The organism is Flavobacterium album (assembly GCF_003096035.1).
Classification (GTDB): Bacteria; Bacteroidota; Bacteroidia; order Flavobacteriales; family Flavobacteriaceae; genus Flavobacterium; species Flavobacterium album.
On the sequence record NZ_CP029186.1, the window covers coordinates 731029 to 846371 of the forward strand.

Consider the following 115343-nt stretch of genomic DNA (forward strand, 5'->3'; position numbering starts at 1 on the left):
AAAAATTTTCTGCCGATATTGACCTTTTGGCGAATGCCGGGCTGGCGATGCGCAACCCTAACCCGTCCGAGCTTTTCAGCGACGGGCTGCACCACAGCAACGGAACTATTGAGTTGGGTAACCTGGGCATCAAAAAAGAAAGGGCATTAAAGCTTTCGGGCACATTGCTTAAAACAGGCGGCGCTTTCCGTTTTGAGGCTACGCCTTACCTCAACGCGATCCATGATTTCATTTACCTGAGCCCAACTGCTGTGGAATATACTATACGCGGCACCTTCCCGGTGTACAATTACAGGCAGGATAATGTGCTCATGGCGGGGCTCGACCTGCATACCGACTGGGATATTACCAAACGGTTTCGCCACAGCTTCAATTTCGCGTATGTGCATGCTGATAACACCACCAAAGATGAGCCGCTTATTGACATGCCGCCACTCAATATCAGCAATACCATTCGCTATACTACCGATTGGCAAAGCCTGTTTTTGGAACTGCGAAGCGAAGCGATATTCAGGCAAACACGTTATCCCAACAATGATTTTTATGCCGATGTGCCTGTAAATGGTGTGTTGACCCCGACATTGGTAAATATCAGTACGCCACCTCCCGGTTATCATCTGCTTCATTTTATATCGGGCATGCAGTTCTCATTGGGAAAAACACTGGCATCGGTCAATTTTTCGATCAATAATATTTTCAACACGGCCTATCGCGATTACCTCAACCGGCAGCGATTGTATACGGACGACATAGGCCGCAACTTTCAATTACAAGTAAAACTCAATTATTAATCATCAATACATTTATCATGAAAAATTTCAGGATTTTAGCTTTAGCATTAATTACAATAACTACTTTCTCTTCGTGCAGCAGCGACAACGACAGCGGCCCCGTGAACGAGGAAGAGGTTATTACAACAGTAGCAGCAACTTTTACGCCTGTAGGCGGCGGCACACCGGTTGTACTCATGTCCCGCGACCTTGACGGCGATGGCCCCGATGCACCTGTAGTAAGCGTTTCGGGTAATTTTACGGCAGGGAGAGCCTATGAAGGGGCTGTCAATTTTTTAAATGAGCTTGCTAATCCGGTTGAGGAAATTACCGGGGAGATACAGGAAGAGGGAACGCAACACCAGATCTTTTTCCAACACAGCGGCATCGGCACTTTTACCTATACCGATGAAGATGCAAACGGCCACCCGATAGGATTGTCGTTCCTCTACACAGCCACCACTACACCAGGCGCAGGCAGCCTGACTATAACACTGAGACACCAGCCGAACAAATCGGGAGAGAATGTACCGGAGGGCAATATCGCCAATGCAGGCGGGAGTACCGATGCACAGGTGAATTTTTCTGTGGTAGTGGAATAATACCTATAATTTAGTAATTCGATCCCTATCATCCGGTAGGGATTTTTTATTTACAAATGTTTTCTTAAAATACTGAGAAATATTTTATTAACTTTATTAAAATTTTAAAATTTCATACATGCTAAAACTTTACGTCTATGAATTCACAATTTACCAAAATCGTCAGGATACTGCTCGGGCTTATCCTTGTTGCATTCGGCATTAATAAATTATACGCCTTCATCCCTTTGCCGCAGCCATCTCCCGAAGCGGCGAGTTTTATGGAATCGCTTGCAGATACCGGGTACATACTCACTATTGTTGCCATTTTTGAGATCCTGATCGGGCTGATGCTCCTCATCAAAAAATGGGTACCGTTCGTACTACTGCTGCTCGTGCCGCTATCGCTGAATATTTTGCTGTTCCACATCTTCCTCGATGTGCCTGCCATCGCAACGGCATTGCTTGTGGTTATAATGAATGGTATTTTGCTGTACAAACACAGACAGAAATACAAACCGCTGTTTACATAGTTAGCTTAAGTAAATGCCTAAATTTTTAATTAACCACATAGAAACATAGGTTTCATAGCGTTATTAAAGGAAGCATATTTACACATAGAGAAGCGAAGCTTCATGCTCTGTGCCACTTAATTGGGTTTATGACTCCTTTCTAAAAGCTATGTGCCTATGTGGTTAAATTGATTTTTTTTAATTTAGACAGTTACTCAACTTATTGTTATTTTTGTGTATCTAACATACTAACAATGAAAAACACCGTATTGGCCCTGGCTTTGGCCTTCGGCTTTACCATGAACGCACAGACACCCAAGACACCGCAGCAGATAAAATATCCGATTACCGAAAAAGGCAAAACCACCGACACGTATTTTGGAACGAAAGTACCCGATCCCTACCGCTGGCTGGAAGACGACCGCTCTCCCGAAACCGCCAAATGGGTCACGGCACAAAACAAGGTAACGTTTGATTATCTTGCGAAGATCCCTTTTCGTGATGCCATAAAGGCCCGCATGGAAAAGCTATGGAATTATGAGAAGGTTTCGGCGCCGTTCAAAGAAGGGGATTACTACTATTATTATAAAAACAACGGCCTGCAAAACCAGTCGGTGCTGTACCGTAAGGACAAGAACGGCAACGAAGAGCTGTTCCTGGACCCGAATACATTCTCTAAAGACGGGACTACCTCACTCGCACAGATACAGTTTTCCAAAGCAGGTGATATGACGGCCTACATGATATCCGAAGGTGGCAGCGACTGGGGAAAGATCATTATAATGAACTCCGTTGATAAAAAGCCTACAGGAGAGATCATTGAGAATGTAAAGTTCAGCGGCATTGCCTGGAATGGCAGCAACGGTTTTTATTATTCTACCTATGAGAAGCCGGAAGGCAGCCTGCTTTCGGCGAAGACCGATACCCATAAGCTGTATTACCACAAGCTTGGCACTACCCAAAAAGAAGACCGGGTGATCTTTGGCGAAGGCCAGAAAATACGCTATGTAGGCGGCTACGTGACCGAAGACCAGCGCTACCTTGTGATTACTGCGGCGAACTCTACATCGGGCAAAAAGCTTTTTGTAAAAGACTTACGCAGTGAAGATAATGAGATCATTGCGCTTACGGACAACTTTGACAACGACAGCCAGGTGATTGACAGTCGCAATGGCAGGCTCTATATTTATACGAATTACAATGCACCCAATGGCAAAATTGTAGTCGTGGATGCTGCCAACCCGCAACAGGCCAACTGGAAAGATGTGATTGCCGAAACTGAAAACGTGCTATCGCCTGCTGTTGGCGGCAATTATATTTTTGCCGTATATATGAAGGATGCGGTTTCTATCGTTAAGCAGTATGACTTTAATGGCGAAATGATACGCGAAGTGGCGCTCCCGGGATTAGGCGCTGTAGCAGGCTTTAGCGGTAAAACGGACGAGCCGGTGCTGTATTATTCGTTTTCCAATTATGTAGTTCCGGGAACTATTTATTCGTATGATGTAAATTCCGGCGAATCGAAAGTGTACCAAAAACCAAAGGTGGATTTCAACAGTGATAATTATGCTTCGAAACAGGTATTCTATACTTCTAAAGACGGGACCAAGATACCAATGATCATCACCTACCGGAAAGACCTGAAACTGGACGGCACCAACCCGGCGATCCTTTATGGTTACGGCGGGTTTAACATCAGCCTGGCGCCAACCTTCAGCATTGCCAATGCGGTTTGGCTTGAAAACGGTGGTATCTATGCGGTAGCCAACCTGCGCGGCGGTGGCGAATATGGCCGGAAGTGGCATGATGCCGGTACTAAAATGCAGAAACAGAATGTATTTGACGACTTTATTGCCGCTGCCGAATACCTTATTTCCAATAAATACACCTCATCCGATTATCTTGCTATCAGGGGCGGCTCCAACGGCGGATTGCTGGTAGGCGCTGCCATGACACAGCGCCCGGAATTATTTAAAGTGGCTTTGCCTGCGGTTGGTGTGCTCGATATGCTACGCTACCACACATTTACATCAGGTGCCGGATGGGCTTACGATTATGGCACCTCAGCCGATGATGCCAAAATGTTTAACTACCTGAAAGGCTATTCTCCGTTGCACAATATAAAACCGGGGACTAAATATCCGGCAACGCTGGTAACCACCGGCGATCATGACGACCGCGTAGTACCGGCGCACAGCTTTAAGTTTGCAGCAGCATTGCAGGCAGCCCAGGCAGGCAATGCCCCTATTTTAATCCGAATCGATGTGAATGCCGGGCATGGCGCAGGGAAATCGGTAGCGCAAACCATTGCCGAGCTGAGCGATATACAGGCGTTTACGCTGTATAATATGGGGAAAACGCCGAGACCGTAAATAGTATTCAGTCGCAGTTTTCAGATATCACACATGGTAAAAAGTCCTCTCCCCAGCCCTCTCCAAAGGAGAGGGAGTCGGGACGTGCCGACAGTACGTGATAAAGCACAGACAATCATTCAGGTTTTTAGAGCATGAATAGAGTTCCCCCTTCGGGGGTTAGGGGGCTGATTAGTGCAATAAATACCCTACCTGTATCGACCCGTAATAAAACCCGGTGATGACATTATTGGAGAGCTCTTTGCCGCGGTAATGGAAAGCATAGGTAAAGTTCCATTGGTCGCGGCGGTATTTTATGCCTGCCTCGGCATTGAACCGGAAAGGGATTAACGGGAAAGTAACAGGACTGTCGTTGTTAAAAGGGCTGCCCTCAATGGTAGCATCATGGTGCATGTACTGGATCACGGGGTTCAGGTACAAAAACAGGTCGCGCTTGTTCTTATAATCCCGGTCGTGGCTGAGTGTTGCGCCATGCAGTGCCGATTCGTACATCGGTAACAGCAACCCTCGAAGGCTTATCCGCGCCATCGGGCCAACGGAAACGCTTGTCCATATCGTGCCTATGCTGGCTTCGCCCTGTAGGTGGAAGTCTACTTTATCTTTATAGGTGTCCGTGAATATCTTTTTGGAATAAAGCACATTGGCCTGTATCGCGGGGATAGTAGTTATCTGGTATTGCCATCCCTGCACCCTCGGATAATGAAAAACCTTGTGGAGCCCTCTTTGGACTTCTTCGGCATACGACTCCGGCCCCACTACACCTGCCTGGAGATTGAGCATCAATACACTTTCACTTTTGTAAAAGGTATTGATGCCCGCCTGCGCAAAAAGGTAGCCGGCAAAAGGCCTGTCATTTACATTGATGTCTCCTGCCCGCACCGACTGTGGATTAAAAATATACTGCCCTGCACGGAATTCGGTAATTTTCTTAGCTAATTTCTCATCGTTCCTTTTCCCCAGATAGCGGTAAAACAATTCGATGCCGTTGGTATAATACTGGTCGTTTATGGGAGAAGTGTACAGGTCGTTATCGGATACCAGGCCAATTTCAGCAGGCTTCTGTGCCCATAAAATAGCAGAGCATAATAAGGCTGCGATGGCAAGACACTTCTTATGCATTAATAGTCGAGTTTAACGTAGCGCATTAGCTTTATAATCCTGCCCTTACGTCTTTCGGTATAGCCCGAAGAGCGTATAGCCCGGTAAATATAAGGGTTCGGTAATATGGCCGCAATACCGGCTGCTTCGTTTTTGGTAAGGTTCGCGGCATCTTTATGATACCAATGCTGCGCGGCTGCCTGTGCACCATAAACATACGGACCCATTTCGATGCTGTTAAGGTATACCTCCATAATGCGCTCCTTGCTCCAAAGCAGTTCTATGAGCACGGTAAAATAGGCTTCGAACGCTTTACGGATATAGCTCCTGCCCTGCCACAGGAAAACATTTTTGGCGGTTTGCTGCGATATGGTGCTGCCACCCTTCAGCCTTTTGCCTTTCTCATTACCGGCATACGCTTTTTGAATTGCCTTTAAATTAAAGCCGTGGTGTGTCAGGAAGGTGTCGTCCTCACTGGCAATGACCGCTTTTTGCAGGTTGGGCGAAATTTCCGAAAGCGGAACCCAGTCATGGCTCGCCGTCATTTCTTTACCATCGAATTTCTGTTCCAGCGCGCGGGTTACCATCAGCGGCGTGAACGGCACCGGGATGAACCGGAACAGCACGACCGAGCCAACAGACAAGACGATAAACCAAAGGCATACTTTAAAAAGGAAGCGGAAAAACTTTCGAAGCATAGTGAGGGTTTTATGGCTGCGAAATTACGAATTAGTTGGATATGATTTTCTGCACAAAGTAAAAGGCACCTTTTTTATCAGACACATTGCTTATATTTGATAAATAGCTATTGTATGCCGGTCCTTCAAACGAAACGCCTTTACCTCCGCGAACTTACCCCCAGCAGACGCCGAAAGCTTTTACCTGCTCAATGCCGACCCGGAGGTAATGCAGTTTACCGGTGATGCACCATTTGTAACTATTGAAGAAGCCCACAGGTTCCTTGAAAATTACAGCCATTACAAAGAATATGGTTTTGGCCGGTGGGCAGTGATCCGAAAAGAAGATGATGTTTTTTTAGGTTGGTGCGGATTGAAATATTCAACAGAAAGCGATGAGCATGATATCGGTTTCCGTTTCTTTAAGCGCTACTGGAACAAAGGCTATGCGACCGAAGCGTCAAAGGCATGCATCTACTATGGCTTTCACCAATTGGGGCTAACCACTATTGTCGGGCGGGCAATGGAAGCCAATATAGCATCGGTAAGAGTGCTTGAGAAACTCGGTATGGAGTATTGCCATACTATCGACTTTTGCGGCCAAAACGGAATAGTTTACCGCATTACTAAATAACCTGATATTGCCTTATTTTGAAAAAGACACCCTTCATCCTGCTCCTTATAATTTTCGCGTCCTGTGCCGGAACGAAAAAGGTGGTGCAGGACTTTTCCGCGTTGCCGATGCCAAAATTTACCCGCCAACAGGCAGAAGAAGACTTTGACCTCGAAGTAAAAGCCTTAAAAGAAGCACATACAGGTTTATACCGGTATGCATCGAAGGAGCAATTTGACTCGATAGTGAAAAGCCAGCGCAATAAAATTGCCGACAGTCTTAACGTATTCGAATTCTACAATATCGTTGCGCCAATTGTGGCATTTGCCAAAGAAGACCATTGCGATATCGCACTTCCGGAAATGGCAAATGACTATCTCTCCGTGCATGGAAAATTCCTCCCGGTTGAGGTGGTAAGCCTTAATGAAAAGGTATATATCCTCAATGACCCCGATGAAAAAGCCAGGATAACAGGCCATGAACTGCTGGCGGTGAATAGTGTTGCTATTACCGATATCTACCGTCACATCTTTAACACCTTTGCCGCCGATGGTTTTGTGCGATCCTCCAAATTCAGGTATCTCGACTTTTCCGGGCTCGCAAGGGAATATGCAAAAACCGTAGGGCAGCCGGAAAGTTTTGAGCTCGATACCCGAGATCCCGGGGGCCACAAGCAACATCATACAGTTAGAGCGTGCAGCTTTGCCTTATTCAAATCTATAACCGGGACATTAAAGCAAAAAGGCATCATGAAGGGCCACCTTCCTCCCGCCTCCCTGACATTTGAGCCCGGGATAGCCATTCTTGCCGTTAATACCTTCAGCAATAAGCAGTATAAAACCGCCGGCATGGACTTTAAGGATTTTATCAGGTCGGCTTTTGATTCGATTAAGGCAGTAAAGCCAAAAGCGCTAATCATCGATATTCGTGAGAATGGCGGCGGGTCGGAGGGAAACGAGGATTTCCTGTTCTCATTCCTTACCGGTAAGCCATATAACAAGTACAGGTATGTGCAGGCTTCGGGATTTACCTATTCTTTCCTTCAATACACCGACTACAGCAAGCCGGAAGACCGTGCGGAACTGGAAGCCGACCTGAAGGAAGAACACTATCTTTCTGAAGATGGCAGGATACTGCGCAAGCCGGGCATTGAATCGGCAGCGCCTTTACAGCCGCAACCGTATAAAGGAGATGTATATGTGCTTACCAGCGGGTGGACGTATTCGGGCGGCGCGGAGTTTGCCTGCCTGATGCGGGAGCATACGAATGCACTATTTATCGGTGAAGAAGTGGGCGGCGGCTATTACGGCAATACAAGCGGCTACAGCCTGGAACTTACACTGCCCAATACGGGCATTACAACCGACTTGCCACTGCTAAAATTCGTACTGGATGTAAGCCCTAAGGTGCCTTTTGGGAGAGGCGTATTGCCGGACTACAACATACAGCCGGACATTAGTCAATTTTTAAAAGGCTATGATGCGGAAATGGAGTTTGCGAGGAAGCTTATACATGATAAAAAATGATAACAAAAAAGACTGCCCCTTTCGAGACAGTCCTTTTCAATTTGGAGTTAGCAACAATTATTTTTTGATGAACCTCAGCATGGATCGCGTTCCGTTATCGTTTATTTCGATAAGATAGCTTCCTGCTGCCAGGCGCGATACATCTACGACGCCATTTACAGGAATACCTTTACCGGCTTCCTGGCCTGCTATGGTATATATCGTATAGGCTGCTTTTTCGGAGATGTTCGTAATGTTCAGTACATTTTCCGACGGGTTAGGATACAATGTAATCGCTACGGTGGAAGACTCTGCTGCCCTTGCCGAACTGCCTATAACTACCGTATAATCTTCCACTTCACCATAAGAGAACGCCTCGCAGGCAGTAGGTATGGCATTATATTTCATTGAAACCCGCATACGTGTAGCGCCTGTTGATGCTGTTGAAGGTATGGTGATCGAGCCGCTCACCGGGGTGGTTGTCGAAGCTGCTTTGCTCCACACCAATTCACCCGAATCGGAAAAATCGCCATCGGCATTATAATCGATCCACACCGCGTAGCCTTCATTGTAGGTGCTGCCTGTCCATGCCGGGGTGATCGTAATGGTATACGCGCTGCCTTTGCTTACCGAAGTTGAAAGCGAAGTAAAGTTGCCATACCCTGCATTGGCACCCGACAGGTTGTTGATAGTGCCAAACTGCACCCTGTTGATGTACTCGTCGCTCACGCTGTTGCCTTTGGAAGTACAATAGGTTAGCGTGTTGCTGAGGGTAGTCACATTCACCATATTGCTGGCCACAGAAATATTGCCTGCCGCATCTTTGGCTTTCACTGAGAAACTGTAGGCCGTGGCTGCCGTAAGGCCGGTTACTGTGTAAGTTGTCCCGGTCACGCTGGTGATAATGGTTGCCCCCTGGTACACATCATATCCTGTTACGGCAACATTATCGGTAGCGCCTGTCCAGGAAAGATTGGTAGTAGTCTGGGTCGTGCCAGAAGCGGTAAGTGTTGGCGCTGTAGGTGCGGTTGTATCTGCAGAACCCGCCTGTATGTTGACAGTATAATCTTCCACTTCGCCATACGAGAAGGTTTCGCAGGCTGTCGGTACGCCATTGTATTTCATCGACACGCGCATACGGGTAGCGCCTGTTGCCGCCGTGGCCGGAACCGTAAAGCTTCCTGTCGCCGGGGCTGTTGTCGCGGCAGCTTTGCTCCAAACCAATTCACCGGAATCGTCAAAGTCCTTGTCGCCGTTATAGTCTATCCATACGGCATAACCTTCGGCGTAGGCCGTACCAGTCCAGGTTGGGGTTACCATTATGGTATACGCCGTGCTTTTATTCAGGTTGGTTGATAAAGATGTAAAATCGGTATAACCGCCTGCGCCTCCTGCAGAAGCATTGTTGATCGTACCTAATTGTACCCTGCCGATATACTCATCGGATACTGTAGTGCCTGCCGATGCGCAATAGGTTCCGGTAGCTGCAAGTGTCGTTACACTTACCGTGTTGCTTGCCGCTGAAGAATTGCCCGCCGCATCTTTTGCTTTTACCGAGAAAGTATAAGCCGTTGCAGCCGTAAGCTCTGTTACAGTATAAGTAGTGCCGGTTACATTGGCTTTCAGCGTAGCTCCCTGGTACACATCATAACCTGTTACAGCAATGTTATCCGTTGAGGCCGACCATGAAAGATTGGTTGTAGTTTGCGTAGTGCCCGATGCAACAAGATTGAGTGGTGTGCTTGGCGGGGTTGCATCGCCTCCTCCGCTTGCGGTAATGGTAAAGTTGGCATTCGAAATATCAAAGAAGATGTGGTTCGAGCCTTTAACCATGATCCTGTTGGTTGTGCCCGGATTGTTCGGTACCGTGATGGTTTGCGTGCCATCATTCGGTGTACCGCTTAATATGGTTATCGGATACGTGTCGCCTCCGTCGGTAGAAAGGAGGATATCCACATTGGCAGCATTAACGCCATTGGCCGTAGTGCCTGCTACATTCCACGTTACGGTTTGCGTAGAGCCTGCCGCCCATGAAACTGCGGTATTTGGCGCACTTACGGTAAATGGCCCAGCTGTTGCATTTACGGTTACTACCATATCGTCACTATTGTTGGCCGGGCCGCCTGCGTGGTTATCGCGTACGGTAAGCCTGAAGTTAAGTGTCCTTGCTACGTTCGGCACCGCTTCCCATTGCCATGAGGTAGCGCCGGTCTTAATGGTCGCCATCCTTGGGAACACTCTTGACCCGCCGGTCGTTGGCACATAGGAACGAAATGCCGGGCCCGATGTCGCTGTTACGCTCGGGTAGGTTGTGGATGTTGTCCCCGAGTTCATCTGCTCCCAGCAGTAGGTAAGCCCGCTGTCGTTGGCATCGGTACCCGAGCCTGTCAGCATGAATGGCGTTCCTTTTGGTATGGTATAATCCAGTCCGGCATTGGCGGTTGGTATCGCATTGCCGGTCGTGGTATTGGTCTGGCAGGTGGTTGTTTTTACATAGTTGGTTACCTGCTGGATGCTTACGGCATGGAAGAACGGGTCGCTGTGCGGCTGGACATCGGTAGCGCCGGTGATGCCTGCATAGCCCATAATGGTAGTACCACTGCCCGGCTCGTTCTGTACGCCTGAACCCTCGTTGCTAAAGGTAAAAGTATGGTTCGCGCCAAACTGGTGGCCCATTTCGTGGGCTACGAAGTCGATATCAAAATTATCGCCTACAGGAGCGGTACTGGTTGTAAAGCCGCTTCCCTTGCCGCTCGCGCAAACGCACCCGATACAGCCGGCATTACCGTTATTGCCGATAGCCGACATGAGGTGGCCCACATCATAGTTGGCATTGCCGATAACACTTGTAAGGGTTGACTGCAGTTCGCTGTTATAGTTAGCATCGGTACTGCCATACGGATCGGAAGCCGCGCTTGTGTAAATAACCGCATCCGTATTGGAGATAAGGACCATATTTACGCCAAAATCCTTTTCGAACACACCATTCACGCGGGTCATGGTGGTGTTGATAGCGGCAAGCGCAAGGGCTTTGGTACCGCCATAGTAAGCAGTATATTCTCCGGTCACGCTCATGGCCAGGCGGTAGGTGCGCAGCTTTCCGTCGTCGGCGTTCGGCCTTTGCTCCAGGTCGGTTGCGGCGATCTGGCGGCGGGCGTGGTCGGCTACTTCACATTCAAATTTGGTGAAAGGAGGCGATTTCTGTGTCCTCTTATAAACAGAATAAGTTTTCAGGTCGGTCGAATACGGCTCGATAAATACGCTTGGCCTGTCGGCAGCGGTCATCATGGTTTGCAGGCCTAAAGGTGAAACGCTGAAACGGATGATCGCGGTTGGATCGTCGATGCCCTGGCCGGCATAGGACCTGATCTCAGGGTAGCGCGCAGTGAGCTCGGGATCCATCACGGGCGCTTCCACGATACGGAAACGCTCCAGCGTACCCTCAGCATTCGGGAAGTAAACGATAACGGAAGATTTTACAGTACCCCGCAGCGGCGCCTTTGCCAGTTCAGCTTTCAGCGACGGGATGTCGAGGTTGTACAAATGTTTCGAAGGAAGCGTTTCCCTGTCTTTAAAGGTAAGGATACCGCTTTTCTCCGGTGTGGCTTTCCAGAACAATTTGCCCTCCTGTGCAAATGCAAAACCGGAAACCACCAATGCAATGGCAAGTAATGTTTTTTTCATATTTTATAAATTCAAGTTTCTATAAAAGTAGAATATTATTTGAACAAAAAACAAAATATATGTGAAAATTGTAACAATTATGCGTTTTATAAGTAAAATATTCACAAAATATATAAATATTTAAAAATAAAATATTGTCAGAAAAATTGTTAAATAGGTGCGAAAAGCAGAAAACAGGCACTTAAATATCCCGCGCCTAAAGACGGTTTAAAAAAATATGAGTAATTTCACGCTCTTTAAATGCCCTGATGGATGAAAAGCAATACTAAACTGTTCATAGCCATACTGGCCGGCCTCGTACTCGGGATCGGTCTCGGCTATTTTGTGTACAAGGGCTATACTAAAGATGAAGCAAAGGAATTTGCTGTAAGCATCAAGCTTCTGGGTACTATTTTCATCCGTATGGTGCAGATGATCATTGCGCCCCTGGTGTTCTCTACCCTTGTAGTGGGCATTGCCAAAATGGGCGACATGAAGCTTGTAGGACGCGTAGGCGGCAAAGCAATGGGTTGGTTCATCTCAGCTTCGCTGGTGTCGCTGCTGCTGGGAATGGTTTTAGTCAACTGGCTGCAGCCGGGCAGGAATACCGATGTCACTATGGAATCGGTTGCATCGGCAGACGAGCTTGTGAAGAATGTTGATTCGTTTTCCCTTGAAAAATTTGTAACCCACGTCGTGCCTAAAAGCATCGTGGAGGCCATGGCCACAAATGAGATATTACAAATTGTAATTTTTTCTATAATGTTCGGTATTGCTTTAGCCGCTATTGGCGAATTAGGCAAGCCGGTCATAAAAGTGCTCGATATTATTTCGCATGCCATTTTGAAGATGGTGGGCTACATCATGTGGGTAGCGCCATTTGGCGTATTTGGCGCGGTTGCCGGTGCGGTTGCCGTTTACGGCTTCGACATCTGGGAACTATATGCCAACTACCTTGCATCCTTTGCATTAGGCATCTTATTATTATGGGTATTGCTGCTTGCCGTAGGCTACCTGATTTTGGGCAACAGGCTCTGGACACTGCTTAAAAGGCTTGCGAGCCCTTTGCTCATCGCTTTTTCAACCACGAGCAGCGAGGCCGTTTTCCCGAAACTTACCGAAGAGCTGGAGCGTTTTGGTTGCGACCCTAAAATCGTTTCGTTTACCTTACCGTTGGGCTATTCGTTCAACCTTGACGGCAGCATGATGTACATGACTTTTGCCAGCCTTTTCATCGCGCAGGTATACGGTATCGATATGTCTATCGAAAAACAATTGGTAATGCTGCTGGTGCTTATGCTTACCAGCAAAGGCGTTGCCGGGGTGCCGAGGGCTTCGCTTATAGTAGTGGTCGCCACGTGTGCCATGTTTGGCATACCGCCGGAAGGGATAGCCCTGATATTGCCTATCGACCATTTTTGCGATATGGCACGCAGCATGACCAATGTACTTGGCAATGCGCTTGCTACCAGCGCTGTGGATAAATGGGAAGCTAAAAATACAATCAATCATCAAACATAACTTATATGGACAGTTTTCACTGGACACAATTATTAAATCCTGAATTTTATATCAACCTCGAAATAGGCGGGGTAGCCGTAGGCATCTACGTAGTGCTTTTTATCGTTTTTGCCGAGACAGGGCTTTTCGCCGGATTTTTCCTGCCGGGAGACAGCCTGTTGTTCCTTGCCGGAATTTACAGCAATGAGCTCATGGCAACCGTGATGCCTATGGACAGCGATTTCCTAAACGTAACAGTACTATCTGTATTTGTTGCTTTAGCAGGGATTGTGGGTAACACCTTCGGGTACTGGTTCGGAGCCAAAAGCGGGACCTATCTTTATAAGAAAGAAGACTCTTTCTGGTTCAAAAAGAAATACCTCATCCAATCGCATGACTTTTTTGAAAAGCACGGCGGAAGGGCCATCATTTTTGCACGTTTCCTTCCTGTGATACGGACTTTTGCACCTATCATAGCCGGTGTAGTGGGGATGGAGAAGAAAAAATTCATGCTTTTCAATATCATAAGCTCTGTGCTTTGGTCGTTTACGCTCATATTTGCCGGGCACTACCTCCAGGAGTTGTTCCTTGGCTGGGGCATTGACCTTAAATCGCATATTGAGATCATCATCATCGGCATCGTGCTTGTGACTACCGTTCCGGTAATCGTGAACGCTATTAAAGGCAATAAAGTTACCGAGGAGGAAGCTGCTGAGAAAATAGCCGACAAAGAATAAACAAACTTAATTCCGCAATGCCATGAACCTTAGCTATTGGGAAATTCAGCACTGGTTTACGGATATTGATTACACTATTGTGGGCAGCGGCATTGTGGGCCTGCATACGGCACTACGGCTACGTGAGCGCTTTCCTGAAAGCAAAATACTGGTTCTGGAAAAAGGCCCGCTACCACAGGGGGCGAGTACCAAGAATGCAGGGTTCGCCTGCTTCGGCAGCCTTTCGGAAATCATAAGCGACCTGAACAACCATACCGAAGAAGAAGTTATTTCCCTCATTCAAAAACGCTGGCAGGGATTACAGTTACTCCGCAAAAGGCTGGGCGATGCTGCCATCGACTTTAAGCCCTATGGCGGTTATGAGCTTTTCCTCAAGGATGATACTGCCGGGTATGAGGAATGTCTGCGCAAAATGCCTTTTGTAAATGAGGTATTGCGACCGCTATTTAAAGCCGATGTATTCGCCAAAGAAGTGGATCGCTTTGATTTTAAGGGAATACAGGAGTATCTTGTCTTCAATCCGTTTGAAGGGCAGATAGATACCGGCCTGATGATGCAGGCGCTTTTGAAAGAAGCTGCTGCACAAAACATACTTATACTGAATAACCAAACCGTTACCGCTTACCATGAAAAGCAGGATGGCGTAACGGTAAGCCTGGGCGATTTCAGCTTTACTACAAAGAAATTAATATTCACTACGAACGGGTTTGCGAGCAGCATTACAAATGGCGCCGTTACCCCCGCACGTGCCCAGGTGCTCATTACCGAACCGATACCCAATCTTGACATACGCGGTACCTTCCATATCGACCGCGGGTATTATTACTTCCGCAATATCAACAATCGCATCCTTTTTGGCGGCGGCCGCAACCTTGACTTTGAAGGCGAGACTACCACGCGATTCGGGCAATCTGAAATCATCCAGAACCAACTGGAAAAAATCCTTCGCGAAGTGATCCTTCCGGGTACCGACTTTACAGTTGCCCATCGCTGGAGCGGCATAATGGGACTAGGCAGCCAGAAGAACCCTATTGTACAGCAACTATCCGACCATGTGTACTGCGGCGTAAGGCTGGGTGGCATGGGTGTGGCGATAGGGAGTATTGTGGGGATGGAGTTGGCGGATTTGGTATAGACCTACTTCTTCTTTTGTCTTGAAACAAAAGAAGCAAAAATTCAAGGCTCCAAATATTTCACTTAAAATCTACGGCAAGCTTCTCCCATCGCGACCCAAGCCGCTCGAACAGAGTTCTTCGCTCGTGGGTCGCTCTCCTTCTCCCAACGCTGAATCTTCCCTTGATTTTTACGCGAAATATTTTATGCCGAACTTCACTCAAACCTGCTTACCCGGACGTTACAAACACATACAAAGTTTCGTGATTAGCCCTGATATAAGCGGCATCCCCGACGAAGGAGGGATAGAGCGGATAGCAGGAATTGCCACTACTGGAAATGCCCAAGCTTTTTGCTCATGAAAAAAGTCCTCTCCCTCGGCCCCCTCTCCCAAGGAGAGGGGAGCGAGACGTGCTTACTCTTATGTGCTAATCATTCAACAATAATCGCATTATTAAATTTACGAAGTATGCAAGCCCTTTTTTATATTAAATCTGTAACACAACGCGCCAAATACCGTCCAATAGTTTTATTTTTGGTAAAGTTTTTATAACCAAATGATATTATGAAAAAAATTCTTCTATTAACCTTAAGCATCATGGGATTATCGGCTTCGGCACAACAGCACATGACGCCCGAACTCCTTTGGAAAGTGGGCAGGGTGAGCACACTGGGCATTACCAAAGACGGGAAAAGCATTGTTTATAAAGTTTCGATCCCTAATGTGGCGGAAAACAAATCGGATTCAAAATTCTATACCATCCCTGTGGGCGGCGGGACACCCGTTGAAACAAAAGATTACAAAGCACTGCTGAAAGACAAGTACGTTTCTCCCGATGGCAAATGGCTGCTTTCGCACAAAGAAATTAAAGTGGAAAAAGTGCTGGGCAAAGACCACTACCCGGAACTGGATAAATCGACCGCGCAGGTATACGATGGCCTTGATTACCGCCATTGGGATACCTGGAACGACGGTACGCACAACCACGTGGGCTATGCACCTGTGGATAAGAAAGACGGATTTATCGACATCATGTCCAATGAGCCGTATGATTCGCCACAAAAGCCTTTTGGCGGGGAGGAAGATTATTGCTGGTCGCCCGACGGGAAAAGCATCATTTATGTTTCCAAAAAGAAAGCCGGGACGGAATACGCAATCAGCACCAATACCGACCTCTACCAATATGACCTTGCTACCAAGCAGACCAAAAACCTTACGCCAAACAATCCGGGATATGATACCAATCCTGCCTACTCCCCTCAGGGCGACCTGACATGGCTACAGATGAAGCGCGATGGTTATGAGGCGGATAAGAATGATATCATTGTCCGGTTTAAAGGTAATGATATCAACCTTACTGCGGGATGGGATGGTACAGTGGACAACTTTACCTGGAGCCCTGACGGTAAGAAAGTATATTTTGTTGCAGCTGTTGACGGTACTAAACAGCTTTTCGAAGTAAACTTCCCGGGGCTCACGAAGATCGCCATTACCGTAAAGCAACTTACTGATGGATATTTTGATGTAAATAGCATTGTGGACTTTGCAGCTGATAAGGTAATCCTTGAAAGGGCCGATATGAACCATGCCACTGAAATCTTTAGCTACGACCTGAAAAAGAAAACGTGGACGCAGCTTAGCAAAGTGAATGATGCATTTTATGCTGGCATCAAACTAAGCAAAACCGAGAAAAGATATGTTACCACTACCGATGGCAAAAAGATGCTGGTGTGGGTAATTTTGCCTCCTGATTTTGACGCGAAAAAGAAATACCCTACCCTGCTGTACTGCCAGGGCGGGCCGCAATCGGCTTTGACGCAGTTTTATTCCTACCGCTGGAACTTCCAGGTAATGGCGGCACAGGGCTACATTGTGGTGGCCCCTAACCGCCGCGGTATGCCGGGGCATGGCGTGGAGTGGAACGAGGCCATCAGCAAGGACTGGGGCGGCCAGGTAATGGATGATTACCTTTCTGCTATAGATGATGTTGCCAAAGAGCCATATGTAGACAAAGCACGCCTTGGGGCTGTGGGCGCGAGCTACGGTGGGTATTCGGTGTTTTACCTTGCGGGGATACACAACAAGCGCTTTAAGACCTTTATTGCCCACGACGGTGTGTTCAACCTGCAGAGCATGTATGGCACTACCGAAGAAGTTTTCTTCACGAACTGGGACAGCGGCGGACCGTACTGGGACAAGAACAATGCTGCAGCCCAAAAGACCTATTCAAAATTCAACCCAATCGATAACGTTGCCAAATGGGATACACCGATCCTGATCTACCAGGGAGGCACCGACTACCGTGTGCCTATCGGGCAGGGACAGGAGGCGTTCCAGGCGGCACAGTTAAGGGGCATCAAGAGCCGTTTTGTGTATTTCCCGGATGAGAACCACTGGGTGTTAAAGCCGCAGAATGCATTGGTATGGCAAGGTGAATTTTTCAAATGGCTGAAGGAAACATTGTAGAAATAAAGCTAAAAGTTAAGAATTTGTAAATTTTCTGTATTTTAGCGTCCTTGATTGTAACTAAACTAAACAATAGACTATGTATAATTTTTCAGTAAAACCGTTCCTGGCAGCATCGCTGCTTGTAGCGGGAATGCAGGTGGGCTTTGCTCAGGATTACCTCGTAAACTCACTTAAAAACAACCAAAGCGCCAACAGTAAAGATTCTTTCCAATTCACCGACGTGATAAATATTGAGAACACCCCGGTAAAAAACCAGGGATCATCGGGAACCTGCTGGAGCTACTCGGCCAACTCATTCCTGGAGTCGGAAATGATCCGTATGGGCAAGCAGCCTGTAGAGATTTCGCAGGTGTACACAGCACGCAACGCCTATGTTGAAAAAGGCAAGAACTATGTAAGGATGCACGGCGCCATTACCCTTGGCGACGGTGGTGCACTGCACGATGTTATCAACATGTACCGCAAATATGGCGCGCTGCCGCAAAATGTTTACACCGGGCTTAATTACGGCACTACCGTAAACAAGTTCGAAGAGATGCAAACAATGGCACAGGGCGTGCTGGAAGCTGCTGTAAAGAACCCTAACGGCGAACTTTCCCCTAACTGGATAAAAGCCTATACCGCAGTACTTGACTCTTACCTTGGCGATGTGCCGCAGAGCTTTGACTACAAAGGAAAAAAATATACGCCACAGACTTTTGCCAAAGAAGTGGTAGGCATCAACCCTGATGATTATGTGGAGCTGTCTTCATTCAAAGAGCACCCATATTATTCGAAATTTGTGCTTATGGTGCCGGACAACTGGTCGCTTGATATGGTATATAATGTAAAGATGGACGACCTTACTGCTATAATCGACAACGCGCTTAAAAATGGCTACACTGTAGGTTGGGCAGGCGATGTAAGCGAAAAAGGCTTTAGCTGGAAAAACGGCGTGGCTTACATCCCTTCAAAGAATTTTGCCGACATGACCGCAGAAGAGAAAGAGAGTATCTTTAAAGGCCCTCAGGCTGAGATGGAGATCACTGAAGATATGCGCCAGAAAGCTTTTGACAACTACCAGACTACCGACGACCACGGTATGCACATTGTAGGCCTTAGCAAAGACCAGAACGGCAAAGAATACTACATCGTTAAGAACTCATGGGGTGCGACCAACGATTACAAAGGCTACCTTTATATGAGCAAAAACTTTGTGAAGTATAAAACTACGGCTATCCTCCTGAACAAAGGCGGCATACCGAAAGACCTTGCTAAAAAAATGGATATAAAATAATCCAGGTATTATAAAAAAAGGATCCCGATAGCTTAACACTATCGGGATTCTCTTTTTTTATTCTCTTGGCTTCCTGCGTTCCCTCATTTTTTCCCGGTTCTCTTTTTTCATTACAAGAAATTGCCCAAACTGTTCATCCGTCAAAATAGCTTTCATTTTTTCATCCCTGGCTGAATCAAGCTCTTTTAGCCCCTTGCCTTTCTCAACAGTATGCCCTTCAGAAGTTTTTAGTTCTTTTGCGCCATTAAGAAATTCAAGGTTCGCATCATATGCTTTTTTATATTGCTCATCGTTAAGGGAAAGCTTATTTTTCATATTGTCTGTAAGGAGTTTGGCCATGGCCTCCGGATTACGGCCCTCGGCTTTGCGCCCTTCAGCTTTACGGTCCTGGGCTGACATTGAAACGGTAAATAAGAACAACGCCACGATAAGGCCTGCTCCATGCATTAGTTTTTTCATTTTCTGATATTTAAAAGGTTAATGGATTATAAAGATATAAAAACCATGCCAATATAATAGGCCAGATTTTATTTGCTGGTTTTGACCATTAGCTCCAGCGCATCCCATATCCCATAAAAAGCATCATTGCCCTGCTTATCGTCAATATCGGTATTAACCATAAGAAAACGCCCGGTACCGGTTTCAGGGTCAAAGAACATCAGGGATGATACGCCCGGATCGCCGCCGGTATGGCCTATATAGCCTTTAGGGCTAAAGCCGATAAACAGGCCGGAATTGTATTCGTCGCTAAATGGGTTTTGGGTTTCCTGTCCATCCAGGAAGTTTCTTGGGCCAAGATAGGTTGTATAATATTGTTTGTAGCTTTCCTTATTAAGAAGCTTTCCTCTGCCCTGATAGCCCCTAATTAGCTCCTGAAGGTATTTGGCCATATCTGCGGCAGAAGTCACCAGGCCGCCATCAGGATACGTGATGCAATTATAAAACGGCAGCGGCTCTTTTTTGCCCGTATAAAGGTACGACCTGTTACTGAATTCTTTCCCCCGGCCATAGAACCCGGAGTCTTTCATTCCTAACGGATCCAGGATGTGTTTTGCGACAAACGCATCATAAGGCATCCCTGTGGCTTTTTCTACAACTAAAGCTGCTATTGCAGCGCCAAGGTTGCTGTATTCATAATATTGTCCCGGCATCATCCCCGTAAAGTTGTCTTCTGCATAGTATTTGCCATCCTCTGAAAATAATCCACGCAGGAATTCTTCCATACCAATACCGGCAGAAGGCGGGTTGAACTTTTGGAGATACCCTGTGGGAGCAACACCTGAAGCATCATCAAGTATATACGACCTGTCCATATACTGGTAATTGTCGTGGATGGACGAAGTATGCGTGGCCAGCTGCTGTATTGTGATCTCTTTATCCGGAAATAAAGCAGGGCGCACTTTAAACGGCAGGTACTTGTTGATTGGGTCGGATAGCTTTAGTTTTCCCATCTCCTGTGCCTTGAGCAGCGCTAAGCCTATCAGTGTTTTTGAAACTGAAGCGACCGGCTGGGTGGTTTGGGCAGTATATTTTTCCCCGGAACTAAGGTTGGAGGTGCCAACGCCGTTTTCATAAAGCACGCTGTCCTTATTTACCACAGCCACCGAAAAACCTGCAAAATATCCCTGTGCGGATAATGTGTGCAGCTTACCGGTAAGCGAGTCGGCCGCAGGGTTAGCGGGAACTTTAGCAGTTTCCGGATGGTTGTTGCGGCAGGACACACAGGCAAACGCAAGGACAATTATAAAAAGCTTATTCATACAAATGGATTGGTTATAGCTACACATAAAAAAGCCCGCCTTAGCGGGATATAAATATAACATTATCGGGACAAAAATACCCTGCATCTCCTTATGGTGATGTCAGTTTATTTTCTCGATCTTTTCAACGCTGATCTCACACCACTCCTTGCTGCCGCCCCATACTTCACCGGTTACCCGTATCTTGTCACCCAGCTTTATCATGCCGCCTTTATCATCATAGATTTTTACATCGGCTTCGGTAAACCCTTCGTTAAGCGGCTCCATCATATTCTTTTTTTCACCGCTTTTATTAGCTGTATAAATATGCAGCGCAGGTATCCTGTACTTTCCGGCCGGGGCCTCGAACGCCATGGTTATAGAACCCCCTGTGGTATAAAAACTGTCCGGCAGCTGTATAACGCCTTCTGTTGTTACCAGGACATCCTTATTTTCTTTGTTGCAGATATCCGATGCTTTTATCGCCATCGGCACATCCGAACATGCGGCAGCCGAAAGCAGGGCTGTGGCCGCAATTGCTTTAATAAATTTATTCATGCTTAGTTTGGTTGGTTTTCTTTTTCTTTACTGGTAATATTCCCTGAATTTCTTACCGTAGTTTGCTTTATTGGCCGTGTACGTTTTGTACTGGGTTTCGGTAAGCACCGATTTTAGCTTGGTATCCCTTTCGTCAGTAACTGCTTTTATTTTTTTAGCTTTCTCGGTAGGGTTGGTTGTTCCTTTTTCGGCTTCCGCGGCCTTTTGCAGGAATGTTTTGTTCACATCCATCACCTTGGTGTACTGGCTGTCATTAAGCGCGAGCTGCGCCTTCATTTGCGTGGTAACGACCTTTGCGCCTTCGGTAGCTTTCTCTTTTTCCTGTGCTGTAACAGCGGTTGTAAAAAATACAACCATCATAAAGGCTGCAACTACTTTCATGGCCGAATTCATTCTTTTGATCATAATTATTTGTTTATCGATTAATGATTGTTTGACCGCAAGATAGATAAAAAATAAGAATATGGACATAAAAAATCTGAAGGCATATTTCAAATTGCTACATTTACCTAAACGGATCAGTACTATGAAATTTTTTTGCTCCCTGCTAATTTTCGCTTTGATCAATTTTTCCCGAAGTGGGGAAATACGGGATCTGTACACTGTCATTAAAATTTATGAAACTGAAGCGGAACCAATATTCTTAATTAAGAACGAAAGAAACACAGGCCTTATTGTAAGTACCAATGACACTTTGGAGGTAGATGCATCATTCAGTAAAATTACAATAGGTACTAAATATCTGTTTATCCTTAACGAAAGAAAATTTCGCGGCGAAACAAGTGGCTATATGATAATCGATGAGTCGGGAAAGACTGAAAAAAGATGGGATGTCAAAAAAGATGGTGAGATGCCTTCTATCTATAAGGCCAAAAATGTAAAAGGCTTATATATAAAAGTTCCTGAATAAAAAATCCCGCCGAAGCGGGATCCTTTTTATTGTGGGTCTTTCATATGAAAGGTTTCCATAAATTTAGTGGTGTAGTTACCGGCTACATAATCCGGCTCATCCATCAGCTGTCGGTGGAATGGTATCGTTGTCTTGATGCCTTCAATCACAAATTCATCCAGTGCACGCTTCATTTTGTTGATAGCTTCCTGCCTTGTCTGTGCCGTAGTGATCAGCTTCGCAATCATGGAGTCGTAGTTTGGCGGGATGGTATAGCCTGAATATACGTGGGTATCCAGCCTTACGCCATGGCCTCCCGGCATGTGCAGGGTAGTGATCTTGCCCGGCGACGGCCTGAAGTCGTTATAAGGGTCTTCCGCATTGATACGGCACTCTATAGAATGTAGCTGCGGCAGGTAGTTCTTGCCCGAGATAGGCACTCCGGCGGCTACCAGTATCTGTTCGCGTATCAGGTCGTAGTCAATTACCTGCTCAGTAATAGGGTGCTCTACCTGGATACGGGTGTTCATTTCCATGAAATAGAAATTCCTGTGCTTGTCTACAAGGAATTCTACGGTACCGGCGCCTTCGTATTTGATGTACTCAGCAGCTTTTACAGCAGCAGCTCCCATTTTTTCACGAAGCTCATCGGTCATAAATGGCGAAGGGGTCTCTTCCGTAAGTTTCTGGTGGCGGCGCTGTACAGAGCAGTCCCTTTCAGAAAGGTGGCATGCTTTCCCGAAAGAGTCGCCCACCACCTGTATCTCGATGTGGCGTGGCTCTTCGATCAGCTTTTCCATGTACATACCGTCGTTACCAAAAGAAGCCGCGGCTTCCTGCTTGGCGCTTTCCCATGCTTTCAGCAGGTCTTCCTGCTTCCACACGGCGCGCATACCTTTACCACCACCACCGGCAGTAGCCTTAAGCATTACAGGGTAGCCAAACTCTTTCGCAAGCTTTTCGGCATGCTCATACGAGTCAAGAAGCCCGTCAGAGCCCGGCACGCAAGGTACGCCTGCAGCCTTCATGGTCGCTTTGGCAGTAGCCTTGTCGCCCATCTTGTCGATCATGTCCGGCGATGCACCGATGAATTTGATTCCATGCTCAGAACATATCTTGGAGAACTTAGCGTTCTCAGAAAGAAATCCGTAGCCCGGGTGTATGGCGTCTGCATTGGTAATTTCCGCAGCAGCGATTATATTCGATATTTTCAGGTACGAAAGGTTGCTTGGCGGCGGGCCGATGCATACGGCTTCGTCAGCAAACTTTACGTGAAGGCTTTCGGCATCTGCAGTAGAATATACCGCTACCGTTTTTATCCCCATTTCCCTGCAGGTCCTGATCACACGAAGTGCAATCTCTCCCCTGTTGGCAATAAGTATTTTTTTAAACATCTTTTTACTATTTTAAATTTTGAATGGTAAATTTTAAATTTTTTTAAACGCCTTTATATTCAGCATTTAAAATTCAATATTTAAAATAAGTTATGATGGATCAACCAGGAATAATGGCTGGTCGAATTCAACCGGCGATGAGTCATCTACCAAAACCTTAACGATCTTGCCCGATACTTCCGATTCGATCTCGTTGAACAGCTTCATAGCTTCGATAACGCAAACCACATCTCCTTTAGATATCGTACTGCCCACCTCTACAAAAACAGGTTTATCCGGTGCCGGCTTCCTGTATAGCGTTCCTATGATCGGCGATTTTATCGTTACATATTTCGAATTGTCATCAGCAGCAGGGGCAGCCGGTGCCTGTGTTGCGGCAGGGGCAGCTGGTGCAGCCGGAGCCTGTGGTGCCTGTGCCATCGGCTGGCCTACCGGTATGTGCTGTATGTAAGCAGTAGCTTCAGAAGCTGCGGCATCAGTAGTTTTAATGGTGATCTTAAAATCATCCATCTCGAGCTTAACTTCAGTAGCACCGGATTTTGCCACAAACTTGATCAGGTTTTGAATTTCTCTAATATCCATAATTTCCGAATTTTGTTTAGGTTGTTTATTTTTTGTCGTATGCCCATTTAAGGTAGATAGATCCCCATGTGAACCCGCCCCCGAAAGAAGCAAATATAAGGTTATCCCCTTTTTTGAAAAGGTGTTCAAAATCGTTCAGCAGCAAAGGCAGCGTTGCCGATGTGGTGTTACCGTATTTCTCGATATTCACAAGCACTTTAGATTCGTCAAGGCCCATGCGCGATGATGTGGCATCAATAATTCTTTTGTTCGCCTGGTGCGAGATCAGCCAGTCTACATCCTCATTGCTAAGATTGTTCTTCTGCATGATCCTTTCGCTGATATCGGCCATATTGGAAACCGCATATTTAAATACGGTCTTTCCATCCTGGAACACATAGTGCTGCTTTTTGTCGATGGTTTCCTGTGAAGGCGGCAATAGCGACCCGCCCGCATCGATCTTAAGGTATTCGCGGCCAATGCCATCGCTCCTTAGTATCTCATCCTGCAGGCCAAGCCCTTCTTCGTTAGGCTCGAACAATGCCGCGCCGGCACCGTCGCCAAAGATGATGCAGGTAGCCCTGTCGGTATAATCTATGATGGATGACATTTTATCAGCGCCTATCAGGAGTATTTTCTTGTAGCGCCCGGCCTGGATATAGGCTGCCGCCGTGCTCATTCCGTAAAGAAAGCTGGAGCAGGCTGCCTGAAGGTCGTAGGCAAATGCGTTCACCGCGCCTATCTGGGTAGCAACATATACCGCAGTTGCGGCAACAGGCATATCAGGGGTTGTGGTAGCCAGGAGCACCATATCGATGTCTTCCGGGTTTGTACCGCTTTTTTTAAGCAGGTCTTCGGCTGCTTTTATAGCTAAAAAGGATGTCCCTTTATCTTTATCTTTCAGAATGCGCCTTTCTTTAATCCCGGTGCGTGTAGTAATCCATTCATCATTAGTGTCTACCATCGTTTCAAGCAACTTGTTGGAAAGCACAAAATCCGGGACATAAGCACCTACGGCTGTAATGGCGGCTGTTATTTTACTCATAGGATAAATTTTTCAATTCAGGTGAGGAATTTGAAAAGTGGTGGAAATTACAAAAAAAATATATATTGAATTGTAATAAGTTAGCTTAAATTAAAAATAAATGGGCTTTAACAAAAAAACTCCCACATCGTGAGAGTTTTACCCATGTATCTTAAATAATTAAGCAACAGCTTCCTGTTTGTCTATAACTACCTGGCCCCTGTAGTACATTTTGCCCTCATGCCAGTAAGCCCTGTGGTACAAATGCGCTTCGCCTGTTACAGGACATGTAGCAATTTGAGGAACAGATGCTTTATAATGTGTCCTTCTTTTATCTCTTCTTGTTTTCGAGGTCTTTCTCTTAGGATGTGCCATTTTCTATATTATTTTATCCGTTTAACAGTTTTTTCAATTCGTCCCAACGGGGATCGGTATTCTCTTTTTGTTCTTCTTCTTTTTTACTCTTTTTCTCTTTCGGAGCAAGCTCGTTCAGTTTGTCTAATATCGCGGCATCTATAGTACCGTCCTTAATTCCGGGATGTACCCGTTTTGAAGGGACCGAGAGCACTATCATTTCATAAATGTATTGTGCCACGTTCACCTGGTATTCGCCATGCGGCAAAATAAGCATTTCATCGTTGTCGTCGTTGTATTCGTCCCCAAATTTCACAATGAGATTCAGCTTGCCTTTTACGGGCAGGTCAAAATCCTCATTCGACAGGTCGCAGGGTACGTTAACTGTACCTTTATGCTTAAAGCTGAGCTCCAGCATGGTGCTCTTCTTCTCCAAAACTAAGTTCACTTTAATGTTGACGTCGTTATATTCGTCAAAACCAAAGTCATCAAAGAACGTTTTATTAATTTCAAACTCAAACTGGTGCTTCCCCTGCTTCAACCCCACGAACGGGATTAAAAAATCTTTGTTCGCTTTCATCTCGCCAGTTTTTTTTAATTTTTTCACCGAAAAAGGCCGCAACTCATTCATTACAACATATTTCGAGCGTGCAAAGATAGAAAATTATTGCAAACCCAAAACTGTTATCCATATTTTTTTTCTTCTTGTTTTTCCCTGATTTTCAAAGGGTTTTTAACAAGTTCTTTATAAACACCCCTGTTTTGGTAAACATCAAGCGCCAGGTAAACCGCTTCTTTAAACGAGTTAAAATCAGCAACTCCCTTCCCGGCTATCTCATAGGCGGTGCCATGATCAGGCGAGGTGCGTACCGCCTCAAGGCCTGCCGTGTAGTTCACTCCATTGCCAAAAGACAGCGTTTTGAACGGTATGAGCCCCTGGTCGTGGTAGGCCGCAATAACGGCATCGTATTTTTCATATTGGCCGCTGCCAAAAAAACTGTCTGCCGAAAATGGCCCGAAAACCAATACTCCTTCTTCAAAAAGCTTTTTGAGCGCGGGCTTCACCACTTCGTCATCCTCTTTCCCGATAACCCCATTATCGCCACTGTGCGGATTTACCCCAAGCACAGCGATCTTAGGTTTGCCGATACCAAAATCCTGCTTCAGCGTTTTGTTGATAGTGGTAAGTTTTTTGCGTATGAGTGCCTCCGTAAGATGTGCGGAAACTTCATTTACCGGGATATGATCGGTCAGCAGGCCTACGCGCAGGTTATCCTGCACCATCAGCATAAGCGCATCGCCTTCCAACTGTTCGTTCAGGTAATCCGTATGCCCCGGGAATTTAAATTCGTCCGACTGTATGTTGTGCTTGTTTATTGGCGCCGTAACCAATACATCAATAGTTCCTTCCTTTAAAGCCGCCACTGCCTCAGTAAAGGACTTTACCGCCAGCGCCCCGGCCATTTTATCTTCTTTGCCAAACTCAACATTGAAGCCTTCTTTCCAAACGTTCAGCACATTGATCTTACCTATCACTACCTGGCTTAAGTTATCAATGCCGTGCAGGTTGCAGCTTAGCTCCATGGTTTTTTTTACAAAAGACAGCGCTTTTACATTGCCAAAGATCACCGGCGTGCAAAATTCCAGCATACGGGTATCCTCAAAAGTTTTCAGGATCACTTCGCTCCCGATACCGTTAAGGTCGCCCACAGAGATACCCACTATTACATTTTCTGCCTTTTTTGTCATGATGCTGATTATTGCTTAATTTTGGAGTTACAAATTTAGTAAAATTAATCAGCATGTTTACAGGAATTATTGAAGCTGCGGGTACTATAAAGCAAATAGTACACGATAACAGCAATTATAACATAACAATCACTTCGAACATAACACACGAACTGAAAATAGACCAAAGCGTAGCCCATGACGGCGTATGCCTTACAGTAGTATCCATCGACGGCGACAGTTATACGGTTACGGCAATTAAAGAAACATTAGACAAGACCAACCTTAAAGGGTGGCATGAAGGCGGCATTGTAAACCTGGAGCGCGCCATGAAGCTGGGCGACCGCCTGGACGGGCACATCGTACAAGGGCACGTGGACCAGACCGGCATCTGCAGCTCGGTGGAGGAAGTTGGCGGAAGCTGGTATTTTACCTTTGGCTATGATAAGCTCCAGAACAATATCACCATCGAAAAAGGCTCTATAACGGTAAATGGCGTGAGCCTTACGGTAGTCAACTCGAAGGAACATGAATTCAGCGTGGCTATTATCCCGTACACCTATGAGCATACCAATTTTAAGAACATACAGCCTGGCACAATTGTAAACCTTGAATTTGATGTTATCGGGAAGTATGTAGCGAGGCTGCAGGCATTGAGGGGATAATTGTCCGATGTCGGAGGGGATTGTAAATATGATATAAACGTTGACGGTAAAGACACAGTGCCTGTGTCTCGCCAATGTTCCAATTAATATGTTAGACGCATTCAATGCGTCTCTACCGTTAACATCCTTTTTCATGTTTAGCACGACATGCGGTGTTTCAAAATTCCTGGAGCCTTATATTTTTGCCTTAGACATTGCAATGCAACGTCTTTGCCTCGTTGTAGAATCATAATTAAACCACAAAAAACCAAAAAGGGCTTCCGAAAAACCGGAAGCCCTTTTAATTATCTATTCTTTATCGCTTAACGCTTAAGCGCGAAGTGCGACTTGAATTCTCTTGTCTCGGTGCCTACTGTGTACTGTATCGTGAACCAGTAGTCGTCGCCCGGCATTGGCTGGCCGTTGAACGTACCATCCCATCCGTTTGAGTCAGGGCTTGTGCTGATCTGTTTCAGCAGCTTGCCGTAACGGTCGAAGATGTAAACCACAGCCGGCTGATCCCACAGTCCGAATGGCTGCCAGTAATCGTGATAACCATCCCCGTTCGGTGTAAAGAAGTTAGGGAAGTCTATCGGGCTTACATTTTCAAGGTCAAGTATCAGGTTAAGGTCGTCACATGGGTCAGCTGTAGCGATATCCCTCACATGGATGATGTGGCCTAACTGATCGTCGCTTACAGGGTAAGGAGACACATTCTCAAACACGTTCGAGTTCTGCCAAGGGCCGTTGTCAAGGCTGTACTGGTATTCACCATAACCATCCACAAGCACTGTTATCACCTGGTCGTCGCTAAACGGATTGCCTACAACATAACCGGTAGATGTTATCGGACTTGCCGGCCCGCTCTTCTCAATTACGATAGGAGCAATAGGGTCAGATACACATCCTGTAGCGCTGGTAGCTACCACATTATAGCTTCCCGGTTCTCCAACTGTGATGGTAGGTCCGTTTTCGCCTGTCATTACAGCGCCATCATGAGTCCACACAAATATATGTGTTGCATCAAGGCCTGAATTGATAGTCGCTTTACGTACCGGTTGATTCGTTACAAAGTCGATACAAACCGTAGTATGGTCGGTCGTTAATTCCGGTTCAGGGATGCGCTCTACGAATAATTCAAGTGTAGTAATGTCGTTACATCCGCTTACCGTAGATTCGTTGGTTACCCTTACCCAGATCATCTGGTAATCCGGTGTGCTAAGGTAAGCCGTAGGAGTTGCTATCGCATTTACATCATCCTGTGCATCTTCAAGTGAAGTATAGTATTTCACACTGTACGTCGCAGGGCTTTGCGTACCCAACACTTCAGGCTCAACAACAGTAAGGTCAAAAGTAAACCTTCCATCATTGGTTCCGTCATAGTCACATTCAAAGAACGTCGTCGTTATAGGATTTGCAATAGCTGCTTCTTCCACAAGAAGTGTAAGCGGCGCCGTGTTTATACATCCGGTATCATTATTCTTAACACGTACAATGATATTCTGCACGTTTGGCGAACTTGTGTTGGTATAGATGTACGGCATTGCAATATTGTTAGCCATATCCGCCGCATTCCTGTAGAACCTTACGGTGTAATCCGCAGGGTCTGCACCTGCACCAAGTATTTCGTCCATGTGAGTATTGAAGTCGAAAGTAGCTATACCATCGGTATTCACTTCACATATCGCATACGGCTCTATCACACCTGCATTACCAAGTTCAGGAAGCATGTTTACGATAAGCTCGAAAGACACGACCTGGAAGCACACAGGGTCTGACGCATTACCGGTGTTGGCTTCTGCCCTCACCCATATTGTCCTGCTGCCGCTGTTGTAGGCAGTAATGTTCGGTATCTGGTTCACCCTGTTGTTAGCATCTGCTTCAGTCTCATAGTAGGTAAGCACCATCGATGCATCACCATTCCTGATATCGGCAGCCGCAGCGGTAAGGTCGAATATCTCCATTCCGTCAGGCGAGCCGTTAACGTCACACTGTACAAGTGGGTCCGGGGTAGTATCAGGTACCGGCAACGGAAGCACTTTTATCGTCAGCGTGGTATAGCTCTTACATCCGTCCGGAGTTGTTACCATTACAAACAATGTTTGCGGGTTGTTCATCGGAGGCCCAAGATTTGTATACGCTTCAGGGTTCGCAATAGGCGTTGCGGTAAGGTCAACACGAGGGTCGGTAACAAAGTAGCTTACAATGTTGCCATGGCCTATGCCAAATATTCCCAGTATCTCGTCATCTTTTGATGTAAGATCAAATTGTGTTATACCATCGTTATTGGTACCTGTCGGTGCAAGGCTCTCATTACATACAGCCATAATGGTTGGTGTTGTGATCAGCAGGGGCTTGTTCAGCTCCAGCTGGAATGAGGTCAGGCTGTAACATTCATTATCCGGAGTTTCTACCCTTACCCATATCGTCTGGCCGTCTGTACCGTTATAATGTGCAGGGTTGGTTATCCTTGGCGCACCGTTATTGGCATTAGCCTCGCTCACAAAATAATGTATTGTGAACACAGGAGTAGTCGGATCTAAAGCCGCATGGATTACAGCATCCTGTACCGTAAGGTCAAAGAACGCTTTGCCATCCTGGCCGTTAGCATCCTGGTCGTCACACTGCACGAGGTCTTCAAGATCCTCCGGCGCCTGTGGTGCCGGCTCCACCCTTAATGTAAAGGTGTACGGCTCCAGCCTTGTACAGCCCGTAACAGTATTCACTACCCTTACATATATAAACTGTAAGTACGGATTTACGTTATGATAGTTGGCAAGGTCGCCGGTTATCGGGTTGTTGCCATCCATAGCGTCCTGCCATGTCAGGTGGAAAGTCACCTGGAGGTTCGGGCCGCCATTTACCATATCTGCTACAAGCGCATTAAGGTCGAATACCCCAATACCATTTCCATCAGTATCACAAACAGTAAGGTCTTCATCTGTCGGCGGTGTCAGTACCGGTACCGGTTCTACCCTCACGTCAAGAAGTACAATCCTGTAACATCCTGTAGCTTCTGTTTCTACCCTCACAAAGATAGCCTCAACAGCTGCAGTGTTCGTATAGGCATCAGGGTTTAGTATCTGGCTTGGGCCTGTTCCTGCAACCGCATCTGCATTGTTATGGAAGAAGGTTACATTAATACCATCCTGAAGGCCGATGATCTCTTCAATTTTCGTAGTAAGGTCAAATACCTCGATCTCATCACCAGATGCATTGATGTCGCATAGTGAATATGGAGCCGGGTTGTTAGCTACCGGAAGCGGGTTCACTGTAAGCTGCAATGGCACGATATCAAAGCATCCTGTAGCCAGGTTTGTCACCTTTGCCGAGATAAGATCAGTTGCGCTTGGATAGCTTGCCGGTGTGGCGATATCCCCATCAACATTATTAAAGTAGCTTACTACAAACTGTGTCGGGTTAAGCGTACCTAATATCTCAGTATCTTTTGTTGTAAGGTCAAATATTGCTATACCATCCGTATCGTTAGCACCATTGTCGCACAGTTCGTATGGCTCAGGCTCTGTAGCAACTGGGCGTGGGTTAACGATAAGCTGTATCTGGCCTACCGTGTAGCAATCTGTCAATGTCGACTCCAGCCTTACATAAAGCGTCTGGTTGTTCGCAAAGACATTGCGGTATTCACCTGTGTTTATTTCTGCGTTAGGGTCGTCCGAGATCGGGAGGTTGCCAAATTGTGCATCTATAAGCGTTTCGTGTACTGTTGCAACCGCATTCGGCTGTCCGCCAAGCATCTGTGTAACAGCAGGAACAAGGTTAAATATTGCATGGCCAAGGTCGTCAATACCACACTCTACCAACGGATCGGTAGGCTGAGGCACCGGAGCCTGGATAATAGTTACCACAAAGTCAGATTCGTCGCTACAGATCACTGTTGTGCCGGCCTGTTTGTATATATATATCGTATTCGGGCCGGTAGTGTTTATTACATCACCAGGGTTAAGCATTGTGCCTCCACCATTGGTTGCAGTATAATAATTACCGTCACTTGCAGGAAGCGCAGGAAGTATATACTGTCCGCAGGCTACAACATCTTGTCTTTCCGGTACAGTTACAATATTCACATCCACAAAGTAGTGGTGCTCGTCAAAACACATATTGTTAGTTCCCGTAGCCGCGTAAATGTATATATCAGTAGGTGTTGTAATTGATGTCCCCTCGGCAATCACACTACCTGTTCCGCCAGGGCCGGTATAATAGGTACCTACAGTCAGTGCTGGCAACACAAATGGTGTACACTGGGCCACGTCACCCTGAGTATCGTCAACCACAGGCGTTTCATTGATCTTGATATGGAACGCATTCTCCGAGTTACAGTTGATCCTTGTACCGCCGGTTTGCGAGTATACATACATATCGGCATCATAAGGAGCAGTCAGTACTGTACCTGCCGGTATCTCAGGGTTAGCCGTTGGATCAAGCGGATCCGGCCCGCCAGGGTTTGCGTAATATGCACCCTCGGTAAGCGCCGGAAGCGTATAGCTGTCACATACTTCTACATCAGCCGGATCGTCAGGGTTCACCTGGAATACCTCAATAAGGAAGCTGTTCTCGCCTGCACAGTTAGGGTTGGTACCCGATGCGCCGTAGATATAGAGTGTCTGGGTTGTATCGATCACATCCCCTGCAAATTTAGGTGTGCCTGTACCGCCCGGGCCTGTAAAGTAGTTACCTACGATAAGCTCATCAAGAACATAGCTTCCGCAAGCCAATACATCCGAACGTGCGTCTACCAGTGGCGTGTTGTATATAGTCACCAGGAAGCTTGTCTCCGTTGGACACGCAGGTGTAGCGCCGTTTACCGCATAAACATAAACTGTTTGTGTCGATGTAATAAAGTCTCCCGCCGCAAGCATGTTGCCGGTTCCGTTAGGGCCTGTATAGTAGTTACCTACAGATAGTGCAGGAAGCTCATAGTTATCACATATCGCCACATCGGCAACAGGATCGAGTACAGGGTATGGCGTAATGGTTATCGTAAACTTGTTGTTGTCCGTACAGTTCACACCTGGGCCAAGGTTTACGTACACATACATATCCTGTGTAGTTGTAATTATGTCTCCGGCAAACTTCGGCGTACCGGTACCGGCAGGGCCTGTGAAGTAGTTACCTACATCAAGTGTCGGAAGTATATATTGGCCACATTTAGATACGTCTGCAGGCGGTCCAGGGTTGATAACAACCAGGAACGGGTTCTCGGCGCTACAGTCTGGCGTGCCTCCTGTATGATCGTATATGTATAATTGTGTAGTTTCGGTTATCACCTGTCCGGCAGGATACATACTTCCTGTACCACCAGGGCCTGTATAATAATTACCGTTTGTCAGCGCAGGCAGCGTATAAGGACCGCATGAAGCGGCATTACCCGGATTATCAATAACCGGTGCCGGCTTGATAGTTACTGTAAAACTTTCCTCATCGCTACACGGTGGCGTAGTGGTAGTGGTAGCATACATATATATGGTCTGGTCGGTACTGATAAGGTCGCCGGCATTCAGCTGCGTACCGGTTCCGCCCGGCCCTGTATAATAGTTTCCTAACGGAAGTGCTGGTAACACATATCCATCGCACACCAATACATCCGGAAAATCCTGGACGTCGATTTCCTCAACAGTGATCGTAAAGTCATGCTCTGCCACACAGTTCTCTGTATTAGGCACCGAATTGTATACGTATAATGTCTGGGTATCTGTAATTACAGTACCGGCTGCCAGCTGTGTGCCGGTCCCGCCAGGGCCTGTAAAATAATTTCCGTTGGTAAGCGCCGGCAATGCATAAGGCACGCACGTCACCACATCTGCAGGGTCATCGGCTACCAGCACAGGGTTTATTGTAAGCTGGAAGCTGTTATTTGTTGTACAGTTGGCACCCGAGTTTACGTTCGCGTAAGTGTAGATGGTTTGTGATGTTCCCACCGCTGTACCTGCCGGTATGAGCGTACCGCCACCATTGGCAGCCGTAAAATAATCACCAACTTCAAGGGCAGGCAGCGTATAAGGGCCGCATGATGTAATATTTTGGGGCGCAATAGTGCCGTTTTGGATTATATTAACCGTGAAGGTCCTCTGGCGCGTACAGTTTGGCGTACCTCCGCTTTGCGCATACATATATATGAGCTGGGTAGATGTTATCACCGTTCCGGGAGGAAGGATGGTACCTGTACCCTGGTTTCCTGTATAATAGTTGGCAGTACCGTTGGTAACGTTTATCGGAGGCAGGGTATAGCTGCCACAAGCAATAACATCAGGCACGGCAGGCATAAGAGGGTTTGGCTTTATCGTAACTGTAAACTTGTCCTCAGACACGCACACCGGAGTGGTGTTCGAAGTTATACGAACCCATATATCCTGAGTGCTCGTTATGTTCGTGCCCGGAGCCAGCTGCGTCCCTGTTGGGTATGGACCTGTAAAGTACTGCCCCATAGACAATGCCGGCAATGTATAGGAATTACATGAAATAACATCATCCGGTAAAACCGTAGAAACATCGATGATGGTCACCATAAAGTCCCTTTGCCTCCTGCACCCAAATTCGTTCGGGTCGGTATAAGCATAAATATGCTGTGATGCTGTAAGTACAGTACCGGCAGGAATTACAGTTCCGGTACCAAGCGGGCCTGAATAATAGGATACGTTAGCAGGCAATGGAGGCAGCGTATAGCTTGTACATGCTGTTTTGTCCGGAATGGTTAACAATACCGGTACAGGATGAATCGTTACAACAAAACTATCTTCATCAAAACAAGCCGGATTCGTAGGGCTTACCGCATAGATATAAATAGTCTGTGAAGTATTTATATTTTGTCCGGCAAACAATTGTGTTCCTGTCCCGCCCGGGCCTGTAAAATAATTTCCTGAACTTAGATTGGTAAGCTGGTAGTTTCCACACCTTACCTGGTCGTCTCTTTCATCTACTTCAACCACACTGATGTTCGCCACAAAGCTGCTTTGCGCAGTACATGCAGGGTTGGCAGGGTTCGATGTATAAATATAGATTGTTTGCGATGTCGTGATGATCGCACCGTTGGCAAGCTGTGTACCAGTACCGTTCGGGCCGGTGTAATAGCGCTGGCCATTAGGCAATGTAGGGAGCACATACTGGCCGCACTGCGTCACGTTAGGCAAGGTCGTCACAACCGGCGTAGTAGTGATCGTTACAACAAAGCTGTTATTTGCCGTACACGAAGCTGCTGCAGGTATAAAGAAATATATTGTTTGTGTTGAAGTAATAACCGTGCCGGGAGCTAAAATTGTACCTCCGCCGTTTGCAGCAGTATGGTATTCTTCACCAGGGCCCAGGGCAGGCAGCGTATAGCTTTGGCAAGCCGTTACGTTTTGCGGTGCAGTAGAGGCAGTAATAATATTAATGGTAAGCACCGACTGGTTGGCACAGTTCGGCGTACCACCTGACTGGGCATATGCATAAACAGTCTGCGACGAAGTAAGCACTGTTCCGGCAGCGATCATTGCTCCCGTACCACCATTACCGGTATAGTAATTACCTGTAGTCAATGCAGGAAGCGTATAGCTGTTACAAGCATTGATGGTAGCCGGGGCAGGAAGCACAGGAAGCGGCGTAACAACAAGATTAAACGTTGTTATTGAGTAACACTGCGGGTCGAATGTTTTTTGTATCCTGGCATATATGGTCTGGTTTGTACCTGTAAAGCTGGCCGGTGTATCAATTGCCGGTGTGCCAAGGTTAGCCGCTGCCATAGAGGTATAGTAGCTGATGGTATTCTCATTCAACGGCTGCGCTCCCAATATAGTCGCATCCTGCTGGTTCAGATTGAATACCGCGCTGTTTGAGCCCTGTGTAGTTTCACACAAAGTAATGTTAGGCACTGCGTTGGCCACAGGCGGCGGGGATGTAAGCAGCTGGAATGACCTTAGCGTGAAACATCCTGTATCCGGATTTTCAACCCTGGCCCATATTGTAACGCCGGGCGCACTAGTATAGTTAGTTGGCAGTGCACCGGCATCGCCATTAGCATTATCCTGCGTATCATGGTAGGTTACCACGGTATTGCTGGGAAGGCCCTGTGTTAGTATAGGAGTATTCGCCGAAAGGTCATACGTGTAGGTAGGCGAAGTCGTTTCACACCTGTACAGGTTTACCGGCTGGGCCGCCGGTATATCCGGCCTGTATTCTATTACTATAGATTGCGATGTTACACACCCAAGTCCCGGGCGGCTTATGGTAACTGTATAAGTACCCGGCTCATCTACCGCAAGCGCCGGCCCCGTTTCGGGAAGTACTGTGGTATTCTGTTTCCACTGGAAAGTATAAATTGAAGGGTCAAGGTTTGTATTCAATACATACGACTGCCCGGCACATAGTGCATTGCTACCGGTAAAATCCTGTGCAAAGACTTTTTGCCCAAGGTTAAGGCTTCCCGCCGGGATGAACACCGCAGAGTCATAGTCACCATCGGTACCAAATTCCCGGCCATCATCCGCAATGATGAATTTGATACGGTAATGCGCATTTGGCACAAGTGTACCGCCCGCATGCATCAGCTTGGTTTGCCCATTATAGTTTATCGCAGCGCCGGCCGCGTTAGCACCGCCGTTAAATACGCCAAACCATGCGTCATTTTGAGACGGGCATGTAGAAAGGAACTGGAAATTCCTGATGTTGCCAACAGTAACCGGCTGGTTTGTAGAAGGCACAAGCGCTACGTTGAACGGGCCCGCTGCATCGTCAAGATTATCAAGAAGCACCACGAAAGCATCGTTAGACGTACACTGGAACGCGCCGTATTCTTCTGAAGCAAAAAGGAAATCGAAGCCGAAGTTGGCAGAGTTAGGAATAAAGTCGAACTGGAATAATGTGGCATTTTTAGACAGGATGTTTATTCCTGATGCCGCAAGTGTTGCTTCCAGCTGCGGATTACCGATCCAAGTTGCTGAGGAGCCGCCATTGCTCAAAATCGTATTGTTCGGACCCGGAGAAAGCGATGCCTGGCCTGTCGTCAATAGTAAGCCTGACGAGGTTACAGGAAAAGCCGGGTTAGTATTTTGATAAGAGCCAATACCGTTGGAAGACCCAAAATTGGACCCTGTGCTTGTAACGATATTCGAAATTTGTACCAGACAGGAGTTGTCAACCAAAACGTTGTTTACGAGTTGGTTGGGGGTCTGGGTGGTGTTAACCGTAATTACCTGACTAAACCCTGCTAGTGAGGATAGTAGGACAGCAAAGAATAGAATTTTTTTCATAACTTCCAGCTTAATCGTGCATTTTTTTTAGGGGCTTCTATTTTAGTTTTAAGGACTTCGTTTACAGTACCTTAATTCCGCGGGCAAATATAAAATTAAATGTTAATCAAATAATATATTCCCTTAAGAATTTCGGTAGTGTTTCTTACTTTTAAATTTTGTTCAAAATACCTTACTCAATCGTTTCAATTCAAATGAAATTTATATTTTATTTGTTAATTTTCAAAATTCATATGCTAAATCCATGTTAAAAATATTTTTTTAGGGTTCAAATATTATAAAAATTTGTATACCAAACCTATTTTTAAATCACTTTTGTTACATTAGTAACAGTTTAACCGTAAAAAACCCTAAAAAAATCACTTGATAATTTAAGTATTATATTTTTTTCGATTATTTTTGAAGAAAATATTCTACTATGCATGACAGAATTAGGAAGAAATTGGGAATATTAGCGGATGCAGCAAAGTACGATGTCTCGTGCTCTTCCAGCGGCGGGAACCGTAAGAATGACAACAAGGGAATTGGTGACAGCAGCAATGGAATTTGCCATACCTATACCGAAGACGGGCGATGTGTTTCGCTGCTGAAAATATTACTTACCAACCACTGTATTTTTGACTGTGCTTTTTGCGTTTCCCGTAAAAGCAATGATGTAAAACGTGCGGCCTTTACCGTTGATGAAGTCGTAGAGCTTACCATGAGCTTTTACCGTCGTAACTATATTGAGGGACTGTTCCTTAGCTCAGGTATTTTCAAGAATGCCGACTTCACTATGGAACGCCTTGTGCGCATTGTAAAAAAACTGCGCCTCGAAGAGCGTTTCAACGGCTACATTCATCTTAAAACTATACCCGGGGCAAGTCCGGAGCTGCTTACCGAAGCAGGGCTGTATGCCGACAGGATGAGCATCAACCTTGAGATGCCAACCGAGACCGGGCTTAAGCTCCTCGCTCCTGATAAATCGCATGAAGAAGTGAAAAAGCCGTTGGGTTTTATAAAAGACACCATCACACAATTCAAAGATGAAAAAAAGACCGGCCTGATAAAAAGTATCCCGAAATTCGTTCCTGCCGGGCAAAGTACCCAGATGGTAATAGGCGCAACGCCCGAAACGGATATGGAGATCATGTACAGCGCCGACCAGTATTATAAAAATTACAGCCTCAAAAGAGTTTATTATTCAGGCTATATCCCTATAAGCTATGATACGCGCATGCCTGTTATTGGCAGCCAGCCTCCCCTGCTCCGGGAAAACCGGCTGTACCAAACCGACTGGCTAATGCGGTTTTACGGTTTTGGCGTGCAGGAATTGTTAAACCCCAAAAATCCGCACCTGGATACCGACATCGACCCTAAGCTGAGTTGGGCACTGCGCAACCTGGAGCAGTTTCCGGTGGACATCAATACGGCAGATTACCGTATGATATTGCGTGTACCGGGCATTGGCGTCCGGTCGGCGCAAAAGATAGTCCAGGCACGCAAATTCGGGAAACTGCGTAGCGGCCAGCTGCAAAAAATAGGCATTGCCTACAGCCGGGCAAAGCATTTTATCCGTTGTGCGGATAGCGCCTTCATGCTGAACGAGCCGGATGCGCCGCACCTGAAGAACCTCATCCTCGCCGAAAGCACCAGCAAATACCTGAAAGTACCGCAATCGCAGTTGAGCCTTTTTTAAATTTTAAATTTTGCCGGAAATGACCACATATATTTTTGACGGCTCTTTTGAAGGGCTGCTTACCGCGATATTCGAATTTTATGACCGTAGGGAAAAGGCGGTCCGGTTAGTATGGAACAAATATTACCAGCCTGCCATGCTGGAGGAAACCCTTGATATCATTAACGATGAAGCAAAGGCAAAGCGGGTGTGGGATGGCTTACGGAAAAAGCTGGCACCGGAATGGGCCATGAAATTTTACAAAACCCATCTTTCGGAAGATCCCTCAACGTTCCAGCACTTATTTGACTTTGCCCGTTATATTTTTGATAATCCGGCAGGTGCCGAAAGTAATTTTGGCAACCCGCACGTGATGGCCGTATCAAAAATGGAACGGAGCGTAAGCCGCGAGAGGCACCGCATGAAGGCTTTCATCCGTTTCCAGAAGACAGCCGACGGTATTTATTACTGTCCGATAGAACCGGATTTCAACGTGCTGCCATTGGTCTCGAAGTTTTTTAAAGACCGCTATGCCGACCAGCAATGGATCATTTACGACATCAAACGGAAATACGGCCTGTACTACGACCTGCACACCGTTACCGAGATCACTTATGAATTTGTCGCCAACATCGATACCAAAAAAGTCCTGCTCCCCGCCGAGCTTATTGACGAGAAAGAAGAGCTTGCCTCAATTTTATGGAAGGATTATTTCAACAGCACGAATATACCTGCCCGGAAGAACATGAAGCTACACATTCAGCATGTACCGAAGCGGTATTGGAAATATCTGAATGAGAAGGAAGGGAAGAATTGAGCCAGGTGGATTTGGTTATTCGTTGATTCGGTTATTTGGAAAATAACGAGTCTTACTATTCTGAACAAATAACCGTATAACTAAATAACCGCAGTAACAACTTAAACCGAAATTCGTATTTTTGGCGCCATAATTTCAATACCATGCTTGGACTTAAACTCCTTACCGACCCGCGTTGGGCCAATATTGCCGAATCGAACCTGGAAGAAATACTTACCGACCATGCCTGGTGTGAGCAGAAAGCGGCTTCCAACGCCATATTCCTGATCACGAACAACTCGGAGCATGCCGACCTGGTAATAAAAATGGCTGAGATTGCCATGGAAGAAATGGAGCACTTCCGGCAGGTGGTCGAAATTATAAAACAGCGCGGCTACACCCTAGGCCGTGAAAGGCGTGACGACTATGTAAACCAACTGATGAAATTCGCCCGTAAAGATGGCAGCCGCAATACATCTTTTATTGACAGGCTGCTATTTGCCGCCATGATAGAAGCGAGGAGCTGCGAGCGCTTCCGTGTGCTGTCGCAAAACATACAAGATAAGGAGCTGGCAAAATTCTATTACGACCTCATGGTTTCGGAGGCTACACACTATACTACGTTTTTAGGCTTTGCCCGAAAATATGCCGAAGATGTGGACGTGGATAAACGCTGGGCCGAATGGCTGGAATATGAAGGCCAGCTGATCCAGAGCTATGGCAATTCGGAAGCGATACACGGGTAAAGAGGCTTTAAGTCGGAGGTCCGAAGTCGGATGTTCAGGTATCGGACCTCCGACCTCCGACTCTTCTCACTCCTTCTTCCCGCCCAGCTTTACTTTTACTTTGCCGTCTTCATCGTCTACTGCCTTCAGATGGAGGACAATACCACGGTTCCGGCGTTTGGCAAGCTCTTCCTTATCGGTGATATCTTTGTCTTTTTTAGGATTGCGTAGCGGTACATCCACATAGATCTCGGTGCCTTTGCCAAAAGAATAAACCCCTTCGACATCCATGTTCAGTACGCTCGAATTTATCTTCATCGGGTGGATGGTGACCTTTTCGCCCTTTATGTCGAACTTCCCGTTCAGGTTATAAAAGTCTATGTTTTTCATATCGCGGAAGGGGAAGGCAAATTTGCCAACATTCTTTACCGGGTCAAAATCAATCAGCTTACCTTTTCTCAACCCGAAAGTCACTGTACCATACATGGACTTCGGCACCATTGCACCGGCATCGGTAATACTTCCGGTAACGCTGGCTTTTGAACTGACCAGGCCTTTGAGGTGCTCTGCCTTCAGGGTTTCCATCCCAAAATTATTAAAGGCATAAAAGAATTTATTGATGTCAACATCGCTGATCACGGCATCCAGGCTGTACTTGTTGACTTTTCCCTGCTGCAGCATCATACCGTTGATCATAAGGCTTCCGCCTGCGTGCTTCAGCCCGGCATTTTTTACTACTACACCATTATCGGTAAGCAGTATGTCGGCTTTGGCATCGGTTGCAAAAAAGCGGTTGTAGTACAATTTATCTACCCGCAGCTTCATATCGACGTTGCTCTTTTCAAACAGCAGGTTCAGGTCTTCGGTCATGTTGCCTTTGCGGGCCTTTTTTACCGGCACGGCTTTCCGTTGCCTGCTGCCTAAAAAACCCATGAATTCCCCAAGATGCAGCTGCGGGCTGTGGATGTTCCATGTCAGGACGATTTTTGCAGGGTCGCTATAATACAGGTTCAGGAAATTCTTTATGCTACCGTCCATGTTTACCGTGCTTTTGCCACTTTTGAGGATGATTTTACTGATAAAAAGGTCGTCTTTCGTGAAATTAAGCGCTACCGAGATATCCTTAAAGTCCAGTTTTCGGGGCACATAGCCTACATCGGCATCCTTTATAGCAACAACGCCATTGACCAATGGCTTCGACAACCTGAAATCCACAATATCGGCACTGAAATCCAGCTTAACATCGGCAGTTCCTTTTGAGAATTTTAGCAGGTCGGTATCGATGATACTGCCGAGTTTTTCCATTTTAAAAGTTGAAGCAAAATCGCCTACTGCAACCGGTTTTTCGAGGTTGAGTATATACACTTTTTTCATTGCAATGGGAATACCTGAATAATCACCTTTAAAGCCAAAAAGCTTTATGGCAGAGTTGGCATCGTTAAAGCCATTATCCTTTACATGATTATTGGTGAATATCCCGAAAAAACTACAATTATCTACTGCGCCGCCGGGGGTATCGAGGATATTATCACTGACATCAGCGTTCACACGGATAAGCGGGTCGCCTTTTTCGTTAAAGTCGCCAATGAGGTCGCATTTCACAGCAATAGGCTTTTTGATATCGAACATCAGCAACTTACCGGTAATATTCGGCGAAAGCAGGTTGGCCGCATTACGCCAAAGAATGCTTTTGTTTTCTATGTTGATGGCAAATTTTGCCTGCGGGCTACCGGTCTTAAAACGCCCCCCTACTGAAAAATCCTCCCCGCCGATTTCAAGCGGGTTCTTTTTGATAACAATAAGGCTGTCTGTATCTTTATAGCTAATATCAAACTTTCCTGCTACCCTTTGATCCTTTATAAAGCTGCCCTTGCGGGTATTGAAAGCCATACTGTGCACCAGGGTATTTAGTTTTATATCCGCATCCCATCCATCAGAAGTATAGTCGATGCTTCCTTTAAGCCCGTCAATAGCAAAATTGTACAGCTTGCCCGATTTTTGATTATCAATAACAAAAGTTACGTTTTCCAGGTCCAGCTTCCGCAGTTCCGGGAAGCTGCCCCCGCCACCCCCTTTTGACTTCTTCCCTTTTTTAAAGACCGATGCATTGCTATACCCTAAAGAATCAGTATACATTGTTATGGCTGCATCTGCAATAGCTATTTTTTTGATCTCAATAGTGCCGCGCATCAGCGCCATTGCATTCACCGCGATATCGAGGCTTTCGGCTTTGAGCAATATTTTGCCGTGGTTAGCATAAAGGCTGTCCTTCACTACCACCTTTTCGAGCCGTAACGACACGCGCGGAAAACCGGTAAGAAAGGTCGGGTTCATATCCCCTATCTCGATAGTGCCGGTTATGCCTTCATTCAATTCTGAAGTAACCGATACGAGCACTTCTTCCTTGTGAGTGTTGATGTACCAGGCCAGCGAAACATAGGCCACAATCATAAATAAAAAAACTACCAATACACCGCGAAAGACCCATCGGGCCCATCGCGGCATGGCTATCGCTTTTATAAATTCTTTAAACCGGTCGTATTTTTCTTTCATGCTTTGGGAGGCTCTTATTGAGATAAGCAATTAAAATTACGCATCTGCGGGTGCAAAAGACCCTAACTTTTGTTAAAATTAGCATTGCAGCCCGAATGGAAAACAGACTGACTTACAGCATACAACATCCCCTAAAATATAGATAAAGTATAGACAACCGCTTTTTCAGAACTTATTTCAGGTTACTTCTTTTAAATTCGCAATGCAACAAAATGCGGCTCCCAAACGCATCATCCACTAAAATACACCTTACAAAAATGACCGCTTTACTAAACGGGTTGTCCCGACGCGTGCAAATTATAAAGCGCGCATTTGAAATACTGCCCAAAAAGAAGAAGAAGATAAAACTCCTGTACTTTAACCATGTGCCTGATGCTGACAGCAACGACACGATTATCATCAGGTACAGGTTTACCAATGCCATATATTATACCCTCGACGGCAAAGATACCTTTGAAACGCGCCACGTAATTATGCGCCCCGATTCTGAAAGAAAGCTGCTGCTGACCGTACACGGCTTTATGAGAAAAAGCAAGTATGCAATAACGGCTATGCCTAATGATGTTTATATCACGAAGCTTATAGGCGATTAAATGAAAATGCAGGCGCCGGGCACCTGCATCTTGCTGATAAAAAAATAAACCTAAACCTATATTTATAATAACCGTGCGTTGATATAAGAACGAAAAATGCCGCATTTCGACTGCGCTCAATATGGCATTTTCATTCTCCTTTAGAATATTTCCGGCTGTTAAACGAAATAAATGTTTACATCAAGGCCACTTTAATTCCTATTTCTTTTCGTACCGCACCACATTATTTTTGATTGGCTTCAATGACTTCAGGTAAGCATAAATGGCCTTAAGGTCGGATTCCTTCATACCTGAATACATGTTCCATGGCATCGGCGTATTGAGGTCACTCTTTTTCATTTGTGCCGGCTTATAATCTGCATGCGTGTACATTTTGAAACGTGCGGTAAACGCTTCTTCACTCCAGCTGCCTATCCCTGTCGCATCGTCAAATGTAATGTTTGGTGAGCGTATGATGCCGCCCGGCTGCAGGAATTCCATCCCTCCGCCAAATTCGGTTCCGGGAACAATAGCGCCCTTATCCATCTTGCTGTGGCAGTCTACACAACCTGTAGCATTTACCATATAAGCACCATACTTCACGATATCCGTTTCGGCAGGCCGCTTTTGGAAGTCGGCCTTTGCAGGCATGGTGTTGATGAGTATATTCACCGGAAAATCAGGCACTGACTCCGGTATATTTTTTTCTACCGATGGCAATGTACGGATGTAAGCGATCATGCTGTACACATCTTCCTTATCCATCTTCCCGAAGCGGTGGTAGCCCATAACCGGAAACAGCGCCTTGCGGTCTTTATCCACACCCGTAGTAATTGCCCTGAGCAGTTCGCCATCGGTCCAGTCCTTTAAAGCATAAGGCGTAATGTTCGGAGCGTAAAACACACCCGGGAAACCCATCTGCTGGTTGAATACCTCACCGCCTGCTCCAACGCCTTTCGGATCCATCGGCCCGGCGTACAGATTCCAGTTGCGGGTACTGTGGCAATCCATGCACACCGCCACGTTGTTCGCGAGGTATTTCCCCCGTTCAATACGTTCCGGCGTCCTTTCTATCGTTACATATTCCGCTTCACCAGTATTAGGCAGCGCTATCTTAATATAGGCTATCGCGCTAACAAGCAGCACTATAATTGCCAACAGGATATAACCTGCGATCTTTAAAAACTTTTTCATCTTTGTTTGTATTATTGTGATGCAAAGATGCTGTATCGAATTTTCCCTCCATTGAAGAAAAGCGACATCTTACAAAAAAATGCTGTCGGTAAAAGCAACCGGCCTTTTCAGGAAGTGCTCCGCATTCCGCACTACACTCTTAGGTGCGTCGCCGGCAAACTCCCTGAACTCCCGTATGAAGTGTGCCTGGTCTGCATACCCAAGGTCATAGGCAATGTCGGCCCATTCATGCTCGCTTTGCAATGCTGAGAATGCGTTGCGGAAACGGATGATGCGCAGGTAGCCTTTGGGGGTGGTGCCAAGGTTTTCCTTGAAGCTTCGCTGCAACTGCCGCATACTCACAGATATCGAATTGCTTACTTCTTCAATAGAGATGTTACCTTTTGTATTGCGGATAATGTCGGCAGCTGCGGTAAAATAATTATACTGCAATTCGGGATCAGACAAGCGTTTGGAAAGGAAGCTATCGCAATGGGCAACCATAGATGCGGAATCTTTAGCACCATACAGGGGCCGGTGCAGCCCGATGACCTCTTTCCCTAAAAATTGCTCGAGGCACACGAATCTTGAATACAGCGACGCGGCGGGCACATTGAACAGTAAAGAAAATGTCTCCGGCCTGAAACGGATGCCAAAAAGGCGGGCATTACTTTTTATTTTCCAATAAACGGGGTTGTTGTATATGCCATGAAAGAAAGCGCGGGGCAGCTGCCCGGCCTGTCCGTTTTCAAGGATATCTGCAATGTTTTCATCAACATGGATGATCACTTCCAGCATGCCCAGCGGCAGGCATCGCTGTACCGGCGAGACCTCTCCCGGTGCCCCACTGAATGACTGCACCCAATAACACTCTACATAAGGCGCGAGTCCGGCAGTGGGCTTAAATTCTTCGTACGTAATTGTCATCAGATAAAATTCTATATAACAAGCAGGATTATTTTTTATCACTACTTTTCTTGTAGACGCAAAAAATTTAAAAAAGTGACAGGCAAAATGTGGTTTTTTTTCGAAAAATTTCACTTTTACGTAACTAAAACGTTTGAAGCCTGTTGAAAGAAATAAAAAACTATATTTGTATATGTCACGCGAAAATCTATACTTCATAGCCCTCATTCCCCATGATACCGTTTCAGACGAGGTGACCGCTTTCAAGAATGATTTTGCACAAAATTACAGTAGCAGCCGTGCGCTTAAAAGCATGCCGCACATTACCCTTAAAGCGCCTTTTAAACTGGAAGCCCGAGAACACGACAGCCTTTTGGAATGGTTCGAAAACCTTCGCCCTGAGAAGGAGCCTTTTACTGTAGAGCTGGAAGATTTCGGCAGCTTTGACAATAAGAACAACCCTGTGATCTATGTAAAGCCCGTTATGACCCCTAAGTTGGAAGGCCTGCAAAAAGCAATCCTGAAGGGATTTGAGTTTGCGTATCCGCATATTTCGATCCCTTATACCGAAAGAAACTTTCACCCGCACATGACGATAGCCTACCGCGACCTTACGCCGGAACAACACGCCCGGGCCATGGATATTTACCAGCATAAAAAATACAGCGCTTCCTTCAGCGCCGACCGTTTTTACCTGCTACAGCACAACGGGCAAAAATGGAACGTGGTGGCCGAGCATCTTTTGGGTTGATGGGTTTCGGGTTTGGAGTTTCGGGTTGCTTACTCTTGCCTGATAGGTCCTCTCCCCCGGCCCCTCTACCAAGGAGAGGGGAGCGAAACGTGCTCACTCTTATGTGTCGTTTATTCTGAACAACCATATCAATATAAAGAAATAAACTTCTCGCGAAAAACGTTATTTTTGCACCACAAAACCCCAAAATGGCCAGGAAGAATACCGGACAATTAAGCTTTTTCGAAGAGACTGTTTATGAGTACCTCATACTGCTCTCGCCGTCCGATGCCATAAAGGAGGAAGTAGACCGCATGAAGGAACTGCTTCACGGGATGATAGGGCTGGAAGCCTACAACCGCAATTCGGTAGCACATGTGTCGCTTTTTAAAAAGGAAGCTGCCGACAACGCTCCTATAATAAAACTGGTAAAGAAAGCTGTTGCAGGTATGGAGCCGTTTACCATCACGCTTGCCGGGCATGAGGTGCTGAAGCATGGCAGCGTTTCGCGCACATTGTGCCTGAAAATAGAAAACCCTGAGCCGGTAACTGCCCTGGCAGCACAGCTTAACCCTGTTCCCGAGCCCAAGCGCAGCTACCTGCAAACGACTATTCTGGACAAGCCCAAACGCCCTAAAAAACCTGTTTATCCCCACGTTACCATTGCACGCAACATTCCGGTGGCCGACTTTAGCCGTATAGAAGACCTCACTGCTTTTGATTATACTGCCGAATGGCTGTGCGACCGCATTACAATTTTACGCCGCGTAGCAGGAAGCACAGGGCATTTCTCGCCGGTGAGCGAGGTAAAGCTGGGATAAAGAATGTATACCAAAAGATCACAGGTGCGAAAAGAAAATTTGTATTTTTATCCCCCTGCCACATAAAACCAAATACAATGAAACTAAACCTAAAAGCCATTATCTTACTCTTGCTTATCAGCACTGCTGCATCCGCGCAAACTATTTTCGTAAACCATGCTGACCCTGCTACCGGAAGCCGCGTAGTGCAAACCAATAACCAGATAGGCCCTCAGCTTGATATGGATGACAGCATCAGCAAGCACGGTGCGCTGTTCTTTGCGGCAGGCTACCAGTCGGCCACTACTGCCGGAAAACTTGTGGCAACTTATTATATCGACCTTAACATCATTCATAACGACAACAGGCTGGGGTGCCTGAGGCAATTGGAAAGCCGCATCATCCTGACGCTGGAGGACGGGACAAAAATGGAATGCATCCAGATATCCGATTCCGACTGTGACAAGGCTGCCTTCCACGCAGTTTTTGCGCTTATGCCAAAAGGCGGCACTACCGAAACAATGAAGCAAAACTTTGAAAAGCTCATCAATACGGGCATTACTGAGATAAAAGTCATCACCACCGAGAAAGAGCTGGATTATAAAATTAAAAAAGATTTTGTGCCCTACCTAAAAAAACATTTCGCGCTGATAGACAAGACAGTGAACGGCAGTGCAAAATAATACCCAAAAATAATTTGGATGCAATGAAAAATAGTAGTAATATTGCAACCTCAAAACCGGTCCTATAGCTCAGTTGGTTAGAGCACCTGACTCATAATCAGGTGGTCCCTGGTTCGAGCCCAGGTGGGACCACTGGTTTTATAAAAGCCTTCACAGTAATGTGAGGGCTTTTTGTTTTAAAATCGAATATTAAACCTAAGCTCTCATCATCTTCACAGCCAGGATATGCTTGCACAACCCGCGCTTGTCCTGATGGTTGGTAAACCAGTCGCAGGTACATTTTGACAGCCCGCCCTTAATGACCACCGTATGCTTTACGCCTGTCCCTTCAACCCTTGCTTCAATAGTGCCGGGTTCTTTTGTAATAAAGACAACACCATTTTCATCAATTAGCTTTTTCGCATTCTTTAACCTTGGGTTGAGCGAGAGGATACGTTCTGCCCTGAAAGGAAGGCGGCGGTAATAATGTTGGCGGCTGTGCAGGTCATAGCCCAGGAGGCCCATGGAAGACAAGGAGGCCGTCAGGGCATCCATCGTGTCAAAGGCGACATCGTGCTCAACAGACAGCATTGTTGGATCAAACTGCTCATTGGATTTCAGCAGGCTGTTCATGGCATGCACCCATGCTTCGGGCACTTCAACGGCCATGTTTTCAAGTACGTTGCCTTCCCCGGAAAAACCCCTGTAATTGTCGGGTGACAGGGCAAGGGTAAACCTCATCTTCCCCAGGTCCCCCACGATCGCAACACTTTCCCCTCCACCTGACTGGTAAATGGTCATGTTTTGAAAGTAGGTGGCAATGCCGTCCAACAGGCGCAACCGGGCAATACCTCCAAAACGCACGGCATCCTTACTTTCGACCGGCGACCACATAAACTTGCTGGCTCGCTGCGACAGATAAAATTCACCTTTTGTAGTACCCTTTGGGATGCTCTGAAACAGTTGCACGATCTGTATCCTGTTCAGGCTGAATTTTTCTTCCATACCGGCGAGGTAGAGCTGTACGCTCGTGAGCCCCTTGATCCATCGTGCAGGGAGGGTTACCTTTTTTTCGGTCACCGTACCTTTTTCGGTGCTTACCGACACATTTTTACTCCCCACGCCCAGTATCATTTTTTCTTCTTTTTTAACGGCATTCAACGCATTCAGCATCGGCTCATTAAAATCCACATTGGTTGTACCGCTGGCAATGAATTCGCCGTCAATGGCTTCCTCCAGCAGGTCCAACCGGGCATAAACGCCATTGCAGGACGAAAACCCCTCAAACCGCAGCTGGCCTGTACCTGCCGAAACGATAGGGTCGAGCAGCCTCGGCGGAATTGGGGTAAATGAGGAACGAACCACTTTTGACAGCGTGAGCAAGCACCGCGCCGTTAAAAAAGGCTCTGTAATATTTCCCCAGAAAAAGCAAGGAACGTGGTTATCCTCTTCAATTTCCGACTGGTGCGACAATACCAGTTGATTGATGCCGCTTGTGTGAGTCAGCGAGGATATCCCCCGGTATTCGATGTCCAGATCAGCCAGGTCCATATTATTTTTTTATCTTGTTGATGATGGGCTGCAATAGCTTCAGCCCTTCCAGTTCGTTTAAAGCTATTTCCACCGATGGGGATACCTGGCGGCCCAGCTTGTGCTTCATGTCGTAATACAGTTCCAGTATCTTTTTGACATTGCCCGGCATGTTGTCCGAAAGCTTTATTTCCGGCAGTATGTATTCCAGCAATTTGAACAGTGCGTCATTGTGCTTGTGCGAAATATCCCTGAGCGGTTCCAGAAGGCCCAGCATCCTGTTAGCCGGGGCATACTGCCTGTTGACAAGGATTCCAAGTTTTGAACCCATATCCTTCAGCGGAAGGCGGTTTTCCTCTATGCTCCGCACTAACACTTCGCCGGCCATTGCCCTTGCATTTTTGTTCTTGTTGAAAACCGAGGTGGCAAGGTAAATGACCGAACCCGGGTCCAGCCTGTAAAAGCTGTTCAGCATGTGCCTGAGCAGGATGGGGGTTTGCCTGTAATCAAACTCTTCTTCCTTATTGAAGATCGAGGCGAGAAACAACGCTAAAGCCTCTGTGTTTTGGGGCATAATACTGTACATAAAGGTTACATCGGAACCATCGAAATACCAGGCTTTCTTTTCTTCTCTTGTATAAACATCTTTACCGTAAAAGAATGTATAAGGCACATCAGGGCGTTTCGGGAAGGGAATATCGAGGACATCGGCCACGTATTTCGTTTTTTCCCAATCGCCTAATGCAACACTATAAGCACCCCAATATTTCGCTTTCGTCTGAAGTCCCGGCCTGTAAGGTTCTACCATAAAAGGGACATCGCCAAACGACTTTGAAAATTCACTGAAAACAGCATCCGGCTGGTAGGTACGCGCCGCCAAAGCCCAAAGGCCGGCCCACTCGCGATCTTTTACTTCCGGAATAGCTGTCGTGTTCCCTAAAGCGAAATCCAGTAGCGCCCTCACATCGGCATCCTGTATTTCCGGGAGCTTTTTTGTGGCTTCTTCTGTATTTTCCCGTGGCATCCTGCTGATTGCAACGGCAAGGTCAGTAAGGTTAATCTTTTGGTTTGCTTTTTCGTAGGCAACAATCCTTTCGGCCAGTACCGCAGGATCTACCCAAAGAGGCGTGTGTGTCGGCGCGCTGAGGAAAGGCAGGGATACTTTATCGCATATCCTTTGCTGCGCCAGGATTACCAGGTCTGATAATGTGTGAATGTTGTAGGTAGCGCTGTCATTATACCGTTCGTATCGATACACCCTGTCTTCATTTTCGAGGAAGGGAATAAACTCTCTGGAAAAATTACGATGCCAGGATTCCTGCCTGTATTTATCCAGCTGCTTGATGTAAGGCTCCAATTGTTCTTTGTAGTCGGGCGGGAAAAGATCCCTTTTGCACACCCAGCTTTGGAGCATGATTTCAAGGTCAACGGTGTCGTCTGACTTTACCGTTTTCCCGATATGGAAAAGAATGTCATTCCACGTTTCAGGGTAGGCAATCTTGTCATCCAGCCTTTTTACTGCAATGGGATCGAAAATATAGTCTTCGTCAGCATCTGCAGTAACAGCTGATGTTTCACCTGACGCATCCGGGCTCATTAAGGGTTTCAGGTCGTTCGCTACCTTTCCTAACATCTGCGACGCATACATAGCCAGTTTTTCGCCCACTTCAGCATCTTTGCCATGCTTTAGCAAAAAGGCTGCCGCCCTTTCCTGCAGCTGCAGGCCGGGGATCATGAACATATCGGTTACAAGGCTACATATCCTGTCTTTAAGTTCCGGTTTCTTTGCAATAGCTATATCCAGTTGGATAAGCAGCGCTTTAACGCCTCCCTTCATTTCGGCACGCATAAAAACAGGCTCTGCCCAGTTGAGGAATTCCACCAGGTCAAAATCTTTTTCGGCGAAATAAGGCTTCAGGGAGTCGATAGCAAAATTAACGATGGAACTTTGTTCCGAATGCAGCAGCGGCAGGAACAGTGCCTGGTGCTTTATCACCAGCTCTCTTTCCAGTCCGGCCCTTAGCAGCACTTTCCGTAAATAAGCCTTCAGGTGGTTGTGCCAGTTTTTTGTCTGCACTTCGATCACATGGGTAAGCAGGAATTCTTTCTCTATTTTTCCTTCTTCGAGCAAACGCCAGAAGGCAACGTCCCAGAAAACGGTAAGGTCTTCAGGCCACGAAGCGGCAGCTTTACTCCCCTTGTAAATCCAGGTTGTGTGAAGGCTTGTTTCGTATTCAAACAGCAACGGAAGGTCGCGCTTATAAGCCAATTCATCATTACATATATAATCCAGCCCGTCTGAATAGATGCTGAGATATAGCGCGAACAATTCGGGATCATGCTTCACGTGCCCCCATTCCTCTAGTTTTCTCAGGTTGTTATAATGAAAGTATATACTCCTGCCGTTTCGTTGCCATTGCCGGAAAAACTGTAAAAGGTATTCACCTATCCATGACGGTTTTGCCCAATCGAGCGCTTTTTTGATTTTATCGATTTTGTGGTAAGAGCGTAAAGCATCGGCCAGCTTGTCCCAGTTGCGGGTATCCGAAAAATCGAAAACAGCAAAGGCAACACAGGAGGCTATTTCATTTTTGTCGCTACCCAGCCAGCCGGAGTAGGTCTTTATTTCTTTTTTAAGCAGATCCTTATGCTCCTTTGCATATTTTTCGAGAAAAGGTATAATGCCCTCATAATTAGTCTCATCAATGAGCGCTTTTAATTCCCGTGCAAGATTTTCTTTTATTTCTTTGGCAGAAACCTTTGCGCCGGACGTGGGTTTGGCGACAGCTATCTCCCCTGCCGTCCCATTTTCCGAATATCCTTTTTTTATTTTTTCTTTAATTAGCTTTTCCGCATCGGCAAGGCAGGCCTCATCGGTATCAAAATCTTTCGTTTTGGCCTGTCCCGAAGTCCCGCTCCGTCCAAAGGTTACAGTATGCGAATTTCCGGTTACTTCAATCTGCCAGAATTTGTCAGATGTATCATCAGTGTATTGTAAGTGTTTGATCATATTGGTTATTAATTGGCGACTAAATGTAGGTAAAAAAACCAATCGTAATCTAAAAAATGACCCGCCCGGACCTGTTTATATTTAATGCAGATGACCCTCGTGAAAAACTTTCAGGACAAGCGTATGACATAAGCGATCATTCGTTGTAAAACATCTGAAATGCGTTCAAAAACAGGGGCAATAAAAAAAACAGCAGTAACATTTGCTACTGCTGTTTCAGGAAAACCTCCCGTAACTAACCCAACACAAGAATTTAATTATGGTTATACGTCCAGTGTGTCGACTCGCCGCTATTCAGCGTGCCGGTCTTGGTCTGGACTACCGTATTGTTATCCATCACTTTGACTGTGAAGTTGGATGATGTGCTGCCGCTGCCGCAATCGCCATAATAATCTACCCAGAAAGTGTACTGCCCCGATGGGCCATTGTTGAAGAAGATGTTCTCGGAATCGCAGGCGTTGCCGCAGGCACAATCCACATCAATAGTACCGCCCTGGGCTGTTTCGTTGCCATAGTATATTATAGAGCCATTTGGGGTCTGCACATACAGGTCAAGGTCTACGTTGCCGGCGTTGCTAAACTGCAGGTTGAACCTTGGATTTCCGTTCTGTCCCTCCAGGCCGCCTTCTCCATCACATTCAGCCCCGTCATTGGAAAGGCATATCGGCAGCTGGAAACCACCATCAGGCGTGGTGAACGTTCCGCTTCCTGTTTCGCCATTCTCCCAGGCAACGGTATAGGTATATTGCGTGTTTTTATTGAGCACAAAACGTATCGTGTTGCAATCGGTATAGGTATGCATCTGCCCGTCCAGGCCTAAAAGCGTTATGTCATGACAAAATATTTCTGAAGACTTGCTGTCCATATTAAAACGGATCTGGTTCGATTGAAAATAATAGTCCGAGCACAGGCCGCCTTCCTGATAGAAACCATTGAGGCCGCTAAAGCTCACCCCGTTGATGGTTACGGTAGCCTTACAGGTTTCGTTGTGTGTAAACACTACTGCCGACTTTTGCAGGCTTCCCCATCCGCCATCGGTAACAAGGTTGGGGTTGGCAGCGTTTCCTCCTACTGTCATTTGCGAACCGTCAGGGTTGGTGCCGCTCAGGTAAATGGTCCTTGTAGCCGTATCTATCGTTCCGGTAATGTCTTCGATCCCTGCAAATGCCCCATTGGCCTCGGTCACAGTGATGTTGTAATTCGGGCCTGTTTTTACAGAGGAACCCTTCATGCTGCCGGTAAGCAGGTTGAGCCTGGTAGCGCCATCATCGTCGATGGTAACATACCCTTCCAGGTCGCTAACCGCCCCGTTGTTATTGAGCGTCCCGGTAAATATTCCTGAGAATTCGAATTCGGTTAAAGGCTTGTTCGATCCGCCTCCGGAGGAATCATCTTTGCTGCACGCTACTACTATGAGCAGGCACATAAAGGCCAGTGCAGATAATCTTTTTAGTGTTTTTGTTGGTTTCATTTTTGCAGATGTTTAATTATTATTGGGTTAGAAGCAAATGTAACCTCTGAAGAAGCATCATAAAATACCTAACAATGGGGATTTTCTTAGCGTTTAAGGAGCCTGTTTGAAAAATGGGTACCTCTATGTTTATGATCTTTGGGATATTCAATATATTTGGGCATGAGAAAAATAGAGCACATCGGCATAGCGGTAAAAGACCTTGCAGCATCTAACCTGCTTTTTGAAAAACTATTCGGCGCACCGGCCTATAAAGAAGAAGAGGTGGCCAGCGAAGGCGTAAAGACTTCTTTTTTCATGAACGGCCCGAACAAGATCGAGCTCTTGGAAGCGACCAATCCCGACAGCCCTATTGCCAAATTCCTTGAAAAAAAAGGCGAAGGCATACACCACATCGCTTTTGACGTGGAAGATATCGTTGCAGAAATTGCACGCCTGAAAGCGGAAGGATTTACAGTACTGAACGAAACCCCTAAACGCGGTGCCGACAATAAGCTGGTGGCCTTCCTTCACCCAAAAGGCACCAATGGTGTTTTGGTAGAGCTGTGCCAGGAGATAGGGTAATGATTCAATTCCATGATGTAGTAATGTAACAATTACCCTATTGACCGCATTAAGAAAAATTGCTACATTTATAAATTGCTACCTTGACATATTAATAATTGCTACCTTTGCAGCATGGAAACAAACAGGCAGAAAAAGATCGGGGCGCTCCTTCAAAACGATCTGGTTGATATTTTACAAGGCGAGATACGTAAGAACGGCATCTCCAATCTTATTATTTCTATATCGAAAGTAGTTGTAACGACCGACTTGTCGATCGCAAAAGTTTATCTTAGCGTATTCCCTTCAGAAAGGGGCGGTGAGATACTTAATGCCGTAAAATCGAATGCGCCGCTTATCAAGCACGACCTTTCGCAACGCGTAAAATTGCAGTTGCGTAAAGTGCCGAACCTTGTATTTTACATAGACGACACCCTTGACCAGATCGAAATCATCGACCGCGAACTTAGCGGTGCAAATAACCCACTTACCAACCCTGAACTCTTAGAAAAACGCAAGAAATCTTAATTTGGGCTTCCCGTTTTACATAGCACGGCGTTATACCATAAGCCGCAGCAAAAGCACTGCCGTAAACATCATTACCGCAATTGCCGCTGTGGGCATACTGGCGAGCACCGCCGCGCTGTTCATTATCATGTCGGCTTTCAGCGGGCTCAAGGATTTCAGCCTATCGTTTACCGATGCTACCGACCCGGACCTTAAGCTGTCGTCCATTGGCGGGAAAACATTCCTTATCTCCCCTCAGCAGGAACAGCAGCTGAAAGGGCTTAAAGGAGTGGCGGTGTACAGTAAAATAGCCGAAGAACGCGTGCTTTTTTATTTTGATGGAAAAGAGCAGGTAGCCGTACTCAAAGGGACCGACAGCCTTTTTACGCAGGTAAACCCAATGAAGGCAAAGCTCGTTGGCGGGCAATGGCCCATTACCGAAACCTCTCAGGTAGTTGTAGGCGCTGATATTTTCACGAAATTATCGCTGGGACTGTTTGACTACAACCGCGTTCTCGAAGTATATGTGCCAAAACCGGGAAAAGGCCCGATACAAAGCCCCGAAGATGCCTTTAATAAAGGCGGCCTGCATGTGGTCGGGGTATATTCTGTCAATGACGATGTGAACGGAAAATATGTTTTCTGCAATCTCGATACCGCCCAAAAGCTGCTGGATTTCCCTGCGAACAAACTTACCGCAATTGAATTCAAGCTCGCACCAGGCGCAGTCGAAGATGATGTGAGGCAGCAATTGCAAACCATCTTCAATAATAAAGTCATCATTAAGAACAGGGCGCAGCTTAACGACTCGCTTTATAAAATGCTCAATGCCGAAAACCTGGTAACCTACCTTTTCTGCTCGCTGGTCGTGGTGCTTACGCTGTTTTGCCTTGCAGGAGCGCTCATTATGCTGATTCTCGATAAAAGGGAGAACATCAAAACCCTGTACAGCCTTGGCACTGAGGTAAGCAGCCTGCGCAAGATATTTTTATACCAGGGCATTTTTATTACTACGCTTGGCATATTCTTCGGGCTCCTGATCGCTTCGGGAATCATACTCCTACAACAGCATTTTTCACTGTTTATGATTACTAATGATATGGCCTACCCTGTTGCCTTCAGGCTGCAGAATGTACTTATCGTGCTCGCTACCATTTTTACCCTAGGCATTCTGGCCTCATGGATAGCGGCAGGCAGGGTAAATAAAAAATTGCTTGAAAATTCATAATTTTAGCATTTTTCATAAAAAATTACGTTTATATTTGTGCTTTATTCAAAGCATATGATAGTATTTGCTGTCCGCACCCGCTAACAAGGACACCTCTTCCCGGCAAATCGAAAAGGCATTATTCCTGATGCCTCTACCCTATTATTAATACATCAAATACAATATCATGACACAGAAAGGAAATTCCTCCGGTGCCCTGTCACGCTTTTTTTCATTATTGAAACAATCCCTCAAGGGAGAAAATATAGACTTTACACAAGGCAGCATACGCCGTGCCGTATTACTGCTTGCCATACCCATGATGCTCGAAATGGTTATGGAGTCGGTATTCGCACTTGTCGACCTTTACTTTGTAGGCCACCTCGAGAACAGCAGTTTTGCCATGCAAACGGTCGGGCTTACAGAATCGGTACTGACAATTATCTACTCCATTGCTATCGGGATGAGCATGGCTGCCACTGCTGTGGTAGCGCGCCGCATTGGCGAAAAAGACCCGGTAGCCGCAGCCAAAGCCGGTATGCAGGCCATAGTTGTAGCGGTAGCGGTCAATATACTTATTGCGGTATTTGGGTTTATTTATGCTACTGATATACTAGTTATTATGGGTTCGTCACGGGAATCTGCCGAATTTGGTACTGATTTCATTCGCATTATGATGAGCGGCAGCTTTGTCATTATGCTGCTGTTCCTTTTTAACGGAATCTTCCGTGGGGCAGGTAACGCTGCCATTGCCATGAAAAGCCTTTGGATAGCCAACATTGCCAACATTATCCTGTGCCCGATATTCATTAACGGGTTGGGGCCGATACCCGCTTTCGGGCTAACGGGCGCGGCTATAGCCACCACGATAGGCCGCAGCATGGGTGTGCTTTACCAGCTGTATAATCTCTTCAACGGTAAGGGTATGCTGAAAGTAGTTGCCTCTTATTTCATACCCGACATAGAACAGATAAAGGCGCTTGTAAAAGTGGCCGCACCGGGTATACTGCAATTTGTTATCGGCTCGTGCAGCTGGATGTTCCTTGCGAACTTAGTAGCGACCACAGGCGGCGACGAAGGTTCGGCGGGCTACCAGAGCGCGCTCCGTATCATGATGTTCTTTATGCTTCCGGCATGGGGAATGAGCGGTGCAGCGGCTACACTGGTAGGGCAAAACCTTGGCGCCAAACTACCGGAACGGGCAGAGCGGTCGGTTATTGTCACGGCAAAATTCAATATGGCTTATATGGCGGCTATTATGGTAATAACGCTCTTGGCAGCCGAACCCATGATGTCGTTCTTTACCACAAACCCGCATGTACATCAAATAGCTGTAAAAGCCATCCGGATACTGAGCGCAGGCTATGTATTTTATGGCCTTGGAATGGTGCTGCTTAATGTTTTCAACGGCTCAGGCGATACCAAAACCCCTACATGGGTCAACCTTTTTGGGTTTTGGTTTTGCCAGATACCACTTGCCTACCTGCTTGCCAAAGGATTAGATATGGGGCCAACGGGAGTATTCTGGGCAGTGCCTATAGCCGAGACCGCCATGACTATTGCCAGCTTTATCCTTTTCAAAAGGGGAAGGTGGAAAAAGGTGGAGGTATAAGCCTCTTAACCCCCCAAAGGGGGAATTGGAGCTGTAAACAAAAACGGGGTTGTCTTTTAGGACAACCCCGTTTTTCATATATAGATTTTAATTACATCCTGATTGGAATTCCCCCTTCGGGGTTAGGGGGCCGAACTTCTCCCGCACTTCTTCCAGCACGGCATATACATCAACAGCATCGTCGTGGGTTACCATGCGCTGGCGGTATTCCTTAAAGTTAGGGATGCCTTTAAAGTAATTGGTATAGTGGCGGCGGGTCTCAAATACGCCCACACGCTCGCCTTTCCATTCGATGGCCCATTTTAGATGGTTGGTCGCAGCTTCCACCCTATCCTCTAATGTCGGGGCAGGCAGGTGCTCGCCGGTAGCCATGTAGTGCTTTATCTCGTTGAATATCCATGGGTAGCCAATAGCCGCTCGGCCTATCATGATGCCATCGATACCATAGCGGTTCTTATATTCCAGCGCCTTTTCAGGGCTGTCGATATCGCCATTCCCAAAAATAGGGATCTGTATGCGCGGGTTGTTCTTTACGCGGGCAATGTGGCTCCAGTCTGCCTCGCCTTTATACATTTGCGCACGTGTCCTGCCATGGATGCTCAGGGCTTTAATGCCTACATCCTGGAGGCGTTCGGCAACCTCATCGATATTGATGGAATCTTCATCCCACCCAAGGCGTGTTTTTACGGTAACCGGAAGGTGTGTACTGTTTACCACAGCTTTGGTAAGCCGCACCATCAGGTCGATGTCTTTCAGAACACCGGCACCGGCGCCTTTGCAGACCACTTTTTTGACAGGGCACCCAAAATTGATATCCACTATATCAGGGTTTACCGTCTCCACTATTTTAGCCGATAACGCCATCGCTTCTTCATCGCCACCAAATATCTGGATGCCTACGGGACGCTCATAATCGAATATATCCAGTTTCTGCCTGCTTTTCATTGCATCGCGTATGAGTCCTTCCGACGAGATAAACTCACTGAACATAAGATCCGCGCCATGCGTTTTGCACAGCCTGCGGAACGGAGGGTCGCTTACGTCTTCCATAGGCGCAAGCAATAAAGGGAAATCTGGGAGTTCTATGTTGCCGATCTTAACCATCTTCTTCATTTTGTGCAAAATTACATTTTTTTAAGCGAACATAATCTATACGATTATTAGCAGTCTAAAAGGCTAAAACCTGTGGCTGATTATTTGTTAAACCCTATTAACATAATTTTTTTCACATTTCAGCCAAAAACTAATCCTCATTTAATACTCATTTAACATTGCAGCTTTTTTTATTAACGAATGATAGTGACAAAAGGCGTTGCTAAACCTGTTCATTTGCAGTTACTATTTAAATAATAGCAATCACTTTATACTTACTATATGATGAGAACTTTTACCTTTAAAAAACAATTCCTGCTTTTTACCCTGCTAATGGGCTGCCTTTATGGCAATGCCCAAAATGTCTGGACCGGCGCGGTGGATTCTAAATGGAATACCCCCGGCAACTGGCTTCCGATGGCTATTCCCACACAAACCACCGATGTGGTTATTCCTGCAGGGCTTACTAATTACCCTGTTATTATGGGCTTTGACGGGATTGCCGACTGTGCCAATATCACTATCGATGCAGGTGCGAATGTAATTGCCGATAACAATGGAAACGGAAAACTTCGCATTTACGGCAGCCTTACCATTAACGGGACACTGGATGTAACCGATGGCACCCTGATTATGGCGGGCAATATCCCGCAAGTTATACCCGCTAATTCTTTTTTGAATAATACAATACGCAATCTTACTATCTACCATATTGGCGTATTAGGATCTACCACTATACAGGGGCCGCTAAACCTGACAGGCATACTTAAACTTAACGGCGGGCCACTGAATACCGGCGATTTCCTTACATTGAAAAGTACTGCCGAGAGCACGGCTGTGATAGATGAGGTTACGGGAGTGTTATCTGCAATTACCGGAAATGTAACTGTAGAACGCTACATCCCCGGCAAAAGGGCTTTCAGGCTGATAACCCCTTCTACCACGGGAGGCACAATAAACAGCAACTGGCAGGAAGGCGGCTCTGAGGCGGCAGGTTTTGGCACCGACATTACCGGCGCAGGAGGAAGCTCTAACGGCTTTGACCCGACAACAACCAACAATCCTTCATTATTTACCCATACCAACAGCAATGCTACATGGGCGGCAGTAACAAACACAACCCTTGGCGTACTTACCGCCGGAACACCTTACAGGCTTTTGGTGCGCGGCGACAGGACGGTAAATCTTGGCTCTAACACTTCTCCTGCAACTGCGACAACCTTACGCACAACAGGAACACTTGTTACCGGAAATGTGACCGTTACAGATTTCGGCATGATGGCAGGAGATTTCAGCATGGTTGGCAACCCTTACCAGGCAGCTGTAGATATGGGCGCTGTACTGGCCGATGCCACCAACCTGAATACTGATTTTTACTACGTGTGGGATCCAACCCTGAATGCCCGAGGCGGCTATACAACTGTAATTATTGCTACCAACTCCAACACTATACCGGGATCCCAGGCCAACAGGTACCTACAGCCAAACCAGGCCGTATTTGTACAAACGGAAGCATCGTTCCTGCCTACATCGCTGACATTTACCGAAGCGCATAAATTCGTTTTTTCAAACGTAACGCCAAACCTGTATAGCGAAGCTGCCGATGCTGCCGAAGCGCACATAAGGCTTGCCATGTACAATAGCGACGCTGCTGATGGCGTGGCAATGGATGGCTTGTTGGTTCGTTTCAATGATGCTTACAGCAACGCTGCCGACAATAAAGATGCCCTTAAACCAACCAACCAGGACGAGGGTGTTGGCGTATTGAACAACGGACAGACTTTTAGTGTGGAGAGCAGGCAGATGCCGGTAGCTGCCGATGTATTGACACTTATAAACACATCATACAGGGGAACATCTTATACCTACAAAATATCAGTAAGCGAACTGGATAATGTTACCGCTTACCTTCAGGATACTTATACAGGCACAAGTACAGAACTGGCTAATAATGCTGAAACCCTTTACAACTTTAATGTTGACCCGGCGGTTGAAGCCAGCATAGCACAAAACCGTTTCAATATCATATTTGCCGAAACGCTTGGTACTAATGAATCTGTGAATGCAGCATTCAGCGTTTACCCTAACCCGGCTTCAGGAAATGAATTTAAAGTTCAGCTGGCTTCTGCCGAAAATCCTATGGTAACGGTATTCAACCAGATGGGCCAGCAAATAACCTGCAAAACGAATATGGAAGGCAATATTCTTACTGTGATTCCGGGAGCTCAAATGGCTACAGGAATCTATATGGTACAGGTACAAAATGCCGGTAAAACGGCCGTGAAAAAATTAATCGTAAAATAAACTTGCTATGAAAAAGATATTATCTGTGAAAATGTGGCTTTATGCTGTAATGTTATTTATGTGTTTTGCAGCGCCTGCATGGTCGCAAACAGGATTTGATGATGATGTGGAAGACGAACCCCAGGCGCCAATAAACCAACTGGTTGTTGTTGGTTTTATTGCAGGCTCTATATTAGCCTACCAGCTACTCCGTAAAAGGCAGCAATCAGTGTAGATATAACATATCGCTATATAAACCCGTATACTGAAAAGTGTGCGGGTTTTTAATTTATAGTATAAAGTCGATGATGACAGTCAGAATTCAATTGTTAAATTTTATAAAATTATTTCAAGTAAGACGTTTCACAAAGGTCTAATCCAGTTGTATAAATAATATTTTAAAATTTCAAAAATTTCAAAAATCTAATATTCAGCATTTTAGAACTATTATAAATAAAATCAATCATTTCATAAATATTTAATTGTGGATAGTAATTCATAACATTTTGTTAAAATTATCTTTGCCGCCGAACATACACCCCAATTAATATTCAATTTATGATTACCAGATTTGTTTTAAAAAACCGGTTACTTACAATGGTGCTACTACTTGTAGTTTCCGGATTATCGGCTCAGACAGTCACATCGATTGCTCCTTCTTCCTTTACTGAAAGGATGACCATTACCATTACCGGAACGGGTTTCGTCTCCGGCCAAATGTCCGTCAGGTTCTACACCGGGTCTGACTACTCAACAGGATCTGCTGCATATGTTTCTGGTACATCGGTTACATATGTGAGCGCTACAAGCCTTACTGTTGTAGTACCGGCCGTTGTAGGCACCGACCTTGGCGTTACGACAAAATACCTTCGTGTTGTAAAATCGGGCACACCGGTAACTTACAGTCCTGAAGCATCATACAGCTATGCATCGCCTGCCTCTACTAACAGTGCCTCTTATGTAAACCAAATCATTACCAACTATAACGGTGCCTGGAATACAGGTTCGGGTGGCAGCTATGCAACCAGTACTGTGCAGCCGGACACGCAGCACTCACTTGCAGCCTTCAGGTATGGCGGGGTTTTGTACAGCACAGGTAATAACTCTGCCGGAGATACTACATTGATGAGCGCCCTGGCTACAGCCGGTTATACAAGCGGTAGTGGCTCAACAGCCGGCCAGTATACCCAGGCAAACTGGAGGGCGCTGCCTATCAACAACCTTACAGGTAATATTACAGCAGGTTCATCACAATACATCGTATTGGGTTCCCTTATAGACGGGAGTGCGACAACTTCTGTATATACCGCCCCGTCTGTAGTAGGACTGGGCTGCCGCGACGTACTCATTGACGGCACACGTGGCCTTGGCCTGGGGACAGGCTTTACTAATTTCCCTTCTACCAATGTACTTTCTTTCCAGGCAAGTAATATTATACAAGGCTCGCCCGGAGATGAAAAACCGGACATTCTTGTAACCCAGGTAGCAGACCCGGACGGAGGAGCCTATGCCCTTTATTATTTTACTGACAATGCAGGAAATGTTGTGGGCAAGCCTGTAAGGGTAACAACATCTGCAGTTACAAAAGTAGGTACCTACAAAAGCGATTTCTTTACGCTGAATACTACTACACTTAATAATGCGGTTGTTAATGGTGTAGGCAATCCCGGCGGCCCAACCCGTGATATAAGGCTTGTAGCTTATAAACTGTCTGATTTTGGTATCACCGAAGATAATAAGGCAGGAGTTACAAAATTTATTGTATTGCCAAGCGGCACCGATGATATGGCATTTATGGCCTATAACAGGGACAGTTTCCAGATACCTGCGCCAGAGATCACTACACAGCCGGTAAGCCAGGCGGTATGCCCCAATGGTACTGCTACATTTACAGTCTCGGTTGCTGTTACAGGATCAGGAACAGAACAACCTACCTACCAATGGGAACGCAACGGTATAGCCCTGACAAATACCGGAAATTACAGCGGCGTTACTACAGCTACTCTCACTGTTTCGCCTGTAGCTACCGGGAATTACGGTATCTACCGTTGCGTTGTAACCAACAGTGCTGGGGCGGCTTTCAGTAACAGCGCCTACCTGAACTCGGTATTCCTTACCTATACTGCGAGCGCGGCAACATGCCAGAATGTTGCAACCACCCTTACCGCATCTGCCGAAGGAAATGTGCCGCAGTACCAATGGTACCTCACTGCAAATGACGGTACTTCGACATCTACATCGGGCGCTACCGCCATTTCGGGCGCGACAGGAGTTACCTATCAGCCGCCGGTAACAGCCGCCGGGACAAAAAACTATCTGGTGAGGGCCTACCCTAACGGATATTCGTGTGCACCGGCAACATCGGCATTGATCCCGGTAACCGTTACAGCATCTTCAAATGCAGGTACGGTATCAGAGAATCAGACTGTATGTTCCGGTACTACAGCAACCATAAGCATAAGCGGATATACAGGAACAATACAATGGGAATCTTCTCCCAATAATACAGCGTGGGCTGAAATAAGCGGGGCTACTGCAGCTACATATACAACACCGGCATTAACGGCGACAACCTATTACAGGGCGAAAGTAACCAATGGAATATGCAGCACCGCAACAAGCGCGGCAATAGTTATAACCGTTACTACTACGAATGTATGGACTGGCGCTGTAAGCACTATGTGGAACACGCCGGGCAACTGGGCCTGCGGTATTGTTCCTACCCTGGTATTAAACGCACGCATACCTGTAGTAGCCTCTAACCGCTACCCGATCATAGCCGGTACTGACGGACTGGCTGACTGCCTTAACCTGACCATTGACACCGGTGCAAGCGTAACGATGAACAATGACGGCGCAGGTACCATCCGCATTGCGGGGGCCCTGAACAACAGCGGTAAATTCGATGCGCAGGACGGTACAGTAATATTGATTGGTACAACAGGTGCACAAACGGTTTCAGGGAATTCGTTCTTCAACAATTACATCAGGAACCTTACGATTAATAATGCTTCGGGCGTTACGCTAACCGACGTGCTGAACCTTACCGGTATATTGAGCCCAACAGCAGGCCAGTTCGTTACGGGCAACAAGCTCACGCTGAAAAGCAATGCTGCTACTACAGCCATGGTAGCTCAGGTAACGGGAAGCGTAAGCGGCACAATGACAATTGAGCGCTACATACCGGCACGCAGGGCCTTCAGGCTGTTGAGCTCTCCGGTAAATGGCGGCTCTATACATGCCAACTGGCAGGAAGACGGTACAGACATCGTTGGCTGGGGCACCGATATCACCGGCGCCAATCCTGCCGCAAACGGATTCGATGTATCGGGCAGCAACAACCCTTCGTTGTTCACATTTGATAATACCGGCGGCAGCTCGTGGAATGCAGTGACAAGCACACTTACTAATAACCTTGTTGCGGGACAACCGATGCGCATGCTGATAAGGGGCGACAGGACCATCAACCAGGCACTGAACGCTTCGGCACCAACAGTTACCACCCTTAGGTCTACCGGAACGATAAAAACCGGCGATGTAAGCGTGACCAACCTTACCCAGGAAGCAGGGAAATACAGCTTTATAGGCAACCCATACCAGGCGCCTGTAGATATGAGCGCTGTATTGGCGGGCTCGACCAACCTAAATACCGGATTCTATTACTTTTGGGACCCTACACTGGGAGGTACGCCCACAGTAGGCCAGCCGGGCGGAAGGGGCGCTTATGTAACCGTGCTTTTGCCAAACGGTGTGAATACATCGGGTTCAGCAGCTACAAAGTACATTCAGGCCAACCAGGCATTCTTCGTGCAGACACTTACTAACGGTCCGGCTTCACTGACTTTTAAGGAAAGCCAAAAGTCGCTGATTACTAATGTTACGCCGCGTGTTTACAGGACAGCAGAGGACAATAATTCAAGGATAATGCTGAAAATGTACGACCAGTCTTCTTTTGGGCTGAACGACACACCATCAGACGGGCTTATTATCGAGTTTGGTGCAGACTATTCGAATGACATCAATGCTATGGATGCGCCAAAGATGGGCAACCAGGATGAGAATGTAGCTATACTCAAAGGTACAGACCGTTACAGTGTGGAGCGCAGGGCCAACCCGGTACTTACAGATGTGATACAGTTATTCAACAACCAATACCGGAAAACCGCCTACACTTATGCGGTAGATGTTACAGGAATGGCCAATGGATTGACAGCCTACCTTCACGACAAACTGAACGATACCCTGACCGAGCTGGAGAACGAAGGGCAGACAGTGTATAACTTCACTATAGACGATACCAACCCGATGAGCATTGCCGAAAATCGCTTTGACATTGTTTTTCAGGCAAGTGTGTTGGGTAATGAAGATTTTGATTCCGCTTCGTTTAAAGTATACCCCAACCCTTCGGCAGGAAGCGCATTCTTTATCGATATGCCATCAGCAGGAGAGAAAACAACGGTTGGCATCTACAACATGGTTGGACAGCAGGTGAGCGCATCTTTAAGTGCGGCATCAGGAAACACAATTAAAGTTACACCTGTTACATTGCTCAGTAATGGAGTTTATACGCTGAAGATAAGCAATGGGCAGAAGACCGTTACAAAAAAATTAATTATAAAATAAAAAATGCCATGAAGTCGATTAAACAAAATATTTATAAACCTGCAATCTGTTTTTTTCTGCTGTTGCTGCCTATAATAACAACAGCACAGGATTTCGGTGATGGTGATGGCGATGGCGATGATGTTAACGATGAAGCACAAATAGACGGATACGTAACTGTAACTCTTATTGCGGGATGTGCGCTAGGATATATCCTAATAAAACGTGAAACAAAACTTTCATAAAGATTACATCTACATATAATTATATCAAAAGCGGGACTCAAAATGTTCCGCTTTTTTATTTATCACTATTTACTTATTGAATAATTTTCATTTAATAAATACATAATTCCTACCTACATTTCATAATAACAGAGAATATCACAATTACTACAACGTTATAGTTTTAAATAGGAATAAATATTTATAATTTTAACATTTGTGAAACCATCACATTTCAAATAAATTTGTTCATTTGTATTATAGTTTTAAAGATATTTGACGTAATAACCGTGTCCCCCAAGGTCATTATCGTCGCATAATATTCCGTAAAATAAAGCTATTTAAAGCAGTGCATAGAGCCCCCTTTATGCACTGTTTCTTTTTTAGGCCGGCACGTTTTCCGCATTATACAATTATCGTTTGCAACTCGCTAACTTTGTCTATATTTGCCGATTAAACGCTACCTTTACCGGTAAGCGAGGGTATCCGCCTTATTTGGGGCGAAATACACAAAAAATTGATAACTGACGAAGATGAAGCATATAAGGAATTTTTGCATAATTGCACACATTGACCACGGAAAAAGCACCCTTGCCGACCGCCTGCTTGATGCCACACAAACGGTTACCGCCCGCGAACAGCAGGCGCAGCTGCTTGACAATATGGACCTGGAGCGCGAGCGCGGCATTACCATAAAAAGCCACGCCATACAGATGGAGTACACTTACAAGGGCGAGCAGTATATCCTCAACCTTATCGATACTCCCGGGCACGTCGATTTCTCTTACGAGGTTTCCCGTTCCATAGCCGCATGCGAAGGCGCGCTGCTTATCGTGGATGCCGCACAGAGCATACAGGCACAAACGATATCCAACCTTTACCTGGCACTGGAAAACGACCTTGAAATTATTCCTGTACTTAACAAGATAGACCTGCCGAGCGCCAACCCGGAAGAGGTGAGTGATGACATTGTGGACTTGTTAGGCTGCAAGCTGGACGACATTATCCCGGCCAGTGGAAAAACCGGCCTCGGCGTAGATAAAATACTTGAAGCGATCATTGAGCGCATCCCTGCCCCTAAAGGCGATCCGGAGGAGCCATTGCAGGCGCTGATATTCGACTCGGTGTATAACCCGTTCCGTGGGATCGAGGTTATATTCAGGGTAAAGAACGGATCGATAAAAAAAGGCCAGAAGATTAAATTCATGGCTACCGGCAATGAATATTTTGCCGATGAGATAGGTACGCTGAAACTGAACCAGGTTCCGAAACAGATCGTGAGCGCGGGGGATGTGGGCTACCTTATTTCCGGTATTAAGGAAGCAAAAGAAGTAAAAGTTGGGGATACTATTACCGATGCCAAAAACCCAACAACCAATATGGTAAGCGGTTTTGAGGATGTAAAGCCAATGGTATTCGCGGGTATTTACCCTGTAGATACCGAGGATTATGAAGAACTGCGCAACTCGATGGAGAAATTGCAGCTGAACGATGCCTCGCTGGTATTTACGGCAGAAAGCTCTGCGGCGCTGGGCTTTGGTTTCCGATGCGGGTTCCTGGGGATGCTTCACATGGAGATTATACAGGAAAGGCTGGAGCGTGAGTTCAACATGACGGTGATTACTACAGTTCCCAACGTATCGTACCTTGCCTACACCAAAAAAGAACCTGAAAAAGGCATTATAGTAAACAACCCGAGCGACCTTCCGGAACCGTCCAAACTGGACCATGTGGAGGAACCGTATATAAAAGCGACTATTATTACCAAGTCGGATTTCGTAGGCAACGTAATGAGCCTGTGTATCGAAAAGCGCGGCCTCATTACCAACCAGACGTACCTGACCACGGAACGTGTAGAGCTGAACTTTGACATGCCGCTGGCAGAAATTGTATTCGACTTCTATGACAGGCTGAAGACAGTGTCTAAGGGCTATGCTTCATTTGACTATTCCCCTATCGGGATGCGTACCTCCAGGCTGGTTCGCCTCGACGTACTGCTGAACGGCCAGGGTGTAGATGCGCTTTCAGCACTGATACACGAAGATAATGCCTATAATATCGGTAAAAAAATGTGCGAGAAGCTGAAGGAACTTATTCCGCGCCAGCAGTTTGACATACCTATCCAGGCCGCTATCGGCGTAAAGGTAATCTCGCGTGAAACGGTTAAGGCACTCCGTAAAGACGTTACCGCCAAATGTTACGGCGGGGATATTTCACGTAAGCGTAAGCTCCTCGAAAAGCAAAAGAAAGGTAAGAAACGTATGCGTCAGGTGGGTAATGTAGAGATACCTCAGGAAGCATTCATGGCGGTATTGAAGCTGAATGATTAAGATCGATTACGGATATAAATTACGAATTACGAACCCGGTGCAGCGATGGCCGGGTTTTTTATTGATCAGAAACTGACAATCGAAAATATCCTCAAAGAAGAACGAAAATGTCACATTGAGCGCAGTCAAAATGCGGCATTCCATTATTCTTGCTTCCCGACTGTGCTCGAAGTGACAATCCTGACATAAACCTCATATCGAACTACGTTAAATAAGAGAATTACAACTTTCAAACGATATAATTATTAAACCATAAAGGAATGTTAAATTTGGCAAGGTTTATGTTGCAGAAAAATATACATTTGCAGTTACGAAACTGAAAACCTTGTGAGGATAAACAAAATACATATTCGTCATCGTATTTTATGGTTGCTTATGGCACTCCATATCCTCAATTTTAGTATCGATAACCCACATACCCTGAGGGAGAATGATATTGTAGACGAAGATTTCGAAGAGGTGGACAGTGTGGTAGAGCTTGTATTGGAAGATGTGATCCATATAGAGAACGCTATCCCCGAGCACCATACCAAATCGCCCGTTGGCCACAAATTAAACATTAAGAAAACCACATGGACCTGTCCGCAACAGGAAGAAGAACTCGTTTTTGAATCTGTTGCACAGCCTAACTTCAGGGTCGTGCTTCCCGATACATTTTATCAGGATTCCCCTTATTATTCGCCTTACCTGGCTTTATTTTCCCCTCCGCCCGAGGCTTAATACTATTTACATTTCTTAATCCGGAACATTGCCTTTATTGGCAGTGTAATGTTATTCGCGTAGGTTTTACCTATGTTTCCGGCACGGCTTGTATCTGCATACAAACCAGTCTACATAATAGTATTAAAATAATCGACATGACATTAAAAAAAATAATGTCCTGCATGGCAATAGTGCTATGCTGGGCCAATATGGCTGCACAAAACCCTCAAACGCTCGACCTTACCATAAAAGAGGCAGAAGAGCTTTTTTTCAAGAACAATTTCTTGCTGCTTGTCGGCCAGTATGGTATTGACAAAGCCGATGCGGCCATAATACAAAGTAAAGTATACCCAAACCCTGAGGTAAGCGCCGATATGATTGCCTACCAGGGGCAGGACAACCTTTATTTTCCTACCGGTAACAGAGGCAATTTTGCCGCGGGGATAGAACAACTTATCCTGCTTGGAGGCAAGCGTAAAGCCGGAATAGAATTGGCAAAAAAAGACAAGGAAATGGCTCAGGCCGACCTTGCCGACCTGACCCGCAACCTGCAATACCAGATATGGCAGTCGTTCTACACCCTGCACAACCAGGAAAAGATCATTAAAAAATATGACCTGCTCCTGCAAAAGCTACAGGAACTCATCAGCAGTTATGAAGTGCAGGTAAGCAAGAACAATGTGGCCCTTAAAGACCTGGTGCGCTTAAAATCGGTTTATGTAAAGATCAACAACGACAAATCGGAAGAAAGCCAGGTGCTTATTGAGGAGCAGCAAAAACTGAATGTGCTTCTCGGCACCTCAGCAACAATTAAAACAAGATACGGCACCGATGATGCGAACAGCTTTGCTGCCAAAAATTTTGTTTATGATGAAATCCTGAACCAGTCGCTGAAAAACAGGGCCGACCTTAACCAGGCAAGGATCGCGACAGAATCGGCAGCGCTTAACCTTAAGCTGCAGCGCAGCCTCGCTATTCCGGATGTAACGCTTCGCGGGGGCTACAACCAGGCGGGCGATGCTTTCAGGAACCAGTACAATATGGGGCTTGCTATATCACTGCCGTTCTTCGACCGTAACCAGGGCAATATCCAGAAAGCGAAGACAGGACAGCTGGAAGCGGGGAAAAATGTGAGCTATAAAGAACTTGAAGTTACCAACGAGGTTCTTGCCGCTTACCAGAACTTTACCCGCAGCGTTGAGGAATACAAACGCATTAACTCGCTTATCAACCAGGATTTTGATGCAGTATTCAACGGCATCAACTCCAATTTCCAGAAAGGCAACGTATCCATGATAGAGTTTGCCGACTTCTTTGAAGCATATAACGAAGCGCAGACCGAAGTGGAAAGGGTTAAAAAACAACTTGCAATCGCCGCTGCAGGGATAAACTTTGTAACAGGCACTAACAACTTTTAAAAAATGAAAACACCGGGCTATATAGTATTAATGGGCGCAGCCATGATGGCAATGACGACTGGCTGCTCTAAAAATGAACAGAAACACGAAGAGGCACCACAAAAATTTGTGATGACCGAAACGATGTATAAGGGGAGCACTTTTGCTACCGCTGATGAAGAATATGCGCAAAACGAAATACGCCTTTTTGGCAAAGTAAGCGCAGAGAATAACAACGTGAGCCAGGTTTTCCCGGCCGTAGGGGGGAATGTGATCGAAATAAAGGCCGAGCTGGGCGACTATGTACAGCAGGGTCAGCTGCTTGCAAGTGTGCGCAGTACCGAGATTGCGGGTTTCCAAAGCCAGGCCAGCGATGCCGACGCGAATGTGAGCATAGCCGAGCGCAACCTGCAAAGCGCGAAAGACATGTATGAGGGAAAGCTTGCCAGCGAAAAAGAGCTGGTAATGGCCCAGAAAGAGCTTGACAAAGCAAAGGCCGAGCAACGAAGGATGAAAGAAGTAAACCAGATATACAGGCTGAAAAGCGGGTCGGTTTATAACATGTACGCGCCTATAAGCGGGTACATTGTAGCCAAGGACATCAGCCCGAACGAGATGCTGAGCAGCAACCGTGAGAGCGCGGTATTTACCATTGCGAAACTTGACCGCGTATGGGTGTTGGCGAATGTGAACGAGAGCGACCTGGACAAGATAAAAACAGACCAGCAGGTAGACATACATACCATAGCATATCCTGATAAAGACATTAAGGGTAAAATTGACAAGATATTCAATGTAATCGATCCCGATACAAGGGCGGCAAAAGCCCTGATAAGCGTACCGAATACCGGAGTGGCGCTTAAGCCCGAAATGAACGCTACCGTTACCGTGCATTTTCCGGACGATAAAAAATTTGTAGCCATACCAAGCGAGGCCGTAGTGTTTGACAAAAGCAAAAACTTCGTGATGGTGTTCAACGGGAAGGACAATATTGACACCAGGGAGGTTACGGTATACCGTGCGCTTGATGACAAAACCTACATATCATCGGGCCTGAAGGCGGGTGAAAAGGTTATCGTGAAGAACAACCTGCTCATCTATGATGCCATTAACGACTAATTGCAGCAGCCATGGTAAAAATGATAAGAAACATAATAGGGTTTTCCCTTCACAATAAGCTATTTACCTTTTTTTGGGTAGCCATTGTGGTGATAGCAGGTGTTATCAGTTATAAAAACATACCGGTTGAAGCATTTCCCGATGTTACCAATACCCAGATAATCATCGTAACGCAGTGGGAAGGCCGCAGCGCCGAGGAAGTGGAGCGTTTCGTGACATCCCCTATTGAGATCTCGATGAACTCGGTGCAGAAGAAAACCAATGTTCGCAGCATTACGATGTTCGGGCTTTCGATAATAAAGATCATATTCGATGATGATGTGGATGATTTCTTCGCGCGGCAGCAGGTGAATAACCAGCTGCGCAACGTAGAACTGCCTGAAGGCATCGAACCCGATGTACAGCCGCCATACGGCCCTACCGGAGAGATATTCCGTTATACATTGCAAAGCAAGGACAAAAACACCCGTGACCTGCTTACCCTGCAAAACTGGGTAATCGACCGCCAGCTGCGCTCGGTACCCGGTGTAGCCGACGTAGTTGCCTTTGGTGGCCGCGAAAAGACCTACGAAATAGAGATAGACCCTATATTACTCCAAAAATACGAGCTCACTTCGCCTCAGGTATACGATGCCATCAGTAAGGCTAATGTGAATGTGGGTGGAGACGTTATCGAGAAGAACGGCCAGGCTTATGTGGTACGCGGTGTCGGGCTTCTGGAAAGCATCAGTGATATAGAAAATACCATCGTGGCGCAATACAACGGCAACCCAATCCTAATCAAGAATATTGGCAAGGTGGTAGAAAGCAACGTGCCGCGTGTGGGCCAGGTGGGCCTTGACGACAATGACGACGTGGTGGAAGGCATCGTGGTAATGCGTAAGAACGAAAACCCATCGATAGTCCTTGCTGCGCTTAAGGAAAAGATCGCCTATGTGCAGGACAATGTACTGCCGAAGGATGTGAAGATGGTTACCTTTTACGACCGCGATAACCTCATGGAATATTGTACCCACACGGTAACACACAACCTTGTGGAAGGTATCGTGCTCGTTACCCTGATCGTATTCCTCTTTATGGCCGACTGGCGTACCACGGTCATTGTGTCGATCATCATACCACTGGCGCTGCTGTTCGCCTTCCTGTGCCTCAGGCTCAAGGGCATGAGCGCCAACCTGCTTTCGCTGGGTGCGGTAGACTTTGGTATCATTATAGACGGTGCGGTCGTCATGGTCGAGGGGCTCTTTGTCGCACTCGACCAGCTGCAGCACAACGTGGGCGAAAAGCGCTTCAACAAGCTGGCCAAGCTGGGGCTTATCCGCAAGACAGGTTCCAAGCTGGGTGTGGCCATCTTCTTCAGTAAGCTGATCATCATCTCTGCCCTCCTCCCTATTTTCTCTTTTGAAAAAGTGGAAGGCAAAATGTTCTCTCCCCTTGCGTGGACGCTTGGTTTTGCATTGCTTGGCGCGCTTATTTTTACCCTTACGCTCGTGCCGGTATTGTGCTCGATCCTCTTAAACAAAAACGTAAAGGAAAAGCACAATGTATTCGTCCGGTTTTTCGACAAATCGGTTTCCAAAGGGCTTAGCTTTACCTTCAGGCATAAAAAAATATCGTTCATTGTATCACTGGTGATCTTAGGGCTTACACTGGTGTCCGCCAAGTTCATGGGGACCGAATTCCTGCCACCGCTGAATGAGGGCGCGCTGTGGGTGGAGGCAAAATTCCCTATGAGCCAGTCTCTTACCGAAACCGTAGACCGCGTGGCCGAGCTGCGCAAGGTGCTGCGTACCTTCCCCGAAGTGAATGGCGTGCTTTCGCAAACGGGCCGAAGCAACGACGGTACCGACCCAAGCGGCTTCTATTATGTTCAGATGCAGGTGAACCTGAAGCCTAAGGAAGAATGGAAGCGCAAGATCACTATGGACGGCCTCGTGGAGGAAATGGACAAAAAGCTGGAGAACTTCCAGGGGATCAACTTCAACTATTCGCAGCCGATCATTGACAACGTGGCCGAAGCCGTGGCGGGTATGAATGCCAGCAACGCCGTGAAGATCTACGGGGACGACCTGAAAACGCTCGACAAGCTGGCCAACGAGGTCATTGCCCGGATGAAGAATGTAGACGGTGTTAAGGATATCGGTATCCTGCGCAATGTGGGGCAGCCCGAGATAAGCATCCGTTTTGATGAAGAAAAAATGGCGCTCTACGGCGTGCAGAAAAGCGATGCCCAAAGCATTATTGAAATGGCGATAGGCGGTAAGACCGCAACACAGAAATACGAAGGCGAGAAAAAATTCGATGTGAGGCTGCGTTACCGCAAGGATTACCGTAAGGACGAAGAAGACATCATGAACCTTATGGTACCTACGCTGCGCGGTACCAAAGTGCCGCTCAAGGAGATCGCATCGCTGAATACCGCTACCGGGCCGGCCTTTATTTACCGTGACAATACCAAAAGGTTCATCGGGGTGAAATTCTCGGTGCGCGACCGCGACCTTGGTAGCACCATTGCCGATGCGCAGGCCCGCGTAAAAGGCCTGAAGCTACCCGAAGGCTACACCATTGGCTGGACAGGTGAGTTCGAGAACCAGATACGCGCCAGCGCCAAACTCGCCCAGGTGGTGCCGGTATCGTTAGTGCTGATCTTCGTGCTGCTGTTCATCATGTTCGGTAATATAAAAGACTCGCTGCTGGTGCTTGTCAATGTCCCTTTTGCCATCATTGGGGGTATACTGGCCCTGCAGCTCACGGGCATCAACTTCGGTATTTCGGCGGGTGTGGGCTTCATCGCTCTGCTGGGTATCTGTATCCAGAACGGCGTGATACTCGTCTCGGAGTTCCACTCCAACCTGCGAAAGAAAATGAGCCTGGCTTCCTCGATCATCGAGGGCGTTAAGTCGCGTACCCGCCCCGTGGTAATGACCGCGCTGATGGCCGCCATAGGCCTGATGCCGGCCGCGATATCTACCGGTATCGGTTCCGAATCGCAGAAACCACTGGCCGTTGCTATCATCGGCGGACTGGTTACAGCAACGCTCTTTACGCTGCTTATATTCCCCAATTTCTTTTACTGGGCAATGAAAAGCAAGCATGAGAAGGATGAGCAGATTTAGATGAGAGATTTTTAGATAATAGATGAGAGACCCGCGGCAGAGATGTTGCGGGTTTTTTGTGAATATGATAGTCACACATTCTACAATAAGATTCTTTTTTTAACATTTAAACTAATTGCTTATCTTTGTGTTTATTAGTATTAAAAACATGAATTTAATAGAGAAAACGGTTGCCGATTTGATGAAAAAATTTGGAGAAGGCAACCATAAGCCAGGATCTGGTAGTGCAGCAGCATTTCAAGGTATGGTTTCTGCAAAACTTATCTCTACAGTAATCAGTTTAACAACTGAAGAAAAAAGGAGAAAACAATACGGGAACATCTTTACTGAAATATTGGATTTCCAAGAGCAAATTGAAAATCGGATTTACCCAAGTCTGACAAGATTGTTTCAAATAGATTCGGAGCAGTTTGATAAAACTATAATTTTAAGAACTGAACGCGATAATGAAGAGGATGAAATTAAAAAAAATCAGTTGAGACTTGAGGCACTAGAACAACTTAAAACTTCTATAGATATACCTTTAGAAATTGGACTTCTTTGTAAAGAATTAGCAGAAATCGCAGCATATATTTTTGATTATGGTTTCAAAGCTGCAAGAGGAGATTCTCAGGTAGGTTTAAGTGGAGCAGTTTCTGCTATAAGCGGATGCATATCAATAATTAGACTTAATGTACTATCATATAGTAGTGATGAATATCAATATACTAAATCTGTAGTAGCGAAGGTAGACAGTCTTGATAAAGTTTATCAAGAGCTAAGCATCGTTGTAAACGCAAGAATTAGAGTACTACAAGATGAATATGATGCTAAAGTTCCCTTATTTGAAGGTATTAATGAGATTATTAAGAAATATAGAGCAGATAAAAAGCTAAAAATAGAAAATTGCGCCCGGGATTTGCAGAATCTCATTTGGGCTAACAAAAACTTAATTTGGAAGAAAAACACTCCTAATGATGTTTTAGAAATCTTACGCCCTGATATAATTTTCAGACAAGTTTTAGGATATGGATATATAGAAAATGGCAGATATGCTGTCGCTTATGAAGATGGCGGAGATGTTGAGGTTGCAGGAGTTATTGATCAGCCTAATAAATTGGTTGCAGTTTCAAACAATTACTCAGATGAGGTTAGAAGGTTTACGGCAGCACATGAATTAGGTCATGCAATACTCCATAGTCAGCCCATTTTGCATAGAGATATTCCGTGTGACTCAATTGGTATTCGGAAAAGCCGTGATTATACTGAAGTAGAGGCTGATAAATTTGCCACCTATTTTCTTATGCCTGAAAGAATAATATTACGAGAGTTTCATAGAATTTATTCCGTACCGCAATTTCAACTCAATGAAGACTTAGCCTTTAAATTTGGTGGGCGTAGTACTATTGATTTAAGGCGGGAATGTAAGGATAGAAGAGGACTATCTAGAAAGTTAGCTTCTGCGGAGTTATACAATGACAATTATTTTACATCACTCTCGAAACTGTTTGGTGTTTCAATTGAGGCTATGGCAATTCGTCTTGAAGAACTGAATCTTGTATTGTATTAGGGAGTGTTTTTTCATCCTCGGCAAAATCTTTATCGCCTTTGGGATATACGAAATGATACAGGCTTTCCGTAAATTCAAAGCATAATGAAAAAAGCATTTCTCTTTTACATTCTTATCATCCTGGCATTATCTCTTATGCGTTTTTTCATAAAAATTACCTGAAGTTTGAACTGGCCGGTGAAATTCCAAATACACGGAATGAGTATTATCCTGATGCCTATCAGTTTTTTCATTCGGATAGTGAACTGCAAAGTTATTTTTCTACAAATAAAGACACGGAGCAACAAAGGGAATTTGCAAAACATATCGTATTTGATTTCAAAAACTATAGTTATGTAGTTGTATGTGGCAGGAAAATAAGATCAATGCATCACAGTTACTAAGAGTCTGTGTTTGACGATATTTCCCCGGATTATGCACGACCTTCATCACGGACAGTAGTATTTATTGAATATGAAAATGCGTCTGAAGGCGAAGGCATTTATTTCTACAAGTCCGACGGGATAGCAGACTTCGTGGTTTTTTTGGTGTGTGATTCGATCAATTATTGTAGAGACGCATTGAATGCGTCTACAGGCTAATGAAAAACACCTCAGCACGCGAGACACATTCAATGTGTCTCTACCTGTAAATTACTATGATAAACTTTCCCCCACTCCTACTTGTAAACTTTGTAACTTTGCAACCTTAAACTTGCAACTCACAAGAAATGATAGAAGACAAAAACCAGCCCCGTACCAGCCTTTCTAACCTTGGCGAATTCGGGCTTATAGAGCACCTTACCCAAAATATTGAAATAGCACAGCCCACAACCATAAAAGGCATTGGCGATGACGGCGCTGTGCTTGATTTTAAGGAGAAGAAAGTGGTGGTTTCAACCGACCTGCTTATCGAAGGCGTGCACTTTGACCTGGCCTATATGCCGCTAAAGCATTTGGGCTACAAAGCCGCTGTGGTGAACGTGTCGGATATCTGCGCCATGAACGCCAAGCCGACGCAAATTACCGTTTCGATAGCAGTGTCCAACCGCTTCCCTGTTGAGGCGTTAGACGAGCTCTATGACGGTATTAAGCATGCTGCCAGGGTATATGGGGTGGACATCATCGGGGGCGATACCACGTCGTCGCAAAAAGGGATGATCCTGAGCATTACCGCTATCGGCGAAGCTGATGAAGACGATATTACCTACCGCGTGGGCGCTACCGATACCGACCTGTTGGTACTTACCGGCGATATTGGTTCGGCCTACATGGGCCTGCAGGTGCTCGAAAGGGAAAAGCAGGTGTTTCAGGTAAACCCCGACAACCAGCCCGACCTTGATGCGTACACTTACCTGATAGAACGCCAGCTGAAACCGGAAGCGCGTATGGACGTGAAGGAACTGCTGAAAGCGCTGGAAATAAAGCCTACGTCGATGATCGATGTATCGGATGGATTGTCGTCTGAGATCATGCATTTATGCAAACAGTCGGGTGTAGGATGTAATTTATACGAAGACAAACTACCGCTCGACCCGCAGCTTATTAATGTATGCGAGGAATTCAATATTGACAGTACCACGGTTGCCATCAACGGCGGCGAAGATTATGAGCTGCTGTTCACCATCCGCATGGATGATTACGATAAGATAAAGGGCAACCCTAACTTTACCATCATCGGCCATATGACGCAGGAAAGCGAAGGCATCCACCTGGTGACCCGCGCCAATACCAAGATCCCATTGAAAGCAAGGGGATGGAATGCGCTTAAAGAAGAGGAATAGTTACGGGTTTAGGCATCTCGACTGCGCTCGATGTGACAGCATAACGTAAATACGAAATACATCGTTATCAGTTCGAGCGCAGCCTGTCTACCGACAAGGGCAGGTCGGGAAAAAGGGTTCGTGTTATGAAAATTCCTATATTTATATCATGAAACCCGAAAACAAAAACTTCCTGAAGTTTTGCCTGCTGGTATTTTTAACAGCGGTACTGGCGTATTCGCTTTTCTTCGTTGCGGCATTGGCCTATAGCCAGCCTATGGGCGCGTATAGCTGGCTACAGGCTTATATGTTTGGGTTTATTCTTCACCTGCCGCTGTGGTTTGGGGCGTTATTAATTGCCGGGCTTATACTTAAAAAGCCATTCCCAAAGAAAGTGACCTTTATATTGGAAGCATTACTTTTTACTATGTTGCTGCTTCCATTGATACTGAAAGATCCCCGTGAATTTTTTGATACGATCCTGCTGCCCTATTATGCTGTTGATTTCCTGCTGTGCCTGGCATTGCTGTTGAAATTGAGGGTGCGGGTTGTAAGACACCAATAATTACATTATTTTAATTATTATTGAGATACCTTTCGATATCATATTCCTGATAGCCATTAACACAATGTTTTATTCGCGATATTACAGCTTCTGTCATTTGAAAATTTTCTATTTCTTCTTCAAAATATATCAGTTCTGCAATTTCATGCTCTTTACTTGTATCTAATCCTCCAAGCCAAGGCATTGTATCGAGTGTCTTAAGTATTTGACCATAGTTTGGATTTGTTTCTAATGTCTTTTTGCGTAAAAGTTCTAATACAATTTTACTCGAAACCGATATATCTCCTCCTTTAGCATAAAGATTAATCAAGCTATCAAGTTCATTCTCTCCAAAAGTATCGAGATAATTTTCCATCAAAATTGAATTGTAGGATATGATTCCAATTATCTCATTTTTGGAATATGCATGATCAAGAATAGCGAATTTGAAAGCCAGATAAACTGTCGAAATTTGTTCTTTCATATAATTAAACCAAACGCCCCCTTCCGGAGGCGTTATATACTATTACATCTTCATTAGCCAGTTCCGTACCGAAACTTCTTCATTGATGATGCTTCTTAATTCGGATATTTTCACCCTGTCCTGCTTCATGCTGTCGCGGTGGCGGATGGTCACGGTTTCGTCTTCAAGTGTCTGGTGGTCTACCGTGATGCAGAAAGGCGTACCCAGTGCATCCTGCCTGCGGTAACGGCGGCCAACGGCATCCTTCTCATCATACGCCACATTGAAGTCCCATTTAAGGTCCTCAATTATTTTACGGGCTACATCCGGCAGTCCGTCTTTCTTAACCAATGGCAGTACCGCGGCTTTTGTAGGTGCGAGTACCGCAGGCAGGCTTAGTACGGTACGAACGGAGCCGTCTTCCAAAGTTTCTTCTTTTAATGCTGTAGAGAATACGGCAAGGAACATCCTGTCGAGGCCGACAGACGTTTCTACTACGTATGGCACATAATTCTCGTTCAGCTCGGTATCGAAATACTGTAGTTTCTTACCGCTGAATTGCTCGTGTGCCTTAAGGTCGAAATCGGTACGCGAGTGGATCCCTTCCAGCTCCTTGAAGCCAAACGGGAAGTTGAACTCGATATCGGCAGCGGCATTGGCATAGTGCGCCAGCTTTTCATGGTCGTGGAAACGGTAATTCTCTTTTCCAAGGCCAAGCGACAGGTGCCATTTCAGCCTTGTTTCTTTCCAGTACTCATAGTATTTCATCTCTTCGCCCGGACGGACAAAGAACTGCATTTCCATCTGTTCGAATTCGCGCATACGGAAAATGAACTGCCTTGCCACAATCTCGTTACGGAACGCCTTGCCCGTTTGCGCGATACCGAAAGGTATTTTCATACGGCCGGTCTTTTGTACGTTCAGGAAGTTCACGAAGATACCCTGTGCCGTTTCCGGGCGAAGGTACAGGTCCATTGCATTAGCGGCTTCTGCGCCCAGCTTGGTGCCGAACATCAGGTTGAACTGCCTTACTTCCGTCCAGTTCTTAGAGCCTGTTTCCGGGTCGGCGATCTCGAGCTCTTCGATAAGCGCTTTCACATCGGCCAGGTTCTCTGTTTCCAATGAATGTGCCATGCGCTCCAGTATCTGGCGCTGTTTGGCTTTATATTCCATCACGCGGGCGTTTGTCGTAACGAATTCCTCCTCATTGAAGGCCTCGCCAAAACGCGCGCGCGCCTTTTCTATTTCTTTTTGGGCTTTCTGGTTAAGCTTCTCGGCATAATCCTCGATAAGCACGTCGGCCCTGTATCGTTTCTTGGAATCTTTGTTGTCTATCAAAGGGTCGTTGAACGCATCTACGTGCCCCGAAGCCTTCCATGTAGTAGGGTGCATGAATATCGCGGCATCAATACCCACAATGTTCTCATGCATCTGCACCATCGATTTCCACCAATATTCCCTGATGTTCTTCTTTAGTTCTGCGCCGTTCTGGCCGTAGTCGTATACTGCGCTTAAACCATCGTATATCTCGCTGGACTGGAAAATGAACCCATACTCCTTAGCGTGCGAAATAACATTCTTAAATTGATCTTCTTGTTTTGCCATAGTGGTGCAAAAATATAAAACCTAACTATATAAGTGTAGTAAATTACACAGAAAATCAGGCCAATGTTACAGAAATAAAAACGTTTTATATCTTTATCCCAAAAGCGGTATTATGCTCAGCTCCCTTTTCAACCTTCTCTTTCCTAAAACCTGCAATGGCTGTGACGGCCTGCTGCTGGAAAGTGAAGATGTTGTATGCACGGCCTGCCGCCACGATATGCCTTTTACGCTGCACCACCTGAATGCGGAGAATGAGACCTTCAAAAAGTTTTACGGAAGGCTCCCGCTGGAGCATGCTTCGGCATTTTTGTATTTCCACAAGGAAGGCATGGTACAGCAGATGGTCCACAACCTGAAATACCGGAAGCAGCAGGAAGTGGGCCGGCTGTTAGGCCAGTTGCATGCCGAAGACCTTAAAACCGTAGAAGCGCTTAAGGATGTTACCGATATCATCCCTGTGCCCATGCACCCAAAGAAACTCCGGCAGCGCGGGTACAACCAGGTAACGGAATTTGGGAAGGCTTTGGCCGAAGGGCTGGGCAAAAACTACAATGAGGCTATCCTGGTAAAGAAAGTACACACCCAAACCCAGACAAAAAAGAACCTTGCTGCACGTGCTGCTATAGCCAACGCTTTTGATGTGAACTTTACGGAAGCCGATTCAGGCAGGCACTTTTTGCTCATTGACGACGTTATCACTACCGGATCGACGCTCGAAGCCTGTGGGCGCGAGTTATTAAAGATTCCCGGCGCTAAGGTCAGCATTGTGACCATGGCTTATGCGCATTAAATAAACATTTTATTTAACCACATAGATACAGTAGTTTTCATAGTGATTTATTATTGCTGAAGGGAACATATTTGCACATAGCGAAGCGAAGCTTCATTCTCTGTGTCGCTCAACTGGGTTTATAATTTTCCTTTATGACTATGTGCCTATGTGGTTAGAATTATTTACTTAAAAATTTAGACAGTTACTGAATATAATTGTTATTTTGTGCTGTCAAAGAATTCAACATGCTGAAAAGTAGATTTTTCCTTTATATAGTGCTCCTTTCACTTGCCCTTACGGGATGCGCCAAACGCGGCAATATTACCGGCGGGGCGAAAGACACCATACCGCCTTCCATCACAGGAAGCTCGCCTGCTAATATGAGTACGGGGTTTAAAGGCAACCAAATCCATATCGATTTCAATGAGTATATCAAGATAAAGGACATCAGCAAGCAGCTTATCATTTCACCGCCGCTGAAATACACGCCGGACATTGTGCCTACCGGGAGCGCGAGCAAATTCATCAATATAAAGATCAAGGATACGCTTCAGGAAAATACCACGTACAGCTTCAATTTCGGGCAAAGCATTACCGACAACAACGAAGGCAACCCTTATTCGCAGTTCAAATTCATATTTTCTACCGGCAGTTATATCGATTCGCTTTCGCTAAAGGGACGAATAAAGGATGCCTACTCTCGCGAGACCGACAATTTCGTGACCATCATGCTGTATGAGGCTAACGAAACCTTTAACGACTCTACCATCTACAAAGAGCGTCCGAGATATGTGACCAATACGCTCGACAGCATGGTCAATTTTTCGCTGGAAAACCTTAAAGAGGGCAAATACCACCTCTTTGCATTGAAGGATAAGAACAACAATTACAAATACGACCCAAAGAGCGATAAGCTTGCATTCCTTAATGATGTGGTTACGGTACCCGACAGCCTTATCGCGGGGTACCAACTGGAGCTTTTCCAAGAAACACCGCCGTTTAAGTCATTTAAGCCATCGCTGGAAACATCCAATAAGTTCTTTATCGGCTATGAAGGAAATCCGAAAGGCGTAAAGGTAAATGTTAAGAATGGCACCGGCACTGAGGACATCCGCTCCCTGGTCACGCAGGTATCCGGTAAGGACTCCCTGAATGTATGGATACCAAGAGGCATCAAGGCCGACTCGCTACAGGTGCAGATAACGCACAGCGATTCGGCGAAGGACTTTACGATGAAGTTCAGGGAACTTAAGCAGAGTGATTCATTAAAGGTAGAAGCCGTACAGAAAGGCGGACTGAATTTCAGGGAAAAATTCACGCTGAGGCCGTCTACGCCATTAGTTTCCATTGACTCCACAAAGATAAGGCTGATAAATAAGGATTCCCTGGCAATTGCGTATACTTATGCTTACGATGAGTTTAAACAGGATCTGGCCTTTGATTTTCCGAAGGACGAGAACCAGCGGTATAACTTTCTGCTGCTGCCCGGGGCGCTCACTGATTTTTACGGAACGCAGAACGATTCCCTGAAATACAGCCTTGTTACAAAAACGCTGGCTGAATACGGCAACCTGCGGGTACGCCTTGAAAATGCAAACCGGTTTCCGCTTATACTGGAAATCACCAATGCCAAGGGAGAAGTTCAGGCTTCTTACTATTCTGAGGGGGAAACGCAGATTAATTTCGATGCCATATTGCCGGATAAATATCTTTTAAGGGTAATCTACGACAACAATAAGAACCGCGAGTGGGACAGCGGCTACTATCCTGACAGGCGCCAGCCCGAAGAAGTGATCTATTTCCCTAAGGAAGTAGACGTTCGGGAGAACTGGGATGTAGAGCAGCCCTTTAACCTTGGAGGGTAAAGTTATCCCTGTCGTTTAAAAAACCGAATTTTTTACGGTTTTCGAGTAAGCTTTCCTTATCGAGGTTTACTGTAAACACCCCTTCATTATCTGATGCATCGGCCAGCGTTGCACCCAGGCAGTCCAGTACCTGCGAATGCCCCGGATATAAGTGCCTGTTCTCATCTTTCCCGATCCTGTTAAGTCCTGCCACATAGCACATATTTTCTATCGCGCGTGCCTTTAGCAGCGTATCCCACGCAAACAGGCGTGGCGAAGGCCAGTTGGCTACATACAGCAGCAGGTCATAACCCTCTACGTTTCGTGCAAAAACGGGGAAACGTAAATCATAGCATACCAGCGGGCATATTTTCCAGCCATTATATTCCACGATAAGTTTTTCTGTCCCGGCGGTATAGGCCTTGTCTTCTCCTGCCAATGAGAAAAGATGGCGTTTGTCGTAGGTTTTTACCGCCCCATCAGGGAATACAAAAAGCAGGCGGTTGTAATACCTGCCATCCTCTTTAATAACGAGGCTTCCTGTAATGGCACAACCCTTAGCAGCAGCCATTTCCTTCATCCAGGCTACGGTTTCGCCGTCCATGGTTTCCGCCACAGCTTCCGGCTTCATGGTAAACCCTGTTGGGAACATTTCGGGCACGAGGATCAGGTCGGTCATTTCGATGCTGTTGATGAGCCTTTCGAAATTGGCACGGTTCGCCTGTGGGTTTTCCCAGGTAAGGGAGGTTTGTATGAGGGAGATCTTCATTATTTTACCATGAATTATTTTATAAATTTATGGAAAATAAAATCTATGGCAAATCAGTCTTACATTATCCCCGAACTCCCAATAAATTCTGAAGATGAAGATGTTTTTAATTTTAGCCCCTATGTGAAAAAGATTGATAAAATACTTCAAGCTAATTCTATCAATTCTGACCCCCTGACTATCGGGATTTATGGCAAATGGGGTGAAGGTAAGACATCATTTTTAAATTTACTCGCGACGCATCTTTCAGAATTTAAAGATGATGGCACTTCAAAACGCATACTAAAATATCATTTTAACCCATGGAGATATTCAGGAGAAGATGAAATGCTTTTAGCTTTTTTTGAAGGATTATCAAATATGTTGTCCATTCAAACAAATTCTTCTTTACAAAAAGCGGGCAAGTTTATCAAAAAGATAAGTAAGTATTTTAAAGCTATTAAGATTTCTTCAAGTGTTGGCATACCAAAATTTTTGGGAACAAAAGTAACTTTTGAGCTAAATGAGATATTAAAAGCTATGGGAGAGGATTTAGAAGGTAAGCCCATATCTCCCGAGGTATTAAATAAGGTTATAGATGATGCACTTTGCGAATCAAAATATAAAATCGTCATTTTTATAGATGATATAGATCGTTTGGATAAAGATGAAATATATACACTATTTAAAATTATAAAACTTAATGCTAATTTTAGAAATCTGGTTTATCTAATTGCTCTTGATCCAGAACAAGTTTCTAAAGCAATTCATCATAGATATGGTACGGATAAACTTGACGGAAAATTATTTATCGAAAAAATCATAAATATCCCGATCATATTACCTAGAATTGAAAAGGAAGATTTACAATTATTTTTTGATAAAAAAATTTCAGACTTAAATCGACTTCTTTCTTTAAATAAAGACAATGACTTTAAAGAAATAGCATTCGAATTTAGAAGATTCAACTTTAATAATCCAAGGGAAATTATTAGAGTAATAAATAGTTTTGCAATAAGTGCATGCGCAATTGGTGAGGAAGTAAACCTTCGTGATCTTTTCTGGATTGAATATTTAAAAATAACAAATGAAACTTGTTATAACGATATTAAAAATTACAATGAGGAAACTCAAATCTTTACTGAAATGTCAGGAGTTATAGATTTTAATGATGAAATCAATACACAGGGGAAACCTAATGGATTTAGAAAACACTTAATTAATACCTATCCTGAAATAGAATCTATATTAAACCATCTTTTCCCAAACAATAATTTTCAGGGAACGGGAAGTAAAATAGATTCTAAAACATTAGAAAAAGAATTAAGAATCAACTCATCTGATCATTTTGAAAAATTCTTTTCTTATCATACTTTCAGAAAGATTTCAGAAACTAATTTCAAGATTATAAAAAATTTAATCGCCGAGGAAAAAGAAGATGATTTAAAAACAGCTATTGTTAATTTATTTGCTCGTCACGCAGAATATAAAACATTATATAAAATTGAGAATCTTATTGAAGAACTAGATGTTGATAAACTTTTATTTCTTTCTCATTTTCTTATTTTAAATATCAATATTATACCCGAGATTGGTGAAGACATGTTTGGCAGAAGTTTTAGAATAAGAATAATAGAGAAAATTGCTATTACATTAAATGATAATGATATTTCTAAAGATTATTTAATTGACCTAGCAGAAGAGATGACATTATTTAATTTATGCTACTTTACAAGAAAATTTACTGTTCAAAATGTAAGAAATGAATTGCAGGAAGTGATAGTTCGCAGAATAAAACTTGAAAAGAAACCATTTTATGAGGAACCACTTAATGCCCCAAATAAAATGATAATGCAGATATGGAATAACAAAAATTCAGCAGAATTTGATAGGTTTATTAAAGACACTCTGCAAAATGATAATATTCTACTTCTTATAAGAAATTTTCCAGTGTATTGGAATAATACATTTTTTGGGGCTTTAACAAAAAGTAATTATGATTTTATGAAATCAATAATTGATGTGGATTATATATATGAAAAATTAAAAGAGTACCATGCAGAGTTATTTGATAAACACATTGATATTAGTGATATTGATTTTCAGGAATCAACTTCACATACAATTGAAGAAAATGCACTTCAGTTTATAAATTGGCATAATATTGAGAAATCGACTTCATTCTAATAATGAAGTCGACTCAGTTTTTGTATTACTCCATCACCAGCGTCCCAACCATACCAGCTTTCAGCATTAAGGTCGCCTTTTTATTTCCGGCACCAACATCAATCGTTTTATCCTGTTCCGAAGTATTTTGCAGTACGACAGCTATTTTCCCGTCAGGCGTTTTGTAGGCTACATTTGGCAATCCTTCCGGCATATCTGATTGCACCCTAACCGAACCCGGCCTCACGAATTTTGAGGAATGCGCAATGATGTAATAGGCAGGTTCGCGGGTTACTTTGTTGCCGGTAATGGTTATGGCGCCAAGGCAGCGGTCACAGCCACCCCTGTCGGTATGCGGCTCCTGCTTTTCGTCGGCAGCAAGGTTCCATTCCAGTACCGTTTTGCACCAGTTGCGTGGCGCGCCAATGCTCAGGTTCTCCGTATGCCAAGTAAGCTCTTTGGCAAAATCGCCGGGAGCGCCTACCCACTGCTCCGTAAAATATAAATTCTTATCAGGGTGTGCCGTATGTACTTTCGATATGGCATCTACCGTACCGCCATATAAGTGAAATGCGGATCCATCAATATACTTAGCCGCCTCTTTATCATCGAGTATTGAAATAGGATAATCCGGCCTGTCAGCGTTGTGGTCGTAAATGATGATCTTCGTTCTGATGTTGTTCTTTTTGAAAGCAGGGCCCAGATGGTCGCGCACGAACACTTTCTGGTCGGCGGCTTCCATCAGCAGGCTTGGGTTGTTGCCGGGATGCAGCGGCTCATTCTGTACCGTAAGGGCATAAATCGAAATACCATTCTCCTTCATTTGCTGCACATACTTCACGAGATATTTCGCGTAGGCCGGATAGTATTCCAGTTTCAGGCTGCCGCCGCGGGTATCGCCGTTGGTTTTCATCCATACGGGTGGCGACCAAGGCGAACCCAATATTTTTATATCAGGGTTTATCGCCAATATCTGCTGCAATACCGGAACAAGGTACTTTTTATCGTAACCGAGGTCAAAGCGGTCGATGTTTTTGTCGGTCTCGCCTTTTGGGAGGTCGTTATAGGAAAACAGCAATTCGTCAAGGTCGGATGCGCCCACGCTTATACGCAGGAAGCTTACACCGATATCATTGGTACCCGCGCCAAAAAGTTCCTTTAAAAGGTCGGCGCGCGACTGCGAATCCATTTTAAAAATATGCTTGGCACTGCCCCCTGTGAGGGTAAAGCCGAAGCCGTCCATTTCCTGGTATTTTACCGATGGGTCTATGCTAAGCTGCGTATGGGCTGCAGCTGTAGTATTGGAAACTGGCTGTTGCTGAAGCAGTGCTGATTTGTCGGGCATAGTAACCCATAATCCCGCGCCTGTAGATTTTGTTTTGGATGCCGAACCACAGCCTGCCACAAGCCCTGCAAGAAGTACTGTCGCTATGCCGGCTGCTGCTTTTGTCCTGATTTGAAACATAATAGAATTTTTTAGTTGATGTTTTTTTGGAAGACCCAAATTACGATAATTTCTGCTAAAAGGAAGCAATGAATTATGGGAAAATGGAACGCGGATGACGCAGATCGGGCGGATGACCACGGATTTTCCTACTGCCTTCAATATTTCATATTCTGCGTGGATATATTGCAACCTTTCCTATCTGCATTATTTAGATGACAAAATTGCCACAATGAGTATATCTGAAAACTGTGACCTGCCTTTGCCGGCAGGCAGGCTGCGACTGAAAACTAATACGTCTTCGTCATATCCTCATCTACCACCAATATAAAATCGGCCAGGTTGCCGTTTTCCTTTTCGAGTTTGGAAATATCTTTTTGGGATACCGCTGCGATGGTGATTACTTTAACACCCGGTTTTGCTTTTTTCAGGTACCAGCCAATGCCCTCGAAATTATCGCTGTGGTAGGTGCCGTTGTAATGAATGAATACCGTACCGGGCTTCAGGTTTTTGGCAATGAAATGTGCCATTGTTGCATCTTTTATTGCCTGTGCTTTTGGGAGGTTATCGCCGCCGTGGCCACCTGACATTTCGAACATTTTCACATAACCGGGCAGTGTCGCATCATACGCAATGGGCAATGGCGCTACCCACGCTTTTTCTTCGGCAGTAAGCCCATCAAGCGCTTCGAAGCCGCCTTTATACACTCTATTGGCAAAACGGCGGGGTACATTGGCCGCGATAAACGGATAGTTTTTCCCTTTAGCAAAGTCCACCAATGGCTTATAGTCGGTCTTATGATTGGGCCACAGGCGGGCCAGCGTGTCGAATGCTTTTTGGTCGATCTCCCCGCGCAGGTACTGGTCGAGTTGCTTTTGGTTATCGGCTTCGATCATCTCAGCGCCAAGTACTAACGGTTTGGTTTCCGAAAGGTCTTTTGCGAGTTCGAGTTCCAGCCAGTGGATTAGGGAATTGTCATGATGCTCCCCAAACAGTACAACTTCTGTATCTCCCGCGACTTTCAGCAGTTTTTTATAGGTGGTTTTTTTGCCTTGCTTAGTATAGAGCTGGTAGGGCCGGCCTTCCTGCGCAAAGGTTATGGCAGAAAGGAAAAGTGCTGTCAGGATTAGATGGAGTTTCATTGTGTTATTTTGATTGGATAAAAATAAGCAATTTTGGCCTCACCCCCAACCCCTCTCCATGGAGAGGAGCAGCTGCACTCATGCTGGATATGTTCACCAGATACATACCAAAACCTGAGGAATCAAAAATTTTACTCCCCGTTTTTTTTATAATTCTTAAAAATGCAATCTGGCCGAAAGTTGTTTGGCATTTTCCCATTCATCCTTTATACTTTTATATCTTAAAATCGTTCACTATGACCTTTGGAATTGACGCCATTGCCTTTGATATTGCCAGACTGCACCTACCGATAAAAACGCTTGCCGATGCCCGGGGCATTGATCCCGAAAAGCTCGAAAAAGGGCTCGGGCTCGTGAAAATGACATTACCTGATGTACACCAGGATACCGTGGTATTTGGCGCCAATGCCCTGACGAAACTCATTACTCAAAACCATATCGACCTGAAAGAAATCAGCCGTATTTATGTAGGTACCGAGAGCGGCATTGACAGTTCCAAGCCTATTGGGTCCTTCCTCGTTTCGCTGATGGAGCAGAAGTTTGGCGAAGGATCGCTTTCGCATTGCGATACACTGGATATTACATTCGCCTGCATTGGTGGCGTGGATGCACTGCACAACTGCCTGGACTACGTTCGCCTCAATCCAACAAAAAAAGCAATAGTTGTCACCACCGATATTGCTAAATACGATTTGGAGTCTACCGGCGAATACACGCAGGGAGCAGGCGCACTGGCGATGCTGATTAGTGCTGACCCGCGGATCATTTCCTTTTCAGGAGAATTTGCCGTGAGTACTAAGGGCGTATTCGATTTCTTTAAGCCCTATCACACAGTTGATAAAAGGGATATAAACGGCAACGAAAATAATGAACCCTGGCATGATGTGCTCGAAGCCGAAATTGAGATACATAAAGACCAGCCGGTATTCGACGGGCAGTATTCTAACCAATGCTATACTGACCGGACGAAAGAAGCGTATTTCCGGTTTAAAGAAATGACTAATACAAAAGGCTCATTGCATGAAAGCTGGGAGGCACTGCTCTTGCATCTGCCTTATGCTTACCAGGGCCGCAGGATGTTCCCTGAAATTTACGGACTTGACGCAGCCTCACCCCTGCTTACGGGTAACGAAGAGCCTTCGGAATACCAAAGTAAAATAAAGGAAATAGCAAAATCGGAGGCCTACAGGGATTTTGTAAACCGGAAATTGCAAATGGCTGAGACGGCATCATCGCTCATCGGAAATTTATATACCGGTTCCATTTTTATGGGATTGCTTTCGGCGTTAAGCCAATTCTCCAAAAATGGTGCGGATATTACCGGAAAGAAATTTGGGTTCCTGGCGTATGGCAGCGGCTCAAAATCGAAAGTATTCGAAGGCACGGTGCAACCCGGCTGGAAAGAAGCTATAGATAAAACGCAACTCTTTGACAAATTCGGCGAAAGCCATGAGATTGGTTTTGAAACCTATCTTAAACTACATAAAAAAGAGTTGAAGAGTAGTGTACTACCTACCACGAATGAATGGGCGCTTGACCGGATTGAGAAGGAAAGCCCGAATTTAAAAGGGGCGAGATATTACCGCTGGGCGGAGTAAAGCCAATTTCATTCTTAATAGACTTGACGGCTTCCTCAATATCATTCGTGATCTTAATATACATTCCATGATTAGCTCCCCTGAAATAGAGTTGGCCATTTTCGGCGGTAAGGATCATTACGCGGTCGAGTTCTTCAGGTTTGCGCTCTTCGGCAAATTCGAGCAGCAGCACATTGCCCTCAAGGTAGTAACGCCCGCAATAATAAGAATTGTTGATTCCCATAAAGTTTTCACGAAATACAAAAGTTTGGTTCTTCCTCAGCTTCAGCGTGTACTGCCCAAACTTATGCTGCCGCTGTGCTACAAGCATAGTGCGCGAAAGCCGGTTGAGGACATCGCCGCTCCGGGCCATACGGTCTTCCCTGCGCATCAGGGAACAACTCGTGAGGGTAAGCATGGAAAATATTAGTAGTATTATATTTTTCATGGGCTAAGGCGTTGATTTGTATAGATAAACAAATTGCTATGGCAAAAACGGATTGTTCTTTATAAGATCGTGATGATCATATTCAAATTTGTTGACCCAGCAACTTATGATACCTGAATCAAATTGCATCCCACCTTCGCGAATTTTCGACATTTGCATTTGTAACTTGTTATTTGGTTTGTAACTTTTGGTAAGTATCGCTGAATCCAGTGCCGCACAGGCATACATCCTTCCAATTGGATTTACTGAGAACAATAGTTTCTCAATGACACCATATTTCTTTTTCTCCAATAGGTATTTTAAGTTCAATTCGGCAAAATGTGCATAATCCCCATCTACATGATATATATCGCGATTTTTACTAAGATACTGTGGCGTATTCATATTATAAAAAATGGTCAATTCACGGGGTTCATATCGTCTATTAATTTCCAATTCCCATAAAAAATGAGGATGCTCTTTCCTATAAAGCAAAACATTATCATCATAGATCCGACTCCACTGCATCATATTGCCTGAACATTGTAAGGGAACTGTGATCTCTTTCAGGTAATGATCCCTGAAAATATCATTATCTGCATCAATTGAAATTTCAGAATATAATATACCGCCCTCAAAAACTAAAACGTTTATATATATACTCACGTATCCACCATAAACCTCGTGCTTTATATACTCAAGCTGGTCAGGAAGCAATACTCTTTCAGTACTTACATTCCCGTTAGCGGAAAGCAATGAAGGAAATATTTTAAGATAATTATCCATTGTTGGCAAAAGCCCCTGAGCCTTGTTCAGCATTTCATGAATATGCTGAATATCCTTGTCCATCCACTCTGCTACCGGATTCGTGACTTTCTCTTTTGGCCGGCAACTTATGCAATTATCAAGGGTTTGTAAATTAGTCTTATAAATGCTTTCCTGAGCAAAAAGCATTAATGGGAAGAGCAGCATTGCAACTAAACATCTCATCGCCTATTTATTTTCTATAAAAATAATCAAATAACAAACATCCGGCACAAGGCAATTTCGCAATAATCTTCCTATTTTTGATGTCCAAACAAAAAGAGATATCATGAAATACCACCAGATAGACAGCAGCCTTTTTATAAAGAACCGTAAAAAGTTCATGGCCGAAATGAAGCCGAAAAGCGTTGCCGTATTCAATTCCAATGACATTTACCCTATCAGCGCCGATAGCACCATACCGTTCCAGCAGCATCGCGACATCTTTTACCTGAGCGGTGCCGACCAGGAGGAAAGCATCCTGCTGCTGTGCCCGGACGCACCATACGAGCATCTGCGAGAGATATTGTTCCTGCGAGAGACCAACGAGCACATTGCCATTTGGGAAGGCGAAAAACTGACCAAACCCCGCGCGACTGAAGTGTCAGGTATTAAAAACATCATGTGGCTTAAAGATTTCGAGAAAACGCTTTTCGAGGTAATGACCTACTGCGATACCATCTATATCAATACCAATGAGCATTACCGCTCTGCCGTGGAAACACAGACTCGTGAGGACCGTTTCATCAAGTGGTGGAAGGAAAAATACCCTGCCCACCAGGTAGCCAAAAGTAACCCGATACTGCAAAGGCTGCGTTCTGTAAAAGAGCAGGAGGAACTTGACCTGATGCAGAATGCCTGCAACATTACCGAAAAAGGCTTCCGCCGACTGCTTGGTTTCGTAAAACCCGGCGTCTGGGAATACGAGATCGAGGCCGAGCTGATACACGAGTTCATTCGTAACCGTTCCAAAGGGTTTGCCTATACCCCGATCATTGCTTCGGGTAATAATGCCAACGTACTGCACTATATCGAGAACAACCAGCAATGCAAGGATGGCGACCTGATCCTCCTTGATGTTGCCGCCGAATATGCCAATTATTCTTCCGACCTGAGCCGTACCATCCCGGTATCCGGGCGCTATACGCAAAGGCAGAAGGACGTATACAATGCCGTATTGCGAGTAAAGAATGAAGCTACTAAAATGCTGGTTCCCGGCACGCTGTGGAAACAGTACCATGTGGAAGTCGGTAAGGTAATGACCTCCGAGCTGCTTGGCCTCGGGCTGATCGACAAAGCCGATGTGCAGAATGAAGACCCTGCATGGCCTGCGTATAAAAAATATTTTATGCACGGTACCTCGCACCATTTAGGGCTTGACACGCATGATTACGGCCTTTTAGCGGAACCAATGCAGGCTAATATGGTGTTTACCGTAGAGCCGGGCATTTACATCCCTGCGGAAGGTTTTGGTATCCGTTTGGAAGATAATGTTGTGGTACAAGCGAGCGGCGAACCGTTCAACCTAATGCGGAATATCCCTATTGAGGTAGAGGAGATTGAGAGTTTGATGAATTCTTAATTCCGGGTTTGGAGTTTCGGGTTCGGGGTTGCTTACTCTGCTGAATTAAAATATAACAGCCTGCATTGTGCAGGCTGTTTCTATTTTAATGGTAATTTTGTTTGAGGTAAAGGTTCACAAAGTGTTTTATTGACTATTCGCTCACGCATCATTTCTTTTTGATTAAAATGCCTTGATATATTTTGAATTAACTCGGTATAGTTATCTTTATTCCCGTTTTTATAGTAAAAAACTTTTATAGATAGACAATTTCTGTGTTCAAATATTCTATTTAATAAAATTCTGTCCGATAAGCCACACGAATGTCCCATAATATAAACTTGAAAAGGATTGCTTTCTACAAAATTCAACATTTTTTTATAGTTTGAATTTTGTAAATACTGGAAAGACTTAATATTTTTAAGATACTCATTATCGTCTTTCTTCTCTATAGTTTTATAATCATCATCCATTTCGTCTCCAAATCCAAAATTTATTGGATTTTTTATGTCTTTCAACTTGCCATGAATTTGAATTACTTCGCTTTGACCATAGTCATCTCTCCAACTTGCATTCATATATGTAGCATATATATCTGCGGTAGGAGTATAATTAAAATTCAGGAAAAGATTTTTTTCTTTATTTTCTTTATTTATTAAAATTGTGCCTTTAGCATTAAGATATTCTTTTATTTGCTCTTGAACATTATAACCAAATTCTTCTAAAAATTTATCTTTATGTCGCAAACGATTATATAAATCGAATATATTTGTGAATTGAGATATGTTTGAATCTTCTGAATAATCAAACTTGGAAGCAACCTCATCATACAGATAATTTTCAAGTAAGCATTTAACTCGGTCGAATTCCTGATTTAGCTCCTTTACCCTAGTATTATTATTATCTTTTAAGCATTCTTTTAGCAAGAAATAATATTCATTCTCTATATCGACCCAATTTTGAATGGACTGCTTTTCACAAATGTTTTTCAAAAATTGGCATTTGAAATCAATTCTATAAAGAAAATTTTCATACCCATCCTTATACTTGTAGTCGTCAAAAAAATCCATTAAAGATTTAAAAGAATTTACCTCTTCCAATGCATTATAGATACTCGAATGATGCATTGAGCTTAAATTAATTATTACTGAAATAAGGTCGTCTTCATATAATCTCTTTGAATCACCCTTTTGTTTGAGTGCATCAATAACATTTCTCCAGTAATAATTTAAAAAATCACAATATCCCGTTGGAAGCCCATGTGCCAAATCAAAGCCATTTCCTATTATAACTAACCTGTTCATTTATATTTGTTTGATTCTCAAATATAAATTATTCTTCGCTATAATTGGCGATTTTATTTATAAGGAGTATTTTTGCAGAAAGACACACCCCTGCCCCTCTCAAGAGGGGAAGAGCTTCACTCATGCCGGTCATCGGACTTCCGACATCGGACATCGGACAAAAAAATGAACCTACTCAACTACAAAAATATAAACCTCGCTTATTCCGATACCGGGAAGGGCACTGCCATTGTGCTGCTGCATGGCTTTTTGGAGAACAGTACCATGTGGGATTTTTTTGTGGGTGAGTTTACCAAAAAGTACCGGGTGATCACCATCGACCTGCTGGGACATGGGCAAACGGAATGCCTGGGCTACATCCACACTATGGAGGATATGGCCGATGCGGTATATGCCGTACTACATGAACTGCGCATCCGTAAAGCGATATTCATGGGGCACTCGATGGGCGGTTATGTGGCGTTGGCTTTCGCCGAATTGTACCCGGAGATGGTCAAGGGAATTGTGCTGCAAAACTCGACCTCGCGGGCTGATAGTGAAGAACGCAAAGCCAACCGCACCCGTGCCATAAAAGCGGTAAAGCAAAATTATGAGGGGTTTGTACGCCTCTCTATAGCAAATCTTTTCAGTGAGGAAAACCGGGAGAAATTTGCCGCCGAGATCGAGGCATTACGTACTGAAGCGCTCAAAACTCCGCTGCAGGGCATCGTTGCCGCATTGGAAGGCATGAAAGTTCGTAAAGACCGCGAGGTGATACTTCATTTTGCGCCTTATCCCGTGCTGTTGGTCCTGGGCAAAAAAGACCAAAGCCTTTTGTACGATGAGCATGCCGACCAGGTCGAGGGTACCGATAAAAAGCTGGTTTCCTATCCATACGGGCACATGAGCCATATTGAAAGCCGGGAGGTTTTGCTGAAGGAGGTTTTGGAGTTTTTTAAAGGTTGTTGAGAATGGAACGCGGATGACGCGGATCGGGCGGATTACCGAGGATTTATATCCCTGAGAATAATAATTTTGTACATTAATTGAGATTCTTCGACTTCGCTGCGCTGCGCTCAGAATGACACAGAGTAAAACTAAATTTTCTCTACAAACGGCAATTCCTTATCCAATATCTCATTGATAAGGATAATAAGCTGTGTTTTGAATTCCTCTAAAAGTTCGCTGTCTACAATGTCTTTTGAAATAGACTTATCGTAGCTGTCTTTGAACGAAAAACTCATAAACCCGTTTTTCATATTCTTGAACGATATGATGCCCGCTTCAGTTTCAAGGCCGCCTGCCTGCTGTTCGTACATAAAAACATACGTGAGCAGCTGAATGATCTTTTCGTTCTTTATATCGCCAGAAAGGCCTTCCCAGGCTTTAAGGGTAAGGTCGCGTTTTTCTACTTTACCGGTTTTATAATCCACAATACGAAGCCTGCCGTTGCGCTCTTCGATACGGTCTATGTTTCCTGATATCAGTACCGGATAGGGAAGCCTGTCGTCTTCAAGCCAGCGCTCATAACGCTGCTCTAATGCACGAATCTTTACCGCATCGCCTGCCGAAAGGCCCTGCTTTTCCTGTTTCAGGAAGTTATGCACGTTGCGTTTGGCCACCTCAAAAGCCAGAAGGTTCCGGCCTTTGCGTATTTCGCCTTCTTTGTACACCAGTACAAACTGCCGCATCACCTCATCATCTACAAGGGCTGTCATGTTGTCCACATCGTGTGTGGCAAGAAATTTACCTATATAAGGCATGTACAGGTTTTCCAACGCCCCGTGGATAATAGTACCCAATGTGTTTAGTGCGATGCTTTCCTCTACCTCTTCGGCTTCGCGGATGCGCAGTACCCTTTGGTAATAAAATTGTATCGGGTTGCGGATGTAACCCGTTAATGCCGATGGCGAAAAACCTTTTACTGTCGCGATCTCCTTAAGCCTGTCTATTACCTTTTCGGTTTTGGGAACCGTCATGGGTTCGTAGGCTTTGTCAGGAAGGTAGGCATTGTAGATACCGCTCTCCAGGTTGTGTGCAGGCTTCTTTTCTATTTCGAGCTGGGTAAGGAAACGGCTGCGTTCACCGGCATCAAGGCCTTCGCTTTCGGTATTATAGAGCAGGTACACATTCTTTGCCCGAAGCAGCAGGTGGTAAAAGTGGTAGCTGTATATGGCATCCTTTTCTTTGTAGGTAGGTAGCCCGAGTTCTCTTTTTACATCATAAGGAATAAACGAGTTTTGGCTTTTCCCTGCGGGGAATTTACCTTCGTTCATAGAGGTGATGATCACATTCTCAAAATCCAATACGCGGCTTTCCAGTACACCCATGATCTGCAGGCCGGACAGGGGTTCGCCTTCAAACGATACCTCGGCCAGTTCGATTACCTGTTTGTAGATGGCATGGAGCACCGTGATGTTGTCCATTTGCGGATGCACTTCGTAATAATTGATGAGCTTATTGATTACCTTAAATATAGAATACAAAAAAGCCTTGGTGATCTTGTCTTCCTCGTCATCGGTGCTGAGAAAGGATTTAAGCGACAGCAATATTTCCGACAGTCTTGCAAGTATCTGCCCCGCATTATTTTCCCATCGTTCAAACAGGAGCCTGAAAAATGGCGAAGCTTTGCCCTGTATCTGGAACAATTTGCTTAGAGAAAAGAAGGTAAAGTTATTCCGGTTGATGACTTCAACTAAATAGGCTGCGCCAGCATACGGCTCTACCAAAGGATGCGTCAGTATGTCCAGCACTTCACGGTAGTACAGCGTATAGTTCTTTTCGCTGCGGCCTATGGCATTGGTATGCAGCTTAAACAGCTTTTGTACCAGTATCTGTGCGGGGTTGTTGCGGCTGCTGTAGCCCATGGTAATATTCAGGCTGCCCACGCTTGCCGGAAGGCTGTAAAGTATCGGGATGAGCAGGTTTTCCTCGCCTAAGACCAAAGCAGTCCTGTCAAGGCTCTGCCCTTCTTTCCGGATCTGCTCCACAATCTCGCCTGCTATTTTGGCCTGCCCCACCGTTTTTGGCGTACCGATGATCTTTATGTTCTTTTGCAGGCTGAATTCATCTACAATCCATTCAAACGGCTGTGTGGTATACTGCCTCCATTCTTTTTTGAACCGGCGTATGAACAGGCCTGAGTCATGGTAAGGGTCGTTCAGGAAAGCCTGGTCGATGTCCCAATAAATCCGCGCCTGCCCTACTGACAGCAGGTGCTGTATGATTTTTTCCTCGGCGGCATTAAGGGCATTGAAACCTGCAAAGATGAGCTGCTCTTTTTTAAAAGCGTTCGAAAAATGGTTGATATTATTGACAGCCTCACGGTAAATGAGTCCCTGGTACCCGGCACCTTTAGTGAGCAGGTGAGTATAGAGCGTGTTATAATACAACGGCAGGAGCTTCCAGAATTCGAGGTAATTCCCAATCATTGTCGTCCGCTTTTCCACATCTACGGCCCAGTGCTCAATTTCCTGGATGTTTTCAAGGTAGGTAAGCACATGCCTTGGGTCGAGCAGGTAACGGTCTATCTCATTAAAATCCTGGAGCAGGGTCTTGCCCCAGTTCGCAAAGGTTTCAAAAGGCTGCTGCTTATCTTTTGGCGTAAGTTCCAGGTAAATGGTATAAAACTCAAACAACAGCTCAATAGCATCCATTGATCGTATGCCGGCAACATCCTGTATGAAATCCTCGATACTGATGATTTCCGGCGCGAATACTGTAGCATCCAGCTGTTTTTTCAGCGCTTCTATCAAAAATACCTTAGCGCGCTTGTTGGGCAGCACAATGATGATCCCGGATAGCGCACTTCCATATTTGCCTACTAATTCACTGCTGAGCCTGTCGAGGAAAGTTACATCTGCCATGGTATAAAAATAAAAAAACGTCCCGATACAATCGGGACGCCTTTCAATTATTTTGGTTATATAAACTTATTCTTTGATAAGCTTGATCTCAACCCTTCTGTTCTGTGCTTTACCGGCAGCAGTTTTGTTGGTAGCGATCGGTTTAGTTTCACCGAAACCTGTAGACATTAGCCTGTCAGCAGCTACACCGCCCTGGATCAGGAAGTTCTTAACAGCAGCAGCCCTGTTTTCAGATAGTGTCTGGTTAAGCGCGTTGCTACCATCGCTATCAGTGTGGCCTTCGATGCTGAATTTAGCTTGTGGGTATTCTTTGAAGATCGCAAGCATAGAGTTCAGTACCGGCATAGTTTCTTCTTTAAATGTAGCTTTACCGCTGTTGAAAAGAATTGTCCTTGCAAACTCGTTAAGACGTTTGATCACTTCTTCAGTAACTTCAGGACATCCACGGTTTGCAGAAGTACCTTTTACGTTAGGGCAAAGATCGTCTTTGTCAAGTACACCGTCGCCATCTGTATCCGGCCATGGGCATCCCATGTTTTCTTTTGGACCTGCAACTTCAGGACATTTGTCATCTTTATCAGCAAGGCCGTCACCGTCTGTATCAGGACATCCGTTGAATTCTTTAGGGCCTGCAACATCCGGACAAGAGTCGTCTTTGTTAGGTATGCCGTCACCATCTGTATCAGGACATCCCTGGAACTCAGCTACACCCACTTCGTCAGGACACTGGTCGTCTTTGTCAGGAATACCGTCACCATCGCGGTCAGGACATCCCATGAATTCTTTCGGGCCTGCTTCTGTAGGGCACTGGTCGTCTTTGTCATATATACCGTCACCGTCAGTATCTTTACCTCCAAATTTGAAAGTAAGACCTGCAAAGTGCTGTATGTGCCTTGGTACGTTAGCTTCTGCCTGATCTTCAAATGTATGCTTGTAAGTAGACTGTACTGTAAGTGCAACATTTTCTGTAAACCAGAAGTTGATACCAACACCACCGTTTACAGTACCGTTACCTTTGCTGTCAAGCCATGTGTAACCTCCACCTAAGTGAACGTACGGGTTGAACCAGCTTTTGTTCAAAAAGCCATATTTGATCATACCATCAAGGCCGTAGTAAGTAAGGTCGCCCGGATTGGTTGTCATGTAATCCTGAGTTCCCGGAGTACGTGTAACCAGTTTGTCGATTTTGTTTACCGAACCGGTAAGGCCGATTGAAAAGCCATCGCCTACGTGCCTTGACACATTAATGTACGATATAGATGGAAGAATGTTCCAGCTTTCCTTAAATTTGAAATAGTGGCTAAATTGGTCTTCAAATTTTGAAGCAGCACCGAAACGTGTGCTTACTGCATTGACACCAAATTGGATAGCCCAAGGGTTGTCTTCGTCCTGCGCCTGGGCGTTCAGACCCAAAGCCAACAGAGCAGCTAAGAATAGTTTGTTAAGATGTCTCATACTTTTTTTGTTTTAATTACGAAAGGTTATATAGGACAAATTTACTGTGTTAAAGTATAACAGCAAAACCTTTTATTAATAATTATCTTACTAATACGCCTAAATTGTAGTTAAATCACTGTTAAAGCTTTGCCAACTTCGGTAAAGGCCGTAATGGCTTTATCCAGATGTTCCTGAGTATGAGCAGCTGACAGCTGTACCCTTATCCTTGCTTTTCCTTTTGGCACCACAGGAAAGAAAAATCCTATTACGTAAATCCCTTTCTTCAATAGCTCATCAGCCATGGTTTGGGATAGCTTGGCATCATACAGCATTACCGGTACAATAGCCGAATCGCCGTCGATAATATCGAAGCCTGCTTTTTTCATACCTTCCTTAAAGTAATTGGTATTCCATTCCAGCTTGTCCCGTAACGAAGTATCTTTCTTAAGCAGTTCGAACACCTTTATAGATGCACCCACGATAGCCGGGGCAAGGGAGTTGGAGAACAGATACGGGCGCGAGCGCTGCCTCAATATTTCGATGATTTCTTTTTTGCCTGTAGTATAACCGCCCATTGCGCCGCCCAGCGCTTTGCCCAGCGTACCGGTAATGATATCTACACGGCCCATTACGCCTTTCGCCTCCAGCGTACCTTTTCCTGTAGCACCTATGAAGCCTGCCGCATGGCATTCGTCTACCATTACCATGGCATCATATTTATCGGCAAGGTCGCATATTTTGTCCAACGGGGCCACCAGCCCGTCCATAGAGAACACCCCATCGGTCACAATGATCTTAAAGCGCCTGCCTTCCTCATTGGCTTTTATCAGCTGCTCTTCCAGCTCCTGCATGTTGCTGTTCTCATAACGGTAACGCGCCGCCTTGCACAAACGCACACCATCGATGATTGAGGCATGGTTAAGGCTGTCTGAGATAATGGCATCCTCTTCGCCCAGCAAAGGTTCGAACACACCGCCATTGGCATCAAAAGCCGCGGCATATAATATAGTATCTTCGGTTCCATAGAAATCGGCAATGGCTTTCTCAAGGTTTTTGTGGATATCCTGAGTGCCACAAATGAAGCGCACCGACGACATCCCGAAACCGTGGGTATCCATCGCGTCTTTAGCTGCCTGTATCACTTCCGGGTGCGATGACAGCCCCAGGTAGTTATTGGCGCAGAAGTTAAGGACGGTCTGCCCGCTGTCGAGTGTTATCTCCGCACCCTGAGGCGAAGCGATTATCCTTTCTTTTTTGTAAAGGCCGTTCTCTTTGATGGATTCAAGTTCTTCGGAGAGATGTTGTTTAATTTTTCCGTACATTTTATGTTGTTTAGTTTGTTTGTTATTCTCTGTGCGTTACATATGGAGCAACTAACTTTACCCAATGCCGCTTAATCCTCTCCCCCGACCCCTCTCCCAAGGAGAGGGGAGCGAGACGTGCCGACCTTGCGTTTTATGCAAATTTATCAATTACTTTTTGCTATGAAACTTCTATTATTGAAATTCCTTCACCTATATATACAAGCGCTTTCTTAACCACTTCGAGTCCCATTGCTTCAAGTGATCTTTGGTAATCGGCCAACTGCCTTTCATATTTCGGCATGTGTACCCCCGTTTTATAATCCAGCAGCCATGCTTTGCCATCGCGTACCGCTACCCTGTCGGGTTTTATGGTGGAGGTGCCTTTGCTGATGATGCTCTGTTCGCTGAATATCTCCATGCCGTCTGCAAAGAAGTCTGCGAGTTCGGGGTGGTAGATGACTTCCCTTAGCATGGTTGCCACATCTTCCGACTGCGAATGCACGATCAGGCCTTCTTCGACTGCTTTCATGACAGCAAGGGGGATATCGTTCCCTGTTTTCACAAAGGATAATATTTCGTGCATTACGTTACCAAACTCAATTGCCATCAGCTGCGTAGTGCCCCACATGAGTGATTCGCGCTGCGCGATCTTTACAGCGCGGGGGTTAAAGCGTTCCCGAACCACTTTTATCGTCTGCTGTGGTTCGACATAGTCTTCCTCTTTTGATAATTTCTCAGGGCTCCCGAAACTATATTCCGCAATACGGTTATCGAACACGCCCTTATCTATAAGGTATTTTATAAAATAAGAGGACATGTTATTGGTTAGCTCGCCCCTTGAGGTAAAGTTCCTATTGGATATAATGAACAGCTGCTCTTCGGCACGGGTAAGCGCTACATATAATATATTGATATTGTCCAGCAGTTCTTCCTGCGATTTTACCAGGTACATCTCGGCGGCCTTTTCACCATATTCGGCTACGGCCCTGCTGCTGTCTATTAGCGCTTTCTGGAATTCGAATGTATCGTCATCCAGTTCCAGCCAGAGCTTGTCACGGCGGGCACGGGCATAGTCTTCTTCGGCAAAGGGGAAAATGACCACCGGGAATTCCAGCCCTTTGGATTTGTGAATCGTCATGATGCGTACGGCATCGTTGCCTTCCGGCGATGGTATGCTGAATTTGGAACCGTTATTATCCCAGTATTCCAAAAAATCTGAAATGCCCGATTGCGTACGGATATCCCTTTCCAAAACCAGGTCGAGAAAGTATTGCACATAACTCTGGTTGCTCTTTTCTTTAATGAAGGCATCCACTATAGTTTCCACGGCTTCATAAAGCGACCGTTTCCTGCAATTTTTGAAGGATATATGTATACCATGCGCGCCCAGCCAGTTTTCGAGGGTTTCCTCATCGGGCTGCTGCATGCCTTCGGCAACAAAGTCGTGCACACCCATGCTGTGGCTTTGCGTGGCCGCGGCAAAATACAGGAAGTAGGCCTTGGCCTCTATATTGGCATTGCTTTTCAGGTAGCGCAGCAGGCTGATGATGAGCTTCACCTCTGTAGCATTCTCTATCAGCAATGTTTCGGATGAAAGTATGGGCACCGCGTTTTCGGTCAGGTAATTGGCCAGCAAAATACCCGGCTGCCTCCTTCGCGTTAGTAATACAATGTCCTTGTACTGAAAGCCACGGGTGCGTAGTTTTTCTATGGTTGCCAGCGTTGCCTTCAGGTACAATTCGTTTTTATCGATCTCTTCTTCCGGGTCCTGCTGTATCTTAGGCAGGAACGAAATATTCACATAGCCGCCTTTTTTGGTGTTGTAACCCTGCGTGCTGCCGGCATACATGGCTTTGTAATCCTCATTTTCGAATTCGCCTGAAAGGAATGAAAAGAAATCGTTATTAAAATCGATGACCTCGCTGAAGCTCCTGTAATTGTTACCTAATTCGATGCGGGCATAGTCCGGGTTGGAAAACGGGTTATGGCCTTTACCCAGCTCAATGAACTGTTCGGCCTTCCCGCCCCGCCAGCGGTAAATGGACTGCTTGGGATCGCCCACGATCATCAGCGAGCCTTTTATGCCCTGCAGGTCTTCGGATGCAAGGGAATTATCGATAAGCGGAATAAGGTTGTGCCACTGCATTTGCGAGGTATCCTGAAACTCATCGATAAAAAAGTGGCGGTACCGCTCCCCCAGCCTTTCGTAAATAAACGGGGCCGGCTGGTTTTGTATTTCCTTATGGATAATAGCATTGAACTCGGATATCGAAAGCACGTTCTGCTCCTTCTGGATGCGCTCCAGTTCCTGCCCAATGGAATTGAGCAGTGACAGCGGCGTAATATTCTTCAGGAATGCATTGTAGAAATTGCGCTTCTCGTAATTCTTATACGACTTTTCGAGCAGCGACAGCAAATCGGGCAATAGTGCATCTATAAGCCCGCGATCTTTAGCCGTTTTATTTATCTGGACATCTTCAACGGCGTAGTATTTTTTGTGGGTGCTGTTGAGCGTGCCTTCTTTTATATAATTAATGTGGTTCGGGAAAGTGCCGCGCGAAAATGATGCAGGGTCGATACCGCTGCTTTCCAACATCCCGGCCATTTTTTCCCCCAACTCCCTGCATTCTTTTTCCAGCACCGTAATGGTTTCCTTCAGCTTTTCCCTGATGAAAAGAAATTCCTCAATAGATTTATCTTTAAACTGGTGCAGTTCGTTTCGGTTGTTCTCATCAATGAGCAGCCTTCCCGTTTCAAAAAGCTCATGGGTCACATCCCAGCTTTTGTCGTTGTCGGTCTTATCAAGTGAAAAATCGACCAGCAGCTGCGTCAGTACCTCATTCTCCCCCGCTTTGGATATAATGGCATCTACGGCTTCCCGAAGGAGGATGTCGGTTTCGAGCGACACATCAAAAGTCAGCGATAAATTCAGGTCGTGCGCAAAAGCCCGTATCACTTTATGGGTAAACCTGTCGATGGTAGAAATATCAAACGAGGCGTAGTTATGGATGATATTCTTAATGATGGCGCGTGCCTTGTCTTTTATGGTAGCAAGCGAAAGCCCCGTCTCTTTGGAAAGTTCCTTCATCAGCGCTTCGGCCCTTTCGCCGGGCTCGTCTTTCGCAAAATCGGAAAGATTCAGGATGATGCGCCCCTTCATTTCCTCGACCGCTTTGTTGGTAAACGTTATGGCAAGTATCCTGCGGTAGGCATCATCAGTAGGAGCCTGCAGCAATATGCTCAGGTATTCCTTTACCAGCATATAGGTTTTGCCCGAACCGGCAGAAGCGTTATATATAGAAAATGCAGTTTTTGCCACTTAAAATGAAGGGTTTATAATCCGGGAAACTAAATTATCACAAATTCTTAGTTTATGTGAAGCTATAAATCTGTAAATTTGGATTTAAAATTAGTACTAATCTTTTAAATATACCTGTATTATGGCATTTGAATTACCAAAACTTCCTTACGCCTATGATGCCCTGGAGCCGCACATTGATGCCCGCACCATGGAAATTCACCATACCAAGCACCACAACGCTTATACAACCAACCTTAATGCAGCTATTGCCGGCACCGACCTGGAAGGCAAAACCATAGAGAATATCCTTATCAACCTTGACATGTCCAACAAGCCGGTGAGGAATAATGGCGGTGGCTATTATAACCACAACCTGTTCTGGACGATACTTTCGCCAAAAGGCGGAGGCGAGCCTACAGGCGAACTTGAAGAAGCTATAGACAAGGCTTTCGGCTCGTTTGAAGAGTTCAAAGCTAAATTCGCTAAAGCTGCGGCTACACAATTCGGTTCCGGATGGGCATGGCTTTGCGTACAGAAAGGCGGCAAGCTTGATATTTGCGCGACACCTAACCAGGACAACCCGCTAATGCCGGAAGTAGGCTGTGGCGGCACGCCGATACTTGGTCTTGACGTGTGGGAACATGCTTACTACCTCAACTACCAGAACAGGAGGCCTGATTATATCGAGGCTTTCTTCAGCCTGATAAACTGGGAAGAAGTGGCAAGACGTTATGCTACTGAGAAATAATCTTTCAATTTATATATGAGACGGGCTCCAGAAGGTGCCCGTTTTTTCATTTAATCCTATTTATTTTAATTACTTTCGGATTATAAAACCGACATTTAATTATGGCAAAGAAAACATGCCTCCTGTTTAAGGACCAGGCCTATTTTACACCTAAAGACATCATTACGTGGATGAAATTTTACATCCTTTCAGAGGAGGCATTTATTGAAGCCTTCCCTGAGGCCTACGAGGAGATTGCCCACAATTTTTTCTGGGATCAGCATTTAGGTTACGGCGGACTGGCAGGCGACAGCTTTAACCTCGACAAATTTCTTAATGACGATAACATTGATGCGTTCTCCGCGATTGTTGCCAATATACTGGCCAGGCATTCACTGTCTAAAGAAGAGATATATGCTAAAGTAAGTACCAGCGAAAAGCTAAAGGAATTTGAAAGGGCAAAAGTAAATCTGTTTTTGGCTGAGAACCTGTATTTTGAGGATCCCCTTGCAGTAAAGAAGCACTTTGAGCTATTGCAGCGCGCCCTGCAAAAGCGTTCGTTTTATGAGCTGGCCGATATCCGTATGGAAGACCTGGAGGGCGAATGGATCTCAACAGCCGAAACCAGCGCGCTCGACTATAATTACAACATGACCGACTTCATGGCTTTGGGTTCGCGCGTGCGGCTGCTTATCTCCAAATATGACGAACGATTTTATATGTCCACATGGCTGGTGCGGGTGTGCGACTATACAACGCGCGAGGAACTGGATTTTGCGGTGCGCCAGACATATGTTACTTTGGAAGACGGATACCTAAGCCACTACTACAAAGGAAAAGAAGGTTTTGACTTTTCTTTCAGGAGCCCGGTATTCGATTATAGTGGCGACACATTGAAAACTCAGTTTTGGGATGTTGGCTTTACGTTCCAAAGGAAATAACAGGAACGAGGGAAAAGATTTAAAACTTGAAAAGTCAATATTTAACCACATAGGCACATAGCCTTAAGAGGGAAATTATAAAGCTTAATTAAGGACACAGAGCATGAAGCTTCGCTTCAACTATGTGCAAATAAAAAAGGGAAAACGATCAGTTTTCCCTTTTTTTGCCCCCAAAAATACCGTAAAATTAAATTTACTAATGCTATTTTCTGAGACAAACATAAGACGGAATATTGGCACTGCAAAATAAATCAGACGAAATGCGCAAGAAATTCGATGAAATGCATGCATACTATTATTTTTTAACTTTTCCTTAAGAAAAGAGTCTTGGCTTTAGCAGAAAAAATTGCATTAACCTCATTCAAATAAAAAAGGGAAAACGATTAGTTTTCCCTTTCTTTGCCCCCAAAAATACCGTAAAATTAATTTACTAATGCTATTTTCTGGAGCAAACATAAAGCTCTTATTTGTTTCCTGCAACTATTTTAGATGAAGTGCATAGTAAACCGTTAAACTGCATTCCTGCCGTTAAGTCGCTTTAATAAGCCCTTGCGTCGTTCCCTTCATAGAAGTTGATAAAGGCACGGTTTACCACCCTGTTTCCGCCAGGTGTAGGATAATCCCCTGTAAAATACCAGTCGCCCAAATTCTTAGGACAAGCCATATGCAGGTTATCCACCGTCTGGAAGATGATCTTCACATCAGCCTTTGTATCTTCAGAACTCAGCATCTTTGCTATCTTATCGGATATTTCCTGGTCGCTAAATGGCGCATAGAAGTCTTTTACATAATTTACCACTTCGCTGTCCGGCAGGTTTTCCTGTGCTTTCGATTTTTGGTATACCTCATCTATTACCTGCTGCATGCCTCTTTCGATAAGCAGTTCCTGCGCCGCCCTGAAAGCGACAAGCCCTTCCAGCTTTGCCATATCGATGCCGTAGCAATCCGGGTAACGTATCTGCGGCGCTGAAGACACGATCACGATGCTTTTAGGGTTGAGTCTGTCCATCATCTTAATGATGCTCTTTTTTAGCGTAGTGCCCCTTACAATAGAGTCGTCTATAATCACCAGGTTGTCTTCCGGCTTGATAACGCCATAGGTCACGTCATATACGTGAGCTACGAGGTCATCCCGGCTGCTGTCTTCAGTAATAAAGGTGCGCAGCTTGGCATCTTTTATGGCAATCTTTTCAGTGCGTATCTTAACTTTCAGCAACTCTTCCAGTGTTTCAGCCGTAAGGGTATGCCTGTTTTCGAGTATGTGATTGTTCTTGCGCTGGTTCAGGAAATCCTGTGCGGCCTCTACCATTCCGTAGAACGATGTTTCTGCCGTGTTTGGAATGTAGGAGAACACCGTGTTATCTGTATCGTTATTAATAGCTTCCAATACCTGCGGCAATACCAGCCTTCCGAGCTCTTTGCGTTCTTTATATATTTCGGCATCGCTGCCTCTTGAGAAGTAAATACGTTCGAAAGAGCATGCTTTTTTAGTCACGGCAGGAATGATCTCCTGTACGCTGATGCCGCCATTTTTTTTAATAACAATGGCATGCCCCGGGTCGAGCTCGTGCACTTTTTCGAACGGCACGTTGAATACGGTCTGTATCGCGGGCCTTTCAGAAGCGACCACGGCAATTTCGTCATCCTGGTAATAGTAAGCCGGGCGTATCCCTGCGGGGTCGCGGAAAACAAAGCTGTCGCCATGCCCCAGCAGCCCTGCCATAGCATAGCCGCCATCCCACTGTTTTGAAGCGCGTTTTAATATGCGGGCAATGTTGAGCCTTTCGGAGATCACTGCTGATGCTTCCTGCTTGGTATATCCTTCGTTCTTGCAATCCTGGTACAGGTCGGACACCTCATCGTCAAGAAAATGGCCGATGTTTTCCATGATCGTAACGGTGTCGGCAAGCTCTTTCGGGTGCTGGCCCAGCTCTACAAGGTTATTGAACAGCTGCGTTACATTGGTCATGTTAAAGTTGCCCGCCACGATAAGGTTGCGGTGCATCCAGTTGTTCTGCCTCAGGAACGGGTGCACGCTCTCGATGCTGTTCTTCCCGAAGGTGCCGTAGCGCAGGTGGCCCAGGAATAACTCGCCTATATAGGGTATGTTCTCTTTCTGTAGTTCCACACTGTCATTATATTCCGGGTGGAGGGTAAGCTCTTCATTGATCCGTTCGTTTATTTGGGCAAATATATCCTGCACGGGTTGCTGCTGATTGGAGCGCACACGGCTGATATAGCGCTGGCCGGGCTTAACATCCATTTTGATGCTGGCAAAACCTGCGCCGTCCTGGCCACGGTTGTGCTGCTTTTCCATAAGCAGGTACATTTTCTGAATACCGTAAAAAGCCGAGCCGTATTTTTCTTTGTAATATTCCAAAGGCTTCAGCAGCCTTAATAGTGCGATGCCGCATTCGTGTTTCAAAGCGTCACTCATAGTTGTTGTGTTGTTGTCGTTGTTGTTTATAATTAAAAAAAGCCCCGCAATGAGGCCTTAGTTTTATTCTTCTTCTTCAAGCGCAATGTCAAACTGCGTTAGCGCCCTGAACTGTTGGAGGCGCTCCAGCACCTCTTCTTTCCGGAGCGATGCCATTCGCTCTGTACCGAATTTCTCCACACAGAAGGATGCCATATTGGAACCATAAATTATGCCATTCTTCATATTTTCAAACGAAACATTCTCGCTTTGTGCAATATAGCCCGCAAAGCCCCCGGCAAAGGTGTCTCCGGCACCGGTAGGGTCGAATACATCCTCAAGCGGCAATGCCGGCGCAAAGAACACCTGCTTGTTGTTGAACAGCAAAGCGCCATGCTCCCCTTTCTTGATCACCACATACTGCGGCCCCATAGTGTGTATCTTAGCAGCAGCCTTCACCAGCGAGTATTCACCCGAAAGCTGGCGTGCTTCTTCGTCATTAATCGTTATTACATCCACGCGCTTCATTACGTCAAGCAATTCCGGCAGCGCGCAGTCCATCCAGAAGTTCATGGTATCCAGTACCACAAGCTTTGGCTTCACCGTCATCTGGTCAAGAACACCTGATTGTACAATAGGGTGCAGGTTGCCCAGCATCACCACATCGGCATCCTTGAAATGCTCCGGCACGATAGGGTTGAAATCAGCCAGCACGTTCAGCTCCGTTACAAGCGTATCGCGGGAGTTCAGGTCGTTATGGTAACGTCCGCTCCAAAAGAAGGTCTTGCCGCCCTTTACAGTTTCAAGGCCTGTAAGGTCTATGTTCCTGCTCTTCAGCAGGTCGATGTGCTCCTGCTCAAAATCTTCACCTATTACGGATACGATAGCCGACTGCACTTTAAAAAACGAAGCCGAAAGGCCTATATAGGTAGCGGCACCGCCGAGAATTTTATCGGTTTTGCCAAAAGGCGATTCGATAGCATCATAAGCTACAGTACCAACGATCAGTAATTTATTCATAAAGGGTTTTGATTTTGAAGGTGCAAAGATAAGGCATAAGTTTCAGAGTTGCAAAGTGAAAGTGGCTGCAAAGTTTCAAAGTCAAAAAGTTTTAAAGTCGCTGGTTTGCAAAGCTTTTTGCTTATTTTTGGGGAATATTAAGTTCAAATGGAAAACCCGGAAGAAACCGAACAGAAGAAGAAACCTGCAGCGAAAACCGATTATATGGGCGGATGGGGCATATTGCTGCTCGAAGTGGCGTGGATATTCATCGTGCATCATCTTTATCCGGTGTTCTCAATGGAAATGTGGGGTGCCGGGAAGGGGAGCTTTATGTTCAGCGATACCAACTTTTACATTTATCTCGCCCTGATACTTATTCCCCCGACACTCCTTAATATATTCCGTTTTCTTGCCCGCCGTAAAAAGCAGCTGCCTGTAGGGCGTTACATTACTGCCGAAGTTGTGGTGCTTATCGTTTTTACGGCAATTATCTTTGGGTCTTTCTCTTGGGATTTTTAGATTGGATTGTTAGATCTTGGACTTTTAGATTATATCTTAAAATTTTTAGGCTTTTAAATAGAATGTTAAAATTTTAACATTCTATTTTTTAAATTTATCCCTGTTTTAATTTAAGATTTATGACCAAGTTTATTACAGGGAAAGAATTGGCAGATGCTATTTACGACATTATATGGGAGGCAGAAAAAACATTATTGATTGTTTCGCCGTTTATTAAATTAGATGATTATTTTAAAAATCTTTTTGACAGGCATTTAAACAATCATAAACTTCATATAATTATCGTGTTTGGGAAAAATGAAAATGATGTTAAGCGTAGTCTAAGTAAAGATGATTTTGATTTTTTTAAAAAATTCCCAACCATAAGCATCATATACGTTCCAAATTTGCATGCCAAGTATTATGGTAATGAAAAGAAAGGAATGGTAACATCGATTAATCTTTATGACCATTCTTTTAAAAATAACATTGAATTTGGAATGTTTACTGAACAAACATTACTTACCCAATTAGGGAGCAATCAGGATTTAGTAGCCTGGAATAATTGTATAGATATAGCAGAAAACAATGATGTAGTGTTTATAAAAAGGCCTGTATACCAAGAAAAGAAATTTATTGTCAGTATCGGGAAGAACTTTATAAAATCAGATGTGCTATTAGATTATACTGACCATTTTTATTCCTTTCTCCGCACGAAATATAAGCCTAGAAGATTACATGAGTTTCCTGACGAATTTGATGAAGCTAGTATGACGAGGCCAGTTCGTGACGAAGATGAAATGCCAAAACAAAAAACTGAGCAAAGACAATCATATAATAAAGTCGATTACGGATTTTGCATAAGGACTGGCCAATCAATACCATTCAATCCTAACCAGCCAATGTCTAGAGATGCCTGGAGAACATGGAATCAATTCGGAAATTGGGATTTTCCTGAAAGATTTTGCCATAAAACAGGAAAGCCTTCAAATGGGAAAACTTCCATGAGAAATCCTGTTCTGTACAACTAACATGGGATATCCAACCTAAAAATCCATCTTCTGCCCCACCTCCTCATAAAAAGCATCCACATTTAACTTTGGGAGGTTTGATGCCATTACGGCCAATTGGTCGCAGCGCTCGTTCTGCGGGTGGCTGTTGTGGCCTTTTACCCATTGAAAGTCGACTTTATGCTGGCGGGCTATCTTCAGGTAACGCTTCCAAAGGTCTGGGTTCTTTTTTCCGGCAAAGCCTTTCTTTTCCCAGCCGAGCACCCAGTTCTTTTGTACGGAGTCTACCACATATTTAGAATCGGATACCACCAGTACGCTGGTGCCTGGCTTGGTGAGCTTTTCCAGCCCAACAATCACAGCCAGCAATTCCATGCGGTTGTTGGTTGTAAGCCGGAAGCCTTCGTAAAATTCCTTACGGTAGCCGGTACCCACCTGCTCCAGCACTACGCCGTAGCCGCCGGGGCCGGGATTTCCTTTGGCAGCGCCATCGGTATAGAGGTGGACTGTGTGCATTTTAGATCGTTAGATTTTTGGATTATTAGATTTTTAGACGAAGCTCCACTTCAGTCTGAGATTAGGTTATGTTGATGTGTCGTCTACTGCTACCATGTACCAACAACCGTTTATAAATGCAAATTTGACAGTCGTACCGATACCATTGTCAATTCCGCTCATTTGGTAATAAACAGAATCTTTTTTCTTTGTAATGTCAATTTTATAGGCGCCATTCCCGGTATCACCAATTTCCTTATCGTTTATAAATTTAGCAAAACTGTATTTTTCCTCGGGAATATCCTCACGTATAACACTCAGGTCGCCATCCATATCCAAATGGCTACTCTTTAACGGAAATTTTACATGTCTTTTCTGGAAAATGCTGTCTGATTGGAACTTTTTAAAGAAAACATCAAAATCAGTATCGCATTCTTCCTTCATATGAGATGCCGGCATATGCATAGTAAGTTTTTGCTTTTCTTTACCGCATCCCGCTAAAAGCATCAGGAAGATAAGAAGTGCATATTTCATTGTTGTCGGTTTAATAATTCCTCTATCACTTTCGGAAAGTGCTCATGCTCCAACGACAGGACTTTTAGTGCCACTTCTTCCGGGCTGAGGCATTCCTCTATAGCAACTGCCTTTTGGAAGATGACATTGCCTTCGTCATAATTATCGTTCACATAATGTATGGTGATGCCGCTTTCCTTATCCTTATTTTCGTGTACCGCGCGATGCACGTTTATGCCATACATGCCTTTTCCACCATAATTGGGAAGCAGCGCAGGATGGATATTAATCACTTTGTGAGGGTATTCCTTAATAATATCAGAAGGAAACTTCCATAAAAAGCCGGCCAGCACAATAAGATCGGGGTTTTGGCTTTTCACTTCTGCCAATACGGTGCCATTGTTAAGCTCTTCCCTTGTGAAGATAACGGAAGGTACATTATACCTGTCGGCAACGGCAATGGCTCCCGCATTAGGGTTGTTGGTAAAAAGCGCCGACACCTTATATCCCTGCCTTTGCCCGAAATACTCCATGATCTGCTGTGCATTCGAGCCGCCGCCGGAGGCAAAGAGAATTATATTTTTCATCAGGGCCAAAATTTTAATTGTGCAAAAAAAGTAATAATAATCTGCAAAATAACATTGATCGGGCAATATTGTAAAATTAATTTTTTATTTTAGTACTCACATTTTTTGGTGAAATCGCGGTAATAAGATAAAGTTTTTTATTTTTGCCGTTCAATTTAAATTCTAAAATTAAAGATTATGTCAGACATTGCATCAAGAGTAAAAGCGATTATCGTAGACAAATTAGGTGTTGACGAAAACGAAGTTGTAACAGAAGCAAGCTTCACAAACGATTTGGGAGCTGATTCCCTGGACACTGTTGAGCTTATCATGGAGTTTGAAAAAGAATTTGACATTCAAATCCCGGACGACCAGGCAGAGAACATTTCTACTGTTGGTCAGGCAATCTCTTACATCGAAGAAGCAAAAAAATAATAAATAAGTGACATCCATGCGATAGTTATTGCATGGATGTTATTATTTATTGGTTTCGCATTTCAACGCATAAAGATGAACCGCTTTTATTCAGAGCATTCATAAAAAATATTAACCAATGCCCATGTTTTCCTATACCATTAGCGACACATGGGTATTGTTCTATAATTTGAAACTATAAAACAGACCTTATGGAATTAAGAAGAGTTGTAGTAACAGGACTGGGCGCACTTACCCCAATAGGCAACACAGTAGAAGAATACTGGAACAGCCTCATAAACGGTGTGAGCGGCGCAGCCCCAATTACATACTTTGACACTACCAACTTCAAAACAAAATTTGCCTGCGAAGTAAAAAATTTCAATGTTGAGGATTTTATAGACAGAAAAGAGGCAAGGAAAATGGACCGTTATGCCCAGTATGCCCTTGTTTCTACAGAAGAAGCCGTAAAAGATGCCAATTTTGACTTTGATACGCTCGATAAAGACAGGGTAGGCGTTATATGGGGCTCCGGGATTGGCGGGCTTGAAACCTTCCAGGAAGAAGTGATGAATTTTGCTGCCGGTAATGGTACGCCCAAGTTCAACCCGTTCTTTATTCCAAAAATGATTGCCGATATCGCGGGGGGCCATATCTCTATAAAATATGGTTTCAGGGGGCCTAACTTTACAACGGTCTCTGCCTGCGCATCATCAACAAATGCACTCATCGACGCATTCAACTATATACGCCTGGGCCATGCCGATGTTATGGTAACCGGCGGAAGCGAAGCAGCGGTAACCATTGCCGGAATGGGCGGGTTTAACGCTATGCACGCTTTATCAACACGAAATGACGACCCTAAAACCGCTTCGCGCCCAATGGACAAGGACCGTGAGGGCTTTGTGCTTGGCGAGGGTGCCGGTGCGCTCGTAATTGAAGAATATGAGCATGCCAAGGCGAGAGGGGCAAAAATATACTGCGAGATTGGCGGCGGCGGAATGAGCGCCGACGCGCACCACATTACCGCACCACACCCGGAAGGGCTTGGCGCACGCAATGTAATGCTGAACTGCCTTCGTGATGCAGGGCTGAAGCCTGAAGACGTAGATGGCGTTAATATGCACGGCACTTCTACCCCTCTGGGCGATATTGCCGAGTCTAAAGCAATAATTGAGGTGTTTGGCGACCATGCTTATACTCTAAACCTGAACTCGACAAAGTCGATGACAGGCCACCTGCTTGGCGCTGCCGGCGCGATAGAGACCATCGCTTCGATACTTTCTATAAAGCACGGTATCGTACCGCCTACCATCAACCACTTTACGGATGATGAGAACATCGACCCTAAGCTTAACTTTACCTTCAACAAAGCCCAGAAAAGGGACATGAAAGTAGTGATGAGCAACACCTTTGGGTTTGGCGGGCACAACGCTTGTGTACTGGTTAAAAAACTTGATATGTAATCCTTTATGGGTTTCTTTAAAAAAATATTTACCAAAAATCCCCGTCTTCCCCAGGAAGGCGGGATTTTTTTTGAGGAAATAAACAAAATGCTGGGGTTTGTACCGCTCAACCTCGACCATTACCGCAGGGCTTTTACCCACCGCTCCTCTAATAAAGTAGACGAAAACGGCCACCCTGTGAACTATGAAAGGCTCGAGTTTTTGGGCGATGCCATGCTGGGGTCGGTTATTGCAGCGCACCTTTTTAAGGAAGTGCCTACCGGCGACGAGGGCTACCTTACCAAAATGCGCTCCAAAATCGTGAGCCGCGAGCACCTTAATGAGTTGGGGCGCGACCTGAACCTCATCAAATGGGTAGAGAGCAAGGTTTCGGCACAGCATTTCGGAGAAAACATCCACGGCAATCTTTTTGAGGCGCTGGTTGGAGCCATTTACCTGGACCGCGGCTTTGAATACTGCGAGAAATTTATCCAGAAGAAAGTTGTCCAGCCGTATGTAGATATCGCGAAGCTGGAAGGAAAGGTTATCAGTTACAAAAGCCTTGTGATTGAGTGGTGCCAAAAGGAAAAGAAGCCTTTCAACTACGAAGTTTATGAAGACAACGGTAAGGAAGGCCAAAAGCATTTTGCCATAAAGCTGACCATTGGCGGCAGGGTGGTTTCGCGTGCCAGGGCTACATCAAAAAAGAAAGCGGAGGAAAAAGCATCGCAAAGGGCGTTTTTTGCATTTCAGGAAAAAATTAACAAAAAATAAGCCAACTTAGTAGTTTACTCAAACGTTTTCGTAGAAAAATTTACAAAAACTTTAATTTTTCTTAATGCTCTTTGAGTTATAAGCAGTATATTTACGACTTATTCTTACGTGACTTATGGCCATTCATAAACTATTAATTGACGATTTCATTACGATCGATTATGGATTGATTGCCATACATTCTTCCCTTGAAGATTATCGCCTTGCCTATTTCATTAACAGGGAATTATCTGTGCTTCTGGAAAAAAGTTCTGAAGACATCGGGTTCACCATCCGCGAAGGCGAAAGCTGTTTTTCCAGGTATGTATATGAAGATGCTAATGACACCTTGTGGAACTTGGTTCAGAACAGGAACAGCGTTGTGAGTTCGCAGACGGGAATTACCTCGTTGTTCGAACAGACAGGCATAAATGTTACTACCAGCGTATTCCTGCTGCCGGAACTGAAAAAAGTAGATTATATACTAAAAATAGAAAATACCCCCGATGTTTTCGCGTTAGATGATGTAGTAGAGAGCCTTTTGGCCATTAAACACATCACGACCGCCTATACCATTGACCACAGTAAACTAAAATCGAAAAACAATTTAATTTTTTAATAGAATGCCGACGACAAACAAAAAAAC

89 protein-coding genes and 1 tRNA gene (2 of these 90 only partly in view) are annotated in these 115343 nt (G+C 45.3%); 52 read left to right on the forward strand and 38 right to left on the reverse strand.

Features of this window, described 5'->3' with window-relative positions; genetic code table 11:
- The 4 genes from HYN59_RS03285 to HYN59_RS03300 all read left to right on the forward strand — a co-directional run.
- Positions 1 to 791: the final stretch of a TonB-dependent receptor gene (locus HYN59_RS03285; RefSeq protein ID WP_108779628.1), read on the forward strand. 1585 nt of this gene lie to the left of the window's left edge; only the last 791 of its 2376 coding nucleotides appear in the window; the start codon falls outside the window, past its left edge; its stop codon occupies positions 789 to 791.
- A 17-nt stretch (positions 792 to 808) separates the two neighbouring features.
- Entirely contained in the window at positions 809 to 1372 is a 564-nt protein-coding gene (locus HYN59_RS03290) for a type 1 periplasmic binding fold superfamily protein (RefSeq protein WP_108776905.1), read from the forward strand.
- A 137-nt stretch (positions 1373 to 1509) separates the two neighbouring features.
- The gene (locus HYN59_RS03295; RefSeq protein ID WP_108776906.1) at positions 1510 to 1884 is read left to right on the forward strand and encodes a DoxX family membrane protein; all 375 of its coding nucleotides are present in this window, start codon (positions 1510 to 1512) and stop codon (positions 1882 to 1884) included.
- Positions 1885 to 2117: 233 nt separating this feature from the next.
- The gene (locus HYN59_RS03300; protein ID WP_108776907.1) at positions 2118 to 4235 is read left to right on the forward strand and encodes a prolyl oligopeptidase family serine peptidase; all 2118 of its coding nucleotides are present in this window, start codon (positions 2118 to 2120) and stop codon (positions 4233 to 4235) included.
- 171 nt (positions 4236 to 4406) lie between these two features.
- Here the strand turns inward: HYN59_RS03300 and HYN59_RS03305 are convergent, their stop codons facing one another.
- Both HYN59_RS03305 and mtgA read right to left on the reverse strand, forming a co-directional pair.
- Positions 4407 to 5354 (reverse strand): lipid A deacylase LpxR family protein, encoded by a 948-nt coding sequence (locus tag HYN59_RS03305; protein ID WP_108776908.1) that lies wholly within the window; start codon positions 5352 to 5354, stop codon positions 4407 to 4409.
- A complete protein-coding gene (mtgA, locus tag HYN59_RS03310; RefSeq protein ID WP_108776909.1) occupies positions 5354 to 6031 on the reverse strand; it encodes a monofunctional biosynthetic peptidoglycan transglycosylase in 678 nt (225 codons plus the stop codon). The genes HYN59_RS03305 and mtgA overlap by 1 nt, the downstream gene beginning before the upstream one ends.
- Positions 6032 to 6239: 208 nt before the next feature.
- On the opposite strand from mtgA, the gene HYN59_RS03315 reads away from it, so the two are divergent.
- A complete protein-coding gene (locus HYN59_RS03315) occupies positions 6240 to 6644 on the forward strand; it encodes a GNAT family N-acetyltransferase (protein ID WP_342748346.1) in 405 nt (134 codons plus the stop codon).
- Between the two features lie 17 nt (positions 6645 to 6661).
- The gene (locus tag HYN59_RS03320) at positions 6662 to 8149 is read left to right on the forward strand and encodes a S41 family peptidase (protein WP_108776910.1); all 1488 of its coding nucleotides are present in this window, start codon (positions 6662 to 6664) and stop codon (positions 8147 to 8149) included.
- 57 nt (positions 8150 to 8206) lie between these two features.
- On the opposite strand, the gene HYN59_RS03325 is transcribed toward HYN59_RS03320, so the two are convergent.
- Positions 8207 to 11812, reverse strand: a complete 3606-nt coding sequence (locus HYN59_RS03325; protein WP_108776911.1) for a GEVED domain-containing protein — start codon at positions 11810 to 11812, stop codon at positions 8207 to 8209.
- A 252-nt stretch (positions 11813 to 12064) separates the two neighbouring features.
- Between HYN59_RS03325 and HYN59_RS03330 the strand changes: the two genes are divergently transcribed.
- The 5 genes from HYN59_RS03330 to HYN59_RS03355 all read left to right on the forward strand — a co-directional run bounded on the left by HYN59_RS03330 (position 12065) and on the right by HYN59_RS03355 (position 18887).
- Positions 12065 to 13312 carry a dicarboxylate/amino acid:cation symporter gene (locus HYN59_RS03330; RefSeq protein ID WP_108776912.1) on the forward strand — a complete coding sequence of 416 codons (1248 nt, stop codon included), beginning with the start codon at positions 12065 to 12067 and terminating at the stop codon, positions 13310 to 13312.
- Between the two features lie 5 nt (positions 13313 to 13317).
- Positions 13318 to 14028, forward strand: coding sequence for a DedA family protein (locus tag HYN59_RS03335; RefSeq protein ID WP_108776913.1), 711 nt, complete (start codon positions 13318 to 13320; stop codon positions 14026 to 14028).
- Between the two features lie 22 nt (positions 14029 to 14050).
- Positions 14051 to 15163 (forward strand): NAD(P)/FAD-dependent oxidoreductase, encoded by a 1113-nt coding sequence (locus HYN59_RS03340; protein WP_108776914.1) that lies wholly within the window; start codon positions 14051 to 14053, stop codon positions 15161 to 15163.
- A gap of 543 nt (positions 15164 to 15706) precedes the next feature.
- Positions 15707 to 17608, forward strand: a complete 1902-nt coding sequence (locus HYN59_RS03350) for a S9 family peptidase (protein WP_108776916.1) — start codon at positions 15707 to 15709, stop codon at positions 17606 to 17608.
- A gap of 79 nt (positions 17609 to 17687) precedes the next feature.
- Positions 17688 to 18887 carry a C1 family peptidase gene (locus HYN59_RS03355; RefSeq protein ID WP_108776917.1) on the forward strand — a complete coding sequence of 400 codons (1200 nt, stop codon included), beginning with the start codon at positions 17688 to 17690 and terminating at the stop codon, positions 18885 to 18887.
- Positions 18888 to 18944: 57 nt separating this feature from the next.
- Here HYN59_RS03355 and HYN59_RS03360 read toward each other — a convergent pair whose 3' ends face one another.
- The 4 genes from HYN59_RS03360 to HYN59_RS03375 all read right to left on the reverse strand — a co-directional run bounded on the left by HYN59_RS03360 (position 18945) and on the right by HYN59_RS03375 (position 21589).
- Positions 18945 to 19346 carry a hypothetical protein gene (locus HYN59_RS03360; protein WP_108776918.1) on the reverse strand — a complete coding sequence of 134 codons (402 nt, stop codon included), beginning with the start codon at positions 19344 to 19346 and terminating at the stop codon, positions 18945 to 18947.
- Between the two features lie 68 nt (positions 19347 to 19414).
- A complete protein-coding gene (locus tag HYN59_RS03365; RefSeq protein WP_181369500.1) occupies positions 19415 to 20647 on the reverse strand; it encodes a serine hydrolase domain-containing protein in 1233 nt (410 codons plus the stop codon).
- A gap of 102 nt (positions 20648 to 20749) precedes the next feature.
- Complete coding sequence (locus HYN59_RS03370; protein ID WP_108776920.1) at positions 20750 to 21184, reverse strand: hypothetical protein; 435 nt, start codon at positions 21182 to 21184, stop codon at positions 20750 to 20752.
- 27 nt (positions 21185 to 21211) lie between these two features.
- On the reverse strand, positions 21212 to 21589 hold the full coding sequence (locus tag HYN59_RS03375) for a hypothetical protein (protein WP_146185849.1): 378 nt from the start codon (positions 21587 to 21589) through the stop codon (positions 21212 to 21214).
- 58 nt (positions 21590 to 21647) lie between these two features.
- Here HYN59_RS03375 and HYN59_RS03380 point away from each other — a divergent pair, with 58 nt between their 5' ends.
- Positions 21648 to 22094, forward strand: coding sequence for a hypothetical protein (locus HYN59_RS03380; protein ID WP_146185850.1), 447 nt, complete (start codon positions 21648 to 21650; stop codon positions 22092 to 22094).
- 26 nt (positions 22095 to 22120) lie between these two features.
- Here HYN59_RS03380 and accC read toward each other — a convergent pair whose 3' ends face one another.
- From accC to pdxA, 6 genes are all read right to left on the reverse strand, one after another.
- Positions 22121 to 23467, reverse strand: a complete 1347-nt coding sequence (gene accC / locus HYN59_RS03385; protein WP_108776923.1) for an acetyl-CoA carboxylase biotin carboxylase subunit — start codon at positions 23465 to 23467, stop codon at positions 22121 to 22123.
- A gap of 90 nt (positions 23468 to 23557) precedes the next feature.
- Complete coding sequence (accB, locus tag HYN59_RS03390) at positions 23558 to 24049, reverse strand: acetyl-CoA carboxylase biotin carboxyl carrier protein (protein WP_108776924.1); 492 nt, start codon at positions 24047 to 24049, stop codon at positions 23558 to 23560.
- A gap of 25 nt (positions 24050 to 24074) precedes the next feature.
- Complete coding sequence (locus HYN59_RS03395) at positions 24075 to 25073, reverse strand: beta-ketoacyl-ACP synthase III (RefSeq protein ID WP_108776925.1); 999 nt, start codon at positions 25071 to 25073, stop codon at positions 24075 to 24077.
- 159 nt (positions 25074 to 25232) lie between these two features.
- Entirely contained in the window at positions 25233 to 25427 is a 195-nt protein-coding gene (rpmF, locus tag HYN59_RS03400; RefSeq protein WP_082482157.1) for a 50S ribosomal protein L32, read from the reverse strand.
- Positions 25428 to 25440: 13 nt separating this feature from the next.
- Positions 25441 to 25986: a YceD family protein gene (locus tag HYN59_RS03405; protein ID WP_108779629.1), complete on the reverse strand. Its 546-nt coding sequence runs from the start codon at positions 25984 to 25986 to the stop codon at positions 25441 to 25443.
- 104 nt (positions 25987 to 26090) lie between these two features.
- Positions 26091 to 27155 carry a 4-hydroxythreonine-4-phosphate dehydrogenase PdxA gene (gene pdxA / locus HYN59_RS03410; protein ID WP_108776926.1) on the reverse strand — a complete coding sequence of 355 codons (1065 nt, stop codon included), beginning with the start codon at positions 27153 to 27155 and terminating at the stop codon, positions 26091 to 26093.
- A 53-nt stretch (positions 27156 to 27208) separates the two neighbouring features.
- Between pdxA and HYN59_RS03415 the strand changes: the two genes are divergently transcribed.
- Positions 27209 to 27799: a riboflavin synthase gene (locus HYN59_RS03415; RefSeq protein ID WP_108776927.1), complete on the forward strand. Its 591-nt coding sequence runs from the start codon at positions 27209 to 27211 to the stop codon at positions 27797 to 27799.
- A gap of 302 nt (positions 27800 to 28101) precedes the next feature.
- Here HYN59_RS03415 and HYN59_RS03420 read toward each other — a convergent pair whose 3' ends face one another.
- Positions 28102 to 37020, reverse strand: a complete 8919-nt coding sequence (locus HYN59_RS03420) for a T9SS type B sorting domain-containing protein (protein WP_146185851.1) — start codon at positions 37018 to 37020, stop codon at positions 28102 to 28104.
- A 418-nt stretch (positions 37021 to 37438) separates the two neighbouring features.
- Here HYN59_RS03420 and HYN59_RS03425 point away from each other — a divergent pair, with 418 nt between their 5' ends.
- From HYN59_RS03425 to HYN59_RS03435, 3 genes are all read left to right on the forward strand, one after another.
- On the forward strand, positions 37439 to 38698 hold the full coding sequence (locus HYN59_RS03425; RefSeq protein ID WP_108776929.1) for a putative DNA modification/repair radical SAM protein: 1260 nt from the start codon (positions 37439 to 37441) through the stop codon (positions 38696 to 38698).
- Positions 38699 to 38717: 19 nt separating this feature from the next.
- Positions 38718 to 39494 (forward strand): TIGR03915 family putative DNA repair protein, encoded by a 777-nt coding sequence (locus tag HYN59_RS03430; RefSeq protein WP_108776930.1) that lies wholly within the window; start codon positions 38718 to 38720, stop codon positions 39492 to 39494.
- A gap of 143 nt (positions 39495 to 39637) precedes the next feature.
- Positions 39638 to 40219: a MiaE family protein gene (locus HYN59_RS03435; protein ID WP_108776931.1), complete on the forward strand. Its 582-nt coding sequence runs from the start codon at positions 39638 to 39640 to the stop codon at positions 40217 to 40219.
- Positions 40220 to 40285: 66 nt separating this feature from the next.
- Here the strand turns inward: HYN59_RS03435 and HYN59_RS03440 are convergent, their stop codons facing one another.
- A complete protein-coding gene (locus HYN59_RS03440; RefSeq protein WP_219928791.1) occupies positions 40286 to 42751 on the reverse strand; it encodes an AsmA family protein in 2466 nt (821 codons plus the stop codon).
- Positions 42752 to 43008: 257 nt separating this feature from the next.
- On the opposite strand from HYN59_RS03440, the gene HYN59_RS03445 reads away from it, so the two are divergent.
- Positions 43009 to 43344, forward strand: coding sequence for a hypothetical protein (locus HYN59_RS03445; RefSeq protein WP_146185852.1), 336 nt, complete (start codon positions 43009 to 43011; stop codon positions 43342 to 43344).
- Positions 43345 to 43542: 198 nt separating this feature from the next.
- Here the strand turns inward: HYN59_RS03445 and HYN59_RS03450 are convergent, their stop codons facing one another.
- Both HYN59_RS03450 and HYN59_RS03455 read right to left on the reverse strand, forming a co-directional pair.
- Entirely contained in the window at positions 43543 to 44517 is a 975-nt protein-coding gene (locus HYN59_RS03450) for a c-type cytochrome (RefSeq protein ID WP_108776933.1), read from the reverse strand.
- Positions 44518 to 44586: 69 nt separating this feature from the next.
- Complete coding sequence (locus HYN59_RS03455) at positions 44587 to 45423, reverse strand: helix-turn-helix transcriptional regulator (protein WP_181369501.1); 837 nt, start codon at positions 45421 to 45423, stop codon at positions 44587 to 44589.
- Between the two features lie 172 nt (positions 45424 to 45595).
- On the opposite strand from HYN59_RS03455, the gene HYN59_RS03460 reads away from it, so the two are divergent.
- The 4 genes from HYN59_RS03460 (at position 45596) to HYN59_RS03475 (ending at position 47747) form a co-directional block, all read left to right on the forward strand.
- On the forward strand, positions 45596 to 46153 hold the full coding sequence (locus tag HYN59_RS03460; protein WP_108776935.1) for a 2'-5' RNA ligase family protein: 558 nt from the start codon (positions 45596 to 45598) through the stop codon (positions 46151 to 46153).
- A gap of 188 nt (positions 46154 to 46341) precedes the next feature.
- Entirely contained in the window at positions 46342 to 46953 is a 612-nt protein-coding gene (locus tag HYN59_RS03465) for a 2'-5' RNA ligase family protein (RefSeq protein ID WP_108776936.1), read from the forward strand.
- Positions 46954 to 47030: 77 nt separating this feature from the next.
- Positions 47031 to 47615, forward strand: a complete 585-nt coding sequence (locus HYN59_RS03470) for a hypothetical protein (protein ID WP_108776937.1) — start codon at positions 47031 to 47033, stop codon at positions 47613 to 47615.
- A gap of 58 nt (positions 47616 to 47673) precedes the next feature.
- A tRNA-Ile gene (locus HYN59_RS03475) sits at positions 47674 to 47747 on the forward strand.
- Positions 47748 to 47810: 63 nt separating this feature from the next.
- On the opposite strand, the gene HYN59_RS03480 is transcribed toward HYN59_RS03475, so the two are convergent.
- The 3 genes from HYN59_RS03480 to HYN59_RS03490 all read right to left on the reverse strand — a co-directional run bounded on the left by HYN59_RS03480 (position 47811) and on the right by HYN59_RS03490 (position 53605).
- On the reverse strand, positions 47811 to 49145 hold the full coding sequence (locus tag HYN59_RS03480; RefSeq protein WP_108776938.1) for an SWIM zinc finger family protein: 1335 nt from the start codon (positions 49143 to 49145) through the stop codon (positions 47811 to 47813).
- A gap of 1 nt (position 49146) precedes the next feature.
- Entirely contained in the window at positions 49147 to 52134 is a 2988-nt protein-coding gene (locus tag HYN59_RS03485) for a DUF6493 family protein (RefSeq protein WP_108776939.1), read from the reverse strand.
- Between the two features lie 253 nt (positions 52135 to 52387).
- On the reverse strand, positions 52388 to 53605 hold the full coding sequence (locus HYN59_RS03490) for a YfaP family protein (RefSeq protein ID WP_108776940.1): 1218 nt from the start codon (positions 53603 to 53605) through the stop codon (positions 52388 to 52390).
- 162 nt (positions 53606 to 53767) lie between these two features.
- Here HYN59_RS03490 and mce point away from each other — a divergent pair, with 162 nt between their 5' ends.
- From mce to HYN59_RS03510, 4 genes are all read left to right on the forward strand, one after another.
- Positions 53768 to 54169, forward strand: coding sequence for a methylmalonyl-CoA epimerase (gene mce / locus HYN59_RS03495; protein ID WP_108776941.1), 402 nt, complete (start codon positions 53768 to 53770; stop codon positions 54167 to 54169).
- 114 nt (positions 54170 to 54283) lie between these two features.
- Positions 54284 to 54676: a 30S ribosome-binding factor RbfA gene (rbfA, locus tag HYN59_RS03500; protein WP_108776942.1), complete on the forward strand. Its 393-nt coding sequence runs from the start codon at positions 54284 to 54286 to the stop codon at positions 54674 to 54676.
- A 1-nt stretch (position 54677) separates the two neighbouring features.
- Positions 54678 to 55883: an ABC transporter permease gene (locus HYN59_RS03505; RefSeq protein WP_108776943.1), complete on the forward strand. Its 1206-nt coding sequence runs from the start codon at positions 54678 to 54680 to the stop codon at positions 55881 to 55883.
- 166 nt (positions 55884 to 56049) lie between these two features.
- Positions 56050 to 57474 carry an MATE family efflux transporter gene (locus HYN59_RS03510; RefSeq protein WP_108776944.1) on the forward strand — a complete coding sequence of 475 codons (1425 nt, stop codon included), beginning with the start codon at positions 56050 to 56052 and terminating at the stop codon, positions 57472 to 57474.
- 87 nt (positions 57475 to 57561) lie between these two features.
- Here the strand turns inward: HYN59_RS03510 and dusB are convergent, their stop codons facing one another.
- The gene (gene dusB / locus HYN59_RS03515) at positions 57562 to 58578 is read right to left on the reverse strand and encodes a tRNA dihydrouridine synthase DusB (protein ID WP_108779631.1); all 1017 of its coding nucleotides are present in this window, start codon (positions 58576 to 58578) and stop codon (positions 57562 to 57564) included.
- Between the two features lie 270 nt (positions 58579 to 58848).
- Here dusB and HYN59_RS03520 point away from each other — a divergent pair, with 270 nt between their 5' ends.
- The 12 genes from HYN59_RS03520 to HYN59_RS03575 all read left to right on the forward strand — a co-directional run bounded on the left by HYN59_RS03520 (position 58849) and on the right by HYN59_RS03575 (position 78194).
- Positions 58849 to 60870: a T9SS type A sorting domain-containing protein gene (locus HYN59_RS03520; protein WP_108776945.1), complete on the forward strand. Its 2022-nt coding sequence runs from the start codon at positions 58849 to 58851 to the stop codon at positions 60868 to 60870.
- A gap of 7 nt (positions 60871 to 60877) precedes the next feature.
- On the forward strand, positions 60878 to 61084 hold the full coding sequence (locus tag HYN59_RS03525; protein WP_108776946.1) for a hypothetical protein: 207 nt from the start codon (positions 60878 to 60880) through the stop codon (positions 61082 to 61084).
- A 362-nt stretch (positions 61085 to 61446) separates the two neighbouring features.
- A complete protein-coding gene (locus tag HYN59_RS03530; protein WP_181369502.1) occupies positions 61447 to 65472 on the forward strand; it encodes a T9SS type A sorting domain-containing protein in 4026 nt (1341 codons plus the stop codon).
- Between the two features lie 8 nt (positions 65473 to 65480).
- Complete coding sequence (locus HYN59_RS03535) at positions 65481 to 65696, forward strand: hypothetical protein (protein WP_108776948.1); 216 nt, start codon at positions 65481 to 65483, stop codon at positions 65694 to 65696.
- A gap of 512 nt (positions 65697 to 66208) precedes the next feature.
- Positions 66209 to 68005 carry a translation elongation factor 4 gene (gene lepA / locus HYN59_RS03540; RefSeq protein ID WP_108776949.1) on the forward strand — a complete coding sequence of 599 codons (1797 nt, stop codon included), beginning with the start codon at positions 66209 to 66211 and terminating at the stop codon, positions 68003 to 68005.
- A 375-nt stretch (positions 68006 to 68380) separates the two neighbouring features.
- A complete protein-coding gene (locus tag HYN59_RS03545; protein ID WP_108776950.1) occupies positions 68381 to 68725 on the forward strand; it encodes a hypothetical protein in 345 nt (114 codons plus the stop codon).
- Between the two features lie 137 nt (positions 68726 to 68862).
- Positions 68863 to 70125, forward strand: coding sequence for a TolC family protein (locus HYN59_RS03550; RefSeq protein WP_108776951.1), 1263 nt, complete (start codon positions 68863 to 68865; stop codon positions 70123 to 70125).
- A gap of 3 nt (positions 70126 to 70128) precedes the next feature.
- Positions 70129 to 71223, forward strand: coding sequence for an efflux RND transporter periplasmic adaptor subunit (locus HYN59_RS03555; RefSeq protein ID WP_108776952.1), 1095 nt, complete (start codon positions 70129 to 70131; stop codon positions 71221 to 71223).
- 11 nt (positions 71224 to 71234) lie between these two features.
- Positions 71235 to 74339, forward strand: coding sequence for an efflux RND transporter permease subunit (locus HYN59_RS03560; RefSeq protein WP_108776953.1), 3105 nt, complete (start codon positions 71235 to 71237; stop codon positions 74337 to 74339).
- Positions 74340 to 74487: 148 nt separating this feature from the next.
- On the forward strand, positions 74488 to 75888 hold the full coding sequence (locus HYN59_RS03565; protein WP_108776954.1) for a cyclodeaminase/cyclohydrolase family protein: 1401 nt from the start codon (positions 74488 to 74490) through the stop codon (positions 75886 to 75888).
- A gap of 709 nt (positions 75889 to 76597) precedes the next feature.
- Complete coding sequence (gene thiL, locus HYN59_RS03570; RefSeq protein WP_108776955.1) at positions 76598 to 77650, forward strand: thiamine-phosphate kinase; 1053 nt, start codon at positions 76598 to 76600, stop codon at positions 77648 to 77650.
- 148 nt (positions 77651 to 77798) lie between these two features.
- Positions 77799 to 78194, forward strand: a complete 396-nt coding sequence (locus HYN59_RS03575; RefSeq protein WP_108776956.1) for a hypothetical protein — start codon at positions 77799 to 77801, stop codon at positions 78192 to 78194.
- 10 nt (positions 78195 to 78204) lie between these two features.
- Here HYN59_RS03575 and HYN59_RS03580 read toward each other — a convergent pair whose 3' ends face one another.
- Together HYN59_RS03580 and HYN59_RS03585 are read right to left on the reverse strand one after the other, a co-directional pair.
- Positions 78205 to 78657: a hypothetical protein gene (locus tag HYN59_RS03580; protein WP_108776957.1), complete on the reverse strand. Its 453-nt coding sequence runs from the start codon at positions 78655 to 78657 to the stop codon at positions 78205 to 78207.
- 42 nt (positions 78658 to 78699) lie between these two features.
- The gene (locus HYN59_RS03585; RefSeq protein ID WP_108776958.1) at positions 78700 to 80241 is read right to left on the reverse strand and encodes a glycine--tRNA ligase; all 1542 of its coding nucleotides are present in this window, start codon (positions 80239 to 80241) and stop codon (positions 78700 to 78702) included.
- A gap of 112 nt (positions 80242 to 80353) precedes the next feature.
- Here HYN59_RS03585 and HYN59_RS03590 point away from each other — a divergent pair, with 112 nt between their 5' ends.
- Both HYN59_RS03590 and HYN59_RS03595 read left to right on the forward strand, forming a co-directional pair.
- Complete coding sequence (locus tag HYN59_RS03590) at positions 80354 to 81031, forward strand: ComF family protein (RefSeq protein WP_108776959.1); 678 nt, start codon at positions 80354 to 80356, stop codon at positions 81029 to 81031.
- A 227-nt stretch (positions 81032 to 81258) separates the two neighbouring features.
- A complete protein-coding gene (locus HYN59_RS03595) occupies positions 81259 to 82878 on the forward strand; it encodes an Ig-like domain-containing domain (protein ID WP_108776960.1) in 1620 nt (539 codons plus the stop codon).
- Here the strand turns inward: HYN59_RS03595 and HYN59_RS03600 are convergent.
- The gene (locus HYN59_RS03600) at positions 82862 to 83626 is read right to left on the reverse strand and encodes an amidohydrolase (RefSeq protein ID WP_108776961.1); all 765 of its coding nucleotides are present in this window, start codon (positions 83624 to 83626) and stop codon (positions 82862 to 82864) included. The genes HYN59_RS03595 and HYN59_RS03600 overlap by 17 nt on opposite strands.
- A 45-nt stretch (positions 83627 to 83671) precedes the next feature.
- Here HYN59_RS03600 and HYN59_RS03605 point away from each other — a divergent pair, with 45 nt between their 5' ends.
- Positions 83672 to 85792 (forward strand): KAP family P-loop NTPase fold protein, encoded by a 2121-nt coding sequence (locus HYN59_RS03605; RefSeq protein WP_181369503.1) that lies wholly within the window; start codon positions 83672 to 83674, stop codon positions 85790 to 85792.
- 25 nt (positions 85793 to 85817) lie between these two features.
- Here the strand turns inward: HYN59_RS03605 and HYN59_RS03610 are convergent, their stop codons facing one another.
- Both HYN59_RS03610 and HYN59_RS03615 read right to left on the reverse strand, forming a co-directional pair.
- Complete coding sequence (locus HYN59_RS03610; RefSeq protein WP_108776963.1) at positions 85818 to 87236, reverse strand: glycoside hydrolase family 30 protein; 1419 nt, start codon at positions 87234 to 87236, stop codon at positions 85818 to 85820.
- Positions 87237 to 87505: 269 nt separating this feature from the next.
- Entirely contained in the window at positions 87506 to 88357 is an 852-nt protein-coding gene (locus HYN59_RS03615) for a ChaN family lipoprotein (protein WP_108776964.1), read from the reverse strand.
- A gap of 236 nt (positions 88358 to 88593) precedes the next feature.
- Here HYN59_RS03615 and HYN59_RS03625 point away from each other — a divergent pair, with 236 nt between their 5' ends.
- The gene (locus HYN59_RS03625; protein ID WP_108776966.1) at positions 88594 to 89955 is read left to right on the forward strand and encodes a hydroxymethylglutaryl-CoA synthase family protein; all 1362 of its coding nucleotides are present in this window, start codon (positions 88594 to 88596) and stop codon (positions 89953 to 89955) included.
- On the opposite strand, the gene HYN59_RS17935 is transcribed toward HYN59_RS03625, so the two are convergent.
- Both HYN59_RS17935 and HYN59_RS03635 read right to left on the reverse strand, forming a co-directional pair.
- On the reverse strand, positions 89870 to 90382 hold the full coding sequence (locus HYN59_RS17935; protein WP_146185853.1) for a hypothetical protein: 513 nt from the start codon (positions 90380 to 90382) through the stop codon (positions 89870 to 89872). The two genes, HYN59_RS03625 and HYN59_RS17935, sit on opposite strands and share 86 nt — an antisense overlap.
- 36 nt (positions 90383 to 90418) lie before the next feature.
- Complete coding sequence (locus HYN59_RS03635; RefSeq protein ID WP_108776968.1) at positions 90419 to 91351, reverse strand: hypothetical protein; 933 nt, start codon at positions 91349 to 91351, stop codon at positions 90419 to 90421.
- A 103-nt stretch (positions 91352 to 91454) separates the two neighbouring features.
- Here HYN59_RS03635 and HYN59_RS03640 point away from each other — a divergent pair, with 103 nt between their 5' ends.
- Positions 91455 to 92747, forward strand: coding sequence for an aminopeptidase P family protein (locus HYN59_RS03640; RefSeq protein WP_108776969.1), 1293 nt, complete (start codon positions 91455 to 91457; stop codon positions 92745 to 92747).
- A gap of 80 nt (positions 92748 to 92827) precedes the next feature.
- Here the strand turns inward: HYN59_RS03640 and HYN59_RS03645 are convergent, their stop codons facing one another.
- The gene (locus HYN59_RS03645; RefSeq protein ID WP_108776970.1) at positions 92828 to 94030 is read right to left on the reverse strand and encodes an AbiH family protein; all 1203 of its coding nucleotides are present in this window, start codon (positions 94028 to 94030) and stop codon (positions 92828 to 92830) included.
- Positions 94031 to 94195: 165 nt separating this feature from the next.
- Here HYN59_RS03645 and HYN59_RS03650 point away from each other — a divergent pair, with 165 nt between their 5' ends.
- The gene (locus tag HYN59_RS03650) at positions 94196 to 94978 is read left to right on the forward strand and encodes an alpha/beta fold hydrolase (RefSeq protein WP_108776971.1); all 783 of its coding nucleotides are present in this window, start codon (positions 94196 to 94198) and stop codon (positions 94976 to 94978) included.
- A 128-nt stretch (positions 94979 to 95106) separates the two neighbouring features.
- Here the strand turns inward: HYN59_RS03650 and HYN59_RS03655 are convergent, their stop codons facing one another.
- The 4 genes from HYN59_RS03655 to HYN59_RS03670 all read right to left on the reverse strand — a co-directional run bounded on the left by HYN59_RS03655 (position 95107) and on the right by HYN59_RS03670 (position 103935).
- Positions 95107 to 97875, reverse strand: a complete 2769-nt coding sequence (locus tag HYN59_RS03655; protein ID WP_108776972.1) for a PD-(D/E)XK nuclease family protein — start codon at positions 97873 to 97875, stop codon at positions 95107 to 95109.
- A gap of 66 nt (positions 97876 to 97941) precedes the next feature.
- Entirely contained in the window at positions 97942 to 99330 is a 1389-nt protein-coding gene (locus tag HYN59_RS03660; protein WP_108776973.1) for an OmpA family protein, read from the reverse strand.
- 110 nt (positions 99331 to 99440) lie between these two features.
- Positions 99441 to 100634 (reverse strand): glycine C-acetyltransferase, encoded by a 1194-nt coding sequence (gene kbl / locus HYN59_RS03665; protein WP_108776974.1) that lies wholly within the window; start codon positions 100632 to 100634, stop codon positions 99441 to 99443.
- 160 nt (positions 100635 to 100794) lie between these two features.
- Complete coding sequence (locus HYN59_RS03670; protein ID WP_108776975.1) at positions 100795 to 103935, reverse strand: UvrD-helicase domain-containing protein; 3141 nt, start codon at positions 103933 to 103935, stop codon at positions 100795 to 100797.
- Between the two features lie 121 nt (positions 103936 to 104056).
- On the opposite strand from HYN59_RS03670, the gene HYN59_RS03675 reads away from it, so the two are divergent.
- Together HYN59_RS03675 and HYN59_RS03680 are read left to right on the forward strand one after the other, a co-directional pair.
- Entirely contained in the window at positions 104057 to 104665 is a 609-nt protein-coding gene (locus HYN59_RS03675; protein WP_108776976.1) for a superoxide dismutase, read from the forward strand.
- Positions 104666 to 104766: 101 nt separating this feature from the next.
- A complete protein-coding gene (locus tag HYN59_RS03680) occupies positions 104767 to 105585 on the forward strand; it encodes a hypothetical protein (protein WP_108776977.1) in 819 nt (272 codons plus the stop codon).
- A 538-nt stretch (positions 105586 to 106123) separates the two neighbouring features.
- On the opposite strand, the gene HYN59_RS03685 is transcribed toward HYN59_RS03680, so the two are convergent.
- Positions 106124 to 108022 carry an amidophosphoribosyltransferase gene (locus HYN59_RS03685; RefSeq protein ID WP_108776978.1) on the reverse strand — a complete coding sequence of 633 codons (1899 nt, stop codon included), beginning with the start codon at positions 108020 to 108022 and terminating at the stop codon, positions 106124 to 106126.
- Between the two features lie 63 nt (positions 108023 to 108085).
- A complete protein-coding gene (locus tag HYN59_RS03690) occupies positions 108086 to 109021 on the reverse strand; it encodes a PfkB family carbohydrate kinase (protein WP_108776979.1) in 936 nt (311 codons plus the stop codon).
- 147 nt (positions 109022 to 109168) lie between these two features.
- Here HYN59_RS03690 and HYN59_RS03695 point away from each other — a divergent pair, with 147 nt between their 5' ends.
- On the forward strand, positions 109169 to 109522 hold the full coding sequence (locus tag HYN59_RS03695) for a hypothetical protein (protein ID WP_108776980.1): 354 nt from the start codon (positions 109169 to 109171) through the stop codon (positions 109520 to 109522).
- Between the two features lie 119 nt (positions 109523 to 109641).
- Positions 109642 to 110532: a phospholipase D-like domain-containing protein gene (locus HYN59_RS03700; RefSeq protein WP_108776981.1), complete on the forward strand. Its 891-nt coding sequence runs from the start codon at positions 109642 to 109644 to the stop codon at positions 110530 to 110532.
- A 15-nt stretch (positions 110533 to 110547) separates the two neighbouring features.
- Here HYN59_RS03700 and rnhA read toward each other — a convergent pair whose 3' ends face one another.
- The 3 genes from rnhA to purN all read right to left on the reverse strand — a co-directional run bounded on the left by rnhA (position 110548) and on the right by purN (position 112106).
- Positions 110548 to 111027 carry a ribonuclease HI gene (rnhA, locus tag HYN59_RS03705; protein ID WP_108776982.1) on the reverse strand — a complete coding sequence of 160 codons (480 nt, stop codon included), beginning with the start codon at positions 111025 to 111027 and terminating at the stop codon, positions 110548 to 110550.
- 66 nt (positions 111028 to 111093) lie between these two features.
- Positions 111094 to 111540 carry a DUF4348 domain-containing protein gene (locus HYN59_RS03710; protein WP_108776983.1) on the reverse strand — a complete coding sequence of 149 codons (447 nt, stop codon included), beginning with the start codon at positions 111538 to 111540 and terminating at the stop codon, positions 111094 to 111096.
- Positions 111537 to 112106 (reverse strand): phosphoribosylglycinamide formyltransferase, encoded by a 570-nt coding sequence (gene purN / locus HYN59_RS03715; protein ID WP_108776984.1) that lies wholly within the window; start codon positions 112104 to 112106, stop codon positions 111537 to 111539. Before purN ends, HYN59_RS03710 begins: the two co-directional genes overlap by 4 nt.
- A gap of 177 nt (positions 112107 to 112283) precedes the next feature.
- Here purN and HYN59_RS03720 point away from each other — a divergent pair, with 177 nt between their 5' ends.
- From HYN59_RS03720 to pyk, 5 genes are all read left to right on the forward strand, one after another.
- Positions 112284 to 112520, forward strand: a complete 237-nt coding sequence (locus tag HYN59_RS03720) for an acyl carrier protein (protein WP_019037482.1) — start codon at positions 112284 to 112286, stop codon at positions 112518 to 112520.
- Positions 112521 to 112711: 191 nt separating this feature from the next.
- Positions 112712 to 113965: a beta-ketoacyl-ACP synthase II gene (gene fabF, locus HYN59_RS03725; protein ID WP_108776985.1), complete on the forward strand. Its 1254-nt coding sequence runs from the start codon at positions 112712 to 112714 to the stop codon at positions 113963 to 113965.
- 6 nt (positions 113966 to 113971) lie between these two features.
- A complete protein-coding gene (gene rnc / locus HYN59_RS03730; RefSeq protein WP_108776986.1) occupies positions 113972 to 114718 on the forward strand; it encodes a ribonuclease III in 747 nt (248 codons plus the stop codon).
- Positions 114719 to 114833: 115 nt separating this feature from the next.
- Positions 114834 to 115316 (forward strand): IPExxxVDY family protein, encoded by a 483-nt coding sequence (locus tag HYN59_RS03735; RefSeq protein ID WP_108776987.1) that lies wholly within the window; start codon positions 114834 to 114836, stop codon positions 115314 to 115316.
- A 4-nt stretch (positions 115317 to 115320) separates the two neighbouring features.
- A protein-coding gene (gene pyk, locus HYN59_RS03740; protein WP_108776988.1) for a pyruvate kinase crosses the window boundary here: on the forward strand, positions 115321 to 115343 show its 5' portion. It continues 1411 nt past the right edge of the window; 23 of the gene's 1434 nt are visible here — the first part of the coding sequence; its start codon is at positions 115321 to 115323; the stop codon falls past the right edge of the window.

What these genes read in the sequence shown, in the direction of transcription:
- HYN59_RS03420 (WP_146185851.1), bottom strand. Translation starts at nt 37,020, where the DNA reads ATGAAAAAAATTCTATTCTTTGCTGTCCTACTATCCTCACTAGCAGGG.
- HYN59_RS03565 (WP_108776954.1), top strand. Translation starts at nt 74,488, where the DNA reads ATGAATTTAATAGAGAAAACGGTTGCCGATTTGATGAAAAAATTTGGA.
- HYN59_RS03635 (WP_108776968.1), bottom strand. Translation starts at nt 91,351, where the DNA reads ATGAGATGTTTAGTTGCAATGCTGCTCTTCCCATTAATGCTTTTTGCT.
- HYN59_RS03465 (WP_108776936.1), top strand. Translation starts at nt 46,342, where the DNA reads ATGGCCAGGAAGAATACCGGACAATTAAGCTTTTTCGAAGAGACTGTT.
- HYN59_RS03425 (WP_108776929.1), top strand. Translation starts at nt 37,439, where the DNA reads ATGCATGACAGAATTAGGAAGAAATTGGGAATATTAGCGGATGCAGCA.
- HYN59_RS03430 (WP_108776930.1), top strand. Translation starts at nt 38,718, where the DNA reads ATGACCACATATATTTTTGACGGCTCTTTTGAAGGGCTGCTTACCGCG.
- HYN59_RS03460 (WP_108776935.1), top strand. Translation starts at nt 45,596, where the DNA reads ATGTCACGCGAAAATCTATACTTCATAGCCCTCATTCCCCATGATACC.
- rnhA (WP_108776982.1), bottom strand. Translation starts at nt 111,027, where the DNA reads ATGCACACAGTCCACCTCTATACCGATGGCGCTGCCAAAGGAAATCCC.
- rpmF (WP_082482157.1), bottom strand. Translation starts at nt 25,427, where the DNA reads ATGGCACATCCTAAGAGAAAGACCTCGAAAACAAGAAGAGATAAAAGA.
- HYN59_RS03490 (WP_108776940.1), bottom strand. Translation starts at nt 53,605, where the DNA reads ATGAAACCAACAAAAACACTAAAAAGATTATCTGCACTGGCCTTTATG.
- HYN59_RS03370 (WP_108776920.1), bottom strand. Translation starts at nt 21,184, where the DNA reads ATGAATAAATTTATTAAAGCAATTGCGGCCACAGCCCTGCTTTCGGCT.
- HYN59_RS03660 (WP_108776973.1), bottom strand. Translation starts at nt 99,330, where the DNA reads ATGAGACATCTTAACAAACTATTCTTAGCTGCTCTGTTGGCTTTGGGT.
- HYN59_RS03525 (WP_108776946.1), top strand. Translation starts at nt 60,878, where the DNA reads ATGAAAAAGATATTATCTGTGAAAATGTGGCTTTATGCTGTAATGTTA.
- mtgA (WP_108776909.1), bottom strand. Translation starts at nt 6,031, where the DNA reads ATGCTTCGAAAGTTTTTCCGCTTCCTTTTTAAAGTATGCCTTTGGTTT.
- HYN59_RS03305 (WP_108776908.1), bottom strand. Translation starts at nt 5,354, where the DNA reads ATGCATAAGAAGTGTCTTGCCATCGCAGCCTTATTATGCTCTGCTATT.
- HYN59_RS03355 (WP_108776917.1), top strand. Translation starts at nt 17,688, where the DNA reads ATGTATAATTTTTCAGTAAAACCGTTCCTGGCAGCATCGCTGCTTGTA.
- HYN59_RS03450 (WP_108776933.1), bottom strand. Translation starts at nt 44,517, where the DNA reads ATGAAAAAGTTTTTAAAGATCGCAGGTTATATCCTGTTGGCAATTATA.
- kbl (WP_108776974.1), bottom strand. Translation starts at nt 100,634, where the DNA reads ATGTACGGAAAAATTAAACAACATCTCTCCGAAGAACTTGAATCCATC.
- HYN59_RS03625 (WP_108776966.1), top strand. Translation starts at nt 88,594, where the DNA reads ATGACCTTTGGAATTGACGCCATTGCCTTTGATATTGCCAGACTGCAC.
- accC (WP_108776923.1), bottom strand. Translation starts at nt 23,467, where the DNA reads ATGTTTAAAAAAATACTTATTGCCAACAGGGGAGAGATTGCACTTCGT.
- HYN59_RS03590 (WP_108776959.1), top strand. Translation starts at nt 80,354, where the DNA reads ATGCTCAGCTCCCTTTTCAACCTTCTCTTTCCTAAAACCTGCAATGGC.
- HYN59_RS03595 (WP_108776960.1), top strand. Translation starts at nt 81,259, where the DNA reads ATGCTGAAAAGTAGATTTTTCCTTTATATAGTGCTCCTTTCACTTGCC.
- HYN59_RS03645 (WP_108776970.1), bottom strand. Translation starts at nt 94,030, where the DNA reads ATGAACAGGTTAGTTATAATAGGAAATGGCTTTGATTTGGCACATGGG.
- HYN59_RS03640 (WP_108776969.1), top strand. Translation starts at nt 91,455, where the DNA reads ATGAAATACCACCAGATAGACAGCAGCCTTTTTATAAAGAACCGTAAA.
- purN (WP_108776984.1), bottom strand. Translation starts at nt 112,106, where the DNA reads ATGAAAAATATAATTCTCTTTGCCTCCGGCGGCGGCTCGAATGCACAG.
- HYN59_RS03535 (WP_108776948.1), top strand. Translation starts at nt 65,481, where the DNA reads ATGAAGTCGATTAAACAAAATATTTATAAACCTGCAATCTGTTTTTTT.
- dusB (WP_108779631.1), bottom strand. Translation starts at nt 58,578, where the DNA reads ATGGTTAAGATCGGCAACATAGAACTCCCAGATTTCCCTTTATTGCTT.
- HYN59_RS03455 (WP_181369501.1), bottom strand. Translation starts at nt 45,423, where the DNA reads ATGACAATTACGTACGAAGAATTTAAGCCCACTGCCGGACTCGCGCCT.
- HYN59_RS03380 (WP_146185850.1), top strand. Translation starts at nt 21,648, where the DNA reads ATGGACATAAAAAATCTGAAGGCATATTTCAAATTGCTACATTTACCT.
- HYN59_RS03690 (WP_108776979.1), bottom strand. Translation starts at nt 109,021, where the DNA reads ATGAATAAATTACTGATCGTTGGTACTGTAGCTTATGATGCTATCGAA.
- HYN59_RS03300 (WP_108776907.1), top strand. Translation starts at nt 2,118, where the DNA reads ATGAAAAACACCGTATTGGCCCTGGCTTTGGCCTTCGGCTTTACCATG.
- HYN59_RS03575 (WP_108776956.1), top strand. Translation starts at nt 77,799, where the DNA reads ATGAAACCCGAAAACAAAAACTTCCTGAAGTTTTGCCTGCTGGTATTT.
- HYN59_RS03485 (WP_108776939.1), bottom strand. Translation starts at nt 52,134, where the DNA reads ATGATCAAACACTTACAATACACTGATGATACATCTGACAAATTCTGG.
- HYN59_RS03480 (WP_108776938.1), bottom strand. Translation starts at nt 49,145, where the DNA reads ATGGACCTGGCTGATCTGGACATCGAATACCGGGGGATATCCTCGCTG.
- HYN59_RS03295 (WP_108776906.1), top strand. Translation starts at nt 1,510, where the DNA reads ATGAATTCACAATTTACCAAAATCGTCAGGATACTGCTCGGGCTTATC.
- HYN59_RS03395 (WP_108776925.1), bottom strand. Translation starts at nt 25,073, where the DNA reads ATGAGTAAAATAACAGCCGCCATTACAGCCGTAGGTGCTTATGTCCCG.
- HYN59_RS03445 (WP_146185852.1), top strand. Translation starts at nt 43,009, where the DNA reads ATGACCGCTTTACTAAACGGGTTGTCCCGACGCGTGCAAATTATAAAG.
- HYN59_RS03530 (WP_181369502.1), top strand. Translation starts at nt 61,447, where the DNA reads ATGGTGCTACTACTTGTAGTTTCCGGATTATCGGCTCAGACAGTCACA.
- HYN59_RS03610 (WP_108776963.1), bottom strand. Translation starts at nt 87,236, where the DNA reads ATGTTTCAAATCAGGACAAAAGCAGCAGCCGGCATAGCGACAGTACTT.
- HYN59_RS03350 (WP_108776916.1), top strand. Translation starts at nt 15,707, where the DNA reads ATGAAAAAAATTCTTCTATTAACCTTAAGCATCATGGGATTATCGGCT.
- HYN59_RS03335 (WP_108776913.1), top strand. Translation starts at nt 13,318, where the DNA reads ATGGACAGTTTTCACTGGACACAATTATTAAATCCTGAATTTTATATC.
- fabF (WP_108776985.1), top strand. Translation starts at nt 112,712, where the DNA reads ATGGAATTAAGAAGAGTTGTAGTAACAGGACTGGGCGCACTTACCCCA.
- HYN59_RS03680 (WP_108776977.1), top strand. Translation starts at nt 104,767, where the DNA reads ATGGCAAAGAAAACATGCCTCCTGTTTAAGGACCAGGCCTATTTTACA.
- HYN59_RS03435 (WP_108776931.1), top strand. Translation starts at nt 39,638, where the DNA reads ATGCTTGGACTTAAACTCCTTACCGACCCGCGTTGGGCCAATATTGCC.
- HYN59_RS03340 (WP_108776914.1), top strand. Translation starts at nt 14,051, where the DNA reads ATGAACCTTAGCTATTGGGAAATTCAGCACTGGTTTACGGATATTGAT.
- HYN59_RS03655 (WP_108776972.1), bottom strand. Translation starts at nt 97,875, where the DNA reads ATGGCAGATGTAACTTTCCTCGACAGGCTCAGCAGTGAATTAGTAGGC.
- HYN59_RS03415 (WP_108776927.1), top strand. Translation starts at nt 27,209, where the DNA reads ATGTTTACAGGAATTATTGAAGCTGCGGGTACTATAAAGCAAATAGTA.
- lepA (WP_108776949.1), top strand. Translation starts at nt 66,209, where the DNA reads ATGAAGCATATAAGGAATTTTTGCATAATTGCACACATTGACCACGGA.
- accB (WP_108776924.1), bottom strand. Translation starts at nt 24,049, where the DNA reads ATGGATATTAGAGAAATTCAAAACCTGATCAAGTTTGTGGCAAAATCC.
- HYN59_RS03550 (WP_108776951.1), top strand. Translation starts at nt 68,863, where the DNA reads ATGACATTAAAAAAAATAATGTCCTGCATGGCAATAGTGCTATGCTGG.
- HYN59_RS03290 (WP_108776905.1), top strand. Translation starts at nt 809, where the DNA reads ATGAAAAATTTCAGGATTTTAGCTTTAGCATTAATTACAATAACTACT.
- HYN59_RS03720 (WP_019037482.1), top strand. Translation starts at nt 112,284, where the DNA reads ATGTCAGACATTGCATCAAGAGTAAAAGCGATTATCGTAGACAAATTA.
- HYN59_RS03710 (WP_108776983.1), bottom strand. Translation starts at nt 111,540, where the DNA reads ATGAAATATGCACTTCTTATCTTCCTGATGCTTTTAGCGGGATGCGGT.
- HYN59_RS03520 (WP_108776945.1), top strand. Translation starts at nt 58,849, where the DNA reads ATGATGAGAACTTTTACCTTTAAAAAACAATTCCTGCTTTTTACCCTG.
- HYN59_RS03325 (WP_108776911.1), bottom strand. Translation starts at nt 11,812, where the DNA reads ATGAAAAAAACATTACTTGCCATTGCATTGGTGGTTTCCGGTTTTGCA.
- HYN59_RS03545 (WP_108776950.1), top strand. Translation starts at nt 68,381, where the DNA reads ATGGCACTCCATATCCTCAATTTTAGTATCGATAACCCACATACCCTG.
- HYN59_RS03585 (WP_108776958.1), bottom strand. Translation starts at nt 80,241, where the DNA reads ATGGCAAAACAAGAAGATCAATTTAAGAATGTTATTTCGCACGCTAAG.
- HYN59_RS03405 (WP_108779629.1), bottom strand. Translation starts at nt 25,986, where the DNA reads ATGAAAGCGAACAAAGATTTTTTAATCCCGTTCGTGGGGTTGAAGCAG.
- mce (WP_108776941.1), top strand. Translation starts at nt 53,768, where the DNA reads ATGAGAAAAATAGAGCACATCGGCATAGCGGTAAAAGACCTTGCAGCA.
- pdxA (WP_108776926.1), bottom strand. Translation starts at nt 27,155, where the DNA reads ATGACAAAAAAGGCAGAAAATGTAATAGTGGGTATCTCTGTGGGCGAC.
- HYN59_RS03685 (WP_108776978.1), bottom strand. Translation starts at nt 108,022, where the DNA reads ATGAGTGACGCTTTGAAACACGAATGCGGCATCGCACTATTAAGGCTG.
- HYN59_RS03605 (WP_181369503.1), top strand. Translation starts at nt 83,672, where the DNA reads ATGGCAAATCAGTCTTACATTATCCCCGAACTCCCAATAAATTCTGAA.
- HYN59_RS17935 (WP_146185853.1), bottom strand. Translation starts at nt 90,382, where the DNA reads ATGAAAAATATAATACTACTAATATTTTCCATGCTTACCCTCACGAGT.
- HYN59_RS03365 (WP_181369500.1), bottom strand. Translation starts at nt 20,647, where the DNA reads ATGAATAAGCTTTTTATAATTGTCCTTGCGTTTGCCTGTGTGTCCTGC.
- thiL (WP_108776955.1), top strand. Translation starts at nt 76,598, where the DNA reads ATGATAGAAGACAAAAACCAGCCCCGTACCAGCCTTTCTAACCTTGGC.
- HYN59_RS03315 (WP_342748346.1), top strand. Translation starts at nt 6,240, where the DNA reads ATGCAGTTTACCGGTGATGCACCATTTGTAACTATTGAAGAAGCCCAC.
- HYN59_RS03735 (WP_108776987.1), top strand. Translation starts at nt 114,834, where the DNA reads ATGGCCATTCATAAACTATTAATTGACGATTTCATTACGATCGATTAT.
- HYN59_RS03675 (WP_108776976.1), top strand. Translation starts at nt 104,057, where the DNA reads ATGGCATTTGAATTACCAAAACTTCCTTACGCCTATGATGCCCTGGAG.
- HYN59_RS03375 (WP_146185849.1), bottom strand. Translation starts at nt 21,589, where the DNA reads ATGATCAAAAGAATGAATTCGGCCATGAAAGTAGTTGCAGCCTTTATG.
- rbfA (WP_108776942.1), top strand. Translation starts at nt 54,284, where the DNA reads ATGGAAACAAACAGGCAGAAAAAGATCGGGGCGCTCCTTCAAAACGAT.
- HYN59_RS03695 (WP_108776980.1), top strand. Translation starts at nt 109,169, where the DNA reads ATGGAAAACCCGGAAGAAACCGAACAGAAGAAGAAACCTGCAGCGAAA.
- HYN59_RS03440 (WP_219928791.1), bottom strand. Translation starts at nt 42,751, where the DNA reads ATGAAAGAAAAATACGACCGGTTTAAAGAATTTATAAAAGCGATAGCC.
- HYN59_RS03510 (WP_108776944.1), top strand. Translation starts at nt 56,050, where the DNA reads ATGACACAGAAAGGAAATTCCTCCGGTGCCCTGTCACGCTTTTTTTCA.
- rnc (WP_108776986.1), top strand. Translation starts at nt 113,972, where the DNA reads ATGGGTTTCTTTAAAAAAATATTTACCAAAAATCCCCGTCTTCCCCAG.
- HYN59_RS03600 (WP_108776961.1), bottom strand. Translation starts at nt 83,626, where the DNA reads ATGAAGATCTCCCTCATACAAACCTCCCTTACCTGGGAAAACCCACAG.
- HYN59_RS03650 (WP_108776971.1), top strand. Translation starts at nt 94,196, where the DNA reads ATGAACCTACTCAACTACAAAAATATAAACCTCGCTTATTCCGATACC.
- HYN59_RS03470 (WP_108776937.1), top strand. Translation starts at nt 47,031, where the DNA reads ATGAAACTAAACCTAAAAGCCATTATCTTACTCTTGCTTATCAGCACT.
- HYN59_RS03560 (WP_108776953.1), top strand. Translation starts at nt 71,235, where the DNA reads ATGGTAAAAATGATAAGAAACATAATAGGGTTTTCCCTTCACAATAAG.
- HYN59_RS03580 (WP_108776957.1), bottom strand. Translation starts at nt 78,657, where the DNA reads ATGAAAGAACAAATTTCGACAGTTTATCTGGCTTTCAAATTCGCTATT.
- HYN59_RS03700 (WP_108776981.1), top strand. Translation starts at nt 109,642, where the DNA reads ATGACCAAGTTTATTACAGGGAAAGAATTGGCAGATGCTATTTACGAC.
- HYN59_RS03360 (WP_108776918.1), bottom strand. Translation starts at nt 19,346, where the DNA reads ATGAAAAAACTAATGCATGGAGCAGGCCTTATCGTGGCGTTGTTCTTA.
- HYN59_RS03615 (WP_108776964.1), bottom strand. Translation starts at nt 88,357, where the DNA reads ATGAAACTCCATCTAATCCTGACAGCACTTTTCCTTTCTGCCATAACC.
- HYN59_RS03330 (WP_108776912.1), top strand. Translation starts at nt 12,065, where the DNA reads ATGAAAAGCAATACTAAACTGTTCATAGCCATACTGGCCGGCCTCGTA.
- HYN59_RS03555 (WP_108776952.1), top strand. Translation starts at nt 70,129, where the DNA reads ATGAAAACACCGGGCTATATAGTATTAATGGGCGCAGCCATGATGGCA.